The following is a 111981-nucleotide window of genomic DNA, read 5'->3' on the forward strand; positions in this document are numbered from 1 at the left end:
GTCGCCAGCATTCGCATGCGCTGAAGGACTGCCTGCAACGCGAACACCTTGCCCCCTGGCGACGCGGCCAGCTGCCGCTGGTCTTCGATGGAGCGCAGCTGCTTGCCGCCGCCGACGTGGTCATCGCAGCTCCCCTGCAGGCCTGGTTGCAGGCCCACGACGCGCAGCTGCAGTGGCGTCCCGGCGGCTGGTGAATTGACCCCCGCGCGCAGCCCGTCCACACTTGCCGCATGGCCAAGAAGTCCCCCGAAAACGCCTCCCCGGTCGCCCAGTTCGAGCAGTCGCTCGAATCGCTGGAGCAGCTGGTGGAGCAGATGGAAACCGGCGAGCTGAGCCTGGAAGCGTCGCTCAGTGCTTACGAACGCGGCGTCGGTCTGTACCGTCAGTGCCAGCAGGCGCTGGAGCAGGCCGAATTGCGCGTGCGCCTGCTCAGCGATCCGGCCCAGCCGGAAACGGCCGAGCCTTTCGATCCGCCCAACCATGACGGCTGAAGCCCTGTTCGCGCGCTGGCGCGACCGTATCGAAAGCCAGCTCGATGCCGCCCTGCCCTCGCCTGCCGAAGCACCGCAGCGCCTGCACCAGGCCATGCGCTATTCGGTGCTGGGCGGTGGCAAACGCATGCGACCGCTGCTGGTGTATGCCAGTGGCCACCTGTTCGGCGCGCAGCCGGAACAGCTGGACGCGGCGGCGATGGCTGTCGAGCTGATCCACGCCTATTCGCTGGTGCATGACGACCTGCCGGCGATGGACGACGACGCCTTGCGCCGCGGCAAGCCGACCACCCACATCGCCTTCGACGAAGCCACCGCGATCCTGGCCGGCGACGCCCTGCAGACGCGTGCCTTCGGCCTGCTGGCCGATGCGCCGCTGCCGGCCACGCTGCGCGTGGCCTGCCTGCAGACCCTCGCTCACGCGTCCGGCGCCTCCGGCATGTGCGGCGGCCAGGCGCTGGACATCGATGCCACCGGCCAGCAGCAGACCCTGGCGGCACTGACCCGCATGCATGCGCTGAAGACCGGCGCGCTGATCCGTGCAGCGGTGCGCATGGGGGCGCTGTGCGGCCAGGCCCACGAGCCGCAGCTGGCCCAGCTCGACAGTTTCGCCGATGCACTCGGCCTGGCCTTCCAGGTCCGCGATGACATCCTCGATGTCGAAGCCAGTTCCGAACAGCTGGGCAAGACCGCCGGCAAGGACCAGGCGCAGGACAAGAGCACCTTCCCCGCGCTGCTCGGCATGGACGGCGCGAAGGCGCAGCTGCGCGAACTGGCCGCACGCATGCAGGCCACGTTGGCCGGCCATGGCGAAGAGGCCGATGCGCTGCGCGCGCTGGCAACGCTGGCGGTGGAACGCGATCACTGATCGCCGCCGGTGACGCTGCCCTCAAACAGGAACGCCCGGCAATGCCGGGCGTTCCTGTTTGCGCATGCGGCCGGTATTACTTGATCAGGCGCAGCGTGAACGGGTAGCGATAGGCTTCGCCGTTGTTGGCCTTGACTGCGGCAATGATGCAGAACACCAGGTTGATGATGCCCACGATCGGCGCCAGGATGCCGCCGATGATCACCACCATCAGGATGATGCTGATGACCATGGCGATGGTCACGGTGATCTGGAAGTTCAGCGCTTCCTTGGCCTGGTCGGTCACGAAGGCCTTGCTGGCGTCATCCTTGTTGATCAGCCAGATGATCAGGGCGCCGATGAACCAGGTGAAGATGCCCAGCAGGTGCGCAGCCAGCGCCATGGTGCGCTGGTCGGCCGGGGCATCGGTGGTTGCCGGCGGCGGCGGGACGTTATCGAATTCGCTCACGACAAAACTCCTTTTCATTGGGTGGTCTTGACCCACCAGCACCAAGCTGGTTGCGTCAGGCGCGCATAGCTTACGTCATCAATGCCATCAATCATTACCGGCGACGGTCATCCGCCCCAGCAGGATCGAACCGGTCCGGATGTGCGAGCGCGGGTCGACGTCGCTGCCGACCGCCTCGATGCTGCTGAACATCTCGCGCAGGTTGCCGGCGATGGTGACGCCGTCCACCGGGTACTGGATCTCGCCGTTCTCGACACGGAAGCCGCCCGCGCCTCGTGAGTAATCGCCGGTCACCCCGTTCACGCCCTGCCCCATCAGCTCGGTCACCAGCAGGCCGTCACCCATCTGCCGGGCGATCTCTTCCAGCGAGCCGGCATTGGCCGCCAGCTGCAGGTTGTGCACGCCGCCAGCATTGGCGGTGGTCTGCAGGCCCAGCTTGCGCGCCGAATAGCTGCCCAGCACGTAGCGCTGCAGTACGCCGTCACGGACCAGCGCCGAACTACGGGTGGCCACGCCGTCGCCGTCGAAGGCGGCCGAGCGCAGGCCACGGCGCAGGTGCGGCAGCTCGTCGATCTGCATCCACTCCGGGAACAGGCGTTGGCCGACGCTGTCCAGCAGGAAGCTGGCCTGGCGGTACAAGGCGCCGCCGGACACCGCCGACAGCAGGTGGCCGACCAGGCTGCGCGCCACTTCCGGGGCGAACAGCACCGGCATGCTGCCAGTAGCCAGTGAACGCGGCTGCAGGCGGGCCACGGTGCGCTCGGCGGCACGACGGCCGACCAGGCCCACGTCTTCCAGGTCCTCCCGGGCAAGCGCGCTGGTGTACCAGCCATCGCGCTGCATGCCATCGCCCTGCCCGGCGATCAGCGCGCAGCCGACCGAATGGTGGGTGCCGCGCTCACGACCAAAGAAACCATGCGAATTGGCATACACCGACAGGCTCTGCATGCTCGACACCGATGCGCCGTCGGAATTGCGGATCTGCGCGTCGGCCTCGCGACCGGCCGCCTCGCAGGCCAGGGCCAGGTCCACCGCCTCATCGGCCTGCAGCGCCCACGGGTGCCAACCGTCCAGCTCCGGGAAGTCGGTGGCCATCAGTGCGGCCTCGGCCAGGCCGGCAGCCGGGTCATCCTCGGTATGCCGGGCAATCGCGCAGGCCTGCTCGACCGTAGCGGCCAGGCTGGCCTCGTTCAGGTCACCGGTGCTGGCACTGCCCTTGCGCTGGCCGAAATAGACGGTCACGGCGATGCCGCGGTCACGCGTGGACTGCACGGTCTCGACCTCGCCGAGGCGGACATTGACCTCCAGTCCGCGGTCCTCGCTGCAACTGACCTCGGCCTGGCTGGCGCCCAGCGCGCGGGCGCGGTCGAGCAGCTGCTGGGAGAGGTCGGCCAGCCGTTCCAGCCGGGCCGGGCTGTCGTCGCCGACGGCCACTTCAGGGGCGATCACGTTCAATGCTTTATCCTGTACAGGTTGGGCCCGGCATCACGCCGGGCGACTTTTTTTGAGATCAGGTAGGGACGATGCGCGGACGCGACGAAGAAACCGGTGAATTCCACGACAAGAGCCGCAGCCAGAACCGGCGCGACGCGCTCGACGTCCTGGCCCTGGGCGAGAAGCTGGTGTCGTTGACCCCGGCCCAGCTGGCGCGCCTGCCGATCCCGGAAGACCTGCTGCCGCATATCGCCGAGTGCAAGCGCATCACCGCCCACATCGCCCACAAGCGCCAGCTGGCGTTCCTGGCCAAGCACATGCGCCGCGAGGACGAGGCAACGCTGGACGCGATCCGCGATGCGCTGGACGCCAACAGCGAGACTGGCCGCCGCGAAGTGGCGATGATGCACCGCGTGGAAGACTGGCGCGACCGCCTGTTGGCCGACGGTGACAAGGCGCTGGCCGCCCTGCTTGACGACTACCCGCAGGCCGACCGCCAGCAGCTGCGCACCCTGGTACGCAACGCGCAGGCCGAAAAGGCGAAGAACAAGCCGCCGCGCGCCTACCGCGAGATCTTCCAGGTGCTGCGTACGCTGATGCTGCCGGCGGCGCTGGGCTTGAAGACGGCGGGCGACGAACACGCCGGCGATCCGGTCGACGAGGCCGACGAGGACTGAGTCCGCGCCGGCCCGGGCGGTGGCCGCGGCCATCGCCACGCTCAGGCCTGCGTACCGCCGACGGTGATGCCCTCGATCAACAGCGAGGGCTGGCCGACACCCACGGGCACACTCTGCCCGTCCTTGCCGCAGATGCCCACGCCCTCGTCCAGGGCCAGATCGTTGCCGACCATGCGCACCTTCTGCATGGTCTCCGGGCCGTTGCCGATCAGGGTCGCGCCCTTCACCGGGGTGGTGATGCGGCCATCCTCGATCAGGTAGGCCTCGGTGGCCGAGAACACGTACTTGCCGCTGGTGATGTCGACCTGGCCACCGCCGAAGTTCACCGCGTACAGGCCCTTCTTCACCGAACGGATCATCTCCTGCGGGTCGTGCTCGCCGGCGCGCATGTAGGTGTTGGTCATGCGTGGCATGGTCAGGTGCGCGAACGATTCGCGGCGCCCGTTGCCGGTCGGGGCCATGCCCATCAGCCGCGCGTTGAGGCTGTCCTGCATGTAGCCGACCAGGATGCCGTCCTCGATCAGCGGGGTGCACTGGCTCGGGTGGCCTTCGTCGTCGATGTTCAACGAACCGCGGCGACCGTCGAGGGTGCCGTCGTCGACGATGGTCACCCCCGGTGCGGCGACGCGCTCGCCGATGCGGCCGGCGTAGACGCTGGTGCCCTTGCGGTTGAAGTCGCCTTCCAGGCCGTGGCCGACCGCTTCGTGCAGCAACACGCCCGGCCAACCCGGGCCGAGCACCACCGGCATCATGCCGGCCGGCGCCGGCACCGCGTCCAGGTTCACCAGCGCCTGGCGCAGCGCTTCCTGGGCCAGGGCTTCGGGGCGGCCGCTGGCGAACAGCGCTTCGTAGCCATAACGGCCACCACCACCGGCGTAGCCGGACTCGCGACGGCCGTTGTGTTCGACGATGACCTGCACGTTCAGGCGTACCAGCGGGCGCACGTCGGCCGCCAGCACGCCGTCGCTGCGGGCGATCAGCACCGTATCGACGCCGCCGGACAGGCTCACCATCACCTGCTTCACGCGCGGGTCGGCGGCACGCAGGTAGCCATCCAGGCGCTTGAGCACCTCGACCTTGGCCTCGTTGCCGATGCCGTCGATCGGGTCCAGCGCCGGGTACAGCGCGCGCGCATTGCCGCGCAGCAGCGAACGTCCGGTCTGCGCACCGCCCTCGCGCGAGATCGCGCGCGCCGACTGCGCCGCCGCCAGCAGCGCATCGGCATGGATGTCATCGGAGTAGGCGAAGCCGGTCTTCTCGCCGGAAATCGCCCGCACGCCCACGCCCTGCTCGATGGAATGGGCGCCGTCCTTGACGATGCCGTCTTCCACGCTCCAGCTCTCGCGGCGGGCGTGCTGGAAATAAAGGTCGCCGAAGTCGACACCAGGGCCGAGCAGCTGCCCGAAGGTGCGCTCCAGGCCGGCGGTATCCAGGCCGCCGGGGCGCAGCAGGCGGTCTTGGGCAAGCGTCAGGGCGATATCAGTCATGGTTTCGATCTGGGGGTGCGGGGGCGCTCAGGCAAGCCCCGTGAACAGGAAGCCGTGCTCAGCGCGAGCGCGGCAGGTCGGTGACGGTCGGCGGAATGACCGGTGCAGGTGCCGGCACGGGCGGTGATGGGGTCTTGTCGCGGCTGCGCTCGATCACTTCCACCTTCGGCTCCTTCCATGGACCGGTCACCTTGTAGGTACGGGCGCCAATCTCGCCCAGCGGCTTGGACAATACCGCATTGGTGGCCGCGCCCAGCGCCGCCCCCACCGGGCCGCCGGCCACCGCACCGACCACGGTCAGCAGGTTGCCCGCGCGCGGGTTGACGTCGATGGTCTGGTCGAACTGCTGGTTGCGCAGGTCGGCCTGGCCACGGATGGTGATGTTGGCCGCCGGGCCTTCGATCAGCACCTTGTCGGTGCGCGCCATGCCCTGACCGAACTGCATGCTGCCCTCGATCTGGTTGAACGCGAAGCCCTTGGAGAAGAAGTCGCGGAAATCGAACATCAGCCGCCGCGGCAGCTGCGCGACGCTGAGCAGGCCCAGCACGCGGCCGGCGCCCGGCTCCAGCTCCAGCAGCTGGCCATTGCGCGCATGCAGGTCGAGGCTGCCCTGCAGGTTGCCCAGCTGGAAGTCCGACGGCCCCCCGCTCCAGGCCGCCTGCAGCTGCGCCTGGCCGGAACCGCCGCGCAGCTGGCCGCCGTAATCAAGGTTCTGCATCAGCGCGCCCAGGTCCTCGCTGCGCACCTGCGCGGTCAGTTCGGTACGGGCGCCGCCCGTACGGCCGAGCCAGCGGCCGGTGATGTCGATTTCCTGGTCCGGCGCGCGGAAGCGCAACGCGTCCACGTTCAGGCCGTTGGCCAGCGGGCGCGTGCGCAGCACCGCCTGGCCCAGCACCACCTTGCCGAACTTCAGGTCGGCGATGTCCAGCGCGAACGGCGGCAGCTTGGCCGGGTCCATGTCGTTGGCACCGGCCTGTACCCGCGCCGGCGCGGCGGCCGCACCCGGTGCCGCCGGCAGTGACTGCCAGTGCACGCGGTCAAGCTGGCCGCTGATGGTGCCGCCGTCGGCGTTGGGTACGGTCAGGCGGCCGGCCAGCGACGGCCCGTCCAGGCGCACGTCCAGTGCCTGCGGGCCCGGGTGCAGCTGCAGCCGGGTCTGCTCGAACACTCCGCCGATCAGCTTGAGCTGGCCGACCTGCACGTCGACCGCGCGCAGCGGCATCGCGTCGTCGTCACTTCCACCGCGCGCCAGGCTGATCCACTCCAGCGCATCCAGGGTCGGGCTGCGGCCATTGACCGTCAGTCCGCTCGCCGGCGGCTCGCGGTCGACATGGTCGCTGCCCAGCGTGACCTGCACACCGGTCTGGTTGTTGTGGCTGCGCGCGGCCAGGGCCAGGCGCTGGCCGAACGCCACATCGATTCGGCCGGCGCCCATCGGCAGCTGCGCGGCCACCGTGGTCGCCAGCGGCTCGGCGGCCGGCTTGTCCAGCGGCGCCGGCAGGTCGAGCCGGGTGCCGATCAGGTCCGAACTCAGTCGCAGCTCGCTCGGCGGCGCAGGCGCGCCGGGCGCCACCTTGGGCAGGTTGACGCCAATGGTCCAGGCCGAATTGCCGTTGATGTAAGGCTTGAGCCAGGCCATCTCCGGAGCACGGTCGATCAGCACGCTGGCATCGAGGCGGGCGGTCAGCTGCGACTCGAAGGCGCGCGTGCTGTCATGCACGTAACCGCCGGCACGCAGGCTCAGCCGTCCTTCCTGGCCGAGGTGGCGCACCGCCAGGTCCTCGGCACCGAAACCGCCATTGCTGTAGCGCGCCTGCCCGTGCATGTTGTCAAAGGTCAGCTGGAAGCGCTTGTCGACCAGCTTCACGCCGGCCAGATCGACCGTGCCCTGCAGGTGGCCCTCGCCTTCATCCTGATGCAGCGGCTGCAGCAGATCGAAGGTCACATGGGCCGGACCACTGGCGACCAGATTGTCCAGCGTATCGCCGTAATCCTTGTGCAACGGGCTCTGGCGCAGCATCGCCAGCAGCTTGCCGGCCTCGCTCGGCGCGTCGGCACGTACGTACAACGGCTGGTGCCCGAAGTCCGGAATGCCCGCTTCGAATTTCTGTACCGCCACGCCGGCAAGATCACCCCGTCCACGCATGTCGAAGCCAGGGCCGATGAAGGCGATGTCGGCGTCGACCTGGCTCATCAGCGGCCAGTCGTGCTGGAAGCGGATGTCGCCATTGGTGATGTGGCCGGTGGCCTCGAAGCGTCCATCATTGTTGTCGAACGGCCAGTCGTCCAGGTCACCGGTGACCAGGCCGACGCCATTGCGCACCTGGCCGCCAGCCAACGCCATGTCCAGCCAGTCGGTGGCGCCCTTGCTCATCTTGGAGTGGATCCAGAAGCGCTTGGCCGCCGTCATCGGCACGTCGTCCAGCTTCGCGGCCAGCTGCAGCCACGGCCGCGTGCCGTCGCCCTGGAACCAGACCCCGCCGCGCACGTCGGCCGCGTAGTCGGTGCCTTCCACACGCATCGCCGGCGTCCCGATCCGCCAACCACCGCCCTCGTCGCGCCAGCCCACGATCTGTCCGGCCAGGTGCAGGTCATGGCGCACGCCGAAGCCGGTCGGCCAATCGAACTGCAGCTGCCGTTGCGGTTGCAGCTGCAGGCTGAAGCCGTCGGCGTCGCCTTCAAAGCGCCCGCCCAGGCCGCGCAGGCCGGGCGAGTTGCCCACGCTGGCGAAACCCAGCGACTGCAGTTCACCCTGCGCCCACAGGGGGCCATCGCGTTCGCCCGACAGCTGCAAGGCGCGCACGTCCAGCTGCGGCCTGGACAGGAACAGCCAGCGACGCAGGCCCGGCTCAAGGCGATCACTCAGAGCCAGCGCACGCAGTGCGATGCCGGCCTGCACTTCACCGGAACGGACCTGCAGCTGTTTGCCGACCTGCAGCTGCAGGCCATCGAGGCGCTGCTCGCCGTCTTCATTCTTCAGCCGCAGCTGCGGTACCTGCAGCGCCCAGCCCTCGGCCTGGCGCTGCCAGCGCAGGCGGGCCTGCAGTCGCTGCAGCTGCAGCTGCGGCGCCGCCATGCCGGGTATCGGTGCGCCATCGATACGCACGTCGCGCAGGTCCGAATCCGTGGTCAGCGCCACCGGCGCGAAATCGCGCAGGGTCAACCACAGGTTCAACTCGCCCTTGCCCTCGCGCAGGCGCACGCCGCCAGCCGCTAGCAAGGGCGCCCAGGCGTGGAAATCGACCGGGTCGGCGCCCAGCCAGGCCTCGCCGTTGCCGCGCGCACGGTCCACGTCCAGCACCGCGGTCAGCGGCAGCGCTTCGGGCTGCGCCCAGGCGCGTACGCCCACGCGCAGGCGATCGCCATTGACCCGCATGCGCAGGTCGATGCGCGGCAGCGTGGTGTCGATGCCCAACGTCGGCGCGTGCACGCCCAGGCGCCCTCCGATCACCTGCAGCTCGCCCAGCCGGCGCAGCGCATCCAGCGGATCGCCGCCGTTGTCCGATTGCGGCAGCCCGCGCACCGTCCAGCGTCCGTCCTCGCCCTGCTGCAGATCCAGCGCCAGGCCACGCAGGCGCAGCTCGGTCAGCGAGCGCCCGGGCAGCAGCCCGCTGTACATCGATACCAGCACCTCTGCCTCGCCGATCGCCAGGCCCTGCCCGGCGCCGATGCGCAGGCCTTTCAGCTGCAGCAGCGGGCCACGACGGGTCCAGGCGGTCTGCAGCTGGTCGAAACGCACCGGCTGGCCGGCACGCTCGCTCAGCCAGGCGGCAATCCTGTCAGGATGACGCTCGGCCAGCGGCAGCAGCTGGCTGAGCGTGCCCACCAGCAGTGCAAGCCCGACCAGGCCCACCGCACAGGCGGCAATGAAATGACGGCGGATCCTTCGCAGTCGCAGGCGCGGCGGCGCGCTCATCGGCCACCGCCGGCCTGCAGCCGGCGAGGATCAGAGCAGAACGACATCGAATTGCTCCTGCAGGTACTGCTCGTCCGCCTGGAAGCGGATGCTCTTGCCGAGGAACTCTTCCAGCTCGGCCACCGCCGAGGATTCCTCATCGGTAATGCGCGCGACCACCTTGGTCGAGGCGATCACCAGCAGGCGCGCAGCATCGAACTGGCGCACGGCACGGGTGATCTCGCGGAAGATCTCATAGGTCACCGTCTCGGTGGTCTTGATACTGCCGCGGCCGCTGCACTGCGGGCAGGTCTCCGACAGCTGGCGCTCCAGGCTTTCCACCGTACGCTTGCGGGTCATCTCCACCAGGCCCAGCGGCGAGAAATCATAGACCGTGGTCTTGGCATGGTCGCGGGCCAGCGCCTTTTCCAGCGTGCGCAGCACCTGGCGACGATGCTCCGCATCATCCATGTCGATGAAGTCGATGATGATGATGCCGCCCAGGTTGCGCAACCGCAGCTGCCGCGCCACCGCCTGCGCCGCTTCCAGGTTGGTGCGGAACACCGTTTCTTCCAGGTTGCGCTGGCCGAGGAACGAGCCGGTGTTGACGTCGATGGTGGTCATCGCCTCGGTCTGGTCGATCACCAGGTAGCCACCGGATTTCAGCGGCACCTGCTTGTCCAGCGCGCGGCCGATCTCGTCCTCCACGCCGAACATGTCGAAGATCGGGCGGTCACCGGAGTACAGCTCCAGCTTCTCGGCCAGCACCGGCATGTACTTGGCGACGAAGGCCTGCAGTTGGCCGAAGGTCTCCTTCGAGTCCACCTTCACCTTGTCCACGTCCTTGCGGATCAGGTCGCGCACCGACCGCAGCGGCAGGCTCAGGTCTTCATAGATGATGCTGCACGACGGCGCTTCGCGGCCGCGGCGCTCGACCACGTTCCACACGCGCGACAGGTAGGCGATGTCCTCGGCGATGGCCTCGGCCGGCTGCCCTTCGGCGTTGGTGCGCACGATGTAGCCGTAGCCGCCGTGCTGCGCCGACAACTCGGTCACCAGCGCCTTCAGGCGGGCGCGCTCGGTTTCATCCTCGATGCGCGCGGACACCCCCACCACCTTGGACTGCGGCAGCAGCACCATGTAGCGCGAGGGAATGCTGATCTGCGTGGTCAGGCGTGCACCCTTGGTGCCGATCGGGTCCTTCACCACCTGCACCACGATGTCCTGGCCGTCACGCAGCAGCTCGACGATCGGCACGCTGGCCGGCGGCGGCAGCGTCGTGTTCTCGGTGTCGGCACTGGCCACCGGGGCCGGGCGCACCACGTCGTTGGCGTGCAGGAACGCGGCGCGCTCCAGGCCGACCTCGACGAACGCGGCCTGCATGCCGGGCATGACCCGCTGCACCTTGCCCTTGTAGATGTTGCCGACCACACCCCGGCGCCAGCCGCGCTCGATGTGCAGTTCCTGCAGCATGCCGTTCTCGATCACCGCGACCCGGGTTTCGCGGGGGGTCACATTGACCAGGATTTCCTCAGACATCGGCAGCCTCCCTGGCGGCATCGGCAGTGGGGGCCGGCACGCCACAGCGCGCCAGCAGACGATCGGTATGCAGCAATGGCAGCCCCATGACGCCGGAGTAGCTGCCGGAAAGATGTTCGATCCAGCGCTCGGCCCCGCCCTGGATGGCGTAGGCCCCGGCCTTGTCCAACGGCTCGCCGGTGGCGACATAGGCGGCGATGTCGGCGGCGGCGATCGGGGCAAAGGTCACTTCGGAAATGACCAGTTCGCTGTCCAGCCCGTCGGCGCCGACCACCACCACCGCAGTCATCACCTGGTGGGTGCGCCCGGCCAGACGCGCCAGCATCGCGCGCGCGCCGGCGGCGTCGGCCGGCTTGCCGAACACTTCACCGTCCAGCACCACCTCGGTGTCCGAGCCGAGCACCCGCGCCTGCGGGTCCTCGGCCAGCACCCGGGCCAGCCCGGCGCGCGCCTTGTCGGCGGCGACCCGGCACACATACTGTTCGGCACTCTCGGTCGCGGCGCGCTGCTCGACGACCTCCAGGTCCAGGGCCTGGAAGGGGCGTCCGAGTCGGGCCAGCAACTGGTTGCGTCGGGGGGAGCGGGAAGCAAGATAGAGCATCGGCACAGCATAACCTGAGCCCGTCACCTGAATCGTCGGCAACCCGTTACGGAACGCGTACAACCCCTTACAGGCTCACAGCGCGTTCATCGCTACGACACCACCCTCACCGCACAACAAGGAGATCCCATGCGCCTGACCGCCACCCCGCTGCTGCTCGCCCTGTCCCTCGCCCTTGGAACCTCGATGACCGCCCATGCCGCCCCGTCGTCGCCGTCGATCGCCGCCGCGGCCGAAGGCACCCTGCTGAACATTTCGGCCAACGCCGAGGCCACCCGCGTGCCGGACGTCGCCACCCTGTCGGCCGGCGTGGTCACCCAGGCCGCCGACGGCAACAGCGCCATGCGCCAGAACGCCCAGCAGATGGACAAGGTGCTGGCCGCGATCAAGGCCGCCGGCATCGCCGAGCGCGACGTGCAGACCAGCGGCGTCAGCCTCAACCCGCAGTACCGCTATGCCGACAACGAGGCGCCGAAGATCACCGGCTACCAGGCCAGCAACACGGTCAGCCTGAAGGTCCGTGACATCGCCAAGCTCGGCAAGGTGCTCGATGCGCTGGCCGCTCAGGGCGCCAACCAGATCAACGGCCCCAGCTTCGAGATCGACCAGCCCGAACCGGTCTATGACGAAGCCCGCCTGGCCGCGCTGAAGAAGGCCCAGGCCCGCGCCCAGACCTATGCCAAGTCGCTGGGCCTGCAGGTGCGCCGCATCGTCAGCATCTCCGAGAACAGCAGCGGCGGTTTCCGCCCGATGACGATGATGCGCACCATGGCGGCCGGTGCGGCGATGGACAAGGCCACCCCGGTCGCACCGGGTGAATCGACCCTCTCGGTCAACCTGGACGTGGTGTTCGAACTGGGCCGCTGATCGCGTCCGCCACGGTCGACGACACAGGCGGGTCCCGCAGGGGGCCCGCCTTTTTCGTGCCCCCGCCGACACTGGCTGAAGGCCAGCCCAACGATCATGCCCCTGCCTCTAGGCAGTAGCCGTCATGCCGCGCTACTGATGGACTGCCAGCCGCGTGCGGCAACCCCGCCACGGGCCCTGGTGCGTTGAGGACTTCGTCACTGGCATGGAGGTGGATCATGGTTCGTACGTACCCCGTTGCATCCCTGCATTTCGACCCCGCCCGGGTGGCCGCCTGGAGCGCGGCGATCGCTCTGCACCTGCTGGCCTTCCTGTTGCTGCTCATCCCTGCGACCTACCAGGCCGTGCAGGTCCCGCGTGAAAAGACGCCGGTCCGGCTGATCGAGAAGATCCCGCCACCGCCAACGCCGCCGGTTCCGGTCCCGCCCAAGGAGATCGTCCAGGTGGTGCCGAAACCGCGAACGCAGCCGGTGGTACCGCCACTGCCGGCGCCCACCGCGACCGTGGAGGAGACCCAGGGCATCGCGCTGCCGGCCGCCGAACCGGCTCCGCCGCAGCTGGCGCCCAGCATCGACACGTCCACCCCTCTGGCCGGCGCCCAGCTGCAGTACCGCAGCGCCCCGCCGCCGACCTACCCCATCCAGTCCCTGCGCAACCACGAACAGGGAACAGTGCTGTTGCGGGTGGAAGTGGACAGCCATGGCCAACCGGTCGCGGTCAGCGTCGAGCGCAGCAGCGGCTCGCGCAACCTGGACCAGGCCGCCCGCCAGCAGGTGCTCCGGCACTGGCGCTTCGAGCCTGCCCAGCGTGACGGCGTGGCAGTTCCGGCCATCGGCCTGGTACCGGTGCAGTTCTCGCTGCCCGACTGAGCCCCACCACCGGCCCGGCCTCGCGCCGGGCCGGTCCCTGCCGCTGCCCGGGAAATGCGGACAGGCCGGGACCAAGCGTTTCCGATTAAGCAAAATTTCACGACTTCGTCACCTGCAGGAAACCTAGATTGGCGCGTCCCGGTATCGATCCGGCGACAGCCCTCAACGCTACGGTTTTCCAGTTAGGAGAGAAGCTGTGAAACACCCGATCCAACGGCCCGCCAGCCGCCGCCGCAGCACCCTGGCATCGTCCATCACCCACATCCTCACCGGCGGCGCCCTGCTGCTGGCCGGCGCCGTCGCTTCCTCCTCCGCCTTCGCGCAGGAAAAGGCCACCAACCTCGACCGCATCACGGTCACCGGCTCCAACATCCCGCGCACCAACACCGAGACACCGTCGCCGGTGCAGGTGGTGACCCGCCAGGAAATCGACCGCACCGGCAAGACCTCGCTGGCCGAGTACCTGCAGACCATCACCGCCGATGGCGCCGGCTCGATTCCCAAGACCTTCGGCAACGGTTTCGCCGGCGGTGGTGCCGGCATCTCGCTGCGCGGCCTGGGCGCCGGCTCGACGCTGGTACTGTTGAACGGCCGCCGCATGGCCACCTATGGCCTGGCCGATGACGGACAGAAGGTCTTCACCGACCTCAGCACCATTCCGCTCGATGCCGTCGAGCGCGTGGAAGTCCTGAAGGACGGCGCTTCGGCGATCTACGGCTCCGATGCCATCGCCGGCGTGGTCAACATCATCCTGCGCAGCGACTTCCAGGGCGCCATCCTGCGTGGCTCCTACGGCCTGTCCGGTGACAGCGATGGCGACGCCCGGAAGGCAACCCTGACCGCCGGTACCGGCGACCTGGCCACCGATGGCTGGAACGCCTTCTTCAGCTTGGACGTTGGCAAGACCGACGCGATCAAGATCAGCGACCGCAAGAACCGCAAGTGGATCGGTACCGGTGACACCCGCCCGTGGGGCTATGACAAGACCGCCCAGTTCCTCGGCGGTGCCTACACCCGTGGTGGCACCTCCGGCGGTTCCGGCCCGAACGGCTCCTACCTCGACGCCACCGGCCATCTGGTGCCGCTGCCGGGTTGCGCCGGCCTGACCACCATCGGTGGTCAGACCCCGGCCAGCATCGCCGCCGATGGCTGCCTGTGGGATCCGGCGCAGCAGTACCGCGACCTGATTCCGGAAGAGAAGTACGTCAACGTGTTCGGTCGCGCCAGCTTCGCCTTCGGTGAAGGCGGCGAGATCTACACCGAGATCGGCTACTCGAAGAAGGAAACCATCTTCAGCAACACCCCGTCCGGCGTGTCGGGCGGCTGGGGCTATCCGGGCGGCCCGGTCAATGCCAACAGTGGCCCCGGTGCCACCGTGCTGGGCCCGAACCATCCCGACAACCCGACCCCGGGCACGGCGCGCCGCGTGCGTTACTCGGCCTGGGATGTCGGCCCGCGCGTGACCGACAACACCAATGAGTTCAACCGCTTCCTGGTCGGCATCAAGGGCAACTGGGGCGACTGGAGCTACGACACCGCCTACCTGCACTCGGGCACCGACCTGACCAACAAGCGCACCGGCTTCCTGCGCTACAGCGCCGTCCAGTGTGCACTGGGCAATGCCAACTGCGCCGGTGGCGTGTGGCGTATCGGTGATGATGCCGGCAAGAACTCGCAGGCGCTGTACGACTACATCTCGCCCACGATCAGCGCCCGCGCCAAGTCCAGCCTGGACATGTTCGACTTCACCGTCTCGCGCAGCCTGATGGACCTGAAGGGTGGTCCGCTGGGCCTGGCGATCGGTACCGAGTGGCGCAAGACCAGCAACAGCCTGACCCCGCAGACCTACACCGACCAGGGCGACATCATCGGCCTGGGCTACTCGGCCTATGACGGCACCCAGAACGTCTACGCCGGCTACGTCGAACTGTCGGCACCGGTGCTGGAACAGCTGGAACTGTCCGGCGCCCTGCGTTACGACAAGTACGAAAGCGGCGAAGGCAAGGCTACGCCGAAGCTGGGCGTGAAGTGGACCCCGGCCGACTGGATCGCCCTGCGCGCCAGCTACGCCGAAGGTTTCCGCGCGCCGAACCCGGCCGAGAACGGTGACGGTGGCCTGGCCGCCTTCTCCACTGCGGTCGACCCGGTGCGTTGCCAGATCAGCGGCGGCGCTGCCAGCGAATGTGGCGCCAATTCGGTGGCGATCATCACCAAGCCGAACAAGCTGCTGAAGCCGGAAGAGTCCAAGAGCTACTCGGTCGGCATCGTGCTGCAGCCGACTTCGACCACCTCGATGACCGTCGATGCCTGGCAGATCAAGCGTACCAACGAGATCGTGCAGGGCAGCACGGCGGCGGCGATCCTGGCCGGCAACGTGCTGCGCGACAGCAACAATCTCAATGGCGTGGCCAACAGCGGCACCATCCTGGCGGTCAACACCGGCTACGTGAATGCCAGCTCGTCGCGCGTGCGCGGTATCGATACCGATATCCGCCAGACCTTCGAGATCGGCCCGGGCCAGCTGGAGCTGGACCTGCAGTGGAGCCACATCCTGAAGTTCGAGCGCACCGAAGGCGGCGACACGGTTGATTACGTGGGTACCCACGGCAACTGCGACGTCACCAACTGCATCGGTACGCCGAAGGACAAGGTCAACTTCGGCACCACCTGGAAGCAGGGGCCGTGGAGCGTCAGCGGCATCGTCAACTACATCAGCAAGATGGACAACATCGACAGCCGTGGTGGCAGCTACTTGGCCTTCTACGCTGACGGTACGCCGGTGAAGAAGATCTCTTCGTTCACCACGATGGACCTGTCCGGTCGCTGGAGCATCAACGACTCGTTCGAACTCAACGCCTCGGTGGCCAACGTGTTCGACCGCATCGCCCCGCTCGATCCGACCACCTACGGCGCGGTGAACTACAACCCGATGCACTTCTCCGGTGCGCTGGGCCGTTACTACACCGTCGGCTTCAAGTACACGTTCAAGTAAGACCGGTTGCAGCGTCACCTTCGAAGGCCCGGGCCGTTGCCCGGGCCTTCGTCGTTTTCACGCGGGCCGGTTCCTGCAGGCTGGCGCTTGCCCGCTGGCTCTTGCGGACATGTTCACGAGGACATGGCTACCGTATGCTCGCGGCATTCGCGCCGCAGGGGATCTCCATGGCCGCGACATCGCAACGGCTGGGCCTGCCCGCGTTGACTGCACTGGTAGTCGGCTCGATGGTCGGCGCCGGCATCTTTTCACTGCCGCAGAACGTCGCGCGCAGCGCCGGCCCGGCCGCCGCCTTGATCGGCTGGGCGGTCAGTGGCGCCGGCATGCTGATGCTGGCCTTCGTGTTCCAGGCCCTGGCCAATCGTCGCCCCGACCTGGATACCGGCATCTACGCCTATGCGCGCGAAGGCTTCGGCAACTACATCGGCTTCTCCGCGGCGTGGGGCTACTGGGTGGCGTCGGTGCTCGGCAACGCCAGCTTCTTCGTACTGATCTTCAGTGGCCTCGGCCACTTCGTGCCGGTCTTCGGTGAAGGCAATACACCCGCCGCCGTAGCCGCTTCATCACTGCTGCTGTGGACCGTGCACCTGCTGGTGCTGCGCGGCCTGCGCACGGCCGCCATCGTCAACGGCCTGGTGACGGTGGCCAAGCTGCTGCCGATCGCGTTGTTCCTGATCCTGGCGGCGGGCGCGTTCCGCATGGACGTGTTCCGCGCCGATTTCCTCGGTACGCCCGCACTCGGCGACCTCGGCCAGCAGCTGCGCGGCATGATGCTGGTGACCGTGTGGGTGTTCATCGGCATCGAAGGGGCCAGCATCTATTCGCGGCGTGCCGCGCGCCGTGCCGACGTCGGCCGTGCCACGGTGATCGGTTTCCTCGGGGTCTGGCTGCTGCTGGTACTGGTCAGCCTGCTGTCGATGGGCGTGCTGTCGCAGGCCGAACTGGCCGGGCTGCCCAATCCGTCGATGGCCTATGTGCTGCGCGCCATCGTCGGCGAATGGGGCGCGACGGTGATCATCATCGGTTCGATCGTCTCCGTACTCGGCGCATTGCTGGCCTGGGTGCTGCTGTGCGCCGAAGTGCTGTATGCCGCCGCCGGTGATGGCACCATGCCGGCCTTCCTCGGCCGCGAGAACGCGCGTGGCGTGCCGGCCAATGCACTGTGGTTGAGCAATGGCCTGATCCAGTTGTTCCTGCTGATGGTGCTGGTCAGTTCGGGCAGCTACACCGGGCTGGTGCTGCTCGCTGCGTCGATGAGCCTGGTGCCCTACTTCCTGTCCACCGCGTTCGGCGTGCAGCTGGCCTGGCGCGGGCAGGCCTACGCCGGCGAACCAGGCGTGCGCTGGCGCGATTTCGGGGTCGCACTGCTGGCCAGCGCCTATGCGCTGTGGCTGGTGTATGCCGGCGGCCTGGACAACCTGCTGCTGTCGGTACTGCTGTACGTGCCCGGCGTGGTGTTGTTCGCTTTGACCCGGCGCCAGCGCGGCGAGCGGGTATTCACGCGCTGGGAGTGGGTACTGTTCGGCGCGATCCTGGCGGTGGCGATCGCCACGCTGGTGGCCTTCTGCAGAGGTGAGCTGGCACTGTAGAGCCGAGCCCGCGCTCGGCTTCACACAGGCAGCCGAGCATGGCTCGGCTCTACAACTGGCGATCCGCCAGCATGCCGATATCCTGCATCCAGCGCTCGGCCAGCTGCGGCCACGCCGCGACCGGTGCATCCTTCATGCGCAGCCCGAATGCGTGGCCGCCGCGTGCAAACAGATGCATTTCCACCGGCGCGCCCGCGTCCGCCAGGGCACGGTAATAGGCCAGCGATTCGCGCACGTCATCGGTGCGATCGTCGGTGGCCTGCGCGATGAACGTCGGCGGCACCTTGTCATCCACGGTGATGTCCCTGACCAGCGACAATCCCTTCCCGTGCCCTGCCCACAGGTGCCCGGAATACATCACCATCGCGAAATCGGGACGGCTGGGTTGCTTATCCGCAGCATCGACCGGCGCGTAGCTGCGCAGCGCGTGCGTGCTCAGTCCCGCCACCACGTGACCACCGGCGGAAAAGCCGATCGCCCCGATCCGCTTGGGATTGATGGACCAGCGCTCGGCCTGTGCGCGCAGCAGGCCCATTGCACGCTGTGCATCCTGCAGGGCCATCGGCACTTTCGGAATGTCGCGGCAGTTGCACTCGGGGTCCCAGTTCGGGCCAGAGGCTGGCACCCGGTACTTCAGCAATGCACAGGTGATGCCCTGTGCGGTCAGCCAGCCGCAGATCTCGCTGCCTTCCAGGTCCATCGCCAGCACCCGATAGCCTCCGCCAGGCACCACCATCACTGCGGTGCCGGTGGCCGGTCCCTTCGGTGGAAACACGGTGAGGGTCGGCGCAGCGACGTTCTGCAGCATCATCCAGTGTTCGCCACTGGCTTCGGAGATCACTTCGCTGACCTGCTCGGGCCCCTTCAACTTCGGCGGCGCGATCACCGTGCCCTGCGGCCACAACGGAAGCTCGGTGGTGCCCTGTGGCGGATGCCAGGTGGAAGGCGCGGCCTTCGTTGTGGCGAACGGCACCATCGCCAGCAGCAGGAAGCTCGAGGACAGCAGCACGCGCATGATCGGCATCCATGGTTGCAGCAGCAGAGTGTAGCGACAAAAAAAAACCTGCATCTTGCGATGCAGGTTTCTCAAGGTGGCGCCCGAAGTTGGACTCGAACCAACGACCCCCTGATTAACAGTCAAGTGCTCTAACCGGCTGAGCTATTCGGGCAGACGACTAGTATAACCACTCTTCACGCGCGATGGTAGGGGTGATTGGCAATCATTGCGGCGGCCCGATACAGCTGCTCGGCCACCACCAGGCGCACCAGCATGTGCGGCAGCGTCAGCGGTCCGATCGACCACTTCTCATCGGCCAGCGCGGACACCTCCGGCGAATGCCCTTCCGGGCCACCAATCAGGAACGCCAGGTCGCGGCCCTGCCCGCGCCAATGCTCCAGGCGCTGTGCCAGCTGTTCGGAACTCAGCTGTCGTCCTGGCACATCCAGTGCCACCACATAGGCGTTCTTCGGCAGCGAAGCGATGACCCGCTTGCCTTCCTCTTCAGTGGCGCGGCGCGGATCACGCCCCTTGCCGCGCAAGCCGGGCTCGATTTCCACCAGCTCGAACGGCAGCCAGTGCGACAGCCGCTTCTGGTACTCGGCGAAGCCCTGCGCGACCCAGCTGGGCGCGCGTTCACCGGTGGCGATCAGGCGGGCTTTCATCTACACGGTCCTCCAAAACGTCGACGGCGCCATCGGCGCCGTCGAAGGGATGCATCAACGTGCGGCTCAGGCCACTTCGTCGTCGCTGGACGGCGGCTGGTCGCCAACGGTCCACAGGCGCTCGAGGGCGTAGAACTCACGCACGCGCGGCAGCATCACGTGGACGATCACGTCGCCCAGATCGACCAGCACCCACTCGGCTTCGCGCTCGCCTTCAACACCCAGCGGCATCACGTCGATGTTCTTGGCGAAGCGCACGACTTCATCGGCGATCGACTTGACGTGGCGGGTCGAGGTGCCCGAAACGACGATCATGTAGTCGGCAACGCTGGACCGGCCGCGCACGTCGATCTCGACCAGGTCCTTGGCCTTCAGGTCTTCGGTGGCTTGGCGGACGCTGGCCAGCAGTTCCGGCACGGACGGCGGCGGGCTGGGCAGATCGACCTTGATGGTCTGGGGCTGGGTCTGGTTGCTCAAAGTGGATCGACTCGATAAACGTGGGGGCGATTATACGGGGATGGCACGGCGGCGCCATTCACGCTGTGGCCGGGCGGTACAGCCCGTGTGCAGCGACGTAGTCCGCGACGGCCGGCGGCAGCAGGGCGCGCCAGGGGCCACCGGCGGCGATCTGCGAGCGCACGGCGCTGGCCGATTCCTCGCGCAGCGGGTGGTGCAGGCGCAGGATGCGCCCGGCCGGGCTGGCGAACAGGGCCTGTTCGTTGTCGGCCCAGCGCCCCTGCAGGGCACGCCCCAGTTCACCGTCGATCGACGCCTGCAGCGGGCTGCCCGGCCGCTCGGCCACCACGAAGTGGGCCAGCCCGAACAGGGCCTCCCATTCGTGCCAGCCGGACAGGCCCAGCAGGCTGTCGGCGCCCACCAGCCAGGCCAGTGGCCGGCTTGGGCCCAGCTCGCCACGCAGCTCGCGCAGGGTATCGACGGTGTAGGACGGACGACCGGGATAGCGCGTGGCACGGTCCAGTTCACGACGGTCCAGCAGCAGGCCCGGTTCGTCGCCGATGGCCAGCGACAACATGGTGCAGCGCTGCTCGGCGGTAGCGCCGGGCACCGCACGGTGCGGCGGATCGCCTGCCGGCAACATGCGCACGGCCACCTGCAGTTCGTCCCGGGCGGCTCGCGCGATTGCCAGATGCCCCAGGTGCACCGGATCGAAGGTGCCCCCGTAATAGATCCGCAGGCTCATCGCTCAGGCCCGCGCCAGCAGGCGCACGGCACGCGGTTCGGCCACGGCCACCAGCAGGCGCTCCAGCGCCAGCCAGGCATCGCCGTCGGCCCGCCCCTTGGCGATGCGGTCGACCAGCCCGGCTTCGGCCACGAAGCGTTCCCAGCGCTTGCCTTCCGGGTGCCGCTGCAGCGCGCGCTTGTAGGGCGCCTGCCGTGATTCCCAGATGCCACGCGATTTCATTTCGGCGGCCAGGTTGCCGCCACGGGCCTGCACACGGGCCAGGCCGGCACCGGCCAGCAGTTCACGGATCACGATCGGCATCAGTGCGGCCACCGCTTCGCCTTCGCCGCGCAGGCCAGCCAGCATGCGCAGCACGGCCGGCGGCTGGCCGGAGAACGTCGCCTCCACCAGCCGGAACACGTCGTAGCGGGCAGCGTCAGCCACCAGCGATTCCATCCGCTCCACATCCAGCGGCTGGCCATCGGCCAACAGCGCCAGCTTGTCGATTTCCTGGGCGGCGGCCAGCAGGTTGCCCTCCACCCGCTCGGCCAGGCGTTGCACGGCGGCCGGGTCGGCACGCAGGCCCTTGCCGCGCAGGCGGCGCTCGATCCAGTCCGGCAGTTCGTGCGGCTTGATCGCCCAGGCCACCGACAGCACGCCGATGCGGCTGACCGCCTCGGCCCACTTGCCCTGATGGGCCTTGCTCCATTCATTGGCGGTGATCATCAGCACCACGTCCGGCGCCGGATTGGCGCAGAACTGGCTGATCACTTCGGCGCCGTCCTTGCCGGGCTTGCCGCTGGGCAGGCGCACCTCGACCAGGCGGCGGGCGCTGAACAGGCTGGGCGCATTGAAGCTGGCGTCGAGCTGGTTCCAGTCGAAATCCCGCCCGTCGGCGTCGAACACTTCGCGTTCGCCGATGCCGGAGGCGCGCGCGCGCGCGCGGACGGCATCTGCCGCCTCCAGCACGCGCAGGGTTTCCGGGCCTGCGATCAGGTACACCGGCGCCAACGGGATGTCAGCGCCCTGGCTGGCCAGCTGCTCCGGACGCAGTTCCATCGTCGCTGCCGCTCAGTGCTTGGCGTCGGCGGCCGGCACCGCACCCTCGATCGGCTTGGCCTTCGGCGCGGACAGGCTGCCGCCCTTCTCGATCTCGGCGCGGACCACGCTGTCGATACGGCGGATGATCGAGGCGGACATTTCCCGGCGCAGCTCCGTGGCCAGGATTTCGCGTTCGGTGGTGGTACCGGTGGCGTCGGTCGGCGGCGACACATAGTCGCGCGACAGTTCGATCACCTGCTGCGGCACCAGTTCGCTGCCATCCTCGCGACGGAAGATGAAGATCACCGCGTAGCGCAGGCTGTATTCCTGTGCGCGGCCCTGCGAGTCGATGGCGATCGGCAGGTCACCCCAGCGCTCGGACAGCACCTGCAGCTGGGCGTTGGGTCCCTTGCTGTCCTCATCGGCCAGCTTGGCACCGGAGGCCAGCAGGCTGCGGTTGAGCAGCTTGACCAGTTCACTGTACGGGGCGGTGGAGACCACCTTCACCGGGGCAGTGTCGGTCGGCAGCATCAGCTTGTTGCGCAGATGGAAACCGCAGCCGGCGAGGCCGAGGACAAGAACGAGGGCAAGCAGGATTCGGGTCATGGAGACAGTCTGGCGGAGCCGGGCGATCACGGCAACACACAGCGTGCCCGAAGCCGCGTGAATGCAGGGCCATCAGGCGCCCGGCCCTGCTCATGGAATGGCACCGGCCACCGCGCGGGTGACCGGTGCCGGGGACATCAGGCAGCGACGATGTTCACGATCTTGCCCGGGACGATGATGATCTTGCGCACCGTCAGGCCTTCCATGAACCTGGCCGCGTTGGGCTCGGCCAGGGCCAGCGCCTCGACCTGCTCGCGCGCGGCATCGGCCGCCACCTCGATGGTGCCACGCAGCTTGCCGTTGACCTGCACCGCCAGGGTCAGCGCATCGCGCACCAGCGCGCTGCTGTCGGCCTGCGGGAACGGCTGGTCTTCCAGCAGCGTCTCGCCATGACCCAGCACCTGCCACAGGGCGTGGCTGGCATGCGGGGTGATCGGGTTGAGCAGCAGCACGATCGCCTGTAGCGCTTCCTGGCGCACCGCGCGGCCCTGCTCGCTGCCATCCTCGAACTTGGCCAGCGCGTTCATCAGCTCCATCACCGCAGCGATCGCGGTATTGAAGCTGTGGCGGCGGCCATAGTCGTCACCGACCTTGCCGATGGTTTCATGGGTCTTGCGGCGCAGCGCCTTCTGGTTGGCATCCAGCGCCGCGGCATCCAGCGCCGGGGCGGCACCGTCGGCAGCGTGCTTCTGCACCTGGGCCCAGAGGCGGCGCAGGAAGCGGGCCATGCCGTCCACGCCGGCTTCGTTCCACTCCAGCGACTGTTCCGGCGGTGCGGCGAACATCGAGAACAGGCGCACGGTATCGGCGCCGTACTTGCCGACCATCGCCTGCGGGTCCACGCCGTTGTTCTTCGACTTGGACATCTTCTCGGTACCACCGACCACCACCGGCTGGCCGTCGGCGATCAGGGTGGCGCCGGTGATGCGGCCGCGCTCGTCGCGCTGCACTTCCACGTCGGCCGGGTTGATCCAGTCCTTCGAGCCGTCCGGGTTCGGGCGGTAATAGGTTTCAGCGATCACCATGCCCTGGCACAGCAGGTTGCGCGCCGGTTCGTTGCTGTCCACCATCCGCGCGTCGCGCAGCAGCTTGTGGTAGAAGCGGAAATACATCAGGTGCAGGATCGCGTGCTCGATGCCACCGATGTACTGGTCCACCGGCAGCCAGTAGTTGCCGCGCTTGTCGACCGCATCACGGGCACCCGGCGAGGTGTAGCGGGCGTAGTACCAGCTCGACTCCATGAAGGTGTCGAAGGTGTCGGTCTCGCGCTCGGCCGCGCCGCCGCAATCCGGGCAGGTGGTCTTGCGCCATTCCGGGTCGGTCTTGATCGGCGAGCCGGTACCGGCGAAGGCCACGTCTTCCGGCAGCACCACCGGCAGCTGCTCTTCCGGCACCGGCACCGCGCCGCACTTGGCGCAGTAGATCACCGGAATCGGGCAGCCCCAGTAGCGCTGGCGGCTCACGCCCCAGTCGCGCAGGCGGTAGTTGACGCGGCGCTGGCCCTGGGCCTTGCGCTCGAAACGTTCGGCCAAGGCTTCAAAGGCGCCCTGGAAATCCAGGCCGTCGAACTCGGCCGAGTTCACCAGCTCGAAGGCACGGCTCTTGTCGCTGTACCAGTCCTGCCAGCGGCTACCGTCCCAGTTGCGCTCCTCTTCGGTGCGCGCATCCTTCAGGGCGATGACCTGCTTGATCGGCAGGCCGTACTTGTTGGCCACTTCGTTGTCGCGCTGGTCATGGCCCGGAACGGCCATCACCGCGCCGGTGCCGTAGCCCATCAGCACGAAGTTGGCGACCCACACCGGCACCGGCTCGCCGGTGACCGGATGCAGCGCGCGCAGGCCGGTGTCCATGCCGCGCTTTTCCTGGGTTTCCAGTTCAGCCTCGGACACGCCACCCTGCTTCAGGTCGGCCAGCATCGCCGCCAGCTCCGGGTTGTTCTTCGCCGCATGCAGCGCCAGCGGGTGCTCGGCGGCGATCGACACGAAGGTCACGCCCATCACCGTGTCCGGGCGGGTGGTGAACACGCGCAGCGGGTCCAGCGCGCTGCCATCGACATCGCGCACATCGAACTGGATCTCCAGGCCCTCGGAACGGCCGATCCAGTTGCGCTGCATGGTCTTGACCGATTCCGGCCAGCCGTCCAGCTCGTCCAGGCCGTCCAGCAGTTCCTGGGCGTAGTCGGTGATGCGCAGGAACCATTGCGGGATCTCGCGCTTCTCCACCAGCGCACCGGAGCGCCAGCCGCGGCCGTCGATGACCTGCTCGTTGGCCAGCACGGTCTGGTCGACCGGGTCCCAGTTCACCACCGCGTTGCGGCGGTAGGCCAGGCCCTTGCGCATCAGGCGGGTGAACATGCGCTGCTCGTGGACGTAATAGTCCGGACGGCAGGTGGCGAACTCGCGCGACCAGTCGATGGCATAGCCCAGCGACTTCAGCTGGCTGCGCATGTGGTCGATGTTCTTGTAGGTCCACGCCGCCGGCGCGGTCTTGTTCTTGATCGCAGCGTTTTCCGCCGGCAGGCCGAACGCGTCCCAGCCCATCGGCTGCAGCACGTTGTGGCCGGTCATGCGCTTGTAGCGGCTGATCACGTCGCCGATCGTGTAATTGCGCACGTGGCCCATGTGCAGCGCACCGGACGGGTACGGAAGCATCGACAGGCAGTAGTACTTCGGCTTGTCCGAAGTCTCGTCGACCTCGAAGGCACGGGTGGCGTCCCAGTACTGCTGGGCGGCGGATTCAACCTGCTGCGGGTCGTAGGCGTTGGTTTCAGCGCTGGTCATGGAACACGCGGATGCGGCGGCAAAGCGGTACAGCGTACCGCAGTGCGGCAAATGGCTCCAATCCTGCCTGCCGGACGCCGGCGCCGCGGCGCTCGGGGAGGCGTCTCAGCGCGGACGCGACAGCGGCAGGGCCGCCGCCAGCCAGACCAGCCAGCAGGCGAACGCGAGCCGTTGTGCCATCGGCGCCGGCAGTGTGCCCTGCAGGGCGAACGCCGCCAGCGCGGCCAGCACGCCGCAGCCCAGGGCCACTGCGCCCGAGGCCCGGCCATGCGCCTGGCGCAGATGGGACACGCCCAGCAGCACGGTGCCGGCGACGAAACCCAGCACCCAGATCATCCAGGCGCTGGCATGCAGCTGGCTGGCGGGCCCATGCAGGTCATCCACGTCCAGTGGCAGCAGCCCCATCGCGGCAAAGGCCAGACCGGCCAGCAGCAGCATCTGGCTGCCGACCCGTGGCGCCCAGCCAGCAGTGGCCGGCAGACTGCGGCGCAGGCGTTCAGCCACCGCCACCGCCAGCACGCCGGGCAGCACGAAACCCAGCAGATTGAAGGCCAGCGCATGCGGTACACCGCGCGCACCCAGCAGCGCCACCGGGTGGCGAGCCTGGGCATAGCCGTCCAGGCCGGCACCGAAGCCGGCCACGGCCAGGACGAATACGACTGCCGCAAGCAGCCCCAACCAACGATCAAGCCGGACCACGGACATTGCGCGCAATCACCTGGAAAGGAATGGACCACGGCATTGTCGCGGTAGCGGCGCGATGCGCCAAGCGCGGCGCATTCCAGAGCACTTCAATATCTGCCTGCTGCGCCTACCGTGATGCTCGAGGCATGGCAGTTCCGCCCTGTCGCAAGCGCGCCTCCCCATCGAAGCCTGTCGCCTCCGGCTAGTGGGTGATCCACACGCTGCACTGCGCCCCTGCCGGCCCGCCAGCACCACTCGAGGGCGTACTCCGTGATGGCAGGGTTGAGACCGACATCGATCGTCACCATAGAATCGGTCTCCAGATGCCAAGCGATGCCTCCCCCATGACCGAGACGACCTACGTATTCGACGCCACCACTGCGACCTTCGAGGCCGAAGTCCTGCAGAAGTCGCTGCAGACGCCGGTGCTGGTCGACTTCTGGGCCACCTGGTGCGGGCCGTGCAAGACCCTGGGCCCGATGCTGGAAAAGCTGGCTGCCGAGTACAACGGCGCTTTCGAGCTGGCCAAGGTCGATGTCGACAAGGAACAGCAGATCGCGGCGGCCTTCCAGATCCGCTCGGTGCCCACCGTGTTCCTGGTCAAGGGCGGCCAGCTGGTGGACGGCTTCCCCGGCGCCATTCCGGAAGGCCAGCTGCGTGAATTCCTGGCCCAGCACGGCATCGTGCCGGCCGATGTCGGCGATGCCGCCCCTGAGGATGACGCCCCGCTGGACCCGCAGGCGCAGGTCGACGTACTGCGCGCGCAGATCGCCGCCGAGCCGGACAAGGATGAGCTGAAGCTCGACCTGGCCCTGGCCCTGCTGCAGATCGGCGGCGTGGACGAGGCCGGTACCCTGATCGACGGCCTGCCGGCCAATCTGGCCACCGACGACCGCGCCGTGCGCGCCCGTGCCCGCCTGGCCTTCGCCGCTGCGCTGAAGGATGCCCCGGCGGCCGAGGTGCTGGAGGCCCGCATCGCCGCTGATGGCAAGGATCTCAAGGCCCGCCACCTGCGCGGCGTGCAGCTGCTGCTGGGCGGGCATGACGAGGCCGCCCTGGCGCAGTTCCTGGAAATGCTGCGGATCGACCGTGGATTCGAGGAGGGCCTGCCACGCAAAGCCTTGATCGACGCCTTCAATGTGATCTCCGACGAGGACCTGGTGGGCCAGTACCGCCGCAGGATGGCGTCGCTGCTGTTCTGAACGGAAGCCCGCTCCGTTCAGAATCCCTGCACTGAACGCGGGCAATAATGCGCGCGCTGGCGGCCTTGCGGTCGCCACGATCCGTTCGGGGGGATGAGGTCGGGGCCATGGGGTCTTGCAGCTGCACCCCCGCATTGCCGGGATTGCAAACTGTGACCGTCGTCCGCTCTCTGTCGTTCGCCATGCGTTTAACGGGCGCCCTGCTCTGCGCCCTCCTCCTGCCGCCTGCCATCGCCGGCGCCCAGGACTGGAACTACCGGGTCCGGCCCGGCGACACCCTGTGGGACCTGGGTGGGCTGTACCTGAAACCCTCGGTGCGCTGGCAGCAGCTGCAGCAGCACAACCGCATCGACAACCCCTACCAGTTGCCGCCGGGCCAGCTGCTGCGCTTCCCGATCAGCTGGCTGCGCACCGAACCGGCGCCGGCCCGGGTGCTGTCGGTGCGCGGCAAGGTCGAGCTGTCCGGTGCCGATGGCACGGCGACCCGTGCGCTCCAGGCCGGCGAGCAGCTGCATATCGGTGACACCGTGGAAACCGAGGGCGATTCCAGCATCACGCTGGAATTCGCCGATGCCTCGCGCCTGCAGCTGCGCGAATACTCGCGCCTGCGCCTGGACCAGCTCAGCCGCTATGGCCACACCGGCATGGTCGACACCCGCCTGCGCCTGCAGCAGGGGCGCGCCAGCAACCGGGTGACGCCGGCGCGCGGCCCGGCCTCGCGCTACATCATCGATGCACCCACCGCGACCAGCAGCGTGCGCGGCACGCTGTTCCGGGTCAGCGCCGGGGATACCGGGCACGTCGGCGCCACCGAGGTCCTGCAGGGCAAGGTGCAGGTCGGCAACCCCCATGGCCAGCGGCTGGTACGGCCGGGGCAGTCCACCCGCAGCAGCAGCGCCGATGCGGCCCCCGCCGCGGTCTCGGCCCTGCTGCCGGCGCCGGCGCTGCGCAATGACGCGCTGCGCCTGGCGCCGCTGCCGACCCTGCTTGCCTGGGAACCGGTCACTGGCGCCGATCACTACCGGGTGGAAGTGGTGCAGGCGGCAACGCCGGAGATCCTGCTGTTCGCCACCACCACCGCCGACACCCGGTTGGCGATCGGCGACCTGCCGCCCGGCCAGCTGCGCCTCTTGTTGCGCGCGGTCGACGCACAGGGCGTCGAAGGCCTGGATGCGAGCGCCGATTTCGAGCTCAGTGATCAGCCACCGCCGCCGCTGACCGTATCGCCGCTGCATGGGCAGACGATCAACAGCGACCGCCCGCGCTTCCGCTGGAGCCAGGCCCCCGGTGCACGCAGCAGCGTGCTGCAGATCGCCGCCGAACCCAGCTTCCGGCAGCCACTGCAGGAGCAGGCTACCCATGCGACCGACCTGCGCCTGGCGCAACCGCTGCCGCCCGGACAGTACTACTGGCGCGTGGCCTCGCGCGATGCCGAAGGCCACCAGGGCCGCTATGGCCAGGCGCTGCCGCTGCAGCTGAGCAACGAGCCGGTGGACCCGGCACTGCAACCGCCCGAGGCCGCGCACGGCGAGCTCACCCTGCGCTGGCAGGCCGGCAGCGAAGGCCAGCGCTACCGGGTGCAGGTGGATCGCCGCGGTGACTTCAAGGCCCCATTGATCGATGAAACCGTGGCCCAGCCGCAGGTGAGCTTCAAGCGCCCGTGGAGCGGCACGCTGCACGTGCGCGTGCAGTACATCGACGATGACGGCCACGCCGGCGAGTTCTCCCCTGCCCAGCAGATCCCGTTGCCATGCCGCCTGTGCTACGGCGCCGGTGGCGGTGCACTGCTGCTCTGGTTGTTGTTGTGAGGCGCTCGCCGCTGCCATGGTCGAAGCGGATCCTGCTGGCCCTGCTGGCCGGCGTGCTGACCATCGTGGCCAGCCAGGGCCAATGGCTGTGGCGGCAGGACGAGGCGGCCTATGACGCACTGGTCGGCAACTGGGACTACCGCCCCGACCCCAGCGTGCTGATCGTGGCCATCGACGAAGGCAGCCTGCAGCGTATCGGCCAGTGGCCCTGGCCGCGCTCGGTGCATGCCCGCCTGCTGGACCGCCTGACCGATGCCGGCGCCGAACGCGTTGCGCTGGACCTGATGCTGTCCGAACCCGACCGTCGCGACAGCCGCCAGGATGATGAGCTGGCGGCCGCGATCCGACGCAACGGCCGGGTGGTGCTGCCGGTGCTGGCGGCACCGGCGGCCGGCGACCGCATGGCCGAGGAAATGCTGCCGATCCCGCAGATCGCCGCCAGTGCCGCCGCGATCGGCCACACCGATGTCGAGGTGGATGGGGACGGCGTCGCCCGCGGCGTCTATCTGCACGCCGGTATCGGACGGCCGCACTGGCCGGCACTGGGCCTGGCACTGGCCGACCTGCCGGCGGGTGCGGTACGCGGCCTGCCCGACCCCGACCCGGCGCTGGGCTCGCCCTATCAATGGCGTCGCGATGATTACGTGCGCGTGCGCTACGTCGGCCCGCCCGAGCGGCTGCCGCAGGTGTCCTATGCGGACGTGCTCGATGGGCACGTGGATGGAGCGATGCTGCATGGCCGCCGCATCGTGGTCGGGATGACGGCCAGCGGCATCGCGCCTCGCCTGCTGACCCCGACCACCCGCGAGTTCTGGATGAGCGGCAGCGAGTACCAGGCCAACATCACCTCGATGCTGCTGCAGCACAAGCAGATCGACGTGCTGCCGCACGCCTGGCAGCACGCCATCAGTGGCGTGCTGGTGGCGCTGTGCGTGATCCTGCTCGGCCTGCGCCTGCCGTGGCTGGTCGCGCTGTGTTCGCTGCCGATGCCGCCGCTGCTGAGCTGGCTGCTGCTGCGCACCGGTGACCTGTGGTGGGCACCGGCCAGCGCGATGCTGGGCGTGGTGCTGGCACTGCTGGTCTGGGCGGTGTGGCGGATCTCGGCCTGGCACCGCCTGGCCAACCGCGATGCCCTCACCGGCCTGGGCAACCGCCTGCGCTTCGAGCAGTCACTGCAGCAGGAATGCGACGCCGCGCGGCGCAGTGGCAAGCCATTGAGCCTGGCGCTGATCGACGTCGACCACTTCAAACGCCACAACGACCGCCATGGCCACCAGGTCGGTGACCGCGTGCTGCGTGATGTCGCCCGCCTGATCGGCGCGCATGCCCGTCGCCCGCGCGACATGGCGGCGCGCTACGGTGGCGACGAATTCGCACTGGTGCTGCCGGATACGCCGGCCGAGGGCGCGCGCCGGGTGATCGAGGACCTGATTGCCTGCGTGCGTGCACTGCCGGCGCCGGGCGATGGCAGCGATGACGGCGTCACGCTCACCATCGGGGTATTCACCCGCGTGCCCGACGGTGACCTGCAACCGCACCATTTCGTGGAAGGCGCCGACACCGCCCTTTACCAGGCCAAGGCCAACGGCCGCGACGGGTTCATGATCGACGGCGGGACGTGACTCCCGGGGTGCAACATACGCATGCGAATGGTTAGACTGGGCACCTCGCCTCGCGCCCCGGACCCGCATGAACGCCCGCCTGTTCCGCTTCGGCATCAACCTCTGGCCGCCGTTCCTGTTCACCGGCATCCACGTCACCCGGATCACGCCCGATTACCGGCAGATCGACGTGGCACTGCGACTGCGGCCGTGGAACCGCAATTACGTGGGCACGCATTTCGGCGGCAGCCTGTTCGCGATGACCGATCCATTCTGGATGCTGGGCCTGCTGCACATCCTCGGCCGTGACTATTACGTGTGGGACCGGGCCGGTGCGATCGATTTCCTCAAGCCTGGCCGGGGCACGGTGCGCACTTCGTTCCGCATCGATGATGCACTGCTGGCCGAACTGCGTGCCGAAGCGGCCGGCGGCGAAAAGGTGCTGCGCTGGTTCAGCAACGATGTCGTCGACGAAAGCGGCGAAGTGGTCGCCCAGGTACGCAAGCAGGTGTACCTGCGGTTGAAGCCGCACGCACGCTGATCCAGCACGCGCGCGCTATCCTCGGCCTCCCTGCCATGGAGGCTCCGATGCGCCCGTATGCGCTTGCCACACTGCTGACCCTGCTGTCCTTCACCGCCCACGCCCTCGACCTGCCACCGGTGCAATATCCGACGCTGCCGGCCCAGGCGGCCAATGCCGCCGGTTTCGTCCCGCAGGGCTGGGCACTTGAATCGAGTGTCGAAGGCGATCTCGACCAGGATGGCCGCGCGGACCTGGCGCTGGTGCTGCGTCAGCAGGCGCCACGCAACGTCATCGAGCACGATGGCTTGGGTCCCTCGCCGTACGACAGCAACCCGCGCATTCTCGCCGTGGCGTGGTCGCGCCCGTCAGGCTATGTGCTGGCGGTGCAGGACCACCAGCTGATACCGCGCCCGGACAATCCGGTGATGAGCGACCCGCTCGAAGACGGCGGCGTCAGCATCCAGCGGGGCACCCTGAAGGTCGCACTGTTTTCATTCGCCAGCGCGGGCAGCTGGTCAATGGGCACGACCGCCTTTACCTTCCGTTGGAAGGACGATGCCTTTGCGCTGATCGGCTACGACCAGAATTCGGTGATGCGCAATTCCGGGCAGACCGAGTCGGTGAGCGTGAACTTCTCCACTGGCAGGGTAAAGCGGAGCGAAGGCAGCATCGAGGACGACAAGGACAGCGTGCACTGGGAGCCCCTGCACAGCCGCCGCCGCTGGACGCTGCAGACCATCGGTGATGGCTGGGCATTCGATCCGCTGGCGGGCAGCGACTGACACGCTGCTCAATCGCGCGCAGCAGCGGCCGGGGCGTTCTCCATCACCAGCGGCACCGACAGCCATGGGCTCTCGTCGGTGCTGCGCGACGGTGAACGCCGCGGCACCTGCAGACGGCGGCCATCGGCCGACAGCTGCGGTGCCCGCACCGGCGAGCGGAACTGCGCAGGCAGGCGCTGCAGCGCATCCACCGGATCCTGCGCCTGCTGCCGCAGCCAGCGCTGCGCGCCGATCAGCCGCACCATCGCGGCGGCATCCTGGGTCCGTGACGAATAGGCCGGATAGACCGGGCGGGCAATATCGGTCAGCACGCACCCCAGGATGTTCGACAGGCAGCCAAAGTCATGCTGCGGCGGTGCCGGCACCGGCAGCGGGCGATCCGCTTCCAGCGCCGCCATCGCCGCCGCGCCGCAGGCCCAGCCCAGATTGCCCGCCGCGCGCGCCAGGGTGCTGCTGCGATCCAGGACCAGCACCCCGCCGAATTCCTGCGCCGAGGTTTCGATCGCAGCCCGGCTCATCGCGTACTCACCCTGCATCGCACGGCACAGGCTCTGTTCGGCGGCCAGCATCGGCTGCATTGCCTGGTCGCATTCCGCTGGCAACGGATGGTCGGCCGGCAGTTCGACCAGCATGTCGGCCAGCAGTTGGGCATTGGCCTGCACCAGGCTGGCACCGATGATGCTCTCCACCAGGTAACTGCCGCCCGTCACCAGCCGCCGGCCCAGCTGAAGCCCCCTGCAACTGCCACGCAGCGCACCGTCGATATCGCCCTGCACATAGGCCAGCGCGCGTGCGCTGGTGGCATCGATCATCAGGCCATAGGTCGGCATCGGCACCAGGATGCCGTCGCCCTTGGGCCGGAATGGCGACACGAAGTGGTCCGCATCGGCCAGCTGGTCCAGGCGCGCATGCAGCTGCTGGTGGCCAGCGTGGGCATCGACGAAGCGCTGCGGGTCGGCGCGCACCTGGCCCAGGCAGTCACTGGCGGTCGGCCCGCAGCTGGCCGCCGGTCGTGATCGCAGCGCGTCATGGTCCTCCGCCAGCTGCGGTCCGGCGCCGCCATTGCCGCGCGGATCGGCCTCCCAACGCTGCACGTCGCGGGCCAGGGCCTGTTCGCGCTGGCGCGCGTCCAGATCGTCGAACGCGAGCGTCCACAGCAGCGCAAAACCGTTGTGGCCGTGGACAGGCAGGCGGGCCTGCAGGCGCTGCTGGGCCTGTAGCCGCGATTCCGGCACCGGCCACATGCGCGAGGCGCACCACACCACGATGGCCAGCACCAGAAGGCCTGCCAGGGTCCAACCCAGTCCGCGCAGAATCTTCAACACAGCTTCCCTTCCATGTGCCGTTGCCGCAGTCGATTGCCCAGCGTAATCGAGCGGCCGTGACCGCTACAATGCGCACATGTCGCTCGAAGCCCCCGCCCTGGTCCCCCGCCCCTCCCTGCAGCGCCTGTTCCTGACCGGCCTGCTGACCCTGCTGCCGATCTGGCTGACCTGGGTCGTGGTCAAGTTCGTGTTCGTGCTGCTGTCGGGCATTTCCAGCCCGTTGGTGGTGCCACTTTCCGAGCAGATCGCGACAAGCTTTCCGCACTACCTCGGCTGGGTCCGGGCCGAGTGGATCCAGAACACCATCGCCCTGCTGGCCACCCTGCTGGTGATCCTGGCGGTGGGCGTGGCCAGCCGCCGCGTGCTGGGCCAGCGCCTGCTGCGCTGGGTCGGCGCGGTCATCAAGCGCATTCCGCTGGCCAGCATCATCTACGACAGCGCCAAGAAGCTGCTGGACATGCTGCAGACCGAACCGGGCAGCACCCAGCGCGTGGTGCTGATCGACTTCCCGCACCGCGACATGAAGTCGGTCGGGCTGGTCACCCGCGTGATCAAGGAACACGGCACCGACCGTGAACTGGCCGCGGTGTACGTGCCAACCACGCCGAACCCGACTTCGGGTTACCTGGAAATCGTGCCGGTGGAACTGCTGACCCCGACCGACTGGACCGTCGACCAGGCCATGAGCTTCATCATTTCCGGCGGCGCCGTCGCGCCGTCCAGCGTTCCGTTCACGCGCTCCGGCGATCGCAGCGAATGACCGCGGCGCCGATCGAGCGCCCGTTGCAGGACCGCGCGGTCCTGCTGTTCATCGTGCTGGCTGCGTTCTTCTGCGGCAATGCGGTGCTGGCCGAACTGATCGGAGTGAAGATCTTCGCGCTGGAAGACACCCTCGGCATCGATCCGCTGAACTGGAACCTGTTCGGCCAGACTGGTTCGCTCAGCTTCACCGCCGGCACCCTGCTATGGCCGGTGGTGTTCATCATGACCGACACCATCAACGAGTTCTTCGGCAAGCGCGGCGTGCGCTTCATCTCGTGGCTGGCCGTGGTCCTGATCGCCTATGGCTTCCTGTTCGCCTTCGCGGCGATCTCGCTGGCGCCGGCCAGCTGGTGGGTCACCTCCATGGACGGGCACGGCGTGCCGGACTACCAGGCCGCATTCGCAGCGGTGTTCGGCCAGGGCATGTGGACCATCGCCGGTTCACTGGTGGCCTTCCTGCTCGGCCAGCTGATCGACGTGGCGGTGTTCCATCGCATCCGCCAGGCCACCGGCGAGCGCCACGTGTGGCTGCGTGCGACCGGGTCCACCGCGATCTCGCAGGTGGTGGACAGCTTCGTGGTGATCTGGATCGCCTTCGTGCTCGGCCCGCAGCACTGGCCGACCTCGCTGTTCCTGGCCGTCAGCAGCGTCAACTACATCTACAAGATGGGCTTTGCAATTGCCCTGATTCCGCTGCTGTACCTGATGCGGCGTGCGATCACCCGCTATCTGGGCGCAGACAGGGCCGCTGCGCTGCGCGCGGCGGCGGCGGCTGACTGAAGCCCCAGCGGCGGCAAGCTGACTGCGCCTTCACGCTGGCCGTACGCGGCCGGATCGTGCAAGCTCCACGGTCTGTGTTCCACGGAAGCTCCTGATGCCGCATCCCACCCGCGCCCTGGCCGCCGCCATCGCCGCGTTGTTCCTGTTCAGTGCCGTGCCGTCGGCCGAAGCAGCGAAAAAGAAGGCCAGCCGCCCTGCCGCCGCGCAGACCCGCCAGGCTGCCAAGCCCAAGGCCAGGCCCGCCCGCGCCACCGCACCGGCGCGTGGCAGCTCGGCACGCCGCGCCGCGCCGCGTCCGGTGGCGCCGGCCCGTGCCGTACCCAAGCAGGTACAGCTGGAGCGCCTGTACGACGAGTACTGGGATGCCTCGATGCGGTTGAACCCGCTGCAGGCCACCTTCCAGGGCGAATCCCGCTACAACGACCAGCTGCCCAACATCCTGTCCGCCGCCTGGCGCCAGCAGTCGCACGACTTCACCACGCAATGGCTGGGCAAGGTCGAGAAGCTCGGCAGTGATGGCCTGCAGGGCCAGGACCTGCTCAGCTACGAGATCTTCGTGCGCGACGCACGCGCCTCGCTGGCCGCCGAGCGCTACCCGAGCTGGATGATGCCGATCAGCCAGTACTACAACATCGGCAGCATCATGGCGATCCTCGGTGCCGGTGCCGGCGCGCAGCCATTCAACACCGTACAGGACTACGACACCTGGTCGCGCCGTTCGCTGGGCATTCCCGAACTGTTCGACCAGGCCATCGACAACATGCGCCAAGGCATGAAGGCCGGCGTGGTACAGCCGCGCGACCTGATGGAAAAAGTGCTGCCGCAACTGGATGCGGTGATCAAGCCGACCGCCGAAGAGAGCATCTTCTGGTCGCCGATCCGCACCATGCCCAACACCATCCCGGCCGAGGACAAGGCGCGCATCAGCGCCGAGTACAAGCGCATGATCGAACTGCGCATCATGCCGGCCTATCGCGCCCTGCGCGGCTTCATCGCCACCGAATACCTGCCGGCCACGCGCGCCAGCAGCGGCCTGGGCGCACTGCCCGATGGCCAGGCCTGGTACGCCAGCCTGATCGTGCAGACCACCGCCAGCGACCAGACCGCCGCGCAGCTGCACGCGCTGGGCGAACAACGCGTGCAGGAACTGCAGGCGCAGATCGCCACGGTGATGAAGGATGCCAAGCTGCGCGGCACCCCCACCAAGCTGCTGCGCAGCATGCGCAACGACCGCCAGTTCCAGTACGGCGATGCCAATGCGCTGATCAACCGTTACCGCCAGGTGCAGCAGCAGGTCAACGCACGCCTGCCGCAGGTGCTGGATACCTTGCCCAAGGCGCCGCTGGACGTACGCGCGGTGGAACCGGAGCGTGCGCTCACCGCCGCTGCCGCTGCCTATCAGCCGGCACTGCCCGGGCAATCCGCGGTGCTGTACGTGAACACCCGAGACCTGCCCAGCCGCAAGCGCTGGAACGTGCCGGTGCAGTACCTGCATGAAGCGATCCCCGGCCACCACGTGCAGCTGGGCCTGCAGCAGGAGCTGGCCAAGCTGCCGCGCTTCCGCCGCCTCGGTGGCGATCTCGCCTTCGTCGAAGGCTGGGGCCTGTACGCCGAAACGCTGGGCGAGGACCTGGGCATCTACACCGATCCCTACGACCGCATCGGCTACCTGTACTCGCGCCTGCTGCGCGCCGCCCGCGTGGTGGCCGATACCGGCGTGAATGCCCAGGGCTGGAGCAAGCAGCAGGCTGTCACCTACCTGCAGAAGACCGTGGACATGAGCAGCGACGATGCCAACGCCGAAGTCGAGCGGGTCATGGCCCAGCCTGGCCAGGCACTGTCGAACGTGGCCGGCCTGACCACCATTGTCGCCCTGCGCGACAAGGCCAGGGCGCGCCAGGGCGCCGCCTTCGACCTGCGCCGCTTCCACGCCGAACTGCTGAAGGACGGCTCGATGCCGCTGGACGTGCTGGACCGCAAGATGGAACGCTGGATGGCCCAGCCGGCCAGCGCCACGCCCGCCCCGTCACCCTGAGCCTTCCGGAGCCGCCATGCGTCCTGCCGTCGCCCTGTTCGCCGCCGTGCTGGGCCTGCTGCCGCTGGCCACCGTTGCCGCACCGGTGCTGGCCCCACCGGATGCGGGCATCGACGGCCTGATGCAGGCCTACGACGGCCAGGTGCCCGGCGCCGCCGTACTGGTGCTGCATGACGGCAAACCGGTATTCCGGCGCGGCTATGGCCTGGCGGTGGTGGAGGACGGCACGGCGGTCACCGCGGCCAGCAACTTCCGGCTGGCCTCGGTCAGCAAGCAGTTCACCGCTGCGGCGGTGCTGCTGCTGGTGGAAGATGGGCGGCTCGGGCTGGACCAACCTGCCCGGCAATGGCTGCCCGAACTGCCCCCGGCTGCGGCCGCCATCACCATCCGCCAGCTGCTCTCGCATACCGGTGGCCTGCCCGACTACGAAGACCTGATGGACCCGGCTGATGCTCGGCAGGTGCATGACGCCGATGTGCTGACCCTGCTGTCGCGCCAGGACCGGCTGAACTTCGCGCCCGGCACGCAGTACCACTACAGCAACAGCGGCTATGCGCTGCTGGCACTGATCGTCGGCCGCGCCTCCGGCCAGGATTTCGCAGCCTTCCTGCAACAGCGCATCTTCCGCCCGCTGGGCATGGCCCACACCGTGGCCCATCAGGACGGCATCGATACCATCGCCGCACGCGCCTATGGCTACAGCTGGATCGATGGCCGTTGGCGGCGCACCGACCAGAGCACCACCAGCGCCGTGCTCGGCGATGGCGGCATCTATTCCTCGCTGGACGACCTGGCCCGCTGGGATGCGGCGCTGTACGACGACCGCCTGCTGTCGAAGGCCTCGCGCCGCGCGATGTTCAGCCCCGCCACATCGACGCCCGAACCGGATGTACCGCACTACGGGTTCGGCTGGCGGCTGAATGGCCCCGTGCAATGGCACAGCGGCGAGAGCATCGGCTTCCGCAACGTGATCGTGCGCCACCCGGAAAAACACCTGACCGTGATCGTTCTGACCAACCGCAACGACCCCGAACCCTATCCGCTGGCGCTGAAGATCGCCCAGCGCTGGCTGGACACCCTGCAATGACCGCCGATTCCGGTGCCCTGCTGGGCATCCACCACGCCGCACTGATCTGCAGTGACTACGCACGTTCAAAAGACTTCTACGTGCGCATCCTCGGCCTGCGCGTGCTGGCCGAGAACCACCGCGCCGCGCGCGATTCCTGGAAGCTGGACCTGGCCCTGCCCGACGGCGGCCAGCTGGAACTGTTCTCCTTCCCCTCGCCGCCGCCCCGTCCCAGCCGCCCGGAAGCCCAGGGCCTGCGCCACCTCGCGTTCCGCGTGGCCACGCTGGAACCCTTCATCCAGCGCCTGTCAGCGCACGGCGTAGTGTGCGAACCGATCCGCGTGGACGAGTACACCGGCCGCCGCTTCACCTTCTTCGCCGACCCCGACGACCTGCCGCTGGAGCTGTACGAAGCCGGTTGACGTCCCCGGGTCAGATCCCTTTTCCGACGGAAAAGGGATCTGACCCCATCGCCGCCACCGGAAACGTCATCCACGCATGGCATGGATCTGTGTCGACCAAGGTCGACACCCGCCAACCGCACCAGCACCGGCAGATCGCCGGAAACTGTCGAAGGCGGGGCATTGTGGGTTTGCGGGGTGTGTGATCTGGCCCCCCGTCAGCGGACGCCAAGAAGCGATACTTTGATCGCACTTGGAGGTCCCTTATGTCCCGTATCACCCGTCGTAGCTATACCGATGAGTTCAAGCACCAAGCCGTGGAGCTGGCCGAGTCGCTCGGGCCGGCCGCAGCGGCCCGTCAGTTGGAGATGTCGGTCAAGACGCTGGCAAATTGGCTTGACGCGGTCCGTGCTGGCCGGTCGTTGACCTCTGAGGCTCGCAGGCCAGCCACCGACCTGGAAAGCGAGATCAGCCGCCTTCGGGCCGAGAACGCCAATCTGAAGATGGAGCGGGAAATCCTAAAAAAAGCGGCGGCGTTCTTTGCCAGAGAGTCCAAGTGAGGTACGCCTTCGTCGCCAGTCAAAGGACTCAGTACCCGACCAGGTTGTTGTGTCGGGTTCTTGGGGTTTCTGTCTCTGGATTCCATGACTACCTGCACCGGCAGTGTGCCCAAACGTGCGATGTCGATTTGGCCCTCCGCACCGAGCTTCGGGCCATTCATGTGACCAGCAGGCGCAGTTATGGGCGACGTCGGCTGGTCAGGGCCTTACGAGCCAGGAATCATCCAGTCGGCCACAAGCGCGTGGCACGGTTAATGGCCGAGGAGCGAATCCAGGGCAAGGCCAAAGGCCGATTCCGACCCAAGTCCTCTGGCGGCTCATCTCAGCTCGCCCCCAACCTGCTGGATCGGCAATTTGCCCCCGGAACCGGACCGACGGCGTGGGTCGGGGATATCACGTATGTCCCTACCCGCCAGGGATGGCTGCATCTGGCCGTGGTCATCAGCGTCCAGACCCGGCAGGTGCTGGGCTACAGCGTTTCCACGCGTCTGACTGAAGAGCTGGTGGTGAAAGCATTTGCCAATGCTTGGGCTCTGCATCCACAACGACCCGGCCTGATCTTCCATTCAGATCGTGGTGGGCAGTACTGGGGAAACGAGTTTCGCCAGCTGCTGCAGTCCCATGGCGTGGTCCAAAGCATGAGCCGGCCTGGCAATTGCTGGGACAACGCGGTGGCCGAGAGCTTCTTTGCGACGCTCAAGACAGAAGAGGCTGCCGAGCCTTACGCCAGTAGAGAACAAGCCAGCCAGTCCATCGCTGCTTACATCCACGGCTTCTACAATCCAGCCCGGCTACACTCGGCGCTGGGCTACCACTCGCCTAACAACTACGCCCGGCAGCTCCGGACTGCCGCCTGAAACGGCTTCATGGCGTCCGTTTTCAGGGGGCCAGATCAGTGAGCCGCATGGATGCGGCGACCAAGCCCCCAGGGACGGGTTTACGGCGGCCCCGCAAACCCACAGTGCCCCGCCATCCCTCAGCAAGTCCGCTTTTGCTGTTGCTCCGGCTGTTGCGGCTGCCTCTGCAGGTGCAGGGCGCAGCCCTGCAAAGCCCCCCTTCCCCATACCCCGCCGAATGGGTATACAGTCGACCCATGCCGGCACCGTGCCGGAATGAACCCTGGGAGGGGACCATGCGCAACACCTTCAAGACCCTGCTGCTGGCACTGCCGCTGTGCCTGGCCGCCCTGTCGGCCCAGGCCGCCGACGGCGCCGCCGGCCGCTGGAAGACCATCGACGACAAGACCGGCAAGGTGAAGTCGATCGTCGAGATCAGCCAAGCCGCCAACGGCACCCTGACCGGCAAGGTGGTCGACATCCTGCACTCGGACAAGGGCCCGAACCCGGTCTGCGATGGATGTGAAGGCGCCAACAGGAACAAGCCGGTGAAGGGCATGACCATCCTCTGGAACCTGAAGGCCGATGGCGCCAACAAGTGGTCCGGCGGCACCATCCTCGACCCGGCCAACGGCAAGACCTACAAGTCGAAGATGGAGCTGCAGCCGGGTGGCACCAGGCTGGACGTGTCCGGCTGCATCGCCTTCATCTGCCGCGCGCAGACCTGGCAGCGCGAATAAGCGCCCCGGCCCCCGCTTCATCCCCGTGACCCGGCCCCGGCCGGGTCACGTCGTTGCGGGCATGCGATACTCTGCGGTTCCCCTCGGCTTCACCCCGCGACCATGACCCGTACCGCGCTCGTCACCACCGCCCTGCCCTACGCCAACGGCCCGCTGCACCTGGGCCACCTGGTCGGCTACATCCAGGCCGACATCTGGGTGCGTGCGCGGCGAATGAGCGGCGGCAAGGCCTGGTTCGTCTGCGCCGACGACACCCACGGCACGCCGATCATGCTGGCCGCGGAAAAAGCCGGGGTCACCCCGGAAACCTTCATCGCCAACATCCAGGCCAGCCACGAACGTGACTTCGCCGCCTTCGGCGTGGCCTTCGACCACTACGACTCGACCAACTCGGCGGCCAACAAGGCACTGACCGAGCAGTTCTACCTGAAGCTGGAAGCGGCCGGCCACATCAGCCGCCGTTCGGTCGCCCAGTTCTACGACCCGGCCAAGGGCATGTTCCTGCCCGACCGCTACGTCAAGGGCATCTGCCCGAACTGCGGCAGCCCCGACCAGTACGGCGACAACTGCGAAGTCTGCGGCGCGACCTATGCACCGACCGACCTGAAGGAGCCGCGTTCGGTCATCTCCGGCGCCACGCCGGAAATGCGCGATTCGGAGCACTTCTTCTTCGAGGTGGGCCACTTCGATGCATTCCTGCGCGAATGGCTGGCCGGCGATGTCGCCCTGCCGGGCGTGAAGGCCAAGCTGGGTGAGTGGCTCAACGCCGAAGGTGGCCTGCGCGCGTGGGACATCTCGCGCGATGCGCCGTACTTCGGTTTCCAGATTCCCGGCCAGCCGGGCAAGTACTTCTATGTCTGGCTGGATGCGCCGATCGGCTACCTGTCCAGCTTCCAGACCCTGTGCGGCAAGCTCGGCGAAGACTTCGAAGCGCACCTGCGCGCCGGCACCGCCACCGAACTGCACCACTTCATCGGCAAGGACATCGTCAACTTCCACGGCCTGTTCTGGCCGGCGGTGCTGCACGGTACCGGCCACCGCGCGCCGACCCGCCTGCACGTCAACGGCTACCTGACCGTGGACGGTGCCAAGATGAGCAAGTCGCGCGGCACCTTCGTGATGGCGCGTACCTTCCTCGATGCCGGCCTGGAGCCGGAAGCGCTGCGCTACTACTACGCCGCCAAGTCCGGCGGTGGCGTCGACGATCTTGACCTGAACCTGGGTGATTTCATCGCCCGCGTCAACGCCGACCTGGTCGGCAAGTTCGTCAACCTGGCCAGCCGCTGCGCCGGCTTCATCAGCAAGCGCTTCGACGGCCAGCTGGCCGCGCAGCTGCCCGACGCGGCGCAGTACCAGCGCTTCGTCGACGGCCTGGCGCCGATCCGTGAAGCCTACGAGCGCAACGACCCGGCTGCGGCGATCCGCCTGACCATGACCCTGGCCGACGAAGCCAACCGCTACATCGACGACGTCAAGCCGTGGGTCATCGCCAAGCAGGAAGGCGCCGACGTGCAGCTGCAGGCCGTGTGCAGCCAGGGCCTGAACCTGTTCCGCGTGCTGGCCACCGCACTGAAGCCGGTGCTGCCGGCTACCGCCGCGCAGGCCGAGGCGTTCCTGGCCGCGCCGGTCAATGACTGGACCGAACTGGCACAGCCGCTGCTGGGCCACCGCATCACCGACTACACCCCGCTGTTCACCCGTATCGACCCGAAGAAGATTGACGCCATGATCGACGCCTCCAAGGACACCCTGCAGCCGGCCGCCGCTGCCGCCCCCGCCGCCAGGACCGACGCCGCCAAGCCGGCCACACCGGCCCCGGCCAGGGACGACGCGAAGAGCGCCGATGCTCCGGCCTATATCGGCATCGACGATTTCGCCAAGCTCGACCTGCGCATCGGCAAGGTGCTGGTGTGCGAGTTCGTGGAAGGTTCGGACAAGCTGCTGCGCTTCGAACTGGATGCCGGCGAACTGGGCAAGCGCCAGATCTTCTCCGGCATCCGTGGCAGCTACGGCGAGCCGGAAGCCCTGGTCGGTCGCAGCGTGGTGTTCATCGCCAACCTGGCCCCGCGCAAGATGCGCTTCGGCCTGAGCGAAGGCATGATCCTGTCGGCCGGTTTCGACGGCGGCGCGCTGGCGCTGCTGGACGCCGACAGCGGCGCGCAGCCGGGCATGCCGGTCCGCTGATGCCTGCAGCGGGCGCGGCCACCGCCGCGCCTGCCGGCAGCATCGGCCAGCGGAGGCAACGCGATGGGAAGCAATGGAATGGAACTGGCGCTGTTCGACTTCGACCACACCGTGACCACCTGCGATACCTATGGCCGTTTCCTGCGCCGCGTGGCCACCGCCGAACAGCTGGCGCAGGCGTGGTGGAAGGTCGGCCCGTGGCTGGCCGCATACAAGCTGAAACTGATCTCGGCCGAACGCATCCGTGCACGCGTCACCCGCCTGACCTTCAGCAACCGCCACAGCGATGACATCGCCACGCTGGCCGCAGGCTTCTCGCGTGAGTTCCTGCCCGAGGTGGTGCGCCCGGAAATGCTGGAGCAGATCCGCTGGCACAGGGAACAGCAGCATACCGTGGTGATCGTGTCCGGCTCGCTCGACCTGTACCTGCGGCCATGGTGCGAGCAGCTGGGCCTTCAGTTGATCTGCAACCGGCTGGAAAGCCAGGACGGCCGCCTGACCGGTCGCTATGCCGGTGGCGACTGCGGCCCGCGCAAGGTCGAGCACATCCGTCGCCAGTTCGATCTGTCCCGCTACGTGCGTATCCATGCCTACGGTGACAGTTCCGAAGACAAGCCGATGCTGGCGCTGGCCCACGAGCGCTGGTTCCGTGGCAAACCCCTGAAGTAACCCCGACGCGCAGCCTTCGCCACGCATGAGCATGAGCCTGATCCCGCCCCTGACCGAACGCCTCGACCGCCTGCTGCCGCAGACCCAATGCGGGCAGTGCGGCTACGACGGCTGCCGCCCGTATGCGCAGGCGATGGCGCGCGGCGAGGTGGGCGTGGACCGCTGCCCGCCGGGCGGCGATGCCGGCGCGCGCGCGCTGGCGCAGGTACTGGGCGTGCCTGCCATTCCGTTTGATCGTTCGCGTGGCGAACACAAGGTGCCGCAGGTGGCGCTGATCGTGGAAGCCGACTGCATCGGCTGCACCAAGTGCATCCAGGCCTGCCCGGTGGACGCCATCGTCGGCGGCGCCAAGTACATGCACACGGTCATCGCCGATCTGTGCACCGGTTGCGAACTGTGCATTCCGCCGTGCCCGGTGGACTGCATCGAGTTGCTGCCCCTGTAACAGGGGTCGGATCCCTTTCCGCGGGAAAGGGATCCGACCCCATCCCGCAGTTACGGCACGGCCGCCGTCACCACGATCTCGACCTTCCACTCGGCGTGGGCCAGCTTGGCTTCGAAGGTTGCGCGGGCCGGGGTCGCGCCCTCGACCACCCACTCGTCCCACGCCTTGTTCATGCCGTCGAAGTCGGCGATATCGGCCAGGAACACTTCCGCGCGCAGCACGTGCTGGCGATCACTGGCGACCAGTGCCAGCAGCTTGTCGATCTCCGCCAGCACCTGCCGGGTCTGCCCGGTGATGTCCTGGCTGGTGTCTTCCGGAATCTGGCCGGAGAGGTAGGCGACCTTGTTGTACACGGTCATTTCGGACATGCGCGGTCCGACGTCGTAACGCTCCATCATGGGCGTGGCTCCTGCGGGTGATCAGGCCTGCATTGTCCTCCAATCCGGTCGACGGTGGGTGCACGGGCACCTTCCGCGACACGTCACTACCGGGCTCCGACGGTCCCACTGGTCAAATGACGATGACAGGCGCACGATGCGCCACGCCCGCGTTGACACCGCCCTCGCCCCTCCTGCCGCACCCTTGCGCCGATGACCGTCCCCGTCGATTCCACCACTGCCCCTTCCACGCCAGCCTGGAAGCGGGTTGCCACCATCGTCATCCCGCTGCTGATCCTCGCCCTGGCCCTGCACGGCCTGGCCAACGAGTTCGACGAGCACGGCTACCGGGCCATCCGCCAGGCGTTCCGGCAGCTCAGTGGCATGCAGATCGCGCTCACCGTGGTACTCGGCCTGGCCAGTTACGCCTGCCTGATCGGCTTCGATGCCATTGGCCTGCGTCGCAGCGGCATCCGCGTGCACCCTGCGCGAGTCGGCATCACCGCGTTCCTTGCGCACACGCTGGGCCAGACCGTGGGCTTTGCCGCGTTGACCGGCGGCGCGGTGCGCCTGCGTGGCTACCGCAGCGCCGGCCTGGACCTGGCGCAGATCGGCCAGGTGGTGCTGATGAGCACGCTCGGCTTCGTGTTCGGGGCATGGCTGCTGATCAGCGTGGCACTGTGCATGGAACCTGCAGCGGCAGCGTTGGCATTGCCATTGAATCCCGATGCCGTGCGCATCGTCGGCATCGTCGCCCTGCTCGCATATCTCGGCACCGTGCTGCTGGTCGGCCGCGATGGACGGCAGTTCAGCGTGTTCGGCCATGCGTTGTGGCTGCCCGACCGCCGCACCATGATCGGCGTCACCGTGCTGAGCGTGATCGAACTGGTGCTGGCCAGTGCCGCGTTCTACGTGCTGCTGCCGGACTCCACGCCGACCGGACTGCCCGGCTTCGTCGGCCTGTACCTGGTGGCCGTGCTGGCCGGCCTGGTCTCGACCGTGCCCGCCGGCCTTGGCGTGTTCGAGTGGAGCCTGCTGAAGCTGTTGCCGCAGGTGGCACCGGCGGCGGTGCTGGCAGCGGCGCTGATCTACCGCGTCACTTACTACGTGCTGCCGCTGGTGCTGGCCACCCTGCTCGCGCTCGCGCCCGCCCTGCGCCAACCGCTGCAGGCCAGCGCCGGGGCAACCCGTGCGGGCTGGAACGCGCTGCGCCCGTGGCTGCCGCAGATCATCGCGCTGGCGGTGTTCAGCATCGGCGCCGCACTGGTCATCGACGGCACGCTGCCGACGCCACGCCGTCACCTGGTCAATGCCTCGCTACCGATCTTGGAGACCTCGCACCTGATCGGCAGCCTCAGCGGCGTCGCACTGCTGCTGATCGGCCAGGGCCTGGCCCGGCGCAGCCACGCCGCGTGGGTGCTGGCGATGGCAGTGTGCGTGATCACCCCGCTGCCGCTGTGGCTGCGGGGTGGCCAACTGTTGATCGCCGTCTCGGCAGTGCTGGTGGCGATGGCACTGTGGGCCGCACGTCGCGAGTTCTACCGCCAGGGCGCGCTGCTGGACGAAGCCTGGTCATGGCCGTGGCTGCGCAACCTCGGCCTGGTGCTGGTCGCGGTCACCTGGCTGCTGTTCTTCACCTACAGCCATGTCGAATACCAGAACGAGCTGTGGTGGCAGTTTGCGATATCCGGCAACGCACCACGCGCGCTGCGCGCGTTGCTGGTCGTGGCGATCGCGCTGGTGATGTTCGGCCTGGCGCGGCTGCTGCACAGCACGCGCAGCCCGCTGCCAGCCGCCGACGAGGCCACGCTGCAATCACTGGCGCCGGTACTGGCCGGTGCCACCGATACCCAGGCCTGCCTGGTGCTGACCGCCGACAAGGCGGTGCTGCGCGACGAGGCGAAACAGGGCTTCGTGATGATGCAGCGCTACGGCGGTTCGCTGATCGCGATGGGCGATCCGGTCGGCCCGCCGGAGGTCGCCCGCGCATTGATCTGGCGCTTCCGCGAGGAAGCCGACCGGCTCGGCCTGCGCCCGGTGTTCTACCAGGTCGGCGAGTCCTACTGGCAGACCTACCTCGACCTGGGCCTGGGCCTGGTCAAGCTGGGCGAAGAAGCGATGGTGCCGCTGCACGATTTCGGCTTGGAAGGCCGCGAACGTGCGGACCTGCGCCAGGCCTGGAACCGGGGCAAGCGCGGCGGCCTGTCCTTCCGTGTGGCACCGGTGGAGGAAATTCCCAGCCTGCTGCCGCGCCTGCACGCGATTTCCAACGCGTGGCTGGAAGACAAGGCCGGCGACGAAAAGGGCTTTTCGCTGGGCAGCTACGACCCGGATTACCTGGTGCGGTTCCCGGTGGCACTGGTGGAGGCCGAAGGCCAGATCGTGGCGTTTGCCAACCTGTGGCAGGCACCGGCCGGTGCCGAGCTGTCGGTGGACCTGATGCGCCACGTCAACGAGGCGCCGAAGGGGACGATGGACTTCCTCTTCATCGAACTGTTCCTGTGGGGCCGCGCGCAGGGCTATGCACGCTTCTCGCTGGGCATGGCGCCACTGTCCGGGCTGGCACAGCATCGCCTGGCCGGCCGCTGGAACCGCCTGGCCGGCCTGCTGGCGCGGCATGGCGAACGCTTCTACGGCTTCAGTGGCCTGCGCCGCTTCAAGTCGAAGTTCGACCCGCAGTGGCGGCCACGCTATCTCGCTGCGCCGGGCGGCATGCACCTGCCGGCCGCACTGCTGGATGCCACGCGCCTGATCTCGCTGGACCCGCGGCGCAACTGAAGCCCCGTACCACCAGGCATACCCGGCGCCACCTGCCGCCCGGTAGGTGTCGACCTTGGTCGACACGCTCATCCCCAAGGCGCCCTCAGCCCCAGCGCCGACCAAGGTCGGCGTCTACCAAGCGCTACATACCGCCCTTGAGGATCACCTCGGCCAGCCGATCATAGTCACCACCGAAATGGTGGTCACCCGGCAGCTTCACCTTCTTCACACCGTCATTGGCCGGCAGGTCCGGGCACAGTGCGTCCTCATCCTTGTCGCCGTACACGCACAGCGTTTTCTCCGCCGGCAGTCTGGCCACTTCCGGCGCGATCGGCAGGCCGTCGCCGCCGCCGCCCAGCCAGTTGCTGACGTGGAACTCGAAGTCGGCCTTCTTGCCTACCGACAGCAGCACGATGCGGTCCAGCGCTGCACGGGTATCGGCATCGAGCTGGTTGATGGTCGCCGGCAGCACGTCGGCCCCCTGCGAGAAACCGATCAGCATCACCTTGTCGCGGTGCCACTGCTGGCGGTAGTGATCGATGATCTTCTGCAGGTCAGCAGCGAAGCCCTTCGGCGTGCGCTCGCTCCAGAAGTAGCGCAGCGAGTCGATGCCGACCACGGCCACGCCGTGCTCGTTGAGCGACGACGCCACGTCCTTGTCCAGGCCGGCCCAGCCACCATCACCGGAGACGAACACGGCCAGCGTGTCGCCGTTGCCGGTCGACGGTACTTCCACCACCGGCAGGCCCTTCAGCGCGGCCGGCGGCGGTGCCAGGCTGACGCCTGCCTGCGCACCCATCACCCGCGCTGCAGCCACCAGGCCCGGTGAGGCATCACCACGCGCCGTGCGCTTGAACTCGCGCGCCATCGCCACCTGCTGCACGAAACCGCTGGCCTCGCCCGCCTTGCAGCCGTGATCACCGGCTGCACTCAACCACGGGAAGTTCAGTTCGGCGGGTTGCAGCGTGTTGCGCTTCACGCCATCGCCGCAGACCATGCGCTCGTGGTTGTGGTCCGGGCAGAAACCAGTGGTGAGCAGGCCGGCGAACACCTGCGTATCGGCCTGCGCAGCCAGCGCATAGGCCATTTCAGCGCCTTCGCCATCGCCGCCGACCAGCGGCAGGTGGTACCCGGGCAGATGCAGCGAGGCCTGCAGCCAGCGCGAGAAATTCTCGACATCGCCGGAACCGAACGAACAGGTCGGGTTGCCTTCGCGCTTGAGCACGCCGCGCAGGTGCGCGATGTCCACGGCGGCGACCATCGCACCGTCGGCACGCAGGGCCTCGATCGGCAGACGGCTGGTATCGCCACCGGGAGTCGGTTCGTGGAACCAGATCACCACCCGCTGCGGGGTACCGGCCGGCATATGCACCGGAATCTGTTCGAACCGCCCGTGGCTGAACTGCTGCACGGTCGCTTCCGCGGTTGCCGGCAGTGCGGCCAGCGCCAGCACCACGCCCATTACCCTGCCCAGCCCTGCACGCTTCATATCGCAGCCCCGATGGAATGCGCACACGATACGCTGCCTCCACGTGCACGGCACGTACCGGTGCAGGCCGTTGGGGTTTCAGCAGGCTGCGGCGCGACGACTGCGCCGATACAGCGCCACCGCCAGATACAGCAGCCAGCCCACGATCACCACGATCACCACTTTCTGCCCCAGCCCGCGCGGCGGCCCGCCACGCCACAGCACGTGCAGCCACAGCAGCACGAAGGCCAGCCAGGCCCAGCCCCAGAGCAGGCCGGCGGCGGATTGCCAGCCCGGTTCGCGGCGCAGGTACCAGGCCTGCAGCAGCATGCCGACGCTGGCACACAGGAACGCAGTGTTGGCCGCCAACCCGTGGATGAACGGTGCCAGCAGCGGGGTTGCTTCGGGCAGCCAGCTGTCACCGATGGCGACCGTGGCCAGGCCCAGCGCCGAGACCGTGAACAGCAGCGGCGCCGCCGCGCTGCGCCGCGGGCCGATGCTGCCGCGATAAAGGGCGATGCCGAGCAGGGTGATCGCCAGTGCCAGCAGGCAGTACGCCGCACGCAACGCCAGCCCCCACGGCCCGTGCAGATAGAGGCTGAGCGTGGCCCGCACCCAGTCCAGGTCGGTGCGTGCGAACTGGGTCCACAGCGCGGTAACCAGGAACAGAACCAGGGCGGCCAGCGCCAGCAGCGCCGCCGGACGCGCGCGGCTCATGCGGAGGCTTCCGGGTGCCGCGCCTGCCATTCGGCCAACGCCTTGCGATAGCGCTGCAGCTCGTCGGCATACAGGTCCAGCACGCACAGCGGGCAACCGCTGCCACAGCATTCGTTGGGACCGGGCTCTTCCGGCGGCAGCGGACGGGGATCGGGATCAGGGACGGACACGGTTGGAAGCGGCAATCGGTGGAAACGGGCCCCAGTGTAGCGGGCTGGCTCAGCGACCCAGCTGCCGCCGCAGGTTGTCGCGCGCGGCCGCGTCGAGGCGCTGGTGGAAGAACTCGCTGAGGAAGATGCGCGGTGCGCGCAGCAGGCCCTGCAGGAAACGGCGGCGGCCAGCGCGATACAGGAAGCCCGGCACCACGCCCTTGTACTCTTCGGCCACGCCCCGGTCATAGGCGGTGAACACCGGTTCCGGCGCGGCCAGGATCGCCATGTCGCAGTCCAGGAACAGCGCGGCCTCGGCATCGACATCGTCCGGGCCGAGCGCGCCATGGCGGGCGGTCAGCAGGATCAGCTGCTCGACCCGGGCGGCATCGACAGCGGCGAGTTCCGGCGCCTGCGTGATCGCCTGCAGGGCCATCTGCGCCGAACGTGCTTCGTTGTCCTTTCGCCCCGCCACGTAGATCGCATCGTGGTAGAGCACGGCCAGGTAGACCTCGGCCGGCTGCTGCCAGCCGGGGCCGTCGGCAACCTCCTGGCAGTGCTGCAGCACCGCGCGCACGTGGCCGAAGTGATGGTAGGCGCGTGGTGGCGTTGCATAGCTGTCCTGCAGCGCCTGCCACTGCGCCGGAGCGAGCGTCAGCGGGGAAAAGTCCATGCCCGGATCATCCCGCCTGCGCGGTTGACGGGCAAGCTGTCGCTTTTTTCACCACGTCCTCACAACGCCCTTCGCACTAGGCCGCAACGCGGTTGTCCACAGCTTTCCCGAGCGCTGGTCCACACCGGTTGTGGATGAACGTGCGGTCCGACCAACGGTCGCTGCAGCGGTGCGCGCACAGGTCTACACTCGCCTCAGGCGGGAGCGCCCGCCGCTGCCGGGAGCCGTCATGTACCGTCCTGCCGCCCGATTCGTTCTGCTCGCACTGGCCGCATTGGCAGCACCGTCCGCGATCGCACAGGATCATCCGGGAACGGCCGCGCCGCTGGCCGTTGCCAGCACCACCACTCCGGCGATGCCGACGCCGCAGCAGGTGTTCGCGATTCCACCGGCGATGCGCGACATGCTGCGCACGCAGGTGATCAATCACAGTTACTCCCGCGAGCAGCGCCTGCAGGCGCTGGTGGAGATGATCTTCGACCGCCACGGCCTGGACCTGCAGTACGACGCCGATGCGACCTTCACCGTCAGCGAGATCTGGCAGCAGCGGCGCGCCAACTGCCTGGCCTTTACCCTGATGTTCGTCGCGCTGGCACGCGAAGCCGGCATCCAGGCACGCGTGCAGGAAGTCGGCCAGGTCGTGTCGTGGTACCAGGACCAGGCCCAGGGCCTGGTCTACAGCGTCGGCCACGTCAATGCCGGGGTCGGCTTCGCCGGCCGCTTCGCCACCGTCGATCTGGATCGCAACGTGCTGTACGACCGCCGCGGGCCGCTGCCGATCAGCCAGGCACGGGCATTGGCACACTTCTACAACAACCGCGGCGCCGAACGCATGGCCAGCGGCGATCTGGTGGGTGCACGCACCTTCTTCAATGCCGCGCTGGCACAGGACAACAGCTTCGCCGCCACCTGGAACAACCTGGGCGTGCTGGAAAACCGTACGGGCGATACCGCCGCCGCGCGCCGGGCATTGGAAACGGCGCTGCGACTGGACGGCCGCCAGGACGCTGCACTGACCAACGCCAGCGCGCTGTACCGGAAGCTGGGCATGGTCATGCAGGCGCAGGCGCTGGAGCAGCGCCTGCAGTCGGTGCAGCGCGAGGATCCGTTCGCGCAGTACATGCTCGGCGCCGAGGCCGAACGCGCCGGCCGACTGGATCAGGCGATCCGCTATTACCGGCAGGCCGTGCGCCTGTACGACACCGCACACCAGTTCCACTTCGGGCTGGCGCGGGCCTATTTCCTGGCCGGCCAGCTCAGGCGCGCCGATCGTGAACTGCTGCGCGCGCAGGCGCTGGGCGGTGCCCCGCAGCAGGCGCGCTACCAGGCCAAGCTGGACAGCCTGGCCCGCTGGCGCGCACAGCAGCAGGCCAGGCGCTGAAGGCCGGTCAGGCCTTCTTGAGGAAGCAGGTCTTCAGGACCAGGCCCTTGATCTTGTCCGAGTTGCCTTCGATGTGCTCGGCATCGTCCTCGACCAGGCGGATGTTGCGGATCACGGTGCCCTGCTTGAGCGGGATCGAGGAACCCTTCACCTTCAGGTCCTTGATCACGGTGACGGTGTCACCGGCCTGCAGGGTATTGCCGTTGCTGTCACGCACGACCAGGGTCGAACCGGCACTTTCCTCGGCGGTCCATTCGAAGCCGCAGTCGGCGCAGATCCACAGCGCGCCATCGGCATAGGTGTTTTCCAGGGTGCACTGCGGGCAGGCGGGGGCAGAAGACATCAGCAAGTACCTCAAAGTGAATCAACAGCCGCCATTGTAACCGCCCGGCTCGCCTGCCCTTTTCCGGGCGGCGCCCGGCTCCCGGCTTGACCCGATCCGGCCTCCCGATACGGAATGGGAGGCCGCAGGAACTTGCAGTCGGCGGCGAACTGCAGCAGAGTGCGCGGCCCCTGATCGCCCCCCGGAACTCCCCATGCGCCTCGGCATCGACTTCGGTACCAGCAACTCCGCCGCCGCCATCGTGCATGAGGGAACACTGCTGCCGATCCGCTTCGGCGACGCCGAGCAGTTCCGTACCAGTGTGTACTTCCCTGGCGTGGTGCCCGACCCGGACGACTTCCAGCTCGACGACGGCCAGGAACACCAGCTGCAGCAGATGATCGACAGCGCCGCGCGCGCGGCGCGCGCCGCCGGCCAGGAACGCACGCCGCAGGCGCTGCGCCGCGAAGCCCTGCGCGCGCTGCGCCGGGAATGGATGGAAGCCCGCGCCGGCAAGGAACGCAGCGCCAACGACCTGCTGCAGAACGCGGTCTACGGCGACGAAGCGCTGGAAGCCTATTTCGAGGAACACGAAGGCAACCTGGTGCAGAGCCCGAAGTCGATGCTCGGCTACAACCTGCACCCGCGCGCGAAGCAGACCATCACCGGCATCGCCGCGCACATCCTCGAACACATCCGCCTGACCGCCAGTGCCCAGCTCGGCCGGCCGCTGCGCGCCGCCCTGCTCGGGCGCCCGGTGCAGTTCCGCAGTTCGATCGGCGCAGCCGGCAACGACCAGGCGCTGGACATCCTGCGTGAAGCGGCCACCCAGGCCGGCTTCGACCAGGTTGATTTCCTCGAGGAGCCAGCCGCGGCGGCCATGCATTACCACGCCGAAAGCCGCGAGCGGCACCAGGCGGTGATCGTCGATATCGGCGGCGGCACCACCGACATCGCCCATGCCGAAGTCGGCGGCAACGACGCCCCGCGCATCCACCGCGCCTGGGGTATCGCCCGCGGCGGTACCGACATCGACCTGGCGCTGAGCCTGTCCAGCTACATGCCGCTGTTCGGCCGCGGCATCACCCGCGTGCCGGCCCACCACTACGTGGAAGCGGCCACCGTGCAGGACATGACCCGCCAGCGCGAATTCCGCCTGCACAAGTACGACCATGTCGACGCGCCCTGGGGCGAGCGCCTGCAGGCCCTGCAGGACACCGGCAACACCGCCCGCCTGTACCGTGACGTCGAACGCGCCAAGATCGCCCTCAGCGCTGCCAGCGAGCACCGCAGCACGCTGGACTACATCGCCCGCGACCTGCATGCCGACAGCAGCGCCGACGGCCTGGCCGCCGCCGCCCATGGCTACCTGGAGCAGATCCGCGAGCTGCTGGCCCAGGTCCGCAGCGACATCGGCGGCGACCCGGATGCCGTGTTCCTGACCGGTGGCATGTCCCGCGCCGGCTACCTGCGCCAGGCGGTGGCGGCCGCCTTCCCGGGCGCCCGCATGGTCCACGGCGAGCCCTCGCTGGGCGTGGTCCAGGGCCTTGCGCTGGCGGCAGCCAGCCAGGATTAACAAAACGTTACGCGGTCTAAGTTACTCTTGGTCGGCTAGAACCCTGCTGCCCCTTCCACCGGCCATGCCGGTGTGTGTCCACGGTGCAGCCTGGCCCGCCCAGCGGGCCTAGCGGCCATGCCTTCCTGGCTCGTTCATGGTCCGCGCAGCACCTGAGCCGCCATTGAGACCCGCTTTGGGCACCCGCCAGGCCCCTGAGGCCTTACAACCTGACGCAGCACCTGCACCCATCGACTGCCGCCGTTGTGACGCGGTCTGTTGCCGGTTGCCCGTGCTGCTGCAGCCCGGCGACCACGTGCCCGGCCAGTTCCTGTCACGCGACACCCACGGCCGTGCCGTGATGGCGCGCAACGAGGAAGGCTGGTGCGCGGCGATCGATCCCTATCACCTGCGCTGCACGATCTATTCGCAGCGCCCGGCGATCTGCCGCCAGTTCTCGATGGGCGGCGATGACTGCCGCCGCGAGCGGCAGGACTACCTGCGCCAGGCCGATGCCTGGGCGCTTTCCTCCCCTTCCACCTGACAGGAGCAACCATGCCCCGCAAGGCAAAGACCCCCGCGAAGGCCAGCAACAGCATCCGCAGCGAACGCAAGGGCGCGGCCGCCAGCACCGTGGTCAGCAGCGATTCGATCGCTTCGGACCTGGCAGCGTTCCGCAAGGCCGGTGGCAAGATCGAAGTCCTCGGCACTACCTGGGCGCTGAAGAAAGCCAGCTGACCCAGCTCCGACCGCGGCGGCGCTGCCGCCGCGGCCTGCCGGACCGCGCTCAGCGATCCAGGCGTACCCGCACACTGCCCGAATGCGACTGGATGCGGATGTCACCGTCGCCATTGCCGAGCCGAGTATCGAGATGGCTGCCGGGGCCGTAGCGCGGCCGTTCCACCTGGCCGGCGTCGCTGTTGATCGACCCGCTGAAGCTGTTCACCGACAGCTGCGCCGAAACCGTGCGTGGCAGGCGCAGGTTGACCGACGCGCTCACCGATTCGACATTGATACGGCCCCCCGGCGCCAGCCCGGCCGCCGACAGGTCGATGCTGCCCGACACGGTTTCCACCGCCAGCCGCTGCACCCGCCCGGCATCGACCTCGACCCGGCCGGATACCGTCTGTGCACCGATGTCACCGGACACGCCGCCGCCGGCTTCGATGCGGCCACTGACCGTGTTCACGTCCAGCTTCGGCGTCTGCAGGCGCGCGATGACACCGCCACTGACCGTATTGAGCTTGCTGTCGCCGCTGCGACCGGAGGCGCTCAGGCTGCCGCTGACCGTGTCGGCCTGCAGGCGGCGCACATCGATGCCGCTGATGTCCTGGCTGGCACTGACCGTACTCAGCAGCAGTTCCACCGAGCGCGGCACGTTCAGCACCAGCGTCGCGCCGCCGTTGTTGTTGCGACGCGGATACTCGATCTCCCAGCGCACGCGGTTGGCACTCTTCTCCTGGCGCAGCTGCAGGCCATCGCTTAGCGTACCGGTGAGCTGCACGTCGTTGCGGTCCCAGCCACGCACGCTCACTTTGCCGGCCACGTTGCTCAGTTCGATGCGGCCGCCGGCGGCCAGGTTGTGGCGCTCGTCGATCCGGGTGTCAGCCAGGGCCACCGCGGGCAGCAGCAACAGCGCGGCGCAGCAGGTCATCAGGATTCGTGTCATCGGGGGTCTCCTCAGGTCGTCAGGCCGGACTCGGCGGCGTAGGCCGCCTGCCGGGTCAATTCCAGCCGCAGCGCATAGGTGCGCTTGAGCTGGCCAAGCAGATGCGGCGCGCGTGGATCCTGCGCCAGCGCGGCCCGGATCTGTGCCGCGCTTTCATCGAGTTCGTGCAGCGCCGGCTGCCATTCCGGCGCCCGGCCTGCGGGCAACGAGGCCACTGCCTGCTGGTACTGCTCGGTCATCGCCGCGGCCTGCAGTTGCAGGGTAGACGGCACCGGCGCGTCCGGTTGCGCATGGCGCCACGGCGCCACCGCGTAGAGCGCCAGGCTTGCGGCCAGTGCGGCCCCCACCGGCAACCACCAGCGCCGGCGCGAACGCCCCGGCAGCACCACCACGTTGCCGGTCGGCGCAGGCGCCGCCTGTGGTTCACGCGGCGGCAGCTGCGCCGACAACCGCGCCCAGCCATCGGCGGGCAGGCCGCGTTCGGAAGGCAGCGCGCGCAGTCGGGCCACCAGATCGTGGTCGGAATCGTGTTCGTGTGTACTCATGTCATGTCTCCCAGCCGTGCGCGCAACAGGCCGCGCGCACGATGCAACTGTGCCTTGGAGCTGCCGACGGCCATCTGCAGCTGCGCGGCGATCTCCTGGTGTTTCCAGCCCTCGATGTCATGCAGCACCAGTACCGCGCGCGCCCTCGGCGGCAGCGTCGCCAGCGCGCGCTCCAGGTCGCGCTCGGTACCGGCGCAGCGGTCGTGTACGGCCAGCTCCTGCAGTCCTCCGTCCACATCATCAAGACTGTCGTGGTCCTGCCCGGCGGCGCGCCCACGCAGTTCCATCAGCGCAGCGTTGACGCCCAGGCGATGCAGCCAGGTCGACAGGCTGCTCTCGAAACGGAACCCCGGCAGCGCCTTCCACGCCTGCAGGAAGGCTTCCTGCAAGGCGTCTTCGGCACGCGCCTGCTGGCCCCCGCACAGCCGCCACAGCACGGCGAACACGCGCGGTGCATGCCGCCGGTACAGCAGTTCATAGGCCGAGGTATCGCCGGCGGCGGCCGCCCGCACCAGGGCGGGTTCATCGACGGCGTCGTGGGCGGCAGGCGGCGCGGGCATGGTGGTGTCGAGCATATCGCTTGGATGCGGCGGCCCGGGAAAAGGTTTAGAGCCGGACGACGATCACTGCCGTGCAACCTTTTCGACACCTGCTGCATCCATGGAAGGTCCTTCGCGAAATTGCCGTCCAGGAGTCCTGCCATGTCCAGCCCAACCTGCGCCGCCCTGCTGGTGATCGCCGCCTGCGTCGTGCTGCAGGCACTGGGCCTGTCGCTGCAGCTGCACCCCGGTAACGGCCGTGCCTGCCTGCAACAGCACCGCCAGGCGCTGGTGTGCCTGGCCTGGGCCCCGGCGGTCGAATCCCCGGCACGCGCCGGGTAACATCGAAGGTCGTTATTGCCACCTGTTGTCGCCCCATGATGTTGTCGCTGAAGGATCACCTGCCGCCCTGGACCCACCCGTGGTTGAACTACGCCGGCGTCGCCCTGCAGATCGTAGGGGTGCTTCTGGTCGCGTGGCTCCTGCGCGTGCTCGCCCGGCGCCTGATCCGCCGCTTCGCCGAGCACTACACGTTGCCGCCCGAGATGGTGATGGGCGCGCGCCGGATCACCAGTTTCGTGGTCTATTTCAGTGCCCTGCTGTACATCCTCAGCCTGCTCGGCGCGAAGCCCTCGGTGCTGTGGACCGCGTTCACCGGCTTCGCGGCCGTGGGCGCGGTGGCCTTCTTCGCGGCCTGGAGCGTGCTGTCCAACATCTTCTGCACGCTGCTGATCTTCACCACCCGCCCGTTCCGCCTGCACGACTACATCGAGGTGCTGGAGAACGGCGAGAAGCCGGGCCTGAAGGGCCGGGTGATCGACGTGAACCTGATCTACACCACGCTGCAGGAGACCGGCGAGGGCCACGAGGGCACGGTGCTGCAGCTGCCGAACAACCTGTTCTTCCAGCGCACGGTACGGCGCTGGCGCGACCCGGCGCAGGCCCCCGGCGGCATCCAGGGCGACGGTTGAGGGTGGAGTTTTCGGCAGGGCTGCGCCCTGCACCTGCAGAGGCCGAAGCCGAAGCCGAAGCAAGATCAAGAGCGGCATTCCGTGGGATGGCGGGGCGGTGTGGGTCCGGTTGAGGGGGGCCAGATCAGTGAGCGCCATGGATGGCGCCTTTGATGTTGACGTTGCTTCTGCAGGTGCAGGGCGCAGCCCTGCAATAAAACACCCCTTTACCTCAGCTGGCTGTCCTTGCTGCCACGCCGGTTGTACCCGGCATGCGCCTGGTCTTCGTCGTCCCGCGCCTGCTGGCACGCAACGCACAACCGCACACCAGGCACAGCCTGGCGCCGCGCCAACGGGATCGGCGCGTCGCATTCCTCACAGTGTTCCAGACCGGGTCCCTCGCGCAGCTGGCGCCGCGCGCGGGCGATCGCGTCGTCGACGGTGGCGTCGATCTGGTCCTGGACCGCGCCGTCTCCTGCCCAACCGGTGGCCATGGCTATCCTCCGCAGGTGTGTCGCCCGATATGGGGACGATACACCCCGGCAAAAAGGAAGGCCTTCATGTAGAGCCGAGCCATGCTCGGCTGCTCTTCAGGATGCCAAACAGAACGCCGACGGATCCGATCAGGCCGATTGCGGCTTAATCCCCTCCGTCCCCTTTTTGCTTACCAGACCAGGTCGTCGGGCACCTGGAACTGCGCGTAATAGGCGTCGTCCTCTGCGTTGCCGGTGGAGATCTCGGCGGTCGAGCCCGGCTGGCCGTGGTCGACGATGATTGCTTCGGGTGCGCGTTCACGCACCTTTTCGGCGGCGGCGCGGGGCAGCAACGCATAGCCCTCGCCGTGGGCGACGATGACCAGCACGCCCACCGACAGCGCCTTGCGCAGCTTGGGGTCGATCAGCAGGGTACGGATCGCTGCGCCATCGCTGAAGCGGTACTCGTCGTCGCCCTTGTGGGGTACGGCATGGGCCGTGATGATCTGCCTGGCCTGGGCCTTCTGTTCAGCCTGCCTGGCCTGGGCATTGCGTTCGGCGGCCAGTGCGCGGTCGCGCTCGACCTTCTCGGCGCGGGCACGTTCAGCCTCGCGCTGGACCTCGGCCGAGGTCGATTCGGCCTTGCCCTGGCGGGCCTTGGCCTGCTCGCGTGCGGCGGCGCTGGCCTGCGACTTCTTGGCCAGGCCGGCCTTGAGCAATTGTTCCTGCAGCGCGTTGGGCTTTGCCATGGTCGGTGCGTACCGCGTGTAATCTTGGATGCCCCATTCTACCGACGCCCCGCCGCCCCTGCATGGCAGTCCTGAAGTACCTCACCGGTTATCCCGAACCCCTGGTTGCCCAGGTCAGCGAGCTGCTGGCGCAGGGCAGGCTCGGCCCCTGGCTGCAGCAGCGCTACCCCGACCCGCACGAGGTGCGCAGCGACCGCCAGCTGTACGACTACACCCAGGAGCTGAAGGACCGTTACCTGCGCAAGTCGGTGCCGCTCAACAAGGTCTGCTACGACAATACGCTGGAAGTGATCAAGCACGCGCTGGGCACCCACACCGCCATCTCCCGCGTGCACGGCGGCCGCCTCAAGGCCAGCCGCGAGATCCGCATCGCGACCGTGTTCCGCCAGGCACCCGCGGCGTTCCTGCGCATGATCGTGGTGCATGAGCTGGCCCACCTGAAGGAAGCCGACCACAACAAGGCCTTCTACCAGCTGTGCCAGCACATGGAGCCGGACTACCTGCAGCTGGAGTTCGATACCCGCCTGTACCTGACCGAGCTGGCCAACCGCGGCCAGCGCTGACCGGCCGCAGCAGCTACACTGCGCGCCCCCTGCCCGACCTGCCTGCCATGGAACCGATCCGTCTCGACAAACGCCTGTCCGCCCTGCTCGGCATCCCGCGCGGCGAAGCGCGGCGCTACATCGAAGGCGGCTGGGTCACGGTCAACGGCGACGTGGTGGAGCAGCCGCAGCGCCCGGTCGATGGCAGCGCGGTGATCGTGGTGGCCGAACAGGCCAGCGATGAAAAGGCCGAGCGGGTCAGCATGCTGCTGCACAAGCCGGCCGGTGTCGCCGCCGAAACCCTGTGTGCCCTGGTCAGCAGTGACAGCCGCAGCGAACTTGATGCCAGCGACATCCGTCCGTTGCAGCGTCACTTCCACGGCCTGCAGCTGGCCGCCTCGCTGCCGGCCAGCGACAGCGGGCTGGTGGTGGTCAGCCAGGATCCGGCCACGCTGGCCCACCTGCAGCGCAACCTGGGCCGTACCGAGCAGGAATACCTGATCGAAGTGGCCGAAGGCGGTCCCGAGCGCGGGCCGTGGCTGATGGCGCGGCTGCAGCAGGAATCGGGCGGCGCCAAGGTCAGCTGGCAGAGCGAGCAGCGCCTGCGCTTCGCCGGCAAGGGCCTGACGGCCAAGGGGCTGCGTGTGGCGGTCAGCGCCGCCGGCCTGCAGGTCACGGCCGTGCGCCGCCTGCGTATCGGACGCGTGGCGCTGGGGCCGCTGCCGCCGGGGCAGTGGCGCTACCTGGGCAGCGACGAGCGGTTCTGAGGTGTGCGGGTCAGGGCCCTTTCCCGTGGAGAGGGATCCGGGGGTCGGATCCCGTGCCGAAGGCAGGGGCTCTGACCCCCTGTCGATCCTGCAGGCATTCCTTCACGCATGGCGTGGCTCTACCATCGGGGCATGAGCCTGCCCAAGCCGCTGTGGCGACGCCTGCTGCGTGTCGCTGCGGTCATCCTCGCCGTGCTGGTGCTGCTGGTCCTGTCCGGGCTGCTGCTGGCCGACCATCTCACGCCGCGGGCGCATGGCGCGCCTTCGCGCGTGCTGCCGCTGCAGCCGGCACAGACCCGCATCGACCAGCAGATCGTGCCGCTGCAGGCGGCCCATCCCGGCCAGTCGGGCGTGGCCTTCCTCAGCGATGGCATGGATGCCTTCGCCGCCCGCGCGATGATCACCACCCAGGCCGGCCGCAGCCTGGACCTGCAGTACTACATCTGGCACGACGACCTGATCGGCCACCTGATGGCCAAGGCGCTGTACGACGCCGCCGAGCGCGGCGTGCGCGTGCGCATCCTGCTCGATGACATGAATGCCAAGGACAAGGACGCGCTGATGATGGCGCTCGATGCCCATCCGAACATCGAGATCCGCCTGTACAACCCGTTCCGCAACCGGACCGGCATCCTGCGCATGGTGGAGATGGTGCAGCGCTTCTTCAGCGTGAACCACCGCATGCACAACAAGAGCTGGATCGCCGATGGCCGCGTCGCAATCGTCGGTGGCCGCAACATCGGCGAGGAGTACTTCAGCGCGCGCACCGACGTGAACTTCCAGGATCTGGACCTGCTGGTCGCCGGCCCCGCCGTGGAGCAGGCCAACCGGATCTTCGACGACTACTGGAACAGCGAAACCGCCATCCCGGTATCCGCGCTTGCCTTCCATACCGACGCACAACTGCGCCTGCTGGTGCGCGAATCGGACCACGAGGCGCAGCGGGACGTGGCCCGCCCCTACCTTGCGCGCGTGGCCGAATCACGCCAGCGGCAGCGCCCGAGCCCCGAGCCGTTGCACTGGAGCGGTGCCGTGCGCATCGTGTCGGACCCGCCGATGAAGCACCGCAGGGATGATCGCGCCACCTGGCTGGTGTCGACCCTGATCAGCGAGCTGCAGGCCGCCCGGCACAAGGCCCTGTTGATCTCGCCCTACTTCGTGCCCGGCAACGAGGGCCTCGATGGCTTTTCGGCAATGGCCGGGCGGGGCGTGCAGGTGGGCGTGGTCACCAACTCGCTGGCCGCCAACGACGTCGCCGCCGTGCACGGGGGCTACATGGGCTACCGCGTGCCACTGCTGGAAGCCGGCGTCCACCTGTACGAGCTGAAGGCACAGGGTCAGTCGGGCGATGCCGGCGTGTTCGGCAGCAGCGGCGCGAGCCTGCACACCAAGGCATTCCTGATCGATGACCGCCGCGGTTTCGTCGGCTCCTTCAACCTGGACCCGCGCTCGGCCTACCTGAACACTGAAATGGGTGTGCTGTTCGACGATCCGGTGCTGGGTACACAGCTGCGGGACGAATACCTGCGCCTGGCTGACCCCAGGCACAGCTGGTGGCTGGCACTGGACGACCGCCGCCGGTTGCGCTGGCTGGAGCGCGAACCGCCACCGCACTGGGTGGAGGCCGAGCCAGGGGCAACGGCGCGCAAGCGCTGGTTGTCGCGGGTGATCAGCTGGCTGCCGGTGGAATCGCAGCTGTAGCGCTCAGGACGCCGGAGTGGCCTCATCCTGTCCGGCCTCGTCCAGCGTTTCCACGTTGCGCCCATGCAGGCGCCGCCAGATCCAGCGCAATGCATGCGGCGGTGCCGAGGGCAGCTGCTCCAGCAGGGCCAGCATGCGGCTCTGGCTGGCATGCCCATGGCGGCACAACAGGCTGGCCGCTGCGGCCGCGCTGGCCAGGCGCAGGCTGTCGGCCAACGATCCTTCCGCATCCACCGCCAAGGCCTGGTGAACCGGCTCAGGCAACTCCCATGCGGCAGCGACCCGCTGCGCCAGCGGCAACGACCACTGCTGCAACAGCTGCAGGGCCAACGCCGGCTCCACGGGCTCGCCACGGGCCTGTGCCTCCTGCAGCAGCTGGCGCATCACCAGCGCCGCACCCAGCCCCTGCACCAGGCCCAGCCACTGCGCGGCGAAGGCATCGCCGAAGGTGACCGTGCGTGCGTGGTCGGCCGCTGCACGCGATGCCAGCAGTGCGTGCTCCCAGATGATCGCGCTGAACTGCGGGAACACCTCGCATTGCACCTGCATCACCGGCTGCACCAGTACCGCACTGATGATCTGGCGCACGCCCTCGGTGCCGACCAGGGTCACCGCCCGCTGCAGGCTCTCTACCGGGCGCTCGTGGACCTTGTAGGCCGGGCTGTTGGCGATGCGCAGCAGGTTGCCGGTCAGCACCGGGTCCTGGCCGATGATCGCGGCCATCACCCGGGCCGAGGCGGCATCGTCGTTGACGGTCTGGATCAGCTGCGGCAGCAGCTGCGGCCGGCGGGGCAGCTGCCTGGCCGCCCAGTCGCGGTCCTGCAGCGCGCGCGCCACCGCCTCGCCCAGGCCTGGGTCCTGCACCGGCGTTGGCTCGCCGGCCAGCCGTGGGTACAACGCAAGCGCATGCAGCCCGCGTTGCAGGTGAGCGGCGATCTCCGGCGACGGCAGCGCCTCGCCCTGCAGGCTTGCGGCTGCGGCGGCCACCGCCTGGCGGGATGCGGCAACCAGCCGCGCCGGTGCCGTCCCGGTCGAACGTGTCAGCCAGCCGCGCAGCGATCGCCACCATGCCGCTGTCATCGCCGCCCGCCCTGTCGTTGTGATGCCCTTGCCGTCACTGACCGCCCTGCCTCTTCACGCCCATCCGGCCACCCGCCGTCGTCGCAGCATCGGCCGCACTTTCATCTTCTTTAACCTGACGGCCGCCGACGTCGACGGCAACGGCCGGGCGAATGGACTAGAATGGCGCCGCGCGACCCGTCCCCCAGCCATGACGACGTCGCTTTTTTTGTTTTGGGACCCTACCGTTCACTGGCCGTTCGCTGCAGTTCGCGGCTGTTCGCGCCATCGGAGACGCCATGCTATTCGAAACCCTCGCCACCACCGGCCACGAACAAGTGGTGTTCTGCCACAACCACGATGCCGGCCTGAAGGCGATCATCGCCATTCACAACACCACCCTGGGCCCGGCCCTGGGCGGCGTGCGCATGCGCCCCTACGCCAGCACCGACGAGGCACTGGCCGACGTGCTGCGGCTGAGCCGGACGATGACCTACAAGAATGCGCTGGCCGGCCTCAACGTCGGTGGCGGCAAGGCGGTGATCATCGGCGACCCGAAGGTGGACAAGACCGAGGTGCTGTTCCGCGCCTTCGGCCGTTACGTCGACTCGCTGGGCGGCCGCTACATCACCGCCGAAGACGTCGGCACCGACGTCAACGACATGGAGAACATCTACCTGGAGAGCCAGTTCGTGACCGGCGTGCACCAGGTCCATGGCGGCTCCGGCGATCCGGCCCCGTTCACCGCCTACGGTGCGCTGCAGGCGCTGATGGCGGCGATGTGCTTCAAGTTCGGCCACGAGGAAGTGGGCAAGACCAGCATCGCGGTGCAGGGCCTGGGCCACATCGGCATGGAGCTGGTGAAACTGCTGCGCGACCGCGGTGCCAAGCTGTATGTCACCGACCTGGACAGCGCACTGGTTGATCGCGCGGTCAGCGATTTCGGCGCCGAAGCGGTCAAGCCCGACGAGATCCACGAAGTGAACGCCGACGTGTTCGCACCGTGCGCGCTGGAAGGCGCCATCAACGCCGACACCCTGCCGCGGATCAAGGCCAAGATCATCTGCGGTACCGCCAACAACCAGCTGTCGAGCCTGGAAATCGGCGATGAACTGCACGCGCGCGGCATCCTGTATGCGCCGGACTATGCGGTCAACGCTGGCGGCGTGATGAACGTGTCGCTGGAGATCGATGGCTACAACCGCGAACGCGCGATGCGCCTGATCCGCAGCATCTATCACAACCTCACCCGCATCTTCGAACTGTCGCAGCGCGAGAACATCGCGCCGCAGCGTGCGGCCGACCGCATCGCCGAAAGCCGCATCCTGTCGATCGGCAAGCTGAAGATGCCGCTGGGCCGCAGCACCCCGCGCCTGGGCAACCTGCGCGGCGGCTGAGCCTGCCGATGTCGCGCCGGAGCTGACGTCCCGGCGCGACCTCCCGCTCAGAACCCGGTGCTGTAGCGCAGCGCCGCCTGGCGCGCGCCCTCGCCACCGACGCGCTGGTCGAAGCCCAGGCTCAGGCGGCCATTGCGGCCCCACCACGACTCCAGCGCCACGCCGAACAGCGCACTGCCACGCGGTGCGTCCCATCCCGCCAGGGGTGCCCAGGCATCGACACCAACGAAGCTGGCCTGCCAGTCCGCATCGGCACCGTCGAGCCGTTGCTGCCACTCGGCGTGCCCGCGCAGCGTCCAGCGCCCCCAGCCGCGCTCGCCGCGGATACCGGCCAGCATCTGGCTGCGCTGCACGCGGTTGGCGTCGCCACGCAGGCCGAAGCCGAAACCACCCAGCTCATTGAAGGCATCGGTATCCACGCGCGTGGTGCTGGCACCCAGATACGGTGTCAACGACGCGCCCGCGCGGCCAAAACGATAGCCGCCTTCGACGCTGGCACTGCTGAAGCGTCCGCCGTAACGTGCGGAAACACCATAGGCACCGGCGCCCAGCAGCAACTGGCGATCCAGCGCACGGGTGAACTGGCCGCTGCCGACCTGCGCCAGCGCATAGCCCCGGCCCAGGTTCCAACCGGCGTACAACTGTGCCTGCGCCTGGCGATCACGCCCACGATCGCCGCCGAAGCTGCTGCCACCATTGCTGCGGGTCTCGCCAAAGGCCACGCCCATCAGCCCATTGCTGCCCAGCGGCAGGTCCTGGCCGGCCATCCAGCCACGGCTGTCGGCGGCATTGCCGGCAAAACTGCCCTGCCCGGCCTCACCGAGCGCGCTCTGCCAGGCCCCGCGCAGGCGCGGCGCCGCCTGCACGCGATCGAAGCGCTCGGCGATCGCACGGCGCGACATGTCGATGCTGTCGAAGGTGGCCGACTCGGCCCGCGCATGCGCCTGCCCGGACAGGCTCTGCAGGCTGGCTGCCAGGCCCTCGCTGCCACCGCCGGTCCACTGCAGCGCACCGGCCGCCGTGCCGAAGGCCGAGCCCTGCAGCGCAGGACTGCCATCGAGGGCGCTGAACGCACCTTCCAGTCGTTGCGCCGCGGACTGCGCCGAGGCCGCGAGCCCGGTCGCCGCCGCCGTCACGCTCACCTGGGTCAGGTTCAACCAGGCAGTGTTGCTGTCATAGCCATAGCTGCTCTGCAGCAGCGACAGGCCCTGCAGGCCGCTGGAGGAGGCCGGGCTGCTGAAGGTGCCGCTCAGGCCACCGGCCGCATGGACCAGGTCCTGGCGGCTGCCGTTCTGCGGCACGTAGCCGGAGACGAAGCCATGCACGCGCACGCCACCATTGATCGAGGCCGTGCCGGTCACCTGCAGCGCATTGGCACCGAGCGCGATCATCAACTGGCCACCCGCCTGCTGCGTGTAGTTGCCCTCGATGGTGCCGGTGGTGCTGCCGGTGGTCAGGAACACGCTGCTGCCGTTGACCACGTTGCCGATCACGCGCGGCGTGCCGCCATTGAACTGCAGGCCGGTCGAATCCGGGTCGGGCTGGCCGAGGATGGTCACGTTGGAACGGATGACACCGCCGTTCTGCAGCGACAGGATGCCGCGTTCGATGCGGGTGGCGCCGCTGTAGCTGTTGTTGCCTGCGAGCACCAGGGTGCCCCCGCCCTGCTTGACCAGGCCGCCGCTGCCGACGATGTCGTTGCTCCACAGCGAGCCGCTCGATGGCGCATCGACACTGGCCACTACATCACCCCAGTCGAAGCGGCCCGGGCCCTTGATCGCCCGCGAGATGTCGAGCAGGCCGTAGCCGAACACCGCATCCACGCCGGGCGCGCCGATGTCCTTGGCCGTGCCCAGCAGGGTCTGCCGCACCAGGTTGTTGTCGAAGTACGGGTAGCGCTGCCAGACCAGCGCGGCGGCGCCGGAGATCAACGGGGCGGCGAAGGACGTCCCGTAGTTCCAGTAGTAGGTGCTGCCATTGGCATCGGGATAGACCGCGCTGCCCGGCGCCGCCAGGCAATAGCGCGCCGCCTGCCCGCAGGCATTGGCGTAGCTGGCCAGCGTGCCCGGTGCATAGGGATCCACTGCGGTCGCCACCAGCCAACCGCGCTCCAGGTCGGCCGCCGGCAGCGAGCCGGCAACGCCCAGCTGGCTGGGCAGGGCGGCCAGGCTGCTCGGTTCGGTGCGCGCATCGTTGCCGGCCGCGAACACCACCAGGCCGCCATGGTTGATGACGAACGGACGGTACTCGGCCGCCACCTGCGCGGTGGTCGGCAGGTCGGTCCAGTACAGGCCGCCCCACGAGTTGTTCATCACCTTCACGTTGTAGCTGATCAGGTCCTGGTGGACCTGCGCCACGCCCAGCGGACCGCTGAAGGAATTGCCCTTGCCGCTGCCGTCATCGACCGGCGGCTTGTCGGCGATGATCCGCGCCGAAACGATCTGCGCACCGGGGGCGATGCCGCCCGGCCAGGTTCCCACCGGCGCGCCGGCGGCCAGGCTGGCTACCGCCGTGCCGTGGCCCACCACGTCGTCCACCAGCAGGTTGTTGCGCGCCGGATCGATGTAGTTGAGGTTGCCCACCACCCGCCCGTTCAATGCCGCTGCGTTGCGCTGCACGCCCGAGTCGACGATGCCGATGCGCACGCCCTGCCCGGTCAGGCCGGCGGCCTGTGCGGCACGCGCATTGGTCACTGACAGGTGCGCGTCGAAGGCCGGTTCCTGCGGCTTGGCCGGAGGCGGTGCCGTCGGAGGGGGCGTCGTTGGGGGTGTGGGGGTGGTCGGAGGGGGATCGATGCGGACATTGCCGCCGCCTCCGCCGCCGCCACATGCCGTCATTGCCATCGCCAGCGCCGTTGCCAGCGCGGACCTAACCATCGTCGTGCGTTCCATCGATTCCTTCCCATGAACGTTGACCTGCCTACATCCCGGCAGGCGTGCGGTGCCGCCCAGCGGCGGCCCTCCCCGACCCTCTATACTTGGGCCGACCCCCACGCAGTCTGCCGGGAAACCGGGGCGCTTCCAACGTCCGCGGTCTCCTTTCCGAACATTGCTTACGCATCAACGAGATTGCCATGTCCAACATCGTCATCGCCGCCGCCAAGCGCACCGCCATCGGCTCCTTCCTCGGCCAGTTCAACGGCGTGCCGACCCCCACCCTCGGCGCGGCCGCCATCGCTGCCGCCCTGGAACAGTCGGGCGTACCGGCCAGCGACGTCTCCGAGGTCCTCATGGGCTGCGTGCTGCCGGCCAACCTCGGCCAGGCGCCCGCCCGCCAGGCGGCGATCGCCGCCGGCATTCCGCTGTCGACCGGCGCCACCACCCTCAACAAGGTGTGCGGCTCGGGCATGAAGACCATCATGCTCGGCCATGACCTGATCAAGGCCGGTTCGGCCAGCATCGTGGTCGCCGGTGGCATGGAATCGATGTCCAACGCCCCGCACCTGCTGCCGAACTCCCGTACCGGCAACCGCTTCGGCAACTTCCAGGCGGTCGACCACATGGCCCACGACGGCCTGGTCAACGCCTATGACGGCAAGGCCATGGGCGAATTCGCCGAATGCGCCGTGGACAAGTACCAGTTCAGCCGCGAGGAGCAGGACGCCTACGCGATCGAATCGGTCAAGCGCGCGCAGGCCGCACAGGCCAACGGTGCGTTCGCCGACGAGATCGTCGCGGTGAAGGTAGCCACCCGCAAGGGTGACGTCGAGGTCGCCACCGACGAGCAGCCGGGGCGCTCGGATATCGCCAAGATCCCGACCCTGCGTCCGGCCTTCAAGAAGGACGGCAGCGTCACCGCCGCCAGTTCCTCCAGCATCTCCGACGGCGCCGCCGCGGTGGTCCTGCTGACCGAGGAAGACGCGGCCGCCCGTGGCATCACTCCGCTGGCCCGCATCGTCGGCCACACCACCCATTCGCAGGAACCGGAGTGGTTCACCACCGCCCCGATCGGCGCGATCCACACGCTGCTGGCCAAGACCGGCTGGTCGCTGGACCAGATCGACCTGTTCGAGATCAACGAGGCCTTTGCCGTGGTGGCAATGGCGCCGATGCGTGAGCTGGGCATCCCGCACGACAAGCTGAACGTGAATGGCGGTGCCTGCGCGCTGGGTCATCCCATCGGTGCCTCCGGTGCACGCCTGGTGGTGACCCTGGTCAACGCCCTGCGCACGCGCGGTGGCAAGCGCGGCATTGCCACCCTGTGCATCGGTGGCGGCGAAGCAACGGCAATCGCCATCGAATTGATTTAAAAAGATTTAACGATGATTTCGCAAAAATGAATGCGGGATCGCTTGACACCCAATCTTGGCTTGTCATCATGTTGTCGGCGCGCAGCATGCGCGTTGCCTAATTCTAACGACGAGGATTTACACAATGAGCATCAACAAGCTGCTGGTCGCGATGTCCCTGGCTCTGGCCCTGGCCGCCTGCTCGAAGCAGGAAGCTGCCCAGGACGCCGCTGCTTCGGCCAACGAAGCCGCCACCGAAGCCCAGGCTGCTGCCGACCAGGCCGCCGCTGCCGGCGCCCAGACCGCCGACGCTGCCCAGCAGGCTGCCAACACCGCCGCCACCGCTGCTGACGCTGCGACCGACGCTGCTGCCAACACCGCTGCTGCCGCGACCGACGCTGCTGCTGGCGAAGCCAAGGACGCTGCCAAGGCTGCCGAAGCTACCGCTGAGCAGGCCAAGGACGCTGCTGAAGAAGCCAAGAAGTAATAACTTCTTTCTTCACGCTGTTCCGGAAAAGCCGCTGGTTCGCCAGCGGCTTTTTCTTTGCGCCACTGCGACCTCGCGGCGCGGGCATCGCGACCCCGCCTTCACAACGGCATGAATAGGCTGGCGTCCCCATCCATTGCAGTACCGGAGACCGCCATGAAGATTCGCCCGATCACCACCACCCTGCTGGCCGCCTCCCTGCTGCTGGCCCTGGCCGCCTGCAAGGGCCCGGAAGCCGAACAGGCCAAGCAGGACGCGCAGCAGGCCGCTGACAGCGCCGGCGCGGCTGCCCGCGATGCCGTCGACAAGGCGGCAGAAGCTACCCGTGACGCCGCCGACAAGACCGCTGCAGCCTCCGAGCAGGCCGCCGCCGATACCCAGCAGGCGCTGGACAAGGCTGCAGACGCCACCGCCAACGCTGCCGACAAGGCCAAGGACGCCGCAACCGACGCCGCCGCACACGCCAGCGATGCGACCGCCAACGCCGCACAGAAGGTGGCCGACAAGGCCCGTGATGTCGCCAATGACGCGAAGGCGAACGCCGCCAAGGAAGAAGCCAAGCACTGAGGCGTACCGGCAGCCAGGCATGGGCCCGGCGCTACAGGAAAAGCCGCGGCACTGCCGCGGCTTTTCTGCTTTTCGCTTTGCGTTTTTTCCGTTGATTCCGTGGTGGGCGCTCCTACGGCAGCGCGCGCACCAGCATCGCCGACAGATCCACGCCCGTCGGCAGGGTCCCGAACACCAGCCCATGCTCCGCTTGCAGCCGGCTGCGCACGAACGCCTCTGCCATCGGACTTTGCGCACGCAACAGCAGCGCGGCCTGCAACAACAGCACTGTGCGCTCGCAGAACAGCCGCGCCTGCGACTCATCCGGTGGCGGTGCTGCTGCCCACCGCTGTAAAGCCGCTGCGTAGCGCGCATCACGATCGGCCACCGCCGCCAGTTCAGCGCGCAGCGCCGCCAGCGCCTCCGGTTCGCGCGCCAGCGCGCGCAGCACGTCCAGACACTGGATGTTGCCGCTTCCTTCCCAGATCGAATTCAACGGTGCCTGCCGGTACAGCCGCGGCAGCATCGATTCCTCCACATAGCCCGCGCCGCCCAGGCATTCCTGTGCTTCATTGACGAAGGCCGGCGCGCGCTTGCACAACCAGTACTTGCCCAGCGCCGTCCCCACACGCGCCAACGCGGCTTCGTTGGCATCCACGCCGGCCCGGTCCACCGCACGCGCGATGCGCATCGACAGCACTGTGGCCGCTTCCGACTCCAGTGCCAGGTCGGCCAGCACATTGGTCATCAACGGGTGCTCGACCAGCAGCTTGCCGAACGTGCGGCGATGACGTGCGTGATGCAGCGCCTGCGCCAGCGCCATGCGCATTTCCGCCGCCGCGCCCAGCATGCAGTCCAGGCGGGTCATCATCACCATGCCGATGATGGTGGCCACGCCCCGCCCCTCCTCGCCCACGCGCCACGCCTGTGCCCCGCAGAACTCGACTTCGCTGGAGGCATTGGCCCAATCGCCAAGCTTGTCCTTCAAGCGCATCAACCGGAATGCGTTGCGGTCGCCGTCGGCCAGCCGGCGCGGCATCAGCAGGCAGGTCAGTCCTCCCGGCGCCTGCGCCAGCACCAGGAAGCCATCGCACATCGGTGCGGAAAAGAACCACTTGTGACCGACCAGGCGATAGCGCTCGCCATCGATCGGTTCAGCGCGCGTGCTGTTGGCACGCACATCCGAGCCTCCCTGCTTCTCGGTCATGCCCATGCCCAGCGTGATGCCGGCCTTGTCCGCCACCGGTACATCGCGCGGGTCATAGACCGGCGCTGCGGCCTTGCGCGCCCACTCGGCCAGGTGCGGCTGCGTGTGCAGCACCGCAACTGCCGCATGGGTCATCGTCAACGGGCAACTGGTGCCAGCCTCGGCCTGGTGGTGCAGGTAGCTCAACACCGCGCGCGCGACATGCCCGCCCGGTTGCGGCTCGTGCCAGGACAACCCGGCGACCCCGTGCGATTTCGCTGTGCCCATCAACTGGTGATAGGCCGGATGGAACTCCACCGTATCGATGCGATGGCCCTGCGCATCATGCGTGCGCAGGCGCGGCCGATCGCGGTTGGCATCGAAGCCGAGCCGGTACAGTTCGTCACCCGCCAGCGCGCCATAGACCGCCAGCCGCGGCGCGAAGCCGCCAGCGCCTTCGCGCTGCACCGCCTCCATCAGCGCCACGTCATCGGTCCACAACTGGCGCCCCGCGAACGACGGCGGCTGGTTCAGCACCACATGGGTTTCGTAGGGCGCATTGCTGCTGAAGCTGGGTCCACTCATCCGGTCCGTCCTGGCGGCAAGAGATCTGCGGTCCGATTGTGCCGCATCGCCTGCCAAGCCCGTGTTCAGGCCGATTCTCACCCTGTGCACGAGCGGCCGGCCACAGTGACCGCATGGCAGTCAATGACGATCTGGTGGTCCTGCGCCCCGAAGGGCTGTACTGCGCCGCCGGTGATTTCCACATCGATCCCTGGCGACCGGTCCCGCGCGCGGTCATCACCCATGGCCACGGCGATCACGCACGCCCGGGCATGGGCGAATACCACTGCAGCGACGGCAGCCTGCCGATCCTGCGCTGGCGCCTGGGCGATGTGCCGGTGCAGGCGCATGCCGAGGGCGTGCCGTTCCGCCTGGGCCGGGTGCAGGTATCGCTGCATCCCGCCGGCCATGTACTGGGGTCTTCGCAGGTGCGCATCGACGACGGGCAGCAGGTCTGGGTGGCGTCCGGCGACTACAAGCGCCAGCCTGATCCAACCTGTGCGCCGTTCGAAGTGGTGCCCTGCGATACCTTCATCACCGAGGCCACCTTTGCCCTGCCGATCTATCGTTGGCCGGACACGCCCACCGTCGCTGCGGAGATCGTGGCGTGGCGACGCGAATGCGAACAGCGCGGCGAAGCTGCCATCCTGCTGTGCTATGCACTGGGCAAGGCGCAGCGGGTACTGGCCGAACTGCTGCCGCTGGACGATCGCCCGGCCTGGCTGCACGGTGCCATCGCCAATGGTGTGGAGGTGTATCGGCAGGCCAACGTGCCAATGCTGGAGACGCTGGCGGTGGCCGAGCAGGGTCGCCAGCCGGATGCCGCCGGCCAGTTGATCCTCGCCCCGCCCTCGGCCGCCGGCACACCGTGGATGCGCCGCTTCGGCCGCTACCAGCTGGGCTTCGCATCGGGCTGGATGCAGCTGCGCGGCAACCGGCGTCGCCGCAACGTCGATCGTGGCTTCGTCATTTCCGATCACGCCGATTGGCCCGCACTGCTGCAGACCATCGAACAGACCGGCGCGCAGCGGGTGATCGCCACCCATGGCAATACCGATGCGTTGATTCCCTTCCTGCGAGAGCGCGGCGTAGCGGCTGAAGCCTTCCGTACCGATTTCGGGAGCGAGGAATGAAGGCCTTCGCGGCGCTCTACCAGCGCCTGGACCGCAGCACCGCCACGCTGGACAAGCGTGCGGCATTGATCGATTACTTCCGCCAGGCAGGCGCGCACGATGCGGCGTGGGCGCTGTACCTGCTCAGCGGTGGCAAGGTGGGCGGCGCACGCCGCAAGATCGCCGCCAGTGGCGAACTGCGCGCCTGGATTGCCGAAGAATCCGGCTTGCCGCCATGGCTGGTGGAAGACAGCTATGCGCAGGTCGGTGACCTGGCCGAAACGTTGACCCTGCTGCTGGATGATCCATCCCAGCCCGCCGCCGACCGTGCGTTGGCGGATTGGATCGAACAGCATCTGCTGGCGGTGGCCAACCAGCCCGAAGCGGTACGCCGTGCGGCGGTCGTCGCGGGCTGGCAGCAGCTGTGCAGCAGCGAACGCCTGGTGTTCAACAAGCTGCTGACCGGTGCCCTGCGCGTTGGCGTCTCGCAGCGGCTGGTGCAGCAGGCACTGGCGGAGTGGTCCGGCCTGGACATCGCGCGCATCGCCCAGCGCATGCTTGGCGAGTGGGTGCCCTCGCCCGCACTGCTGGGCCAGCTGCTGTCGCCGGATGAGCTGCCACTGGACCGGCAGCAACCCTACCCGTTCTTCCTCGCCTCGCCACTGGAAGGCGATCCTGCCGAACGCCTCGGCCCCATCGAAGATTGGCTGCTGGAATGGAAGTGGGATGGCATCCGCCTGCAGCTGCTGCGCCGGCGCGGCGAGGTCGCATTGTGGTCACGCGGCGAAGAGCGGCTGGATGGTCGCTTCCCCGAAATCGAACAGGCGGCGATGGCGCTTCCCGATGGCTGCGTGCTGGACGGAGAGCTGCTGGCCTGGGACGAAGCCACGGACCTGCCGCGTGCATTCACCGCGCTGCAGACCCGCATCCAGCGCCGCAAGCCCGGTGCGGCTACCCTGCGCAACACGCCGGTGCGCGTGCTCGCCTATGACCTGCTGGAACACGATGGCGCGGACCTGCGTGAGTTGCCGTTGCGGGAACGGCGTGCACGGCTTGCCGACGTCGTCGGTGCCCTGGGTGATGCACGGATCCAGCTCTCACCCGACGTTGCCGCCGAAGACTGGCCGCAGGCGGCGGCGATGCGCGATGTGGCACGCGAACGTGGCGTGGAAGGGCTGATGCTGAAACGTCGTGCCTCACCCTACCAGGCCGGGCGACGCCGCGGTGACTGGTGGAAATGGAAGGTCGATCCGCTCACCATCGATGCAGTGCTCCTGTACGCGCAGGCTGGCCATGGGCGGCGCAGCACGTTGTACACCGACTACACCTTCGGCGTCTGGGACGGCGACACGCTGGTACCGGTGGCCAAGGCCTATTCGGGCCTGGATGACAAGGAGATCCTCGCGCTTGATCGCTGGATCCGCGCCAATACCCGCGAGCGCTTTGGCCCGGTGCGCAGCGTACGCCCCGAACACGTCTTCGAACTGGGATTCGAGGCGGTCAACCGCAGCAGCCGGCACAAGTCCGGTATCGCCGTACGCTTTCCACGCATCCTGCGCTGGCGCCACGACAAGCCAGCCAGCGAGGCCGATCAGCTGGCTACCCTGCAGGCGCTGGCGCGATGAACCGCAGCCAGGCACTACGCCGGCTGGAAGACTGGTTCGCGTCGAAAGGCTGGCGCTCGTTGCCGTTCCAGCGCGCGATGTGGCGGCACTATCTCGCCGGCGGATCCGGGTTGCTGCACACGCCCACAGGCAGCGGCAAGACACTGGCGATGTTCGGGGGACCGCTGCTGCAGGCCATGATCGACCCACCGCCTTCGCCCCGCCGCGCCAGTGCGGTACGCCCGCTGCAGGTGCTGTGGGTGACGCCCTTGCGCGCGTTGGCCAGCGACACCGCGCGTGCGCTGCAGGCCGTGGTCGATGGGCTGGGGCTTGGATGGCGTGTCGGCCTGCGCAGCGGTGACGCCAGCAACCGCGAACGACGACAGGCACGCGAGGGCCGCATCGACGTACTGGTCACGACGCCGGAATCGCTGGCGCTGCTGTTGAGCTATCCGGATACGCAGCCGCGCATGCGCCAGCTGCGCTGCGTGGTGGTGGACGAATGGCACGAACTGCTGGGCAACAAGCGCGGTGTCCTGCTGCAGTTGAATCTGGCCGTGCTGCGCGATGCCGCGCCTGCATTGCAGCTGTGGGGGCTGTCGGCCACGCTGGGCAATCTGGATGAGGCGCGCGACGTGCTGCTGCCCGGACAGCCCGACGCGCCGATCGTGCAGGGCGTGCGCCCGCGTGCGACCACGGTGCGCAGCCTGCTGCCCGAACCCGGTGAACGCTTTCCCTGGGCCGGGCACCTGGGCCTGGCCCAACTGCCGCGGGTGCTGGACGCATTGATGCAGGCACGCAGCAGCCTGCTCTTCACCAACACCCGTGCACAGGCAGAACTGTGGCATCAGGCGCTGGCGTCGGTTTGGCCCGAGGAACACGACACGCTTGCGCTGCACCACGGTTCGCTGGATCCGGCGCTGCGCCAGCAGGTGGAGGACGGGCTGCGTGCAGGAACGCTGCGCTGCGTGGTCGCCACCTCCAGCCTCGACCTCGGCGTGGACTTTCCCGAGGTCGAACAGGTACTGCAGCTGGGCAGCCCGAAGGGCGTCGCCCGCCTGCGCCAGCGCGCCGGACGTGCGCGCCATCGTCCCGGTGCCAGTGGCGCGATCCTCTGCGTGCCGAGCCATGCGCTGGAACTGGCCGAGTACGCAGCCGTGCGTCGCGCACTGGCCGAAGGCGTGGTCGAAGCACGCAGGCCGCCGATGCTGTCGCTGGACGTTCTGGCCCAGCATGCGGTCAGCCGTGCCCTGGCCGGTGGCTTCCACGGTGATGCGCTGCTGGCGCAGGTCCGGCGCACCCATGCGTTCGCATCCCTGGCCGAGGACCAGTGGCAGGCCGTGCTGACTTTCATCGTGCAGGGGGGCCAGGCCCTGGCCCAGTACCCTGACTTCCACAAGGTCGTGCAGGACGCCGATGGCCGCTACCGGATGCACGACCGGCGCCAGGCACTACGCCACCGGCTGTCGATCGGCACCATCAGCAGCGATGGCAGCGTGCGCGTGCAGTTCCTGCGCGGGGCCGGCCTCGGCGCCGTGGAGGAACAGTTCGCCAGCCGCCTGCGCCGCGGAGACCGCTTCCAGTTCGCCGGGCGCCTGCTGGAGCTGGTGCAGCTGCGCGACATGACCGCCTTCGTGCGGCTGGCACGAGGGCGCGGTGAAGGTGTCGTGCCCCGCTGGCAGGGAGGCCAGCTGCCGCTGTCGATGGCACTCGGCAGCGAACTGGAGTCGGTGCTGTCAGGCGCCGACGACAGTGCGGAAGCGCGCTGGCTGGCACCGCTGCTGGCACTTCAGCAGCAGGTGTCGGCGCTTCCCGGCCCGGACCACGTGCTGCTGGAAGACGTACGCCGCCGCGAAGGCCAGTTCCTCTTCGTCTATCCCTTCGCCGGACGCCACGTGCACGAGGCGCTGGCCGCCCTGTTGGCACTGCGCTGCACCCGCCAGCAACGCAACAGCATCGGCTATGCCGTGAATGATCACGGCCTGGTGCTGGCACCGGCGCAGGCGATCGACCTGGACGCGGCGCAATGGCATGCGTTGTTCACCACCGATCAGCTGCTGGACGATCTGCGTGCGGCGGTGAACCTGGGCGAGCTTGCGCGGCGCCAGTTCCGTGGCATCGCGCGCGTCGCAGGCCTGCTGGTACCCAGCCTGCCGGGGGGCATGCCGCGATCGCTGCGCCAGCTGCAGGCCTCGGCGGGCCTGCTGTACGACGTATTGCGCGAGCATGACCCCGAGCACCTGCTGCTGGCGCTGGCCGAACGCGAAGTGCTGCATGACAGCCTCGACCTGCCGGGGCTGCGCCAGGTGCTGGTCCGGATCAGCGCGCGACGCATGTCGATGCAGCGCCCTGCATCGCTGACGCCCCTGGGCTTTCCACTGTGGGCCGAACGCCTGCGCGGGCAGTTCAGCAACGAGGACTGGCGTACCCGCGTGCAACGCGCGGCCCAGCAGCTGGAACGTCGCCATGGCCGATGAAATACCACTGCTGCTTGCCGGCGAACCGGTGACCCTGGCGGGCGCACGCGCACTCTACTGGCCGGCGCGGCAGGCGCTGCTGATCGCGGACCTGCACCTGGGCAAGGCCGATGTGTTCCGCCGCGCCGGCATCGCGCTGCCCAGCGGCGGAACCGGCGAAGACCTGCAACGCCTGCAGGGTCTGCTGGACAGGCACGCCTGCCGCGAACTGTGGATCCTGGGCGACATCCTGCATGGGCCGGCGCATCGCGCCGCCTGGTACCAGCAATGGCTCGGCTGGCGCGAACGCAACACCGCACTGGACGTGCATGTCCTGCGCGGAAATCATGACCGGCAGCTACCGCATGCCCAGCTGCAGGTGCATATCCACGAGGAGGTGCGGCTGGCGCCCTTCCTGCTGCGCCATGAACCGTGCGCAGACCCGGCGTGGCACGTGGTCGCAGGCCACCTGCATCCGCAGGTCGCACTGCCCGCATTGCGCCGGCGCTTCCCGGCCTTCTGGCTGCGCGAGCGGATGACGGTCCTGCCGGCCTTTTCCGCGTTCACCGCCGGAATCGTGCCTGCTCCCGCCAGCGGCGGACAGATGATCGCCTGCGTGGAAAACGGCCTGGTGGAACTGCCAGTGGCTTGAATCAGGCCGGACGAATGTCCAGCTGCGGCATCAACTGGAACTCAGGCGTGTCAACTTCACGTCGCCGCGGCAAGGCCTGGATTGCCGCCAGCATCTCGTGTGCGCAGGCGCGGATGCGTCCGTGGTGCTCCGGCGATGCATGACTGATCAAGCTGCCCACATGGAATTCGAACACGTCCTCCAGTACGTCGGGCTGGTCCTCGTGCAGCATCTGCAACAGTCCGCGCAGCTTGCAGATTTCCGATTCCAGCTCCTCTACCGCGAACCACATGGCGTCCTCCTCTTCAACAACAGGCGGCACGTCCGGGCCGCGACAGGCCGCAACGGCAACGCCGCCCGGGCCACGCGCGATGTCAATCACGGAAAGGAAAACGGGTGACGCGCAATCGCGTGCAACCTACTTCTCGCATATACACGGTGAGGCAACCGTTAATTCGCGTGACAGCGCGCTTCACGCATTCGCAGTGATCGCGCCGATGCCAGGCATCTGCGCCCCTGCAGCCAACGCGTCGACAAATGCCGGATCCAGCGCAAGCGAACCGAACCAGCCATGCTGCGTACCGCTGAGCACGCGCAGCATGTGGCCACGCCCACCCGGCAGGCGCCCCATCGGCCCGAGCAGCACGTCGCGCGCCTTTGCCCAGGCATCGCGATCAGACTGGAACAGCGGCGTCAGCCAACGGCTCCAGCGCTGGTAGACCGCAACGTGCGCCCTGCGCTGCGCCTGGTAGGCCTGCAATGCAGCGCCTCCCCCGCCATGTGCGCGCACGGCATCGCGCAATGCCAGCGCATCGAGCAGCGCCATGTTCACGCCCTGCCCCAGCTGCGGGCTCATCGCATGTGCGGCATCGCCGGCCAGCACCATGCGGCCGCAATGCCAGCGCGTCATCACGGCGTCACGGTAGACCGCGCGCGCCAGCTGGCCGGCATCATGCAGATGCGCAAAGCGCGCGCTGGCCTGCGGCCACAGCGCGTGCAGCTCGTCCAGCCAGGGCGTCATGCCATCGGCCTGCCATCGTTCGAAGTCGGCGCGTGGCAGGCTCCAGAAGAAGCTCAGGCGCGGCGTGTCATCACCGGGCCGCGTACCGACCGGCAGCAGCCCGATCATCTTGCGCGCGGCCACGTAGCGCTGCCGCAGCTCCTGCAGGTGCGGCCAGTCCTCGGCCGGCAGCAGGCACCACAGTGCGCCCCAGGGATACACGCGGTCCAGCCCGGTGCCGCCTTCGATCGAGCCGCGCAGCGTCGAAGCCGCACCATCGGCGGCCACCACCAGGTCGAACGGCCCATGCATGCGGCCCTCACTGTCATGCAGGCGGCCCTGTGCGGCATCCACTGCGGCGATGGTGACGCCGGCATGCAGCTGGCCCGCACCCGCACGCGCCCCGTCCAGCAGCGAGAACAGCGCCCCACGCTGCATGCCGAGGCCGTGCAGGCGCGCATCCAGGCCGTCATAGCGCATGTCCATCACCGTGCGCTCGCACGGCGTATCGCCATACAGACGGTGCACCGGCGCCGCATGCGCGCGCACGGCATCAAGCAGGCCCATCTGCCACAGCACCTGCAGGCCGCTGGGCTGCAGCAGGAAGCCGGCGCCAACCGGCCCCGGCGAGGGCACGCGTTCGAAGATCTCCACCTCGTGGCCATCACGAGAGAGCAGGATGGACAATGCCTGTCCAGCGGTGCCGTAGCCGATCACGGCGATGCGCAGTCGTTCCTTCATCGGCGCATTGTGCCCGAGCGCAAATCCGGATGGCCACCTGGAACCCTGCCCACAGCGCCGCAATCCCCGTCGCGACGCAAAAAAAACCCCGCCGGAGCGGGGTTTTCAACGCACTGTCGAGTGGATCACTCGGCCGGCGTGATGTTCGAAGCCTGGGCACCCTTCGGGCCCTGGGTCACGTCATAGGTGACACGCTGGCCTTCCTGCAGGCTGCGGAAGCCCTTGGAGTTGATGGCGGAGAAGTGCGCGAACACGTCGGCGCTGCCATCCTCCGGCGAGATGAAGCCAAATCCCTTGGCGTCGTTGAACCACTTGACGGTACCGTTCGGCATGGTGATGCGAGACCTTATGCAATGAATGGGTGGTGTACGCTGAACCCGCGCACAAGCTGAGTATGCAAAGCTTGCTCGGGGAAGACAATCACCCCCGCGCCAATTCGCCCACCAGTTCCGGAAGTCCGTTGCTGGCCGCCTGCACGTTCGCCAGTACTTCGGCCATCGTAATCTCCTCGCCATCACCGCAGCCGGCGGCCCAGTTGGCGATGATTGCCAGGCAGGCGTAATCCAGCCCCAGCTCGCGTGCCAGCGCGGCCTCCGGCATGCCGGTCATGCCTACCAGGTCGCAGCCGTCACGGCGCATGCGGGCGATCTCGGCGATGGTCTCCAGGCGCGGGCCCTGCGTCGCGCCATAGCAGCCACCGTCATGGACCGTGACGCCGGTCACTTTCGCTGCCGCCAGGATCTTGCTGCGCAGCATCGGCGTATAGGGGTGGCCGAAATCGACGTGGACCACGTCGGTGCCTTCTTCTTCACAGATCGTGCTGATGCGGCCCCAGGTGTAGTCGATGATCTGGTCCGGGCAGGCCAGCACGCGCGGGCCGAAGTCTTCGGTGATGCCACCCACCGTGTTCAATGCCAGCACGCGCTGCGCGCCCAGCTGCTGCAGTGCGGCCAGGTTGGCGCGGTAGTTGATCTTGTGCGGCGGCAGTGAGTGCCCCTCGCCATGCCGCGCCAGGAACGCCACGCGATGGCCGAGCAGCGTGCCCACGCGCACCGGGCCGGACGGGCGGCCAAAGCGGGTGTCGACCTCGTGGGTCTGCACGTCGTCGAGCTTGGCCAGGTTGTAGACACCGGTACCGCCAATCACGGCCAGGGCGATCTGTTGCATTCAAAGCACTCCATGGAAAGACGAACGCCGGCACCCGAGGATGCCGGCGGCGGAAGAAGACGCGCCGCAGGCAGCTGCGCCGTTACTCCTTCATTGCGTAGATCGCCGGCACGCAGCGCAGGGTCTCGTTGACGTCCATGCCGAAGCCGAACACGTAGCGGTCCGGCAGCTCGATGCCGGCGTAGTCGGCGGTCACGTCCGGCAGTGCGCGGTCGTGCTTCTTCACGGTCATCGCGGCGATGCGCACGTCGGTCGCGCCCTGCTCCAGGCACCAGGTGCGGACGCCCTGCAGGGTGTAGCCCTCGTCGAGGATGTCGTCGATCAGCAGCACGCGGCGGCCGAACAGCGAGGTGGCCGGCTTGTGCTTCCAGACCAGGTCACCGCCGGTGGTTTCACCGCGGTAGCGGGTCGCGTGCAGGTAATCGAACTGCACGTCCTGGCCGCGCGCGCCCAGTTCCAGCGCCAGCTGGCCGGCGAACGGCAGCGCACCATGCATGATGGACAGGAACAGCGGCACCTCGCCCTTGTAATCGCGCGCGATGGCGTCGGCGATACCAGCGATGGCCTTGTCGATGGTGGGGCGGTCGACCAGCAGGTCAGCCTGGGCCAGGGCCTGGGAAATGGTGAGGTTGGGCATCAGACGGTTCTTCCAAGGGTTTCAAGCAGACGGGATTGGGTGTCGCCATGGCGGGCGTCGGCCAGCAGGCCGTCCCAGCCGAGCGCGCCGCGGCCAAGCAGGCCCAGCAGCGCAGCAGTATTGAGGGAGCGTCCCTGCACCGCGTGCAGGGCTTCATCGACCAGTTCCGGGTGACAGACCAGCACCACGTCGCAGCCCGCATCCAGGTGCGCGTGCACGCGTGCCGGCACGCCACCGGCGCTGTGCGAGGCGGCCATGCCGATGTCATCGGAGAACACCACGCCACGGAAGCCGAGCTCGCCACGCAGGATGTCCTGGATCCAGCGCGGGGAATAGCCGGCCGGCTCCGGCGCCACCTGCGGATAGATCACGTGCGCCATCATCACCGCATCGGCACCGGCGGCGATGCCGGCCTGGAACGGCACCAGGTCCTGGGCGCGCAGTTCGTCCAGCGCGCGCGGGTCGATCGCGGTATCGACGTGGGTGTCTTCCAGCACGGTGCCGTGGCCGGGGAAATGCTTGAGCGTGGCGGCCATGCCGACCGCATGCATGCCGCGCACATAGGCGGCGGTGAACGCGGCCACCACCTGCGGGTCTTCACTGAAGGCACGGTTGCCGATGGCGCGGTTGCCGCGGCCAAGGTCGACCACCGGCGCGAAACTCAGGTCGAGGCCGCTGGCACGTACTTCGCTGGCCATCAGCCAGGCATGCTGCTCGGCCAGAGCCAGCGCCTGCTGCGGGTCGGCGGCGTACAGCGCGCCGATGTCCTGCAGCGGCGGCAGCGCGCTGTAGCCCTCGCGGAAACGCTGCACACGGCCGCCTTCCTGGTCCACGCAGATCAGCTGCGGGCGCGGGGCGGCGGCACGGATCGCCGCACTCAGATCGGTCACCTGCTGGCGCGAGGCGAAGTTGCGCTTGAACAGCACCACCCCGGCCACGGCGTCGTGCTGCAGCCAGTCACGTTCCTGGGCGGTCAGTTCGGTGCCGGCAACGCCGATCAGCAGCATGGTCGATCTCCACAACGCGCGCCCGCATGGCGCAGTGCCGCATTGTCGCAGAACCGGCCGACAGGCGCAGGGGTCAGACGAAGGGGAGTGTGGGGTCAGAGCCCCTGCGGGGATCTGACCCCGGGGTCGGATCCCCGCAGGGGCTCTGACCCCGATCTGCTCAGACCTTGCAGCCGTCCGGGCCGCAGGCCTCGTCGCCGTCAGCCGAAGCTGCCGGGGCGCCCTGTTCGGCTGCGATCTGGCGAAGGGCGTTGGCGAAGGCCTCTGGCGGCTGGGCCCCGGAAATGGCCCACTTCCCATCGATGACGAAAGTCGGCACCGAGGAAATGCCCAGTGCATGGGCCTGCGCCAGCCTGGCTTCGACCTCGGCCAGGCCGCGGTCGGAGCCCAGCATCTGCGCGATTTCAGCACCGTCCAGGCCGCCAGCCACGCCGGCCTTCACCAGCACTGCAGTATCGGCCAGATTCTGGCCATGCTCGAAGTGGGCACGGAAAAGTGCTTCGCCGACCGCATCCTGCACGCCGTGCTGGCCGGCCAGCCACAACACCCGATGGGCCGGCAGCGTGGTCACCCGCACCTGGCCCTGGCTGAAATCCATCGGCAGGCCCTCGGCCCGCGCGGTGGTCTGGGTCTGGCCGAGGATCTGCTCGGTGCGCTCGACGCCACCGAACTTGCACACATAGGCCTCGCGCAGCGGCACCGGGGTGGCGTCCGCGTCCGGGTCCAGCTGGAACGGCTGCCAGTGGATATCGAGTTCAGGCGCATTGGCGCCGAGCAACTGCACACCCTGCTGGAAGCGATGCTTGCCGATCCAGCACCAGGGGCAGACCACGTCGGAGTAGATGTCGATTCTCATCCCCACCACATGGGGCCCGCCTCCCTCGAAAAAAGGGGACGGAGGGGATTAAGTCGTTTCCAGCATAGCTGGGGTAAAGACGACTTAATCCCCTCCGTCCCCTTTTTGGGGGGCTTCACCACTGTGAATAGGGGTGACTGGCCAGTGCGACGTTGTAGTAGCGCGCGTCGTCGGTGACTTCGGCACCCACCCAGTCCGGCAGGTCGATCGCCTGGTCGGCGCTGTCCAGCTCGACTTCGGCCACGACCAGGCCGGCGTTGTCGCCGAAGAACTCGTCCACCTCCCAGGTCAGGCCGGCGTGTTCGACCAGGTGGCGGCGCTTGACGATCAGGCCACCGACGCACAGCGCCAACAGGGCGCGCGCATCCTCCACCGGGATCGGGTAGTCGAACTCCTGGCGGGTATGGCCGATGGTGCGCGACTTCAGGTTCAGCGCGGCGTGGTCGCCTTCGATGCGCACGCGCACCGAGGCGTTCTGGGTGCCGCGGTCGAGCGCGCCCATGTCGTTGATGTAGCCCTGCGCCATCGGGATCACCCGATGCGCGGCGGTGCGCCAGCCATCACTGCTGACGAGGAATTTGCGTTCGATTTCAATGCCCATCGCGCCATTATGCGCGATGGGTGATGACAACCTGTCAGCGCTTCTCGAACACCGCGATGCTTTCCACGTGCGCGGTATGCGGGAACATGTCCATGGCACCGGCGCTGACCAGGGTGAAGCCCTGTTCGTTGACCAGATAGCCGGCATCGCGCGCCAGCGAGCCCGGGTGGCAGCTGACGTAGACAATGCGCTTGAACTGCTTCAGCGGCAGCTGCTGCAGCACTTCGATCGCACCCGAGCGCGGCGGGTCCAGCAGCAGCTTGTCAAAGCCCTGGCGCATCCACGGGGTGCTGCGCTGGTCCTGGGTCAGGTCGGCGCTGAAGAACTGCGCGTTGGCCAGGCCGTTGCGCTCGGCGTTCTCACGCGCACGCGCCACCAGGCCGGCATCGCCTTCCACGCCAACCACCTCGCGCACGCGGCGCGCCAGCGGCAGGGTGAAGTTGCCCAGGCCGCAGAACAGGTCCAGTACACGCTCGTCCTCACCCGGTTCCAGCAGGTCCAGGGCGTGGGCGATCATCTTCTCGTTGAGCTTGGCATTGACCTGGATGAAGTCCAGCGGGCGGAACGCCAGCTCGACATCCCACGGCGCCAGACGGAACGACAGCGGCACACCCTGCCCGTCCAGCGGCTGCACGGTATCCACGCCCCCGGACTGCAGGTAGATCACGAAGCCATGCTGCTGGCCGAAAGCCGCCCAGGCCGCGCGGTCGGCATCGCTGAGCGGCTGCAGATGGCGAACGGTCAGGACCACGGCCTGGTCACCGGCGATGAATTCGATCTGCGGGATGTCACGCTTGCCATCGAGTGACTCGATGAAGGTGGACAGCGCCTCGACCTTGGTGCCGATCTCGGGGATCACGGTCAGGCACTGGCTGAGGTCGGCGACGAAGCGCGGATCCTGTTCACGGAAGCCGACCAGGGTCTTGTCCTTCTTTTCGACCCGGCGCACCGAGAAGCGGCCCTTGCGGCGATAGCCCCAGCTCTCACCGACCAGCGGCGCCAGCACGGTGCCCGGCTTCACATGGCCGATCCGCTCCAGGTTGTCCATCAGCACGCGCTGCTTGGCCACGATCTGCTGGTCTTCGTCCAGGTGCTGCAGCACGCAGCCGGCGCAGGTGCCGAAATGGGGGCACTTGGGGGTCACCCGCTGCGGCGAGGCCTGCAGCACCTCCAGGGTGCGCGCCTCGTCGAAATGGCGGCTGCGGGCAGTCTGCTCAGCCATCACCACCTCGCCGGGCAGCGCGCCACTGACGAAGGTGACCTTGCCGCCCTCGCCTTCACGGCGGGCGACACCGCGACCATCATGGCTGAGGTCGAGGATCTCGGTCTGGAATGGGGTACGGTCAGTGCGGGAACGGGATCGGGCCACGTGGCAACAGGCTGCGGGCAAAAATGGGGGCGTATTGTCGCAGATCCTGACCGACGGGGCCTGGACCCGCTTGCGCCCGTGGCCGTCGTGCTTGATGATTGGGCCAGCTGACATGGAGGCAGCCCTGATGCAGATGACCCCGCGGGCCGCACGGCCCCGCTTCCTGCTTGTCGAGGACGACATCATCAGCCGCGGTTTTTTCAAGGCGGCGTTGGAAACGTTACCGGCGGATGTGGATACCGCAGATTCGCTGGCCAGTGCCCTGGCCAGTGCCGAACCCGGCGCGCATGATCTGTGGCTGATCGACGTCAACCTGCCGGATGGCAATGGCGCGCAACTGCTGCGTGAGCTACGCCGCTCACATCCCGACACACCGGCGCTGGCACATACGGCCGACGGCGATACCTCCATCCACGCCCGCCTGCGCGAAGCCGGTTTCAGCGACACCCTGGTCAAGCCGCTGGGCCGCGACCAGCTGCTGAAGGCCGTGCGCCGTGCGCTGGTCAACAGCCCGGCGGGAATCTTCGTGGCACAGGCCCCGGCCGCGGTCGAGCTGGCCGTTCAGGACTGGGACGAGACTGCGGCATTGGCCGCGCTCAATGGCCAGCGCAACCACCTGATCGCACTGCGCGAGCTGTTCCTGGCCGAGTTGCCCGGTGTGCGCGACGCGGTCGAGCAGGCGGTGGACCAGCACGACGAGCGCCAGCTGCGCAGCCAGCTGCACCGGTTGCAGGCGAGCTGTGGCTTCGTGGGGGCGGCACGGTTGGGCCGGGCGGTGCGCCAGCTGCATCATGCACCCGAGTCCGGGCAGGCCCAGGACGGGTTCCGCGCCGCGGTAGCTGCCCTGCTGCATTGAGGGTTTTTCGGCAGGGCTGCGCCCTGCACCCGCAGAGGCTTCAAGCCAAGCCAAGGCAACAGCAACAGCAACGGCATGCATTCCGTGGGTTGGCGGTGCGGTATCGGAGGGCGGGGACGCCGTAAACCCGTCCTTGGGGGCTTGGCAGCCGCATCCATGCGGCTGACTGATCTGGCCCCCTGAAAACGGACGCCATGAAGCCGTTTCAGGCGGCAGTCCGGAGCTGCCGGGCGTAGTTGTTAGGCGAGTGGTAGCCCAGCGCCGAGTGTAGCCGGGCTGGATTGTAGAAGCCGTGGATGTAAGCAGCGATGGACTGGCTGGCTTGTTCTCTACTGGCGTAAGGCTCGGCAGCCTCTTCTGTCTTGAGCGTCGCAAAGAAGCTCTCGGCCACCGCGTTGTCCCAGCAATTGCCAGGCCGGCTCATGCTTTGGACCACGCCATGGGACTGCAGCAGCTGGCGAAACTCGTTTCCCCAGTACTGCCCACCACGATCTGAATGGAAGATCAGGCCGGGTCGTTGTGGATGCAGAGCCCAAGCATTGGCAAATGCTTTCACCACCAGCTCTTCAGTCAGACGCGTGGAAACGCTGTAGCCCAGCACCTGCCGGGTCTGGACGCTGATGACCACGGCCAGATGCAGCCATCCCTGGCGGGTAGGGACATACGTGATATCCCCGACCCACGCCGTCGGTCCGGTTCCGGGGGCAAATTGCCGATCCAGCAGGTTGGGGGCGAGCTGAGATGAGCCGCCAGAGGACTTGGGTCGGAATCGGCCTTTGGCCTTGCCCTGGATTCGCTCCTCGGCCATTAACCGTGCCACGCGCTTGTGGCCGACTGGATGATTCCTGGCTCGTAAGGCCCTGACCAGCCGACGTCGCCCATAACTGCGCCTGCTGGTCACATGAATGGCCCGAAGCTCGGTACGGAGGGCCAAATCGACATCGCACGTTTGGGCACACTGCCGGTGCAGGTAGTCATGGAATCCAGAGACAGAAACCCCAAGAACCCGACACAACAACCTGGTCGGGTACTGAGTCCTTTGACTGGCGACGAAGGCGTACCTCACTTGGACTCTCTGGCAAAGAACGCCGCCGCTTTTTTTAGGATTTCCCGCTCCATCTTCAGATTGGCGTTCTCGGCCCGAAGGCGGCTGATCTCGCTTTCCAGGTCGGTGGCTGGCCTGCGAGCCTCAGAGGTCAACGACCGGCCAGCACGGACCGCGTCAAGCCAATTTGCCAGCGTCTTGACCGACATCTCCAACTGACGGGCCGCTGCGGCCGGCCCGAGCGACTCGGCCAGCTCCACGGCTTGGTGCTTGAACTCATCGGTATAGCTACGACGGGTGATACGGGACATAAGGGACCTCCAAGTGCGATCAAAGTATCGCTTCTTGGCGTCCGCTGACGGGGGGCCAGATCAGACACCCCGCCCTCCGATACCGCCCCACCTCTTACAGTTTTCCGCGATCGGGTAGATCCACGCCATGCGTGGATGAATTTCTGTCAGATATCGAAATCAATCTGGGGTCGGATCCGTTTTCCTGCGGAAAACGGATCCGACCCCACGCCGTTCCGACAGTTCGCGGAACACTGTCGAAGGCGGGGTGGGTCCGGTTGCGGGAGTGTCCGCGGCATGGATGCCGCGGCCAAGCCCCCAGGGACGGGTTTACGGCGTCTCCCGCAACCGGACCCACCCCGCCTACCCACGGATAGCCAGCTTTTGCCGTTGACGTTGATTCGGCAGGTGCAGGGCTGCAAGCCCTGCCGCCCCCCCCCTACCTGCGCGGCGCGAGCTGCTCGAGCATTTCCCAGGACTTCAGCCCGCGCGCGCCCAGGTGATGGGCCAGCACCCGCCGCATCGGCAGGCGCAGGCTGGCCAGATCGGCGGCATCCGGTTCTTCGTCGGCCGCAAGGGCCAGCAGCGCCGAGCCAGTGGCCGCCGCCCGGCGCTCCCCGCCACGCTCGCTCAGCAGGCGCTGCGCCCCTTCCTGCGGGTCCAGCTCGTAGCGCGCCGCCGGGTCGATCGGCTGGCCATCACTGGCACTGTCCAGCTCGAAACCCAGGCCCAGCGCGGACAGCAGTTCGCGCTCGAAACGGCGCAGGGTCCAGGCCAGGCCGGCACCGACCGCCAGCCGCGCGCGTGCCTCACCGTAGGCAAGGTACAGCTCCGGCAGCGGGTCCTGGCGCGGGGCCAGGCGCAGGGTCAGTTCACTCAGGTAGAAGCCGGCCAACATCGCCTGGCCGACCAGGCGTGGCGCGGCATCCAGCGCCTCGGCACCCCGCAGCTGGGCCAGTTCACCCCGCTGCTGGGCACTGAAGCGGATCCACTGCAACGGCTGCAGGGCGGCGCGCAGCACCTGGCCCTTGGCGGTGGACACGCCACGCGCCAGCAGGCCGATACGGCCATGCTGCGCGCTCAACACTTCGACCAGCAGGCTGGTCTCGCGGTAGGCCCGTGCGTGCAGCACGAAGCCGGTGTCGTCCTCGATCATCATCGAAGCGACCGTCGCGGCTTATTCGTAGCCGAAGGCCTTCAGCGCGGCCTCGTCGTCGGACCAGCCTTCACGCACGCGCACCCAGGTTTCCAGGAACACCTTGGCCCCGAACAGACGCTCCATCTGCAGGCGGGACTTGGCGCCGATCTCCTTCAGGCGGGCGCCGCCCTTGCCGATCACGATGGCCTTCTGGCCCTCGCGCTCGACCCAGATCACCGCACCGATGCGCAGCAGGTTGCCATCCTCGGTGAAGCGCTCGATCTCGACGGTGGTTGCGTACGGCAGTTCTTCGCCGAGCTGGCGCATCAACTGCTCGCGCACCAGTTCACCGGCCAGGAAACGCTGGCTGCGATCGGTGATCTCGTCCTCGCCGAACATCGGCGGGGCTTCCGGCAGCAGCTTCAGCACGTCGCGCACCAGCGCTTCCAGGCCGTTGCGCTTCTGCGCCGAGATCGGGTGCACGGCGGCGAAATCACGACCTTCGGTCACCTGCTGCAGGAACGGCAGCAGCGCGCCCTTTTCCTTCAGGCGATCGATCTTGTTGACCACCAGCACCACCGGGATGCCGGCGTCGCGCAGCACGTTGAACGCCAGGCTGTCCTCTTCATCCCAGCGACCGGCTTCGATCACCAGCAGCCCTGCATCGACGCCTTCCAGTGAGCCACGCGCGGCGCGGTTCATCACCCGGTTCATCGCCCGCTTCTGCACCTTGTGCAGGCCGGGGGTGTCGACCAGCACCAGCTGGCCTTCCGGATAGGTGGCGATGCCCAGCAGGCGATGGCGCGTGGTCTGCGGACGGTTGGAGACGATGCTGACCTTGGCGCCGACCAGGGCATTGGTCAGGGTCGACTTGCCCACGTTCGGGCGGCCGATGACGGCCACGCTGCCGCAATGATGGGGAGTTTGTTCGCTCACTTGGAATCCAGTTGTTCTAGGACGGCCGCAGCCGCCTGTTGTTCGGCAAGCCGCCGCGAGGCGCCTTCGCCCTCGGTGCTGGCGGCCGGGTCGGCTACGTTGCAGCGTACCCGGAAGTGCTTGGCGTGGTCGTCACCGGATTCTGACACCAGTTCATACTGCGGCAACGCCTTCTGTCGGGCCTGCAGCCATTCCTGCAGGCGGGTCTTGGGGTCCTTCTCGGGCCGGCCGGAGGCCGGCAGTGCCTCGATCGAAGCGCTGAACCAGGGCAGTACCACCGCCCGGCAGGCCTCGAAGCCGGCATCCAGGTAGATCGCAGCCACCACGGCTTCCACCGCGTCGGCCAGGATCGAATCACGACGGTGGCCGCCCGACTTCATTTCGCCCGGACCCAGGATCAGTCGATCGCCCAGTTCCAGGGTGCGCCCGATCACCGCCAGCGCGCCTTCACGCACCAGCTCGGCGCGGGCACGGGTCATCGCGCCTTCGTCAGCCTTGGGCCAGCGCTGGTACAACGCCTCGGCCGCCATCATGTTGACGATGCTGTCGCCCAGGAACTCCAGGCGCTCGTTGTGTGGCGCACCGGCACTGCGATGCGTCAGCGCCTGCTTCAGCAGCGCCGGGTCGCGGAAGGGATGACCGATCAGGTCACCACGTTGGAAAGGTTTATTCGGCACCGCTTCGGGTCAGGTCCTGGGATGAATCGAATTTGCCAACCACGTCCAGGTTGCCGACCAGCGGACGGCGCACTTCGTAGTTGACCTTGAGGGTCCAGCCATTGTCGCGGCGGTCGAACTTCACGTTGGCCGGCTTCACGTTTTCCGAGTAGTTGATGTACAGCCGCTTGAAGAACAGATCCTGGATCCGGGCCGGTTCCATGCTGCCCACACCCGGCTCGTTGGCCAGGCTCTTCATCGCCGAGCGCACCGCGTAATACTCCTGGTACATCGGGAACAGCTTCATGCCGATGTAAAGGAAGAAACCGACCACGATCAGGACCGCCAGGAACGAGGTCAGGGTCATGCCACGCTGCGTGTTCATCGTCTTCATTGCGTTCTCCCCAGATACGCGTTGGATGTGAAAATACTCGGTTGATGCCCGATCAGTTGATGCTCGAGCCGATCCGCGACGGCTCGAAGCCATCCTTGCAGAACCAGCCCTGGCAGTTCAGCCAGATCAGGAAGGCCTTGCCGCGCAGGTTTTCTTCCGGCAGCAGGCCCCAGAAACGGCCATCGTCGCTGTTGTCACGGTTGTCGCCCATCACAAGGTACTTGCCGGCCGGCACGGTCCACTGGCCCTGGCCACGCGGATAGTCGGTCTCCAGCACGGTGTGGGTTCGACCCGGCAGGTGTTCGACCAGCAGGTTGGCACCCTCGCCCTGGCCCTTGTGGCCTGCATAGATGCCCTTGTTGTCGTACTTCAGCGGTTCGCCGTTGAGGATCACGCCGTCGCCTTCGAAGACCACGGTGTCGCCCGGCACGCCGATGACGCGCTTGATGAAGTTCTCACCCTTGGCCGGATCGTTGTCGCTGTGGCCGGGGAAGTGGAACACCACCACGTCGCCGCGCGACGGCTCGCCAAACGGCACGATCTTGGTGTTGCTGATCGGCAGGCGCAGGCCGTAGGAGAACTTGTTGACCAGGATGAAGTCGCCGATCAGCAGGTTCGGCATCATCGAGCTGGACGGGATCTTGTACGGCTCGGCGATGAAACTGCGCACGATCAGCACGATCGCCAGCACCGGGAAGAACGCACGCGAGTAATCCACCAGCACCGGCTCGGAGTCGAGCAGGCCCGCGCGCTGGGCGCGACGCTTGGCGAGGTACAGCTTGTCCGCGAGCAGGATCAGGCCCGAGGCCAGGGTCAGCACGACCAGGAGGATCTCAAACAGTTTCATTCAGGGTCCTTTGCAACGTCACCAGACGACCGGCCCCGCAGGGCCGGTGCGGGCCTTACTTGTTGTCCATCTGCAGGACGGCCAGGAACGCTTCCTGCGGAATCTCCACGCGTCCGACCTGCTTCATGCGCTTCTTGCCTTCCTTCTGCTTTTCCAGAAGCTTCTTCTTGCGCGAAACGTCGCCACCATAGCACTTGGCCAGCACGTTCTTGCGCATGGCCTTGACCGTGGTGCGGGCGATGATCTGCGAGCCGACGGCGGCCTGGATGGCCACGTCGAACATCTGGCGCGGGATCAGGTCCTTCATCTTCTCGCACAGCTCGCGGCCACGTCGGTCAGCGTGGCTGCGGTGCACGATCAACGACAGCGCATCGACCTTGTCACCATTGATCAGCACGTCCACGCGCACGAACGGGCCTGCGTCGAAGCGCACGAAGTGGTAATCGAGCGAGGCATAGCCGCGGCTGACCGACTTCAGCTTGTCGAAGAAGTCCAGCACCACCTCGGCCATCGGCAGCTCGTAGCTGATCTGCACCTGGCTGCCCAGGTAGTTGATGCCGATCTGGCTGCCGCGCTTTTCTTCGCACAGCTTGATGATGTTGCCGATGTACTCCTCGGGGGTGAGCACGTTGGCGCGGATGATCGGTTCGCGGATTTCCTCGACCTGGTTCACCGCCGGCAGCTTGGCCGGGTTGTCCATGTTGATGATCGAGCCATCGGTCTTCAGGACCTCATACACCACCGTCGGCGCGGTGCTGATCAGGTCCAGGTTGTATTCGCGCTCCAGGCGCTCCTGCACGATTTCCATGTGCAGCATGCCCAGGAAGCCGCAGCGGAAGCCGAAGCCCATCGCTTCGGAGCTTTCCGGCTCGAAACGCAGCGCGGCATCGTTCAGGCGCAGCTTGTCCAGCGCTTCGCGCAGGTCCGGGTAGTCTTCGGCATCGACCGGGAACAGGCCGGCGAACACGCGCGGCTGCATTTCCTGGAAGCCCGGCAGCGGCTTCGGCGCCGGGTCGCCGGCCAGGGTGAGGGTGTCGCCGACCGGCGCACCATGCACGTCCTTGATGCTGGCGGTGACCCAGCCCACTTCACCGGCACGCAGCGCCGGCAGCACCTTGCGCTTCGGCGTGAACACGCCGACGTTGTCGACCTGGTGGTTGCGGCCGGTCGACATCACCTGCAGCTTGTCACCGGCCTTGATCTCGCCCTGCATCACGCGCACCAGCGACACCACGCCGAGGTAGTTGTCGAACCACGAGTCGATGATCAGCGCCTGCAGCTTGTCGGTGTCGCGCGGCGCCGGCGGCGGAATGCGGTGCACGATCGCTTCCAGCACGTCCTGCACGTTGAGGCCGGTCTTGGCACTGACCGGCACGGCGTCGGAGGCATCGATGCCGATCACGGCCTCGATCTCGGCCTTGGCGCGCTCGATGTCGGCGGTGGGCAGGTCGATCTTGTTGATCACCGGCACCACTTCCAGGCCCTGCTCCACGGCGGTGTAGCAGTTGGCCACCGACTGGGCTTCCACGCCCTGCGCCGCATCGACCACCAGCAGCGCGCCTTCGCAGGCGGCCAGCGAGCGGCTGACTTCATAGGAGAAGTCGACGTGGCCGGGGGTGTCGATGAAATTCAGGTGGTAGGTCTGCCCGTCCTTGGCCAGGTACGGCAGTGACACCGACTGCGCCTTGATCGTGATGCCACGCTCGCGCTCGATCGGATTGGAATCGAGCACCTGCGCTTCCATCTCGCGGGCCTGCAGGCCACCGCAGAGCTGGATGATGCGGTCGGCCAGCGTGGACTTGCCGTGGTCGACATGGGCGATGATGGAGAAGTTGCGGATGTTCCGCATCGAATCAGAAGACATAGGTGGCGGCGGCGCGCGGCGTCGTCAGGGTAACGGTCGATTATCGCACGCCCAGCGCCCGGCCGCGAAAACCGGCTGCCGGGCACCGGCCCGGAACGACCGAAGCCCCGCCGGGGCGGGGCTTCGGGGGAGGCCCAGGGGCCGCCGGAGCGGCCCCGGCAGGCCCTACTGGCCGGCCTTGACCGCCACGAAGGCGCTGTTGCCATTGGCCGTGCGGACCAGCAGCATGACCACGTCGTCCTTCTTGAAGCTGGACAGCGCCCGGTTCAGGGCATCCACGCTGCCGACCGCGACGCGGCCGACCTGCAGGATCACCATGCCCGGCGACAGGCCGGCATCACGCGCCGCCTGGCCCTTGACCCCGGTGATGCGCACGCCTTCGTTGCCGTTGAGCCCGAACTGCTTGCGCTGAGCTGCGCTCAGGTCGCTCACGTCCAGCCCCAGCAGGGCATTGGCCCCGGTCTGCGGCGCCGCCTCGGCACCGCCGGCCGACGGCCCGCGGGCACTGGCCTGCCCGTCTTCACTCAGGGCGGTCAACGTGGCACTGAGGTCATGCGGCTTGCCGTCGCGGTACACCACCAGGTTCACCTTGCTGCCCGGCGCCATCGCACCGATCAGCGGCGGCAGGTCGGACCAGCTGTTGACCGGGCTGCCGTTGACCGAGCGGATGACGTCGCCCACCTGCACGCCGGCCTTGGCGGCCGCACTGCCGGCCACGATCTGGTTGACCAGGGCGCCACGGCTGTCCGGCAGGCCCAGGCCCTGCGCCTTCAGCGAATCGATCGGCTCCACGACCGCGCCGAGCTGGCCGCGGGTGACCTTGCCGCTCTTCTTGATCTGCTCCACCGCGCTCATCGCAAGGTCGATCGGGATCGCGAAGCTGATGCCCATGTAGCCGCCGGACGCGGAGAAGATCTGCGAGTTGATGCCGACCACTTCGCCGCGGGTGTTCAGAAGAGGGCCACCGGAATTGCCTTGGTTGATCGCCACGTCGGTCTGGATGAACGGCACATAGCGCTGGTCGGGGCCGCCCGTACTGCGGCCGACGGCGCTGACCACGCCGGCGGTGACAGAATGGTCGAGGCCGAACGGCGAGCCGATCGCGACAACCCACTGCCCCGGCTTCAGGCTGTTGGAGTCACCCACGCGCACGGTTGGCAGGTTCTTCCCGTCGATCTTCAGCAGGGCGACGTCGTACTGCTGGTCGCTGCCCACCACCTTGGCGGTGAACTCACGGCTGTCGCCCAGCTTGACCTTCACGTCACTGGCGTCGGCCACCACGTGGTAATTGGTCAGCACATAGCCATCGGGCGAGATGATGAAGCCCGAGCCCATGCCACGGCCCTTGATGCTGGGGCCACCGTCTGGCCCACCCGGCCCCTGCCCCGGCATCGGGAAGTCGGGACCAAAGAAGCGGCGGAAGAACTCCGGCATGTCATCGTCGCCCATCGGGCCGCGCGCGGCCTGGCGGTTGTTGCGGACGATGGTGGTATCGACGTTGACCACGCCCGGGCCGACCTGTTCGACCAGGTTGGTGAAGTCGGGCAGGCCACTGACCAGCGGCTGCGCCGGTGCCCGCGCGGCCGCGGCTGGCACGGGCTGGGTCTGCGCGACGGGCGCCGGCGCCTGTGCGCAGGCCACCAGGGGAAGGGTCAGGGCCAGCAGGCCAATGGCCTGCGTGCGGAGTCGGGGAGTCATCGGACGGCAACCTCCGGGTCGGGTGGAAAGAGGAATACGGGCCCCGCCGACGGCGGGGCGTGAAGGCGCCCGGCTCAGTCGCGCGGGCGCGGCGGCACCGGCAGGTCATCCTGCAGGCGCGGCTCGAACGGATAGAACGCGGCACTACCGGCGTGGGCCGGGAAGCTGGCATTGAGCGCGCCGCCAGCGGCGGGCGCCAGGCTGGAGCGCGGCCATGGCCGGGCCTGCAGCCCGCTGACCTCGCCGAACGGCAGGTTGCGGTTGGCGTTGGCCGGCACGGTCGGGGTCAACGGTGCCTGCACGGCGGCGATGGCGCGCTGCGAAGTGTCGTCGCGCTGGGCGGCACGCGCGGCCTGCTGGCTGCGCGTAGCGCTGGCACGGCGGGCGTCCTGGCGGCGGCCCGCCGCGGCCATCGCTACGGCCGGCGCAGCAGCCACGGCCACTGCGGCCGTGTCCACCGAAGCCTCGGTGACTGGGGTCGGCGCGGCCGGTGCCAGTTCCGCCTGGCTGGCGATCACCTGCGGCGCCTGCGGTTCACCCGGCGTCGCCTCCTTCAATTTCTCGCCGCCGATGAACAGGGCGACCGCGGCCACAGATGCGGCCAGCGCAGCACCGCCGCCCCAGGCGCGCCAGCCACTGCGACGCACCTGGCGACGCGGCTCGGCCTGCGGCGTCGGCTCTGCCGCAATGGCGGCCGCAACGGCGGCACTGAAGTCGGCCGGTGCCAACGCCGGGGCCTGCCCGCGCATCACGTCGCCCAGCAGCTGCCAGCGCTCCTGGCAGCCGGCCAGTTCGGGGTCGTGTTCCATCCGGCGCAGCAGGAAGCGCGCTTCATCGGCACCCAGCTCGCCATCGACCAGGGCCGACAGCTGCTCGCGATGGCGCTGGTCAAGGCGCTGCCCGGCGGGCGATTGATGGTTCTGCGATTCGTTGAACGGATTACTGGTCATACGCGGCTCTTCTCACGGGTGGCGCTGCCGATGTCCAACAGCGGCCGGAGTTCGGTGTCGATCGCCTCGCGCGCCCGGAAGATCCGGGAACGCACGGTGCCGATCGGGCACCCCATCTTCTGCGCGATATCCTCGTAGCTCAGCCCTTCCACCTCGCGCAGGGTGATCGCCGACCGGAGTTCCTCCGGCAGCGCGTTGACGGCCTTCATGACCGTCTGTTCCAGCTCCTGGCGCATCAACTCGCGCTCGGGCGTGTCGGTGTCCCGCAGGCGGGTACCGCTGTCGAACTGCTCGGCGTCACCGATGTCGATGTCATCGGTCGGCGGACGACGATTGTGTGAAGCCAGGTAGTTTTTGGCGGTATTCACGGCGATTCGATGCAACCAGGTTGAGAACTGGGCATCGCCACGGAAACTCCCGATCGCGCGGTAGGCACGGATGAAAGTGTCCTGGGCGACGTCCTGACATTCGCTCCAGTCGGCGATGTAGCGACCGACCAGGGCCACGACCCGATGCTGGTACTTGCGCACCAGGACATCGAACGCGGCACTCTCGCCGTGCTGCACGCGCCGGACCAGCTCCAGATCCAGCTCCTGAGGTGTATCAACATCGGCCATGAGGGGCCGCACTCCTGTCAGCCCAACCGACGTCGGGCAATGAGACTGCCAATCCCGGGAAAAGTTCAGTCGCCGATCACCTGGCGCCGCACCAGCTTTTAACCACCATTCGGTTAGCGTCCCGATCCACGGCCATGGATCCGGGGGCGCCACTCCCCTGCTATTGGGATTTGACGCGGGGGAAACAACCTCTGGATCATAGCCGCTTCTCCATACACAACCGGATGGAACGTCCATGCTCTCAGGCTTCGATGGTCTCCGCTTCAGCCACTGGCACCCCGAGATCCGCGACGACGGCGTGGTGGTTCTCTCCCTGGATCGCCAGGACAGCAGCGTCAATGCGATGTCGCAGGACGTGCTGCTGGAACTGGGCGACCTGCTTGAGCGCATTGCCCTGGACCCGCCCAAGGGCGTGGTCATCCAGTCGCTGAAGAAGGCCGGCTTCATTGCCGGTGCCGACCTGAAGGAGTTCCAGGAATTCGACCGTCGCGGCACCGTCAACGACGCGATCCGGCGTGGCCAGGCCACCTACCAGAAGCTGGCCGAGCTGCCCTGCCCGACCGTAGCGGCCATCCACGGCCACTGCCTCGGCGGTGGCACCGAGCTTGCCCTGGCCTGCCGCTATCGCGTGGCCTCCAATGACAGCAGCACCCGCATCGGCCTGCCGGAAACCCAGCTGGGCATCTTCCCGGGGTGGGGTGGCAGCGCCCGCCTGCCGCACCTGGTGGGCGCCCCGGCAGCGATGGACATGATGCTGACCGGCCGCACCCTGTCGGCCTCGGCCGCGCGTGGCATCGGCCTGGTCGACAAGGTGGTGGCACCGGCGGTGGTGCTCGACACGGCCGTTGCACTGGCGCTGTCCGGCACCACCCGCCCGTTCAAGCAGCGCGCCACGGCCTGGGCCACCAACACCTGGCTGGCACGCACGCTGCTGGCACCGCAGATGGTCAAGCAGGTCGCCCGCAAGGCGAAGAAGGACCAGTACCCGGCGCCGTACGCACTGATCAGCACCTGGCAGCGCAGTGGCGGCAAGCCGATCCAGGCCCGCCTGGACGCCGAGCGGCGTGCCGTGGTGAAGCTGGCCAGTACTCCGACCGCGCGCAACCTGATCCGTATCTTCTTCCTCACCGAACGCCTGAAGGGCCTCGGTGGCGGTGATTCCGGCATCCGCCACGTGCACGTGGTCGGCGCCGGCGTGATGGGCGGCGACATCGCCGCGTGGGCCGCCTACAAGGGCTTCGAAGTGACCCTGCAGGACCGCGAGCAGCGCTTCATCGACCCGGCCATGGAACGCGCGCAGGCGCTGTTCGCCAAGAAGGTGCGCGACGAGAGCAAGCGCCCGGCCGTGGCCGCGCGCCTGCGTGCCGACCTGGAAGGCAACGGCGTGGCCGAGGCCGACCTGGTGATCGAGGCAATCATCGAGAACCCCGAAGCCAAGCGTGCGCTGTACCAGACGCTTGAGCCGAAGATGAAGCAGGACGCCCTGCTGACCACCAACACCTCGTCGATTCCGCTGGTGGAACTGCGCGACCACATCCAGCGCCCTGCGCAGTTCGCGGGCCTGCACTACTTCAACCCGGTAGCGCAGATGCCGTTGGTGGAGATCATCCATCACGACGGCATGGCGCCGGAGACCGAGCGCCGCCTGGCCGCGTTCTGCAAGGCGCTGGGCAAGTTCCCGGTGCCGGTAGCCGGCAGCCCGGGCTTCCTGGTCAACCGCGTGCTGTTCCCGTACATGCTGGAAGCGGCCACCGCGTATGCCGAGGGCATTCCGGGCCCGGTGATCGACAAGGCCGCGGTGAAGTTCGGCATGCCGATGGGCCCGATCGAACTGATCGATACCGTCGGCCTGGACGTGGCCGCCGGCGTCGGCCGCGAACTGGCGCCGTTCCTGGGCCTGCAGATCCCGGCCGCACTGCAGACGGTGGAACCGGACAAGCGCGGCAAGAAGGATGGCCAGGGCATCTACACCTGGGAGAACGGCAAGCCGAAGAAGCCGGACGTGGCCAGCGACTACCAGGCCCCGGCCGATCTGGAGGACCGCCTGATCCTGCCGCTGTTGAACGAGGCGGTGGCCTGCCTGCACGAGGGCGTGGTGGCCGACGCGGACCTGCTGGATGCCGGCGTGATCTTCGGCACCGGTTTCGCACCGTTCCGCGGCGGTCCGATCCAGCACATCCGTGCGGTCGGTGCCGATGCGATCGTCGAGCGGTTGAAGGCGCTGCAGCAGCGCCATGGCGACCGTTTCGCGCCGCGCCCCGGCTGGGACAACCCCGACCTGCGCGAACCGGTGGTCTGAGTTCATCGGCCGGGCCTGCGGCCCGGCACCCGCAGAGGCAACCGCCGAAGCCAGAGCCGGAGCAACAGCCGGCTCTGGCTTTTCTGTTAGGCGGGCGGGGCGGTGTGGGCTTGCAGGACACGCCGTAAACCCGTCCATGGGGGCTCGATGGCGCCATCCATGGCGCCAACGGTCCTGCAAGCCCACACCGCCCCACCCAGACAGTTTCCCGGTGACGGTTGCTGAACTGCGATGGCTGGTAGGTGTCGACCTTGGTCGACACCAGGAGCGAAGCGACCGGCGTTTGATTTTGATTTTCTTTTTTCTTCTCCGTGGCTGGACGCACACGGAAACTGTCAGAGGTCGGGCGGGTGGGTTGCGCAGGACCGTTGGCGCCATGGATGGCGCCATCGAGCCCCCATGGGTGAGGGCGCTTTGCTTGCGAAGCACTGCTTTGCAAGCGCCCGAACGCACAGCCGCCAGCGGCTGGGCCGGACCGCGGAGCGGGGTTTACGGCGTGTCCTGCGCAACCCACCCGCCCGGCCAAGCGCGGCTTTTGATCTTGCTTCCGCCTTCAGCGCCCCCCCACAGCCACGAGGGGCTGCGCCGTTGGCTGGAACACCCTGTTACCCATACGGGGCATGTGCCCGTCACAGCTGCATGCGATGCTCACCACCTGATCCCTGCCAGCGAGAACGCCCGCATGACCACCATCATCGCCCCGCGCGTGCACGACATCGGCGGCCTGGAAGTCCGTCGCGCCGTCCCCACCCTGCAGGCGCGCAGCATCGGCTCGTTCGTGTTCGTCGACCAGATGGGCCCGGCACTCATGCACCCCGGCACCGCCATCGACGTGCGCCCGCATCCGCATATCGGCCTGGCCACCGTCACCTACCTGTGGTCGGGCGCGATCGGCCACCGCGACACGCTGGGTTCGGATCAGGTGATCCGTCCCGGTGACGTCAACTGGATGACCGCCGGCCGCGGTATCGCCCATTCCGAGCGCACGCCGCAGCCGGACCGCGATCACGACAACCCGATCCACGGCATGCAGACCTGGGTCGCGCTGCCGAAGTCGCATGAAGAGATCGAGCCGGCGTTCTACCACCATGCCGCTGCCACCCTGCCCGAGCAGCGTCGCAACGGCGCGTGGCTGCGGGTGATCGCCGGCCGTGCGTACGGCGAGGAATCGCCGGTGAAGGTGTTCGCCGACACCCTCAACGTGGCAATCGATCTCGACCCCGATGCGGAAATCGATATCGACGACGGCCACCGCGAGCGCGCGTTGTACATCCTCGAGGGCGACGCGCAGCTGGATGGCGTGGATATTCCCGCGCAGCACCTGGTGATCCCCGAAGCCGGTGCACGCGGCCGCCTGCGCGCGAAGACGCCGGTGAAGGCGATGCTGTTCGGTGGCGAGCCGCTGGATGGCCCGCGCCACCTGTGGTGGAACTTCGTGTCGAGCTCGAAGGAGCGCATCGAGCAGGCCAAGCACGACTGGGAAGCCGGCCGCTTCGGCACCATTCCGGGCGACGACAAGGAATTCATCCCACTTCCGCAGTACTGAACATCGCGTGTTGCACACATCTGAAGGTGTATCCCTGCACCCGGCGTTGACGCGACAGTCACCCGCTGATCATTGAAATGTGACATAAATCACACTTTCGACCGTCAAAGGAGTGCAACACATGAGCATGGGTAAACGCTTGTCCGCCGAGTTCCTCGGCACGTTCTGGCTGGTTCTGGGTGGCTGTGGCAGTGCGGTGCTGGCCGCCAAGTTCGGTGGCGACGGCAATCCGCTGGGTATCGGTTTCCTCGGCGTGGCGCTGGCCTTCGGCCTGACCGTGGTGACCGGCGCCTATGCGTTCGGCCATATCTCCGGCGCGCACTTCAACCCGGCAGTCAGCGTCGGGCTGTGGGCCGGTGGTCGTTTCCCGACCAGGGATCTGGTGCCCTACATCATCGCCCAGGTTGCCGGCGGCCTGCTGGCCGGCTTCATCCTGCTGCAGATCGCCTCCGGCGCCACTGGCTTCGCCATCGACGGCAGCCAGGCGGGTGCGTTCGCCAGCAATGGCTATGGCGTGCTGTCGCCCGGCGGCTACAGCGTGGCAGCCGCCTTCCTGTGCGAAGTGGTGCTGACGGCGGTGTTCCTGATCGTGATCATGGGTTCCACCCACGGCAAGGCACCGGCCGGTTTCGCCCCGCTGGCGATCGGCCTGTCGCTGACCCTGATCCACCTGATCAGCATTCCGGTCACCAACACCTCGGTGAACCCGGCCCGCTCCACCGCCGTGGCCTTCTTTGCCGGCAGCGGCGCAGTCAGCCAGCTGTGGCTGTTCTGGGTCGCTCCCCTGCTGGGCGGCGCGATCGGCGGCCTGATCTACAAGTGGATCGGCAGCGACCGCTGATCCTCGCGACTCCCATTGCGGCCGACCCTCGGCCGCAATGGTTACGTCTGCAACCGCGAATTGTGCGATTGCTCACGTTCCGTTAAGGTTGAGTTGACCGTCCGTGCACATGCCGGATGGGGCGGCATCCGGGGATGGGATGCCACGGCCGCCGGCCCTGCTGGCGGAGCCAAACAACTCATCACCTTGGGGGATGCATGAAGTTCGTGCCTGTCATCTTGTCGAGCCTGCTGTTCGCTGCGGCCCAGGCCGCCGCGCAGGCGCCGTCCGAATGTCCTTCGCTGCCAGCCAGCAGTGGCCTGCAGTGGCAGCAGCAGGTGCAGGCCGATTTCCTGGTCTGCCGCGCCAGCACCCCTGATGGCCGCGAAGTACTGAGCCTGATGCTCAGCGCGCGTGACCCCGCCATTCCGCTGAGCCGCTCGCTGCGCCAGGAAAAAGGCAGCTTCGGCGGTGAATCGCTGTACTGGTACCAGCCCGACCTGGGCGGCCAGCAACCGCCGGGTTACGCCGAACGGCGCATCAGCGTGGTCAAGATCGACAAAGGGCGTTACGCGCAGATTGCGCTGTATCCGGACAGCGCGCAGGAGCTGAGCTCACTGCAGCAGCTGGCGCAGGGCATGAGCCTGACCCCTTCGGCCGTGGCCGCCGGGCGCTGAAGGTGACGGGGATGACTGCCTGGCAGCATCCCCGCAATGCACCTCGATCGGCAGGCAGTGCCGGCCGCCGGCCGGCAAACCCTTCGGTCCTGATCAAAAGCAGGTGCCGGCCGGCGGCCGGCACTACCTCAGAACCTGCCTTCCTGGAAATCGACGAAGGCCTGCATCAGTTCCTGCCGCGTGTTCATCACGAACGGGCCGTGCCGCATCACCGGCTCGCGCAACGGACGGCCGGCCACCAGGATCAGCCGCGCGCCTTCGCTGCCAGCCGAAACATGCAGCTGTTCGCCGCCGCCCAGCACCGCCAGCTCCTGGCGCGCAACATCACGGGCGGCGTCCTGTTCACCCACCGTCAGTCCGCCTTCAAATACATAGGCAAAGGCGTTGTGGCCTTCCGGCAGCGTGTAAGTCCAGGCCCGGTCGGGCGCCAACGTGATGTCGAGATACAGCGGCTCGGTGGCCGGCTGCACGATCGGGCCGCGGGTGCCGTCGACCGAGCCGGCGATCACCTTCACTTCCACGCCGGCTGCCGGCTGCACCACGGGAATGCGCTCGGGCGCGAACTCCTGGTACTTCGGCTCGGTCATCTTCTCCTTCGCCGGCAGGTTCACCCACAGCTGGAATCCACGCATCTGCCCGCTTTCCTGCTCGGGCATCTCCGAGTGCACCAGGCCGCGGCCAGCGGTCATCCACTGCACGCTGCCCGGGGTCAACAGGCCTTCGTTGCCATGGTTGTCGCGATGCCGCATGCGTCCGTCGAGCATGTAGGTGACGGTCTCGAAACCGCGGTGCGGGTGTTCCGGGAAGCCGGCGATGTAGTCCTCGGCCCGGTCGGTGCCGAATTCATCGAGCAGCAGGAACGGGTCCAGGTCCGGCAGCGTCGGGCCGCCGATGACGCGGGTCAGGCGCACGCCGGCACCGTCGGAGGTGGGCATGCCACGGATGGTGCGCAGCACGCGGACCGGTTCGGGAAGGCTCATGGCGACTCCTGTGGGATGGATGCCCCTGAAGATGGACGCCACATGGCCGTACGCCAATGGATGGCACCGCAACCAATTGTTCCATCCCTGATGTTGGCTGCACGTCAGCGCCACCGTCGTACGACCAAAGTACTACCGCCGATTCGTCCTGTGCCAATTGACCCTGTCGTGGGCAAGCAGGACTCTTTGACTGTCTTTCCGGGAGAGAGCACCTCATGAAAGGGTTTTCCAAACTGGGCTGGGCGGCACTCGCCCTGCTCGGCGCATTCTGTCTGGGCACCGTCGCCCTGCGCCGCGGCGAGCACATCAACGCACTGTGGATCGTGGTGGCCGCGGTCTCGCTGTACCTGGTCGCCTACCGCTTCTACAGCCTGTTCATCGCCAACAAGGTGATGCAGCTGGATCCGACCCGGGCCACCCCGGCGGTGATCAACAACGATGGCCTGGACTACGTGCCGACCAACAAGCACGTGCTGTTCGGCCACCACTTCGCCGCCATTGCCGGTGCCGGCCCGCTGGTCGGCCCGGTGCTGGCCGCGCAGATGGGCTACCTGCCCGGCCTGCTGTGGCTGGTGGTGGGCGTGGTACTGGCCGGCGCAGTGCAGGACTTCATGGTGCTGTTCCTGTCCAGCCGTCGCAACGGCCGCTCGCTGGGTGACCTGGTGCGCGAGGAGATGGGCCAGGTACCCGGCACCATCGCCCTGTTCGGTGCGTTCCTGATCATGATCATCATCCTGGCGGTGCTGGCGATGGTGGTGGTCAAGGCGCTGGCCGAAAGCCCGTGGGGCATGTTCACGGTGATCGCGACGATGCCCATCGCGATCCTGATGGGCGTGTACATGCGCTACATCCGCCCCGGCAGGATCGGCGAGATTTCGGTGGTTGGCCTGATCCTGCTGCTGGCCGCGATCTGGTACGGCGGCAAGGTCGCCGCCGACCCGGTGTGGGGGCCGGCGTTCACCTTCACCGGCACCCAGATCACCTGGATGCTGATCGGCTACGGCTTCGTCGCCTCGGTGCTGCCGGTGTGGCTGCTGCTGGCCCCGCGCGACTACCTGTCGACCTTCCTCAAGATCGGCACCATCATCGCGCTGGCCATCGGCATCCTGGTGGTGATGCCGGAACTGAAGATGCCGGCGCTGACCCAGTTCGCCGCCAGCGGTGATGGCCCGGTGTGGAAGGGCGGCATGTTCCCCTTCCTGTTCATTACCATCGCCTGCGGTGCGGTCTCCGGTTTCCACGCACTGATCTCCTCCGGCACCACGCCGAAGCTGCTGGCCAATGAAGCGCACATGCGCTACATCGGCTACGGCGGCATGCTGATGGAATCGTTCGTGGCGGTGATGGCGCTGGTGGCGGCCTCGATCATCGATCCGGGCATCTACTTCGCGATGAACAGCCCGGCCGCCGTGATCGGTGCCGATGCAGCCTCGGCGGCGCACTACATCACCAACACCTGGGGCTTCACCATTACCCCCGAGCAGTTGACCGCGACCGCGGCCGCCATTGGTGAACCGACCATCCTGCACCGCGCCGGTGGTGCACCGACGCTGGCGGTAGGCATCGCGCAGATCCTGCACGAAGCGATTCCCAGTGGCAGCGACGCGATGATGGCGTTCTGGTACCACTTCGCGATCCTGTTCGAAGCCTTGTTCATCCTGACCGCGGTGGACGCCGGTACCCGCGCCGGGCGCTTCATGCTGCAGGACCTGCTGGGCAACTTCGTGCCGGCCCTGAAGAAGACCGAGTCGTGGACCGCCAACATCATCGGTACCGCCGGCTGCGTGGCGCTGTGGGGCTACCTGCTCTACACCGGCGTGGTCGATCCGTTCGGCGGCATCCAGACGCTGTGGCCGCTGTTCGGCATCTCCAACCAGATGCTGGCTGGCATCGCGCTGATGCTGGGCACGGTGGTGCTGTTCAAGATGAAGCGTGACCGCTATGCGTGGGTCACTGCGGTACCGGCGGTGTGGCTGCTGATCTGCACCACCTACGCCGGCTTCATCAAGATCTTCGACAGCAACCCGGCGCAGGGTTTCCTGGCGCAGGCACACAAGTTCCAGGCCGCGCTCGCCAGCGATACGATCACTGCACCGGCCAAGTCGGTGGCGCAGATGAAGCAGATCGTGGTCAACGCCTACGTCAACACCGGCCTGACCGCGCTGTTCCTGCTGGTGGTCGGCGCGGTGCTGGTGTATTCGATCAAGACCATCCTGGCGGCACGCCGCAACCCGCAGCGCAGCGACCGCGAGACCCCGTACGTGGCGCTGAAGCCGCATGAAATGGTGGATCTGTGATGAGCACGCAACTGGTTCCCGCCGGCCAGTACCAGGCGCACCGCCGCATCTGGCGGCGCCTGGTGCAGACCGCACGACTGTGCTGTGGCATTCCTGACTACGACAACTACGTCCGGCACATGCTGGATAAGCACCCGGACCAGGAGCCGATGGACTACAAGACGTTCTTCCGCGAGCGCCAGGAAGCGCGTTACGGCGGGCGCAACGGCGGGCGCTGCTGCTGAGGGCCAGGCCTGCCTTTCAGCAGGCAAAAGAAAGCCGAGCGCGGGCTCGGCTCTACACGGGCAGAGCGGGTTCGCGGCGCACGCCGCGAATCCGCAACAGGATCGTCCGGCCAGGACTCAGGCGCCGGCCATCCACTTCAGGATCAGGCCGGTGACATACGCCAGCCCGGTGCCGGTGGCATAGCCCACCGTACCCAGCAGCACGCCCACCGGCGCCAGCGTCGGATGGAAGGCTGCGGCCACCACGGGGGCCGAGGCGGACGCGCCGATGTTGCCCTGCGAACCGATCGCGAAGAAGAACAGCGGCGCGCGCAGCAGCTTGGCTACCCCCCACAGCACCAGCACGTGCGTGGCCATCCAGATCGCGCCAAGCAGGAACAGCCACGGCCGATCCAGCAGCGACAGCAGGTTCATCTGCATGCCGATGCAGGCGATCAGGAAGTACAGGAACACCGTGCCCAGCCGCGAAGCGCCTGCGGCTTCCAGCCGGCGCGCACGGGTGAAGCTCAGGCCCAGGCCCATCGCCGTGGACAACAGGATCACCCAGACGAACTGGCTGTCGAGGCTGAACTGGCTGGCCCAGCTGACATTGGCCTTGAACCAGCCCGACAACGGCGCGGCGATGGCATGGGCCAGGCCGACGCCACCCAATGCCACGCCAACGATCACCATCAGGTCGGTCATGCTGGGAATGCGCGCGTTCTGTGCCTCGTAGGCGCTGATGCGTGCCTTCATCTCGTCGATGGCGCGGGTGTCGGCACCGTTGCGGGTATCGATCTGCTGCGCGCGGTTGGCCAAAAACAGCAGGATCGCCATCCACAGGCTGGCGCAGGCCACGTCGACCACCGCGAACTGGCCAAAGGTGGTGGCATCGGTGCCGAACACCTCGCGCATGGCCACCATGTTGGCGCCGCCACCGATCCAGCTGCCGGCCAGCGCGGCCATGCCGGCCCAGGTATCACCGGCCACCGTTTCCGGATGGATCAGCTTCATCAGCTGGAACGAGACGATGGCGCCGAGCATGATGCCGGCGGTACCGGCGCAGAACACGATCAGCAGCTTTGGGCCGAGCTTGATGACGCCTTTCAGGTCGATCGACAGTGTCAGCAGGACCAGCGCAGCGGGCAGCAGCACGTCGCGCGCGACCGGGTTGTACAGCGAGGTGTTGTGGCCATCGATGACACCGGCGGTGTTGTAGATGGCGGGGATGAAGTAGCACAGCAGCAGTGCCGGCACCCAGGCGAAGATCTTCTTCAACAACGGGGTCGGACCACTGGCGGCCCAGAAGATCAGGGCCAGGGTGGCGGCAATCACGCCCAGTCCAACGATGTCGTTGCTGATCAGGGCGGTAGCGGGTTCGGTCGGCATGGGATCCTCTGTCGATCGAAAGAGCGGAGAAAAAAAAGCGCCGCATGAAGCGGCGCAGGTCGAGATTAACATTGTCTTCACGCCTGGTCATGCTGCGCTGCTTGTCGCCTTCCCCTGCATTGACGACGATTGCGGCATCACCGTTGTGGAGCAGGCCCATGCAGCTTGGTGCCTTCTCTGTCAGCCTGTCCGTGAAGGACCTGGCCGCCTCCCGTGCGTTCCACGAAGCCCTCGGGTTCTCGGTCACCGGTGGCGATCCCACGCAGAACTGGCTGGTAATGCGCAGCAACGGCACGGTCATCGGGCTGTTCCAGGGCATGTTCGAGGGCAACCTGCTGACCTTCAACCCCGGCTGGGACCAGCACAGGCAGGAGCTGCCCCACTTCCAGGATGTGCGTGAACTGCAGGCGGAACTGGATGCCAAGGGCATCGAACTGGCAGTCCGCACTGACCCCGATGGCCAGGGGACCGGCTACCTGCAGCTGGCCGATCCCGACGGCAACGTGATCCTGATCGACCAGCACGTGGCGCGGCCGAACGGGCGGTAATGCGAACAGCCATTGCGTGGGTAGGCGTCGACCTTGGTCGACGGGCCGCATGCCAACCAAGGTTGGCATCTACCAGGACGGCCGGATCAGGCCGGGCGCGAGGCACTGAAATCGAGCGTGACACGCGTTCCGCGCGGCTCGCAGGGCTGCAGCTGCAGGGTCCAGCCCAGGTGCTCGCACAACCGCGCGATCAGGTCCAGGCCGATGCCGCCGCCACGATCGGCGCGTCCGCCACGGGCCATGCGCGCGTGGATGGCGGCAATCTCCTCCGGGCTCATGCCATGCCCTGGGTCCTGCAGCGTCAGCACCGCCGACGCACTCAACTGCAGCTCGATATGGCCGCGGCCGCTGTTCTCGATGGCATTGCGCAGCAGGTTGCCGATCGCCGCCTGCACCACTGCCATCGGCGCAACGATATCCACCGGCGCCGCCTGGATGCCGATGCTCAGGTCCTTGTCACCGAGCAGGTGGCGATGGTCGTCGACGATCTCCGGCAGCAGCTGGTCCAGGGCGATGCGCTCGGCACGCGCGGCCAGGCGTGCCGGATCACGCGCCAGCACCAGCAGCAGCTCGATCAGCTGCTCCACGCTCTGCGCTGTGCGCAACACCCGCTGCATCTGCTGGCGGGCGCGCTCGGGCAGGCCCGGTTGCTCCAGCGCGAGCTCGGCAGCACCGGTCATCACCGCGATCGGCGTGCGCAGTTCGTGGCTGGCGGTGCTGATGAAGACCCGCTCGCGCTCGACGAACTGCTCGTTGCGGTCCAGGTAGTCGTTCAACGCACCGGCGATGGTATGCAGCTCGGCGCTGCCGCGCGGATCGACTTCGATACGCTGGCCCTGCACGCCCGGCCGCAGCCCGGCAATGTGTTGTGCCAGCAGGCTCAACGGACGCACCATCCGCTCCATGCCGAACGACGCCATCAGCACGGTGACGAAGATCATGATCACCCCGGCCAGCATCACCCAGCGCGTGGCGAACTGTTCCAGGTCATGGAAATCGGAGATGTCCAGCGCCAGCGCCACCCGTCCCATCGACTGCGTTTCACGGACCATCACCGCCGTCTCGCGGCCCTTGACCATCACTCCGTCATGCAACCCAGGATGCAGGGAGCGCAGGCTCTCTGGCAGATTGACCGCGTCAAAGCGGTACAGGCTCAGCGTGTCCGAGTCCTGCCAGCGATAGTGAGGTTCGTGCTCGACATGCTCGACGATGCTGTCCAGTTCGGAATTGAGCAGCGCGCGCCACGCGGCGTGCTCGGCGTGTTCGTGCACGTAGTTGCCGACACTGAACACTGCAATCGACAGCAGTGCCAGGTACCCGAGCAACCACCACACCACCCGCCGGTACAGCGGCCCCGGCTTACGCGCCCTCATCAGCATTCCTGCCTGCGTCGGCAGCGTCCATCAGCGCCAACCGATAGCCCACCCGCGGCAGCGTATGGATGAGCTTGTCGGCAAACGGGCCGTCGACGCTGCGGCGCAGCTCGTAGACATGCGAGCGCAGCAGATCGCCATCCGGTGGCTCGTCGCCCCACAGGGCGAACTCCAGCTGCTGGCGGGTGACCGCACCGGGGCTGGCGCGCATCAGCACTTCCAGCAGCTTGCGGCAGGCCGGGTACAGGTGCAGCACCTGGCCACCACGCTGGGCTTCCAGGGTCGCCAGGTCCAGCACCAGGTCGCCCACCTGCAGGCGCTTGCGCGGATTGCGGCCCTGCGCGCGCAGCAGCAGCGCCTCCAGCCGCACTTCCAGCTCGGGCAGGGCGAACGGCTTGGTCAGGTAGTCGTCGGCACCGGCGCGGAAGCCGGCGATCTTGTCCGGCAGCTCGTCGCGCGCGGTCAGCATGATCACCGGCACCTCCGACGCGTGCTCGGCGCGCAGGCGACGCAGCACCTCCGGCCCCTCCATGCGCGGCAGCATCCAGTCCAGGATCACCGCATCGTAGGGGTGGCTGCCTGCCAGGTGCAGGCCGGTGATGCCATCCGGGGCCACGTCGAGCACGTGCCCGCGCGACTCGAAATAGTCGAACAGGTTGGCCACCAGCTGGCGGTTGTCCTCGATCACCAACAGACGCATGCACGAAAGATCCACGGAAGTTCGTACCATGGTAGCGCCGACCATGTCGGAATGCGGTCGCCCTGCGCCCGCTCCGACGCCTTTCCTACCCCAGCCACGTCAGAGTGGCGGTTTTGCTCCCGGAGCCTGCCGTGCCCGTAGCCCTGCCCCGCCGTTGGCGCCTGCCCCTGTTGTGGCTGCTGATCATCGCCGCGTTGGCCGCCGGTATCGGCCTGCGCCAGCCGCAGCCGCCGGACGAGCCGCGCTTCGTGCTGGCGGCCCGTACCATGGTCGAAAGTGGAGAATGGCTGCTGCCGCACCGGGGCGTGGAGCTGTACGCGGAGAAGCCGCCGGTCTTCATGTGGCTGCAGGCGGCCGCTTACGAGGTGGTCGGCAGCTGGCAATGGTCGTTCCTGCTGCCGTCGCTGCTGGGCGCCCTGCTCAGCCTGTGGCTGGTGTCGGACCTGGCACGGCGGCTGTGGTCGCCGCGGCATTCCCTGTACGCCCTCGCGGCGCTGTTCTGCACCCTGCAGTTCGGCCTGATGGCCAAGCGCGCGCAGATCGACATGGTGCTGGTCGGCATGACCACGGTGGCCCTGTGGGGACTGATGCGCCACCTGTGCGAGCGCCGCAACCTGCCCGCGCTGTGGCTGGCCGGTTTCGCCGCTGGCCTCGGCACGGTGACCAAGGGCGTGGGGTTCCTGCCGCTGCTGATGGTGCTGCCGTGGTTCGGCTGGTGGCTGTACCAGCGCCGCCGCGGACGCAGCGTGGACGGTCCGCACCCGGCAACGCTGCTGTGGCTGATCCCGGCCTTCCTGCTGGGCGTGGCGGTGTGGCTTGCCCCGCTGGGCTGGGCATTGCTGCATGAGCCAAGCGCGTCCCTGCAGTCCTACGCCCACGAACTGCTGTTCAAGCAGACCGGCACCCGCTACGCCAACGCCTGGCACCACCGCCAGCCGGTCTGGTACTACCTGCAGGTGATCCTGACCTTGTGGCTGCCGGGCAGCCTGCTGCTGCCGATGCTGTTCAAACCCTGGTGGCGCCGCATCCGCCGTGGTGACCGCCGGCAATGGCTGCTGCTGGGGTGGGCGCTGCTGGTGCTGGTGTTCTTCAGTGCCAGCCCCGGCAAGCGCGAGGTCTATGTGCTGCCAATGCTGCCGGCGATGGCGCTGGCGGTGGCCCCGCTGTTGCCTGGCCTGCTGCGACGGCTGTGCGTGCGGCGCTACCTGTTCGGCTACACCGTGGTGCTGATGCTGGCCACCGGTGTGCTCGGGGTGATGCTGATGACCGAACATCCGTGGGCCCTGGCGCAGCTGGAACGGCGGGCGATGCCCGATTCGCTGCTGCCGGTGCTGGGAGATGGCCTGCTGACCTTTGCCATTGCCCTGGCCACGTTGATCGTGTGGCTGCGGGTGCGACGTGCCGCAACGCTGGTGTTGCTGACCCACGGCATGCTGTGGATGCTCTACGGCCTGGTGCTGATCCCGGCGCTGGATCCGTACGCATCAGCGTCGGCGGTGATGCGCCGGGTGGGCGCGCGGATCGGCCCGGATGCGGAGCTGGCACTGGTCGCCTGGCGCGAACAGAACCTGCTGCAGGCAGATCGGCCGGTGCGCGAGTTCGGCTTCAAGCGCCCGTGGGCCGAACAATGGCATGACGCCGGCCCGTGGCTGGCCGAGGCGCCGGGCAAGCGCTGGGTGCTGGTGCTGGACGATGCGATGAGCCCCTGCGTGGACCCGGCCAAGGTGATCGACATCGGCATTGCCAACAGGAATCGTTGGCAACTGCTTCCCGGTACGGCCTGGGACCCGAAGTGCCACGCCGAGCGGACCGGATCGACCGCCGAAGAAGACTGAACGTTGACACGTTATGGGCAAACATTAACCCGGCACGAACGAGCGTCCGACCCTTCTCCGACATCGAGGTGACGAGCATGAGCGCGGATTCCCGAACCGCCCCTTCCCAGCATGCCCGTTCGTCCCATTGATGCGGCAGCGCCGCTTGCGACATCACCACTGGCGTCAAGATTCGCCGTAACTCACTTCTGGCTGCCTGTCGCAATCGGTCTGCCCGTGTTTACGCTGCTGATGGGTTTCGGCGGTGATCAATGGGTGGCCGATCACCTGTTCCGCCTCGAAGGTGGCCACTGGGCGTTGCAGGACGCCTGGGTCACCCGCACGGTGGTGCACAAGGCCGGCAAGTGGCTGAGCACGTCGGCGGCGCTGGTCGCGATCCTGTTGTGCGTGCACCACTGGCGCAAGGGGGGCGATCGCACCCTGCGATGGGCGCTGCTTTATGTCGTAATTGCCATGGCGCTGGGTACGGGCGTGATCTCCCTGCTGAAGACCCTGGTGCCGATGGAATGTCCCTGGGACCTGCTGCGCTACGGTGGCCATCAGCCCTATATCGGGCTTTTCACGCAGCGCCCGGCCGGCATGGCCGCACAGGCCTGCTTCCCTGCCGGCCACGCCAGCGCAGGCTATGCGTGGCTGTGCCTGTACTATTTCGCCCTGCTGTGGCGCCCGTCATGGCGCTGGGCAGGCTTGTGGATCGGCCTCGGCACCGGCCTGGTGTTCGGCATCAGCCAGCAGCTCCGGGGCGCGCATTTCCTTTCGCATGATGTTGCCACCGCGTTGATATGTTGGCTGCTGTCACTCGGCCTGTACCTGATCGTCAAAGGCATCCTGATCCGCCGTCAGCTGGACCGTCCCAACCGCCAGGAGGCAAACGCATGAGTGCATCGGTCCAACGCCCCGCCCGCCCTTCCGCGCTGGCGGGTCTTCGCCACTGGCGGCCACAGCTGTCCACCGAAGCACTGATCGCCTTCACCAGCCTGTTCTTCGCGGTGGCCGGCAACGGCCTGTTCTGGCACAGCGCGATGGCCAGCCATCCGGGCAGCCTGCGCTACGCGCTGTCGCTGCTGCTGTTGCTGCTGGGTGCGCACGGCGTGCTGCTGGGCATCCTGGTCTGGCGCTGGAACGCCAAAGTGGTGATCAGCCTGCTGCTGCTGGTGACCGCATTCGCCGCACACTACATGAGCCGCTACCACATCTACCTGGATGCGGACATGCTGCGCAACGTGCTGGCGACCGACCCCAAGGAAAGCCGCGAGCTGATGACGGTATCGCTGCTGTGGCCGGTACTGCTGCTGGCAGTGCTGCCGATGGTGGTGCTGTGGCGCGTGCAGCTGCGCCGCCGCAGCTGGGGCCGCAGCCTGCTCTGGCGCGTCGGCTTCCTGGTGGTGGCGGCAGTGACGGCTGTCGGCGGCGCGTTGATCTCGTTCCAGGATGTCTCGGCACTGATGCGCAACCAGCGTGAAGTGCGCTATCTCGCGACACCGGCCAATGTCCTGTTGGGCATGCCGCGTGCATTGCGTGGCGACAATCCGGTGCAGCGCGCGCCGAAGCTGCCGATCGGCACCGATGCCAAGGCCACCCCGCGCGCGCCGGCCAGCAAGCCGCGCCTGCTGGTGATCGTCATGGGCGAGACCGTGCGTGCGCAGAACTGGGGGCTCAACGGTGGCCGCAACACCACCCCGGAACTGGCGCAGGCCAGCGTGATCAATTTCCCGGACATGCATTCGTGCGGCACCAGCACCGAGGTTTCGTTGCCGTGCCTGTTCTCGCCGTGGGGCCGCCATGACTACGACGAGAAGAAGATCCGCGCGCACCAGTCGCTGCTGCACGTATTGAACCGTGCCGGCATCGCACCGTTGTGGCGTGACAACCAGTCCGGCTGCAAGGGCGTGTGCGAAGGCCTGGACTTCCAGTCCCTGTCCGATGCCACCACGCCGGGCCTGTGCGCCGATGGCCGCTGCATGGACGAGATCCTGCTGCAGGACCTGGCCACGCAGGTACGCGCCAGGCCCGGCGACCGGGTGGTGGTGCTGCACCAGCTGGGCAACCACGGTCCGGCCTACTTCGAGCGCTATCCGCCCGCATTCCGCCGTTTCACCCCGACCTGCGATACCCGTGACATTGGCCGTTGCTCGCGCGAAGAGATCACCAACAGCTATGACAATGCCGTGCTGTACACCGATCACTTCCTGACAAAGGCCATCGGCACGCTGCAGGGCATGCAGGATTACGACACGGCGATGATCTACCTGTCCGACCACGGCGAGTCGCTGGGCGAGAAGGGCCTGTTCCTGCACGGCGTGCCCTACGCCATCGCCCCGGCCGAGCAGACCCGGGTACCGATGACGATGTGGTTCTCGCCAGGCTTCGCCAGCAGCCGTGGGCTGGACCTGCAGTGCGTGCGCAAGCGTTCGGCGGCGTATACCGACCATGACAACCTGTTCCCGTCGGTGCTGGGCCTGATGCAGGTGAAGACCTCGCTGTACGAACGCGACCGCGACGTGTTCGCCAACTGCGAGAGTTGAGGGGTGTTCGGCAGGGCTTGCAGCCCTGCACCTGCCGGGGCAACGGCCGAAGCAACAGCAACAGCGTGCATTCCGTGGGAT

Annotated in this window: 106 protein-coding genes and 1 tRNA gene (1 of these 107 running past the window's edge); 53 read left to right on the top strand and 54 right to left on the bottom strand. The window is 67.8% G+C overall.

Annotated elements, in window-relative coordinates; translation table 11 throughout:
• The 3 genes in view from tilS to ACT6SE_RS15020 are tightly spaced (at most 36 nt apart) and all read left to right on the top strand, a layout consistent with a single transcriptional unit that may run on beyond the window.
• A protein-coding gene (tilS, locus tag ACT6SE_RS15010) for a tRNA lysidine(34) synthetase TilS (protein WP_235319619.1) crosses the window boundary here: on the top strand, positions 1 to 194 show its end. It extends 1093 nt beyond the left edge of the window; the window shows 194 of its 1287 coding nt (coding positions 1094–1287); the start codon falls outside the window, past its left edge; it ends in the stop codon at positions 192 to 194.
• A gap of 36 nt (positions 195 to 230) precedes the next feature.
• On the top strand, positions 231 to 491 hold the full coding sequence (locus ACT6SE_RS15015; protein WP_014647931.1) for an exodeoxyribonuclease VII small subunit: 261 nt from the start codon (positions 231 to 233) through the stop codon (positions 489 to 491).
• Complete coding sequence (locus ACT6SE_RS15020; RefSeq protein WP_032961955.1) at positions 481 to 1359, top strand: polyprenyl synthetase family protein; 879 nt, start codon at positions 481 to 483, stop codon at positions 1357 to 1359. The genes ACT6SE_RS15015 and ACT6SE_RS15020 overlap by 11 nt, the downstream gene beginning before the upstream one ends.
• 76 nt (positions 1360 to 1435) lie before the next feature.
• Here the strand turns inward: ACT6SE_RS15020 and ACT6SE_RS15025 are convergent, their stop codons facing one another.
• Both ACT6SE_RS15025 and pmbA read right to left on the bottom strand, forming a co-directional pair.
• On the bottom strand, positions 1436 to 1807 hold the full coding sequence (locus ACT6SE_RS15025; protein WP_014647933.1) for a DUF4870 domain-containing protein: 372 nt from the start codon (positions 1805 to 1807) through the stop codon (positions 1436 to 1438).
• Between the two features lie 87 nt (positions 1808 to 1894).
• Positions 1895 to 3262: a metalloprotease PmbA gene (gene pmbA, locus ACT6SE_RS15030; protein WP_046431867.1), complete on the bottom strand. Its 1368-nt coding sequence runs from the start codon at positions 3260 to 3262 to the stop codon at positions 1895 to 1897.
• 68 nt (positions 3263 to 3330) lie between these two features.
• Here pmbA and yjgA point away from each other — a divergent pair, with 68 nt between their 5' ends.
• A complete protein-coding gene (gene yjgA / locus ACT6SE_RS15035) occupies positions 3331 to 3918 on the top strand; it encodes a ribosome biogenesis factor YjgA (RefSeq protein ID WP_014647935.1) in 588 nt (195 codons plus the stop codon).
• 41 nt (positions 3919 to 3959) lie between these two features.
• On the opposite strand, the gene tldD is transcribed toward yjgA, so the two are convergent.
• The 4 genes from tldD to ACT6SE_RS15055 are packed head-to-tail and all read right to left on the bottom strand — an operon-like array spanning position 3960 to position 11440.
• Positions 3960 to 5405 (bottom strand): metalloprotease TldD, encoded by a 1446-nt coding sequence (tldD, locus tag ACT6SE_RS15040; RefSeq protein WP_014647936.1) that lies wholly within the window; start codon positions 5403 to 5405, stop codon positions 3960 to 3962.
• 58 nt (positions 5406 to 5463) lie between these two features.
• Positions 5464 to 9321 carry a YhdP family protein gene (locus ACT6SE_RS15045; protein ID WP_046431869.1) on the bottom strand — a complete coding sequence of 1286 codons (3858 nt, stop codon included), beginning with the start codon at positions 9319 to 9321 and terminating at the stop codon, positions 5464 to 5466.
• Positions 9322 to 9351: 30 nt separating this feature from the next.
• Positions 9352 to 10839: a ribonuclease G gene (gene rng, locus ACT6SE_RS15050; protein WP_005418079.1), complete on the bottom strand. Its 1488-nt coding sequence runs from the start codon at positions 10837 to 10839 to the stop codon at positions 9352 to 9354.
• Entirely contained in the window at positions 10832 to 11440 is a 609-nt protein-coding gene (locus ACT6SE_RS15055) for a Maf family nucleotide pyrophosphatase (protein WP_032961948.1), read from the bottom strand. Before ACT6SE_RS15055 ends, rng begins: the two co-directional genes overlap by 8 nt.
• 129 nt (positions 11441 to 11569) lie before the next feature.
• Here ACT6SE_RS15055 and ACT6SE_RS15060 point away from each other — a divergent pair, with 129 nt between their 5' ends.
• The 4 genes from ACT6SE_RS15060 to ACT6SE_RS15075 all read left to right on the top strand — a co-directional run bounded on the left by ACT6SE_RS15060 (position 11570) and on the right by ACT6SE_RS15075 (position 17757).
• Positions 11570 to 12307 carry an SIMPL domain-containing protein gene (locus ACT6SE_RS15060; RefSeq protein WP_046431870.1) on the top strand — a complete coding sequence of 246 codons (738 nt, stop codon included), beginning with the start codon at positions 11570 to 11572 and terminating at the stop codon, positions 12305 to 12307.
• 218 nt (positions 12308 to 12525) lie between these two features.
• Positions 12526 to 13176 (top strand): energy transducer TonB, encoded by a 651-nt coding sequence (locus ACT6SE_RS15065; protein ID WP_014647940.1) that lies wholly within the window; start codon positions 12526 to 12528, stop codon positions 13174 to 13176.
• A 196-nt stretch (positions 13177 to 13372) separates the two neighbouring features.
• Positions 13373 to 16168, top strand: coding sequence for a TonB-dependent receptor (locus tag ACT6SE_RS15070; RefSeq protein ID WP_014647941.1), 2796 nt, complete (start codon positions 13373 to 13375; stop codon positions 16166 to 16168).
• Between the two features lie 167 nt (positions 16169 to 16335).
• Positions 16336 to 17757, top strand: a complete 1422-nt coding sequence (locus ACT6SE_RS15075; protein WP_046431885.1) for a basic amino acid/polyamine antiporter — start codon at positions 16336 to 16338, stop codon at positions 17755 to 17757.
• 49 nt (positions 17758 to 17806) lie between these two features.
• Here the strand turns inward: ACT6SE_RS15075 and ACT6SE_RS15080 are convergent, their stop codons facing one another.
• From ACT6SE_RS15080 to ACT6SE_RS15120, 9 genes are all read right to left on the bottom strand, one after another.
• Positions 17807 to 18847 (bottom strand): alpha/beta hydrolase, encoded by a 1041-nt coding sequence (locus tag ACT6SE_RS15080; protein WP_136191775.1) that lies wholly within the window; start codon positions 18845 to 18847, stop codon positions 17807 to 17809.
• 2 nt (positions 18848 to 18849) lie between these two features.
• Positions 18850 to 18926: transfer RNA gene (locus tag ACT6SE_RS15085), tRNA-Asn, on the bottom strand.
• A 22-nt stretch (positions 18927 to 18948) separates the two neighbouring features.
• Positions 18949 to 19419, bottom strand: coding sequence for a 23S rRNA (pseudouridine(1915)-N(3))-methyltransferase RlmH (rlmH, locus tag ACT6SE_RS15090; RefSeq protein WP_046431872.1), 471 nt, complete (start codon positions 19417 to 19419; stop codon positions 18949 to 18951).
• A gap of 66 nt (positions 19420 to 19485) precedes the next feature.
• Positions 19486 to 19896, bottom strand: a complete 411-nt coding sequence (gene rsfS / locus ACT6SE_RS15095; RefSeq protein WP_005418109.1) for a ribosome silencing factor — start codon at positions 19894 to 19896, stop codon at positions 19486 to 19488.
• Positions 19897 to 19954: 58 nt separating this feature from the next.
• On the bottom strand, positions 19955 to 20620 hold the full coding sequence (gene nadD, locus ACT6SE_RS15100; protein ID WP_014647945.1) for a nicotinate-nucleotide adenylyltransferase: 666 nt from the start codon (positions 20618 to 20620) through the stop codon (positions 19955 to 19957).
• A gap of 3 nt (positions 20621 to 20623) precedes the next feature.
• Positions 20624 to 21661, bottom strand: a complete 1038-nt coding sequence (holA, locus tag ACT6SE_RS15105; protein WP_046431874.1) for a DNA polymerase III subunit delta — start codon at positions 21659 to 21661, stop codon at positions 20624 to 20626.
• A 12-nt stretch (positions 21662 to 21673) separates the two neighbouring features.
• Entirely contained in the window at positions 21674 to 22249 is a 576-nt protein-coding gene (locus ACT6SE_RS15110) for an LPS-assembly lipoprotein LptE (protein ID WP_041863673.1), read from the bottom strand.
• Positions 22250 to 22386: 137 nt separating this feature from the next.
• Complete coding sequence (gene leuS / locus ACT6SE_RS15115) at positions 22387 to 25029, bottom strand: leucine--tRNA ligase (protein ID WP_046431889.1); 2643 nt, start codon at positions 25027 to 25029, stop codon at positions 22387 to 22389.
• Between the two features lie 105 nt (positions 25030 to 25134).
• The gene (locus tag ACT6SE_RS15120; RefSeq protein WP_046431876.1) at positions 25135 to 25734 is read right to left on the bottom strand and encodes a DUF998 domain-containing protein; all 600 of its coding nucleotides are present in this window, start codon (positions 25732 to 25734) and stop codon (positions 25135 to 25137) included.
• Between the two features lie 323 nt (positions 25735 to 26057).
• Between ACT6SE_RS15120 and trxA the strand changes: the two genes are divergently transcribed.
• From trxA to ACT6SE_RS15145, 5 genes are all read left to right on the top strand, one after another.
• Positions 26058 to 26915 (top strand): thioredoxin, encoded by an 858-nt coding sequence (gene trxA / locus ACT6SE_RS15125; protein WP_014038035.1) that lies wholly within the window; start codon positions 26058 to 26060, stop codon positions 26913 to 26915.
• 107 nt (positions 26916 to 27022) lie between these two features.
• Positions 27023 to 28723 carry a FecR family protein gene (locus ACT6SE_RS15130; protein ID WP_046431878.1) on the top strand — a complete coding sequence of 567 codons (1701 nt, stop codon included), beginning with the start codon at positions 27023 to 27025 and terminating at the stop codon, positions 28721 to 28723.
• Positions 28720 to 30345 carry a CHASE2 domain-containing protein gene (locus ACT6SE_RS15135; protein WP_046431880.1) on the top strand — a complete coding sequence of 542 codons (1626 nt, stop codon included), beginning with the start codon at positions 28720 to 28722 and terminating at the stop codon, positions 30343 to 30345. The genes ACT6SE_RS15130 and ACT6SE_RS15135 overlap by 4 nt, the downstream gene beginning before the upstream one ends.
• Positions 30346 to 30412: 67 nt before the next feature.
• Positions 30413 to 30865 (top strand): DUF4442 domain-containing protein, encoded by a 453-nt coding sequence (locus tag ACT6SE_RS15140; RefSeq protein ID WP_014647953.1) that lies wholly within the window; start codon positions 30413 to 30415, stop codon positions 30863 to 30865.
• A gap of 47 nt (positions 30866 to 30912) precedes the next feature.
• Positions 30913 to 31629, top strand: a complete 717-nt coding sequence (locus tag ACT6SE_RS15145) for a hypothetical protein (RefSeq protein WP_046431882.1) — start codon at positions 30913 to 30915, stop codon at positions 31627 to 31629.
• Positions 31630 to 31637: 8 nt separating this feature from the next.
• Here the strand turns inward: ACT6SE_RS15145 and ACT6SE_RS15150 are convergent, their stop codons facing one another.
• The gene (locus ACT6SE_RS15150) at positions 31638 to 32954 is read right to left on the bottom strand and encodes a hypothetical protein (protein ID WP_014647955.1); all 1317 of its coding nucleotides are present in this window, start codon (positions 32952 to 32954) and stop codon (positions 31638 to 31640) included.
• 76 nt (positions 32955 to 33030) lie between these two features.
• Between ACT6SE_RS15150 and ACT6SE_RS15155 the strand changes: the two genes are divergently transcribed.
• From ACT6SE_RS15155 to rnfB, 11 genes are all read left to right on the top strand, one after another.
• Complete coding sequence (locus ACT6SE_RS15155) at positions 33031 to 33714, top strand: DUF502 domain-containing protein (protein WP_049420884.1); 684 nt, start codon at positions 33031 to 33033, stop codon at positions 33712 to 33714.
• Positions 33711 to 34496, top strand: a complete 786-nt coding sequence (locus ACT6SE_RS15160) for a queuosine precursor transporter (protein WP_014038042.1) — start codon at positions 33711 to 33713, stop codon at positions 34494 to 34496. Before ACT6SE_RS15155 ends, ACT6SE_RS15160 begins: the two co-directional genes overlap by 4 nt.
• Positions 34497 to 34590: 94 nt before the next feature.
• Positions 34591 to 36531, top strand: a complete 1941-nt coding sequence (locus tag ACT6SE_RS15165; RefSeq protein ID WP_046431893.1) for a DUF885 domain-containing protein — start codon at positions 34591 to 34593, stop codon at positions 36529 to 36531.
• Between the two features lie 16 nt (positions 36532 to 36547).
• The gene (locus tag ACT6SE_RS15170; protein ID WP_046431895.1) at positions 36548 to 37618 is read left to right on the top strand and encodes a serine hydrolase domain-containing protein; all 1071 of its coding nucleotides are present in this window, start codon (positions 36548 to 36550) and stop codon (positions 37616 to 37618) included.
• Positions 37615 to 38019 carry an SMU1112c/YaeR family gloxylase I-like metalloprotein gene (gene gloA2, locus ACT6SE_RS15175; protein ID WP_014647959.1) on the top strand — a complete coding sequence of 135 codons (405 nt, stop codon included), beginning with the start codon at positions 37615 to 37617 and terminating at the stop codon, positions 38017 to 38019. The genes ACT6SE_RS15170 and gloA2 overlap by 4 nt, the downstream gene beginning before the upstream one ends.
• A gap of 245 nt (positions 38020 to 38264) precedes the next feature.
• A complete protein-coding gene (locus ACT6SE_RS15180) occupies positions 38265 to 38558 on the top strand; it encodes a transposase (protein ID WP_006388655.1) in 294 nt (97 codons plus the stop codon).
• Positions 38555 to 39415: an IS3 family transposase gene (locus ACT6SE_RS15185; RefSeq protein WP_046429951.1), complete on the top strand. Its 861-nt coding sequence runs from the start codon at positions 38555 to 38557 to the stop codon at positions 39413 to 39415. Before ACT6SE_RS15180 ends, ACT6SE_RS15185 begins: the two co-directional genes overlap by 4 nt.
• A gap of 275 nt (positions 39416 to 39690) precedes the next feature.
• Positions 39691 to 40134, top strand: coding sequence for a DUF2147 domain-containing protein (locus ACT6SE_RS15190; RefSeq protein WP_032958676.1), 444 nt, complete (start codon positions 39691 to 39693; stop codon positions 40132 to 40134).
• Positions 40135 to 40236: 102 nt separating this feature from the next.
• The gene (gene metG, locus ACT6SE_RS15195) at positions 40237 to 42318 is read left to right on the top strand and encodes a methionine--tRNA ligase (protein WP_046431901.1); all 2082 of its coding nucleotides are present in this window, start codon (positions 40237 to 40239) and stop codon (positions 42316 to 42318) included.
• A gap of 78 nt (positions 42319 to 42396) precedes the next feature.
• The gene (locus ACT6SE_RS15200; protein ID WP_032958670.1) at positions 42397 to 42987 is read left to right on the top strand and encodes an HAD family hydrolase; all 591 of its coding nucleotides are present in this window, start codon (positions 42397 to 42399) and stop codon (positions 42985 to 42987) included.
• A 31-nt stretch (positions 42988 to 43018) separates the two neighbouring features.
• On the top strand, positions 43019 to 43432 hold the full coding sequence (rnfB, locus tag ACT6SE_RS15205) for an Rnf electron transport complex subunit RnfB (protein ID WP_014647962.1): 414 nt from the start codon (positions 43019 to 43021) through the stop codon (positions 43430 to 43432).
• Between the two features lie 50 nt (positions 43433 to 43482).
• Here rnfB and ACT6SE_RS15210 read toward each other — a convergent pair whose 3' ends face one another.
• Complete coding sequence (locus ACT6SE_RS15210) at positions 43483 to 43830, bottom strand: RidA family protein (RefSeq protein WP_005418155.1); 348 nt, start codon at positions 43828 to 43830, stop codon at positions 43483 to 43485.
• A gap of 192 nt (positions 43831 to 44022) precedes the next feature.
• Between ACT6SE_RS15210 and mprF the strand changes: the two genes are divergently transcribed.
• Positions 44023 to 46587: a bifunctional lysylphosphatidylglycerol flippase/synthetase MprF gene (gene mprF, locus ACT6SE_RS15215; RefSeq protein ID WP_014647963.1), complete on the top strand. Its 2565-nt coding sequence runs from the start codon at positions 44023 to 44025 to the stop codon at positions 46585 to 46587.
• A gap of 124 nt (positions 46588 to 46711) precedes the next feature.
• Here mprF and ACT6SE_RS15220 read toward each other — a convergent pair whose 3' ends face one another.
• The 4 genes from ACT6SE_RS15220 to ACT6SE_RS15235 form a co-directional block, all read right to left on the bottom strand.
• On the bottom strand, positions 46712 to 48058 hold the full coding sequence (locus ACT6SE_RS15220; protein WP_230548525.1) for a virulence factor family protein: 1347 nt from the start codon (positions 48056 to 48058) through the stop codon (positions 46712 to 46714).
• A gap of 78 nt (positions 48059 to 48136) precedes the next feature.
• Positions 48137 to 48754, bottom strand: a complete 618-nt coding sequence (locus tag ACT6SE_RS15225) for a DUF998 domain-containing protein (protein WP_046431904.1) — start codon at positions 48752 to 48754, stop codon at positions 48137 to 48139.
• On the bottom strand, positions 48751 to 48924 hold the full coding sequence (locus ACT6SE_RS15230; RefSeq protein WP_032958663.1) for an oxidoreductase-like domain-containing protein: 174 nt from the start codon (positions 48922 to 48924) through the stop codon (positions 48751 to 48753). The genes ACT6SE_RS15225 and ACT6SE_RS15230 overlap by 4 nt, the downstream gene beginning before the upstream one ends.
• Before the next feature lie 49 nt (positions 48925 to 48973).
• On the bottom strand, positions 48974 to 49576 hold the full coding sequence (locus ACT6SE_RS15235) for an HD domain-containing protein (RefSeq protein ID WP_014647966.1): 603 nt from the start codon (positions 49574 to 49576) through the stop codon (positions 48974 to 48976).
• Between the two features lie 229 nt (positions 49577 to 49805).
• Between ACT6SE_RS15235 and ACT6SE_RS15240 the strand changes: the two genes are divergently transcribed.
• Entirely contained in the window at positions 49806 to 50957 is a 1152-nt protein-coding gene (locus tag ACT6SE_RS15240) for a tetratricopeptide repeat protein (RefSeq protein WP_046431907.1), read from the top strand.
• A gap of 7 nt (positions 50958 to 50964) precedes the next feature.
• Here ACT6SE_RS15240 and ACT6SE_RS15245 read toward each other — a convergent pair whose 3' ends face one another.
• A complete protein-coding gene (locus ACT6SE_RS15245) occupies positions 50965 to 51300 on the bottom strand; it encodes a zinc ribbon domain-containing protein YjdM (protein WP_010482882.1) in 336 nt (111 codons plus the stop codon).
• Positions 51301 to 51493: 193 nt separating this feature from the next.
• Here ACT6SE_RS15245 and ACT6SE_RS15250 point away from each other — a divergent pair, with 193 nt between their 5' ends.
• The 3 genes from ACT6SE_RS15250 (at position 51494) to ACT6SE_RS15260 (ending at position 53572) form a co-directional block, all read left to right on the top strand.
• Positions 51494 to 52855, top strand: coding sequence for an Hsp70 family protein (locus ACT6SE_RS15250; RefSeq protein ID WP_049420196.1), 1362 nt, complete (start codon positions 51494 to 51496; stop codon positions 52853 to 52855).
• Between the two features lie 229 nt (positions 52856 to 53084).
• On the top strand, positions 53085 to 53378 hold the full coding sequence (locus ACT6SE_RS15255; RefSeq protein WP_053462562.1) for a YkgJ family cysteine cluster protein: 294 nt from the start codon (positions 53085 to 53087) through the stop codon (positions 53376 to 53378).
• 11 nt (positions 53379 to 53389) lie between these two features.
• Entirely contained in the window at positions 53390 to 53572 is a 183-nt protein-coding gene (locus tag ACT6SE_RS15260; RefSeq protein WP_005410566.1) for a hypothetical protein, read from the top strand.
• Positions 53573 to 53621: 49 nt separating this feature from the next.
• Here the strand turns inward: ACT6SE_RS15260 and ACT6SE_RS15265 are convergent, their stop codons facing one another.
• The 3 genes from ACT6SE_RS15265 to ACT6SE_RS15275 are packed head-to-tail and all read right to left on the bottom strand — an operon-like array spanning position 53622 to position 55623.
• Entirely contained in the window at positions 53622 to 54503 is an 882-nt protein-coding gene (locus ACT6SE_RS15265) for a DUF4097 family beta strand repeat-containing protein (protein WP_046431912.1), read from the bottom strand.
• A gap of 11 nt (positions 54504 to 54514) precedes the next feature.
• On the bottom strand, positions 54515 to 55048 hold the full coding sequence (locus tag ACT6SE_RS15270) for a hypothetical protein (protein WP_046431913.1): 534 nt from the start codon (positions 55046 to 55048) through the stop codon (positions 54515 to 54517).
• Positions 55045 to 55623, bottom strand: coding sequence for an RNA polymerase sigma factor (locus tag ACT6SE_RS15275; protein WP_032958649.1), 579 nt, complete (start codon positions 55621 to 55623; stop codon positions 55045 to 55047). The genes ACT6SE_RS15270 and ACT6SE_RS15275 overlap by 4 nt, the downstream gene beginning before the upstream one ends.
• Before the next feature lie 126 nt (positions 55624 to 55749).
• On the opposite strand from ACT6SE_RS15275, the gene ACT6SE_RS15280 reads away from it, so the two are divergent.
• Both ACT6SE_RS15280 and ACT6SE_RS15285 read left to right on the top strand, forming a co-directional pair.
• Positions 55750 to 55929 (top strand): hypothetical protein, encoded by a 180-nt coding sequence (locus ACT6SE_RS15280; protein WP_014647972.1) that lies wholly within the window; start codon positions 55750 to 55752, stop codon positions 55927 to 55929.
• A 35-nt stretch (positions 55930 to 55964) separates the two neighbouring features.
• Positions 55965 to 56558, top strand: a complete 594-nt coding sequence (locus ACT6SE_RS15285) for a mechanosensitive ion channel family protein (protein WP_014647973.1) — start codon at positions 55965 to 55967, stop codon at positions 56556 to 56558.
• A gap of 206 nt (positions 56559 to 56764) precedes the next feature.
• Here the strand turns inward: ACT6SE_RS15285 and ACT6SE_RS15290 are convergent, their stop codons facing one another.
• Positions 56765 to 57031, bottom strand: coding sequence for a DksA/TraR family C4-type zinc finger protein (locus tag ACT6SE_RS15290; protein WP_014647974.1), 267 nt, complete (start codon positions 57029 to 57031; stop codon positions 56765 to 56767).
• Between the two features lie 170 nt (positions 57032 to 57201).
• Entirely contained in the window at positions 57202 to 57759 is a 558-nt protein-coding gene (locus tag ACT6SE_RS15295) for a DUF2058 domain-containing protein (protein ID WP_014647975.1), read from the bottom strand.
• A gap of 62 nt (positions 57760 to 57821) precedes the next feature.
• Here ACT6SE_RS15295 and ACT6SE_RS15300 point away from each other — a divergent pair, with 62 nt between their 5' ends.
• The 3 genes from ACT6SE_RS15300 to ACT6SE_RS15310 all read left to right on the top strand — a co-directional run bounded on the left by ACT6SE_RS15300 (position 57822) and on the right by ACT6SE_RS15310 (position 60769).
• The gene (locus ACT6SE_RS15300) at positions 57822 to 58322 is read left to right on the top strand and encodes a M48 metallopeptidase family protein (RefSeq protein WP_014647976.1); all 501 of its coding nucleotides are present in this window, start codon (positions 57822 to 57824) and stop codon (positions 58320 to 58322) included.
• A gap of 47 nt (positions 58323 to 58369) precedes the next feature.
• Positions 58370 to 59068, top strand: a complete 699-nt coding sequence (locus tag ACT6SE_RS15305) for an RNA pseudouridine synthase (protein ID WP_046431915.1) — start codon at positions 58370 to 58372, stop codon at positions 59066 to 59068.
• 108 nt (positions 59069 to 59176) lie between these two features.
• A complete protein-coding gene (locus ACT6SE_RS15310) occupies positions 59177 to 60769 on the top strand; it encodes a phospholipase D family protein (protein WP_046431917.1) in 1593 nt (530 codons plus the stop codon).
• A 3-nt stretch (positions 60770 to 60772) separates the two neighbouring features.
• On the opposite strand, the gene ACT6SE_RS15315 is transcribed toward ACT6SE_RS15310, so the two are convergent.
• A complete protein-coding gene (locus ACT6SE_RS15315; RefSeq protein WP_046431919.1) occupies positions 60773 to 61849 on the bottom strand; it encodes an HDOD domain-containing protein in 1077 nt (358 codons plus the stop codon).
• A gap of 278 nt (positions 61850 to 62127) precedes the next feature.
• On the opposite strand from ACT6SE_RS15315, the gene ACT6SE_RS15320 reads away from it, so the two are divergent.
• Complete coding sequence (locus tag ACT6SE_RS15320) at positions 62128 to 63225, top strand: Glu/Leu/Phe/Val dehydrogenase dimerization domain-containing protein (protein WP_444811018.1); 1098 nt, start codon at positions 62128 to 62130, stop codon at positions 63223 to 63225.
• Positions 63226 to 63272: 47 nt separating this feature from the next.
• Here ACT6SE_RS15320 and ACT6SE_RS15325 read toward each other — a convergent pair whose 3' ends face one another.
• Complete coding sequence (locus ACT6SE_RS15325) at positions 63273 to 66116, bottom strand: autotransporter serine protease (RefSeq protein ID WP_049420200.1); 2844 nt, start codon at positions 66114 to 66116, stop codon at positions 63273 to 63275.
• 182 nt (positions 66117 to 66298) lie between these two features.
• Here ACT6SE_RS15325 and ACT6SE_RS15330 point away from each other — a divergent pair, with 182 nt between their 5' ends.
• The 3 genes from ACT6SE_RS15330 (at position 66299) to ACT6SE_RS15340 (ending at position 68507) form a co-directional block, all read left to right on the top strand.
• Complete coding sequence (locus ACT6SE_RS15330; RefSeq protein ID WP_046431925.1) at positions 66299 to 67474, top strand: thiolase family protein; 1176 nt, start codon at positions 66299 to 66301, stop codon at positions 67472 to 67474.
• Positions 67475 to 67598: 124 nt separating this feature from the next.
• Positions 67599 to 67940 carry a hypothetical protein gene (locus tag ACT6SE_RS15335; RefSeq protein WP_005418203.1) on the top strand — a complete coding sequence of 114 codons (342 nt, stop codon included), beginning with the start codon at positions 67599 to 67601 and terminating at the stop codon, positions 67938 to 67940.
• A gap of 156 nt (positions 67941 to 68096) precedes the next feature.
• Positions 68097 to 68507, top strand: a complete 411-nt coding sequence (locus ACT6SE_RS15340; RefSeq protein WP_014647982.1) for a hypothetical protein — start codon at positions 68097 to 68099, stop codon at positions 68505 to 68507.
• A 112-nt stretch (positions 68508 to 68619) separates the two neighbouring features.
• Here the strand turns inward: ACT6SE_RS15340 and ACT6SE_RS15345 are convergent, their stop codons facing one another.
• Positions 68620 to 70257 (bottom strand): acyl-CoA dehydrogenase family protein, encoded by a 1638-nt coding sequence (locus tag ACT6SE_RS15345; protein ID WP_046431928.1) that lies wholly within the window; start codon positions 70255 to 70257, stop codon positions 68620 to 68622.
• 113 nt (positions 70258 to 70370) lie between these two features.
• On the opposite strand from ACT6SE_RS15345, the gene ACT6SE_RS15350 reads away from it, so the two are divergent.
• The 4 genes from ACT6SE_RS15350 to pdeM are packed head-to-tail and all read left to right on the top strand — an operon-like array spanning position 70371 to position 76060.
• On the top strand, positions 70371 to 71369 hold the full coding sequence (locus tag ACT6SE_RS15350; protein ID WP_046431930.1) for a ligase-associated DNA damage response exonuclease: 999 nt from the start codon (positions 70371 to 70373) through the stop codon (positions 71367 to 71369).
• Positions 71366 to 72973 carry an ATP-dependent DNA ligase gene (locus ACT6SE_RS15355; protein ID WP_046431931.1) on the top strand — a complete coding sequence of 536 codons (1608 nt, stop codon included), beginning with the start codon at positions 71366 to 71368 and terminating at the stop codon, positions 72971 to 72973. The genes ACT6SE_RS15350 and ACT6SE_RS15355 overlap by 4 nt, the downstream gene beginning before the upstream one ends.
• Positions 72970 to 75429, top strand: a complete 2460-nt coding sequence (locus ACT6SE_RS15360; RefSeq protein WP_046431933.1) for a ligase-associated DNA damage response DEXH box helicase — start codon at positions 72970 to 72972, stop codon at positions 75427 to 75429. Before ACT6SE_RS15355 ends, ACT6SE_RS15360 begins: the two co-directional genes overlap by 4 nt.
• Complete coding sequence (gene pdeM / locus ACT6SE_RS15365; RefSeq protein ID WP_088375450.1) at positions 75419 to 76060, top strand: ligase-associated DNA damage response endonuclease PdeM; 642 nt, start codon at positions 75419 to 75421, stop codon at positions 76058 to 76060. Before ACT6SE_RS15360 ends, pdeM begins: the two co-directional genes overlap by 11 nt.
• A gap of 1 nt (position 76061) precedes the next feature.
• Here the strand turns inward: pdeM and ACT6SE_RS15370 are convergent, their stop codons facing one another.
• The 9 genes from ACT6SE_RS15370 to rlmD all read right to left on the bottom strand — a co-directional run bounded on the left by ACT6SE_RS15370 (position 76062) and on the right by rlmD (position 83417).
• Positions 76062 to 76331: a hypothetical protein gene (locus ACT6SE_RS15370; protein WP_046431937.1), complete on the bottom strand. Its 270-nt coding sequence runs from the start codon at positions 76329 to 76331 to the stop codon at positions 76062 to 76064.
• A gap of 180 nt (positions 76332 to 76511) precedes the next feature.
• Positions 76512 to 77780 (bottom strand): FAD-dependent oxidoreductase, encoded by a 1269-nt coding sequence (locus ACT6SE_RS15375; RefSeq protein WP_046431939.1) that lies wholly within the window; start codon positions 77778 to 77780, stop codon positions 76512 to 76514.
• Between the two features lie 125 nt (positions 77781 to 77905).
• Positions 77906 to 78112 (bottom strand): cold-shock protein, encoded by a 207-nt coding sequence (locus ACT6SE_RS15380; RefSeq protein WP_005410590.1) that lies wholly within the window; start codon positions 78110 to 78112, stop codon positions 77906 to 77908.
• A gap of 88 nt (positions 78113 to 78200) precedes the next feature.
• The gene (locus tag ACT6SE_RS15385) at positions 78201 to 78947 is read right to left on the bottom strand and encodes an S-methyl-5'-thioinosine phosphorylase (RefSeq protein ID WP_006461208.1); all 747 of its coding nucleotides are present in this window, start codon (positions 78945 to 78947) and stop codon (positions 78201 to 78203) included.
• Between the two features lie 82 nt (positions 78948 to 79029).
• On the bottom strand, positions 79030 to 79584 hold the full coding sequence (locus tag ACT6SE_RS15390) for a hypoxanthine-guanine phosphoribosyltransferase (RefSeq protein WP_014038078.1): 555 nt from the start codon (positions 79582 to 79584) through the stop codon (positions 79030 to 79032).
• Entirely contained in the window at positions 79584 to 80591 is a 1008-nt protein-coding gene (gene nagZ, locus ACT6SE_RS15395; RefSeq protein WP_014647990.1) for a beta-N-acetylhexosaminidase, read from the bottom strand. Before nagZ ends, ACT6SE_RS15390 begins: the two co-directional genes overlap by 1 nt.
• 160 nt (positions 80592 to 80751) lie before the next feature.
• Positions 80752 to 81447 (bottom strand): DsbA family oxidoreductase, encoded by a 696-nt coding sequence (locus tag ACT6SE_RS15400; protein WP_046431943.1) that lies wholly within the window; start codon positions 81445 to 81447, stop codon positions 80752 to 80754.
• Between the two features lie 115 nt (positions 81448 to 81562).
• Positions 81563 to 82048 (bottom strand): CYTH domain-containing protein, encoded by a 486-nt coding sequence (locus ACT6SE_RS15405; RefSeq protein WP_046431945.1) that lies wholly within the window; start codon positions 82046 to 82048, stop codon positions 81563 to 81565.
• Positions 82049 to 82082: 34 nt separating this feature from the next.
• Entirely contained in the window at positions 82083 to 83417 is a 1335-nt protein-coding gene (gene rlmD, locus ACT6SE_RS15410) for a 23S rRNA (uracil(1939)-C(5))-methyltransferase RlmD (protein ID WP_032959001.1), read from the bottom strand.
• 127 nt (positions 83418 to 83544) lie between these two features.
• On the opposite strand from rlmD, the gene ACT6SE_RS15415 reads away from it, so the two are divergent.
• On the top strand, positions 83545 to 84273 hold the full coding sequence (locus tag ACT6SE_RS15415) for a response regulator (protein ID WP_014647994.1): 729 nt from the start codon (positions 83545 to 83547) through the stop codon (positions 84271 to 84273).
• Between the two features lie 205 nt (positions 84274 to 84478).
• On the opposite strand, the gene ACT6SE_RS15420 is transcribed toward ACT6SE_RS15415, so the two are convergent.
• The 11 genes from ACT6SE_RS15420 to rpoE all read right to left on the bottom strand — a co-directional run bounded on the left by ACT6SE_RS15420 (position 84479) and on the right by rpoE (position 94708).
• Positions 84479 to 85339: an IS3 family transposase gene (locus tag ACT6SE_RS15420; protein ID WP_046429951.1), complete on the bottom strand. Its 861-nt coding sequence runs from the start codon at positions 85337 to 85339 to the stop codon at positions 84479 to 84481.
• Positions 85336 to 85629 (bottom strand): transposase, encoded by a 294-nt coding sequence (locus tag ACT6SE_RS15425; protein WP_006388655.1) that lies wholly within the window; start codon positions 85627 to 85629, stop codon positions 85336 to 85338. Before ACT6SE_RS15425 ends, ACT6SE_RS15420 begins: the two co-directional genes overlap by 4 nt.
• A 418-nt stretch (positions 85630 to 86047) precedes the next feature.
• A complete protein-coding gene (gene recO, locus ACT6SE_RS15430; RefSeq protein WP_014647995.1) occupies positions 86048 to 86767 on the bottom strand; it encodes a DNA repair protein RecO in 720 nt (239 codons plus the stop codon).
• A gap of 18 nt (positions 86768 to 86785) precedes the next feature.
• Complete coding sequence (era, locus tag ACT6SE_RS15435; protein ID WP_005410599.1) at positions 86786 to 87682, bottom strand: GTPase Era; 897 nt, start codon at positions 87680 to 87682, stop codon at positions 86786 to 86788.
• A complete protein-coding gene (gene rnc / locus ACT6SE_RS15440; protein WP_046431951.1) occupies positions 87679 to 88359 on the bottom strand; it encodes a ribonuclease III in 681 nt (226 codons plus the stop codon). The genes era and rnc overlap by 4 nt, the downstream gene beginning before the upstream one ends.
• A complete protein-coding gene (locus ACT6SE_RS15445) occupies positions 88349 to 88732 on the bottom strand; it encodes a DUF4845 domain-containing protein (protein WP_014647998.1) in 384 nt (127 codons plus the stop codon). Before ACT6SE_RS15445 ends, rnc begins: the two co-directional genes overlap by 11 nt.
• Positions 88733 to 88784: 52 nt before the next feature.
• Positions 88785 to 89579 carry a signal peptidase I gene (gene lepB / locus ACT6SE_RS15450; protein WP_014038087.1) on the bottom strand — a complete coding sequence of 265 codons (795 nt, stop codon included), beginning with the start codon at positions 89577 to 89579 and terminating at the stop codon, positions 88785 to 88787.
• A gap of 55 nt (positions 89580 to 89634) precedes the next feature.
• Positions 89635 to 91428, bottom strand: coding sequence for a translation elongation factor 4 (gene lepA / locus ACT6SE_RS15455; RefSeq protein ID WP_032958997.1), 1794 nt, complete (start codon positions 91426 to 91428; stop codon positions 89635 to 89637).
• Positions 91429 to 91608: 180 nt separating this feature from the next.
• Entirely contained in the window at positions 91609 to 93141 is a 1533-nt protein-coding gene (locus tag ACT6SE_RS15460) for a DegQ family serine endoprotease (protein WP_049420101.1), read from the bottom strand.
• Positions 93142 to 93215: 74 nt separating this feature from the next.
• Positions 93216 to 94091, bottom strand: a complete 876-nt coding sequence (locus ACT6SE_RS15465; protein ID WP_046431958.1) for a sigma-E factor negative regulatory protein — start codon at positions 94089 to 94091, stop codon at positions 93216 to 93218.
• Positions 94088 to 94708 (bottom strand): RNA polymerase sigma factor RpoE, encoded by a 621-nt coding sequence (rpoE, locus tag ACT6SE_RS15470; protein WP_014038091.1) that lies wholly within the window; start codon positions 94706 to 94708, stop codon positions 94088 to 94090. The genes ACT6SE_RS15465 and rpoE overlap by 4 nt, the downstream gene beginning before the upstream one ends.
• A 235-nt stretch (positions 94709 to 94943) precedes the next feature.
• On the opposite strand from rpoE, the gene ACT6SE_RS15475 reads away from it, so the two are divergent.
• From ACT6SE_RS15475 to ACT6SE_RS15490, 4 genes are all read left to right on the top strand, one after another.
• Positions 94944 to 97007 (top strand): 3-hydroxyacyl-CoA dehydrogenase NAD-binding domain-containing protein, encoded by a 2064-nt coding sequence (locus tag ACT6SE_RS15475; RefSeq protein ID WP_046431959.1) that lies wholly within the window; start codon positions 94944 to 94946, stop codon positions 97005 to 97007.
• A gap of 682 nt (positions 97008 to 97689) precedes the next feature.
• Positions 97690 to 98553, top strand: coding sequence for a pirin family protein (locus ACT6SE_RS15480; RefSeq protein ID WP_005410608.1), 864 nt, complete (start codon positions 97690 to 97692; stop codon positions 98551 to 98553).
• A 121-nt stretch (positions 98554 to 98674) separates the two neighbouring features.
• Positions 98675 to 99394: an aquaporin Z gene (gene aqpZ, locus ACT6SE_RS15485; protein ID WP_046431960.1), complete on the top strand. Its 720-nt coding sequence runs from the start codon at positions 98675 to 98677 to the stop codon at positions 99392 to 99394.
• Positions 99395 to 99591: 197 nt separating this feature from the next.
• Positions 99592 to 100050 (top strand): hypothetical protein, encoded by a 459-nt coding sequence (locus ACT6SE_RS15490; protein ID WP_014648004.1) that lies wholly within the window; start codon positions 99592 to 99594, stop codon positions 100048 to 100050.
• A 128-nt stretch (positions 100051 to 100178) separates the two neighbouring features.
• On the opposite strand, the gene ACT6SE_RS15495 is transcribed toward ACT6SE_RS15490, so the two are convergent.
• Positions 100179 to 101030, bottom strand: a complete 852-nt coding sequence (locus tag ACT6SE_RS15495; protein ID WP_014648005.1) for a pirin family protein — start codon at positions 101028 to 101030, stop codon at positions 100179 to 100181.
• Between the two features lie 215 nt (positions 101031 to 101245).
• On the opposite strand from ACT6SE_RS15495, the gene ACT6SE_RS15500 reads away from it, so the two are divergent.
• Together ACT6SE_RS15500 and ACT6SE_RS15505 are read left to right on the top strand one after the other, a co-directional pair.
• On the top strand, positions 101246 to 103327 hold the full coding sequence (locus ACT6SE_RS15500) for a carbon starvation CstA family protein (RefSeq protein ID WP_014648006.1): 2082 nt from the start codon (positions 101246 to 101248) through the stop codon (positions 103325 to 103327).
• Positions 103327 to 103551: a YbdD/YjiX family protein gene (locus ACT6SE_RS15505; protein ID WP_032958992.1), complete on the top strand. Its 225-nt coding sequence runs from the start codon at positions 103327 to 103329 to the stop codon at positions 103549 to 103551. The genes ACT6SE_RS15500 and ACT6SE_RS15505 overlap by 1 nt, the downstream gene beginning before the upstream one ends.
• Positions 103552 to 103668: 117 nt before the next feature.
• Here ACT6SE_RS15505 and ACT6SE_RS15510 read toward each other — a convergent pair whose 3' ends face one another.
• Entirely contained in the window at positions 103669 to 104919 is a 1251-nt protein-coding gene (locus ACT6SE_RS15510) for a DUF819 family protein (RefSeq protein ID WP_046431961.1), read from the bottom strand.
• 158 nt (positions 104920 to 105077) lie between these two features.
• Here ACT6SE_RS15510 and ACT6SE_RS15515 point away from each other — a divergent pair, with 158 nt between their 5' ends.
• Complete coding sequence (locus tag ACT6SE_RS15515) at positions 105078 to 105467, top strand: VOC family protein (RefSeq protein ID WP_014648009.1); 390 nt, start codon at positions 105078 to 105080, stop codon at positions 105465 to 105467.
• Between the two features lie 86 nt (positions 105468 to 105553).
• Here the strand turns inward: ACT6SE_RS15515 and ACT6SE_RS15520 are convergent, their stop codons facing one another.
• Both ACT6SE_RS15520 and ACT6SE_RS15525 read right to left on the bottom strand, forming a co-directional pair.
• Positions 105554 to 106840, bottom strand: coding sequence for a sensor histidine kinase (locus ACT6SE_RS15520; RefSeq protein WP_014648010.1), 1287 nt, complete (start codon positions 106838 to 106840; stop codon positions 105554 to 105556).
• The gene (locus tag ACT6SE_RS15525) at positions 106827 to 107540 is read right to left on the bottom strand and encodes a response regulator transcription factor (RefSeq protein WP_014648011.1); all 714 of its coding nucleotides are present in this window, start codon (positions 107538 to 107540) and stop codon (positions 106827 to 106829) included. The genes ACT6SE_RS15520 and ACT6SE_RS15525 overlap by 14 nt, the downstream gene beginning before the upstream one ends.
• 131 nt (positions 107541 to 107671) lie before the next feature.
• Here ACT6SE_RS15525 and ACT6SE_RS15530 point away from each other — a divergent pair, with 131 nt between their 5' ends.
• The 3 genes from ACT6SE_RS15530 to ACT6SE_RS15540 all read left to right on the top strand — a co-directional run bounded on the left by ACT6SE_RS15530 (position 107672) and on the right by ACT6SE_RS15540 (position 111900).
• Positions 107672 to 109375 carry an ArnT family glycosyltransferase gene (locus ACT6SE_RS15530; RefSeq protein WP_049420433.1) on the top strand — a complete coding sequence of 568 codons (1704 nt, stop codon included), beginning with the start codon at positions 107672 to 107674 and terminating at the stop codon, positions 109373 to 109375.
• Positions 109376 to 109486: 111 nt separating this feature from the next.
• Positions 109487 to 110254 (top strand): phosphatase PAP2 family protein, encoded by a 768-nt coding sequence (locus ACT6SE_RS15535; protein WP_041863683.1) that lies wholly within the window; start codon positions 109487 to 109489, stop codon positions 110252 to 110254.
• The gene (locus ACT6SE_RS15540) at positions 110251 to 111900 is read left to right on the top strand and encodes a phosphoethanolamine transferase (RefSeq protein ID WP_046431967.1); all 1650 of its coding nucleotides are present in this window, start codon (positions 110251 to 110253) and stop codon (positions 111898 to 111900) included. Before ACT6SE_RS15535 ends, ACT6SE_RS15540 begins: the two co-directional genes overlap by 4 nt.
• Positions 111901 to 111981 lie beyond the last annotated feature (81 nt).

This window comes from Stenotrophomonas sp. LC732, from assembly GCF_052446685.1.
In the GTDB taxonomy this organism is placed as follows: domain Bacteria; phylum Pseudomonadota; class Gammaproteobacteria; order Xanthomonadales; family Xanthomonadaceae; genus Stenotrophomonas; species Stenotrophomonas muris.

Bases quoted from the DNA above. Each gene is read 5' to 3' on its own strand.
- ACT6SE_RS15015 (WP_014647931.1), top strand. From the start codon at position 231: ATGGCCAAGAAGTCCCCCGAAAACGCCTCCCCGGTCGCCCAGTTCGAG.
- ACT6SE_RS15020 (WP_032961955.1), top strand. From the start codon at position 481: ATGACGGCTGAAGCCCTGTTCGCGCGCTGGCGCGACCGTATCGAAAGC.
- yjgA (WP_014647935.1), top strand. From the start codon at position 3,331: ATGCGCGGACGCGACGAAGAAACCGGTGAATTCCACGACAAGAGCCGC.
- tldD (WP_014647936.1), bottom strand. From the start codon at position 5,405: ATGACTGATATCGCCCTGACGCTTGCCCAAGACCGCCTGCTGCGCCCC.
- ACT6SE_RS15045 (WP_046431869.1), bottom strand. From the start codon at position 9,321: ATGAGCGCGCCGCCGCGCCTGCGACTGCGAAGGATCCGCCGTCATTTC.
- rng (WP_005418079.1), bottom strand. From the start codon at position 10,839: ATGTCTGAGGAAATCCTGGTCAATGTGACCCCCCGCGAAACCCGGGTC.
- ACT6SE_RS15055 (WP_032961948.1), bottom strand. From the start codon at position 11,440: ATGCTCTATCTTGCTTCCCGCTCCCCCCGACGCAACCAGTTGCTGGCC.
- ACT6SE_RS15060 (WP_046431870.1), top strand. From the start codon at position 11,570: ATGCGCCTGACCGCCACCCCGCTGCTGCTCGCCCTGTCCCTCGCCCTT.
- ACT6SE_RS15065 (WP_014647940.1), top strand. From the start codon at position 12,526: ATGGTTCGTACGTACCCCGTTGCATCCCTGCATTTCGACCCCGCCCGG.
- ACT6SE_RS15075 (WP_046431885.1), top strand. From the start codon at position 16,336: ATGGCCGCGACATCGCAACGGCTGGGCCTGCCCGCGTTGACTGCACTG.
- rlmH (WP_046431872.1), bottom strand. From the start codon at position 19,419: ATGAAAGCCCGCCTGATCGCCACCGGTGAACGCGCGCCCAGCTGGGTC.
- nadD (WP_014647945.1), bottom strand. From the start codon at position 20,620: ATGAGCCTGCGGATCTATTACGGGGGCACCTTCGATCCGGTGCACCTG.
- holA (WP_046431874.1), bottom strand. From the start codon at position 21,661: ATGGAACTGCGTCCGGAGCAGCTGGCCAGCCAGGGCGCTGACATCCCG.
- ACT6SE_RS15110 (WP_041863673.1), bottom strand. From the start codon at position 22,249: ATGACCCGAATCCTGCTTGCCCTCGTTCTTGTCCTCGGCCTCGCCGGC.
- leuS (WP_046431889.1), bottom strand. From the start codon at position 25,029: ATGACCAGCGCTGAAACCAACGCCTACGACCCGCAGCAGGTTGAATCC.
- ACT6SE_RS15120 (WP_046431876.1), bottom strand. From the start codon at position 25,734: ATGTCCGTGGTCCGGCTTGATCGTTGGTTGGGGCTGCTTGCGGCAGTC.
- trxA (WP_014038035.1), top strand. From the start codon at position 26,058: ATGACCGAGACGACCTACGTATTCGACGCCACCACTGCGACCTTCGAG.
- ACT6SE_RS15130 (WP_046431878.1), top strand. From the start codon at position 27,023: ATGGGGTCTTGCAGCTGCACCCCCGCATTGCCGGGATTGCAAACTGTG.
- ACT6SE_RS15140 (WP_014647953.1), top strand. From the start codon at position 30,413: ATGAACGCCCGCCTGTTCCGCTTCGGCATCAACCTCTGGCCGCCGTTC.
- ACT6SE_RS15145 (WP_046431882.1), top strand. From the start codon at position 30,913: ATGCGCCCGTATGCGCTTGCCACACTGCTGACCCTGCTGTCCTTCACC.
- ACT6SE_RS15155 (WP_049420884.1), top strand. From the start codon at position 33,031: ATGTCGCTCGAAGCCCCCGCCCTGGTCCCCCGCCCCTCCCTGCAGCGC.
- ACT6SE_RS15160 (WP_014038042.1), top strand. From the start codon at position 33,711: ATGACCGCGGCGCCGATCGAGCGCCCGTTGCAGGACCGCGCGGTCCTG.
- ACT6SE_RS15165 (WP_046431893.1), top strand. From the start codon at position 34,591: ATGCCGCATCCCACCCGCGCCCTGGCCGCCGCCATCGCCGCGTTGTTC.
- ACT6SE_RS15170 (WP_046431895.1), top strand. From the start codon at position 36,548: ATGCGTCCTGCCGTCGCCCTGTTCGCCGCCGTGCTGGGCCTGCTGCCG.
- gloA2 (WP_014647959.1), top strand. From the start codon at position 37,615: ATGACCGCCGATTCCGGTGCCCTGCTGGGCATCCACCACGCCGCACTG.
- ACT6SE_RS15180 (WP_006388655.1), top strand. From the start codon at position 38,265: ATGTCCCGTATCACCCGTCGTAGCTATACCGATGAGTTCAAGCACCAA.
- ACT6SE_RS15190 (WP_032958676.1), top strand. From the start codon at position 39,691: ATGCGCAACACCTTCAAGACCCTGCTGCTGGCACTGCCGCTGTGCCTG.
- metG (WP_046431901.1), top strand. From the start codon at position 40,237: ATGACCCGTACCGCGCTCGTCACCACCGCCCTGCCCTACGCCAACGGC.
- ACT6SE_RS15200 (WP_032958670.1), top strand. From the start codon at position 42,397: ATGGAACTGGCGCTGTTCGACTTCGACCACACCGTGACCACCTGCGAT.
- rnfB (WP_014647962.1), top strand. From the start codon at position 43,019: ATGAGCCTGATCCCGCCCCTGACCGAACGCCTCGACCGCCTGCTGCCG.
- ACT6SE_RS15210 (WP_005418155.1), bottom strand. From the start codon at position 43,830: ATGATGGAGCGTTACGACGTCGGACCGCGCATGTCCGAAATGACCGTG.
- mprF (WP_014647963.1), top strand. From the start codon at position 44,023: ATGACCGTCCCCGTCGATTCCACCACTGCCCCTTCCACGCCAGCCTGG.
- ACT6SE_RS15220 (WP_230548525.1), bottom strand. From the start codon at position 48,058: ATGAAGCGTGCAGGGCTGGGCAGGGTAATGGGCGTGGTGCTGGCGCTG.
- ACT6SE_RS15225 (WP_046431904.1), bottom strand. From the start codon at position 48,754: ATGAGCCGCGCGCGTCCGGCGGCGCTGCTGGCGCTGGCCGCCCTGGTT.
- ACT6SE_RS15235 (WP_014647966.1), bottom strand. From the start codon at position 49,576: ATGGACTTTTCCCCGCTGACGCTCGCTCCGGCGCAGTGGCAGGCGCTG.
- ACT6SE_RS15240 (WP_046431907.1), top strand. From the start codon at position 49,806: ATGTACCGTCCTGCCGCCCGATTCGTTCTGCTCGCACTGGCCGCATTG.
- ACT6SE_RS15245 (WP_010482882.1), bottom strand. From the start codon at position 51,300: ATGTCTTCTGCCCCCGCCTGCCCGCAGTGCACCCTGGAAAACACCTAT.
- ACT6SE_RS15250 (WP_049420196.1), top strand. From the start codon at position 51,494: ATGCGCCTCGGCATCGACTTCGGTACCAGCAACTCCGCCGCCGCCATC.
- ACT6SE_RS15260 (WP_005410566.1), top strand. From the start codon at position 53,390: ATGCCCCGCAAGGCAAAGACCCCCGCGAAGGCCAGCAACAGCATCCGC.
- ACT6SE_RS15265 (WP_046431912.1), bottom strand. From the start codon at position 54,503: ATGACACGAATCCTGATGACCTGCTGCGCCGCGCTGTTGCTGCTGCCC.
- ACT6SE_RS15270 (WP_046431913.1), bottom strand. From the start codon at position 55,048: ATGAGTACACACGAACACGATTCCGACCACGATCTGGTGGCCCGACTG.
- ACT6SE_RS15275 (WP_032958649.1), bottom strand. From the start codon at position 55,623: ATGCTCGACACCACCATGCCCGCGCCGCCTGCCGCCCACGACGCCGTC.
- ACT6SE_RS15280 (WP_014647972.1), top strand. From the start codon at position 55,750: ATGTCCAGCCCAACCTGCGCCGCCCTGCTGGTGATCGCCGCCTGCGTC.
- ACT6SE_RS15285 (WP_014647973.1), top strand. From the start codon at position 55,965: ATGATGTTGTCGCTGAAGGATCACCTGCCGCCCTGGACCCACCCGTGG.
- ACT6SE_RS15290 (WP_014647974.1), bottom strand. From the start codon at position 57,031: ATGGCCACCGGTTGGGCAGGAGACGGCGCGGTCCAGGACCAGATCGAC.
- ACT6SE_RS15295 (WP_014647975.1), bottom strand. From the start codon at position 57,759: ATGGCAAAGCCCAACGCGCTGCAGGAACAATTGCTCAAGGCCGGCCTG.
- ACT6SE_RS15300 (WP_014647976.1), top strand. From the start codon at position 57,822: ATGGCAGTCCTGAAGTACCTCACCGGTTATCCCGAACCCCTGGTTGCC.
- ACT6SE_RS15305 (WP_046431915.1), top strand. From the start codon at position 58,370: ATGGAACCGATCCGTCTCGACAAACGCCTGTCCGCCCTGCTCGGCATC.
- ACT6SE_RS15310 (WP_046431917.1), top strand. From the start codon at position 59,177: ATGGCGTGGCTCTACCATCGGGGCATGAGCCTGCCCAAGCCGCTGTGG.
- ACT6SE_RS15315 (WP_046431919.1), bottom strand. From the start codon at position 61,849: ATGACAGCGGCATGGTGGCGATCGCTGCGCGGCTGGCTGACACGTTCG.
- ACT6SE_RS15320 (WP_444811018.1), top strand. From the start codon at position 62,128: ATGCTATTCGAAACCCTCGCCACCACCGGCCACGAACAAGTGGTGTTC.
- ACT6SE_RS15325 (WP_049420200.1), bottom strand. From the start codon at position 66,116: ATGGAACGCACGACGATGGTTAGGTCCGCGCTGGCAACGGCGCTGGCG.
- ACT6SE_RS15330 (WP_046431925.1), top strand. From the start codon at position 66,299: ATGTCCAACATCGTCATCGCCGCCGCCAAGCGCACCGCCATCGGCTCC.
- ACT6SE_RS15335 (WP_005418203.1), top strand. From the start codon at position 67,599: ATGAGCATCAACAAGCTGCTGGTCGCGATGTCCCTGGCTCTGGCCCTG.
- ACT6SE_RS15340 (WP_014647982.1), top strand. From the start codon at position 68,097: ATGAAGATTCGCCCGATCACCACCACCCTGCTGGCCGCCTCCCTGCTG.
- ACT6SE_RS15345 (WP_046431928.1), bottom strand. From the start codon at position 70,257: ATGAGTGGACCCAGCTTCAGCAGCAATGCGCCCTACGAAACCCATGTG.
- ACT6SE_RS15350 (WP_046431930.1), top strand. From the start codon at position 70,371: ATGGCAGTCAATGACGATCTGGTGGTCCTGCGCCCCGAAGGGCTGTAC.
- ACT6SE_RS15355 (WP_046431931.1), top strand. From the start codon at position 71,366: ATGAAGGCCTTCGCGGCGCTCTACCAGCGCCTGGACCGCAGCACCGCC.
- ACT6SE_RS15360 (WP_046431933.1), top strand. From the start codon at position 72,970: ATGAACCGCAGCCAGGCACTACGCCGGCTGGAAGACTGGTTCGCGTCG.
- pdeM (WP_088375450.1), top strand. From the start codon at position 75,419: ATGGCCGATGAAATACCACTGCTGCTTGCCGGCGAACCGGTGACCCTG.
- ACT6SE_RS15370 (WP_046431937.1), bottom strand. From the start codon at position 76,331: ATGTGGTTCGCGGTAGAGGAGCTGGAATCGGAAATCTGCAAGCTGCGC.
- ACT6SE_RS15375 (WP_046431939.1), bottom strand. From the start codon at position 77,780: ATGAAGGAACGACTGCGCATCGCCGTGATCGGCTACGGCACCGCTGGA.
- ACT6SE_RS15380 (WP_005410590.1), bottom strand. From the start codon at position 78,112: ATGCCGAACGGTACCGTCAAGTGGTTCAACGACGCCAAGGGATTTGGC.
- ACT6SE_RS15385 (WP_006461208.1), bottom strand. From the start codon at position 78,947: ATGCAACAGATCGCCCTGGCCGTGATTGGCGGTACCGGTGTCTACAAC.
- ACT6SE_RS15390 (WP_014038078.1), bottom strand. From the start codon at position 79,584: ATGCCCAACCTCACCATTTCCCAGGCCCTGGCCCAGGCTGACCTGCTG.
- nagZ (WP_014647990.1), bottom strand. From the start codon at position 80,591: ATGCTGCTGATCGGCGTTGCCGGCACCGAACTGACCGCCCAGGAACGT.
- ACT6SE_RS15400 (WP_046431943.1), bottom strand. From the start codon at position 81,447: ATGAGAATCGACATCTACTCCGACGTGGTCTGCCCCTGGTGCTGGATC.
- ACT6SE_RS15405 (WP_046431945.1), bottom strand. From the start codon at position 82,048: ATGGGCATTGAAATCGAACGCAAATTCCTCGTCAGCAGTGATGGCTGG.
- ACT6SE_RS15415 (WP_014647994.1), top strand. From the start codon at position 83,545: ATGCAGATGACCCCGCGGGCCGCACGGCCCCGCTTCCTGCTTGTCGAG.
- ACT6SE_RS15425 (WP_006388655.1), bottom strand. From the start codon at position 85,629: ATGTCCCGTATCACCCGTCGTAGCTATACCGATGAGTTCAAGCACCAA.
- recO (WP_014647995.1), bottom strand. From the start codon at position 86,767: ATGATGATCGAGGACGACACCGGCTTCGTGCTGCACGCACGGGCCTAC.
- ACT6SE_RS15445 (WP_014647998.1), bottom strand. From the start codon at position 88,732: ATGAAGACGATGAACACGCAGCGTGGCATGACCCTGACCTCGTTCCTG.
- lepB (WP_014038087.1), bottom strand. From the start codon at position 89,579: ATGAAACTGTTTGAGATCCTCCTGGTCGTGCTGACCCTGGCCTCGGGC.
- lepA (WP_032958997.1), bottom strand. From the start codon at position 91,428: ATGCGGAACATCCGCAACTTCTCCATCATCGCCCATGTCGACCACGGC.
- ACT6SE_RS15460 (WP_049420101.1), bottom strand. From the start codon at position 93,141: ATGACTCCCCGACTCCGCACGCAGGCCATTGGCCTGCTGGCCCTGACC.
- ACT6SE_RS15465 (WP_046431958.1), bottom strand. From the start codon at position 94,091: ATGACCAGTAATCCGTTCAACGAATCGCAGAACCATCAATCGCCCGCC.
- rpoE (WP_014038091.1), bottom strand. From the start codon at position 94,708: ATGGCCGATGTTGATACACCTCAGGAGCTGGATCTGGAGCTGGTCCGG.
- ACT6SE_RS15475 (WP_046431959.1), top strand. From the start codon at position 94,944: ATGCTCTCAGGCTTCGATGGTCTCCGCTTCAGCCACTGGCACCCCGAG.
- ACT6SE_RS15480 (WP_005410608.1), top strand. From the start codon at position 97,690: ATGACCACCATCATCGCCCCGCGCGTGCACGACATCGGCGGCCTGGAA.
- aqpZ (WP_046431960.1), top strand. From the start codon at position 98,675: ATGAGCATGGGTAAACGCTTGTCCGCCGAGTTCCTCGGCACGTTCTGG.
- ACT6SE_RS15490 (WP_014648004.1), top strand. From the start codon at position 99,592: ATGAAGTTCGTGCCTGTCATCTTGTCGAGCCTGCTGTTCGCTGCGGCC.
- ACT6SE_RS15495 (WP_014648005.1), bottom strand. From the start codon at position 101,030: ATGAGCCTTCCCGAACCGGTCCGCGTGCTGCGCACCATCCGTGGCATG.
- ACT6SE_RS15500 (WP_014648006.1), top strand. From the start codon at position 101,246: ATGAAAGGGTTTTCCAAACTGGGCTGGGCGGCACTCGCCCTGCTCGGC.
- ACT6SE_RS15505 (WP_032958992.1), top strand. From the start codon at position 103,327: ATGAGCACGCAACTGGTTCCCGCCGGCCAGTACCAGGCGCACCGCCGC.
- ACT6SE_RS15510 (WP_046431961.1), bottom strand. From the start codon at position 104,919: ATGCCGACCGAACCCGCTACCGCCCTGATCAGCAACGACATCGTTGGA.
- ACT6SE_RS15515 (WP_014648009.1), top strand. From the start codon at position 105,078: ATGCAGCTTGGTGCCTTCTCTGTCAGCCTGTCCGTGAAGGACCTGGCC.
- ACT6SE_RS15520 (WP_014648010.1), bottom strand. From the start codon at position 106,840: ATGAGGGCGCGTAAGCCGGGGCCGCTGTACCGGCGGGTGGTGTGGTGG.
- ACT6SE_RS15525 (WP_014648011.1), bottom strand. From the start codon at position 107,540: ATGCGTCTGTTGGTGATCGAGGACAACCGCCAGCTGGTGGCCAACCTG.
- ACT6SE_RS15535 (WP_041863683.1), top strand. From the start codon at position 109,487: ATGCCCGTTCGTCCCATTGATGCGGCAGCGCCGCTTGCGACATCACCA.
- ACT6SE_RS15540 (WP_046431967.1), top strand. From the start codon at position 110,251: ATGAGTGCATCGGTCCAACGCCCCGCCCGCCCTTCCGCGCTGGCGGGT.